Raw genomic sequence first — 115343 nt, 5'->3', positions numbered from 1 at the left:
CCGAATGACTTCGAGATCGGCCAGCGGCACGGCCTGCCGAGCCTGACCGTTATGGACGAGCGCGGCGTGATCACGGTCCGCGGCCCGTTCGAGGGGCTCGACCGGTACGAGGCGCGGCCGGCGATCGTCGAGGCCCTGCGCGAAGAGGGTCGCATCGTGTCGGAGAAGCGGCCGTACGTGCACGCGGTCGGGCACTGCTCCCGCTGCGGCACGACCGTCGAGCCCCGGCTGTCGCTGCAGTGGTTCGTGCGTACCGAGCCGCTGGCCCAGGCGGCGGGCGACGCGGTGCGCGGCGGCCGGGTGAAGATCGAGCCGCAGGAGCTCGCGAAGCGGTACTTCGCCTGGGTCGACAACATGCACGACTGGTGCATTTCGCGCCAGCTGTGGTGGGGCCATCGCATCCCGGTCTGGTACGGGCCCAACGGCGAAGTTGTCTGCGTCGGCCCGGACGAGGAGCCACCGGGCACCGTGGAGCAGGGCTGGCGCCAGGACGAGGACGTACTCGACACCTGGTTCTCCAGTGGCCTGTGGCCGTTCTCCACTCTCGGCTGGCCGGACCAGACCACCGACCTGGCGAAGTTCTACCCGACCAGCGTGCTGGTGACCGGGTACGACATCCTGTTCTTCTGGGTGGCCCGGATGATGATGTTCGGGCTGTACGCGATGAACGGCGAGCAGCCGTTCAACGTGGTGGCGCTGCACGGCATGGTCCGTGACCAGCACGGCAAGAAGATGTCGAAGTCGTTCGGCAACGTCGTCGACCCGCTGGACTGGATCGAGCGGTTCGGTGCCGACGCGACCCGGTTCACGCTCGCCCGGGGCGCGAACCCGGGCTCCGACGTGCCGGTCAGCGAAGAGTGGGCCCAGGGCTCGCGCAACTTCTGCAACAAGCTGTGGAACGCGACCCGGTACGCGCTGCTCAGCGGCGCGACGGTGGAGGGCGACCTGCCGCCGGCGTCGGAGCTGGGCAGCGTCGACCGGTGGATCCTGTCCCGGCTGCAGCACGTGACCGCGCAGGTCGACGAGTACTTCGACGCGTACGAGTTCGCCAAGGTCTGTGACACGCTCTACCACTTCGCCTGGGACGACGTCGCCGACTGGTACATCGAGCTGACCAAGCCGATCCTCAACTCGGGGGACGCCGAGGCGGCGGCGCGGACGCGGCGCGTGCTCGGTCACGTTCTCGACCAGTTGCTGCGCCTGCTGCACCCGGTGCTGCCGTTCGTGACCGAGGAGCTGTGGCAGGCGCTGACGGCGCCCGCGTCGCAGCCCGCCGGCGTGCACTCGATCGTGGTGGCCGCCTGGCCGGCGGCTGACCCGGCGTACGTGGATGAGGCGGCCGAGGCGGAGCTCGCGGCCCTGCAGCGGGTCGTCACCGAGGTCCGGCGTTTCCGCTCCGACCAGGGGCTCAAGCCCGGCCAGCGGGTCAACGCCCGACTCGCCGGCCTTAACGGGCTCGCCGGGCACGAGCCGTTGATCCGTTCGCTCGCGCGCCTCGACGCACCCGGTGACGCCTTCGCGGCCACCGCGACGCTTCAGGTGGGCGGGGGAGTTGTGGTGGAGCTCGACACCCGGGGTTCGATCGACGTCGCCGCCGAGCGGGCGCGACTGGAGAAGGACCGCGCGGCCGCGGAGAAGGAGGCGGCGCAGTGCCGCGCCAAGCTCGACAACCCCGCGTTCGTCGGTAAGGCGCCGGAGCAGGTCGTCGGCAAGATCCGGGGCCGGCTCGCGGCGGCCGAGGCTGAGCTGGAGCGGCTGAGCCGCCAGCTCGACACGCTCGCGGGGGTATGACGTGAGTTCGGAACGGTTCGCTGAAGCTGAACGTGAGCTGGAGGCTCGCGGATACACCCGCATGGTCTTCGACCTGGGGCGGATCGAGGGCCTGCTCGAGATGCTCGGCGATCCGCAGCGGGCGTACCCGTCGATCCACATCACCGGCACCAACGGCAAGACGTCGACGGCGCGGATGATCGACTCCCTGCTGCGCGCGCACGGTCTGCGTACCGGGCGCTACACCAGCCCGCACCTGAGGACGGTGCGCGAACGGATCTCGATCGAGGCCGAGCCGATCGACGAGGAGCGCTTCGTCAACGTGTACGACGAGGTGGCGCCGGTCGCGAAGCTCCTCGACGAGCGCGCGGGGGAGAGCCTGACCTACTTCGACATGACCACCGCCATGGCGTACGCCGCGTTCGCGGACGCGCCGGTCGACGTGGCCGTCATCGAGGTGGGACTGGGTGGCGTGGACGACTCGACCAACGTCATCCAGGCCGGCGTCTGCGTGATCACGCCGATCGGCCTGGACCATCAGGAGTGGCTCGGGGACACCATCGAGGACATCGCCCTGGCGAAGGTCGGCATCGTGCACAAGGGCGCGACGCTGATCACCGCCAACCAGTCGGAGGAGGCGATCCGGCCGATCCTGGAGCACTGCGCCCAGGTCGACGCCACGGTCGCCAGGGAGGGCAGCGAGTTCGGGGTGATCGGGCGCGAACTCGCGGTCGGTGGGCAGTTGCTCACCCTGCAGGGGCTGTCCGGGGTGTACGACGAGGTCTACCTGCCGCTGCACGGGGCACACCAGGCGCAGAACGCCGCGGTGGCGCTCGCCGCGGTGGAGGCGTTCCTCGGCGCCGGGGCCGACAAGGCCCTCGACCCGGAGACGGTGCGCGCCGGGTTCGCCGCCGCCACCTCACCGGGCCGGTTGGAACGGGTACGCACGTCGCCGACGATCCTGCTCGACGCCGCCCACAACCCGCACGGGATGGCCGCCACGGTCACCGCGCTGGAGGACGAGTTCCACTTCCGGCGACTGGTCGCCGTGGTCGGCACGCTGGCCGACAAGGACGCGCACGGGATCCTCGAACTGCTCGAGCCGGTCGTCGACTCCATCGTCGTCACGCGCAACACCTCACCGCGCGCGATGCCCGCGGCGGCGCTCGGCAGGATCGCCACCGAGATCTTCGGAGAGGACAGGGTACGGGTGGAGCCGGCGTTGCCCGACGCGATCGAGGCGGCCGTCACGCTGGCCGAGGAGGACCTGGACGCGGAAGTGAGCGGGGTAGGCGTGCTCATCACCGGATCCGTCTTCACGGTTGCCGACGCGCGCGGGTTGCTGAAGCGATGAGCGAATCCAAGCCAGGACTTCGCAACCCGGCGGCGGCGGTACGCGGCGCCGGCGCCGGCACTCTCGCCGTCGAAGCGATCGTCCTGCTGCTCGCGATCGCGCCGCTGGCGAAGATCGGCGGGGCGGCCCGGGGACCGGCCATCGTGCTCGTGCTCGTCCTGGCCGTCGCCGCTGTCCTGCTCGCCGGGCTGTTGCGCCACACATGGGCGTGGTGGGCCGGGCTCGTCGTACCGGTCGGCCTGCTCGCGGGCGGCGCACTCCACTGGTCGCTGGCCGCGCTCGGGGTCGTGTTCGGTCTGCTGTGGGCGTACGTGCTCAACGTGCGCCGGGCCGTGTACGCCAACCGCCCGTCCTGACCGTGGCGCTCTAGGAGCGAACCTCCCAGTGGGTCAGGGCGATCGCGTGGCCGTCCGGGTCGCGCAGGGTCGCCGCCCACTGCTCCAACTGTTCGCCCTGGTCCACCACGCTGGGCTCGTGCATGAACTCGACGCCTTGACGGCGCAGCCGCTGGTACGCCTCGTGTACGTCGTCGACCTCGAGGTTGAGGTGGACGACCCGGCGGTCGACCGGCTCGGCGTCGGCGACCTGGCGTAGCAGGATCCGGGCGTTGCCGGAGGCGAGAATGGCGCTGCCGCTCCCACCGTCGATCTCGGTGAGCCCCAGTACGTCGCGGTAGAAGGCCAGCGATCGCCGCAGGTCCGACACGATCATCGTGACGCTGACGTTGTGGACCCCGCCAACGCCCTGCTGGTACTCCTCCTCGGGCTCGTCGGCCAGGTATGAGGCCACGTACGGGTCGGGCTGGTCGGGTCTGGTGGATTCGGGAAGGACGTCCGCTTCGTCGACCGGATCGGGGAAAACGGGGATGCCGCCCCCATTGGGCTCCGTCCTGCTGGCTCCGGGCACGCGGCGCGGCAACTGTGGCGACGGCTCGATCCCCGTGGCCGGTGATGGAGCGACGGCACCCACCGGTACGACCGCTTCCACCCGGTCGGCAGGGGGTGTGTCGCGCCGTGGCCGGGGACTGGGGCGGCGCCGGACCCCGACAGCAGCCGGTGCGTCCGTGGGCGCGGCCGGCTGCTCCGGCGACTCGTCGGCCACCGTCTCGGCCGTCGCCGGATCGAGCCTCACGGGATCGGGCGTCACGGGATCGATCACCATGGTCTGCTCGACCATCGGCTCGTCGGGCGGGTACCGCTCGTCGACGTACTCCGCCACGTAGGGCGCGTAGCTCACGTCGTCCATGGCGAGGTCGTGATGGCCGCTCACCTGGTCCCAGAGCACCTGGAGACGCCGTGGATTGCCGTTGGGGATCAGTACGGGCAGGGTCGCGCCGACGTCCGGCCACTTGCTCACCGGCGCTTTGGCGTCGCGTACGCGGACGACGGCGTTGTGCACGCCCTTGGCGTTGACCACCAGTTGAAGGTCTGCCGGGCCGGTGACGCCGGTTGCCGGTGGGGGCGAGGACTGGCTGACGTGCGCCGTGCCGAAGACGTCGGGGCGGTTGGCCCGGACGCTCGACAGCAGGATCACGGCCGGGCCGAGTAGGCCGATGGCGACCCCGAGGGCGGCGATCGGGATACTGCCCATCCCGGCGCCGCACGGCAGCAGGAACAGCCCCACCGTGACCAGTCCGCACGCCAGGAAGCCCTGACGCGCCGACAGTGACCACCGACTGGCACTCGCCAAGTTGACCTCCACGGTCTCGACGGCCAGGTTAGGCCCGCCGAGTGACGAAGGAAAGACTAGGCGCTCTGATCAATCGCCGCTGGCCGCGTACACCCGCCTCCGTACGCCGTGGTGACGGGCCCGATAGGCTGCGTCGGTAGCGGAATGTAACGCCTGGAGGAGGGCACGTGGGCGAGCGCACGCTCGTACTGGTCAAGCCGGACGCGGTGCGTCGTGGGTTGGTCGGTGAGGTGATCAGCAGGTTCGAGCGCAAGGGCCTGACCATCGAGGAGATGCGTCTGCGCACAATGGACGGCGCACTCGCCGACGCGCACTACGCCGAGCACGTCGACAAGCCGTTCTACCCGCCGTTGAAGGAGTTCATGACGAGCGGCCCGTTGGTCGCCATGATCCTCTCCGGTGACCAGGCGATCGAGGTGGTGCGGGCCCTGACCGGCGCGACCGACGGGCGCAAGGCCGCCCCCGGCACCATCCGCGGGGACTTCTCACTGTCTAACCGGGAAAATCTCGTACACGCCTCCGACTCGCCGGAGAGCGCCAAGCGGGAAATCGAGCTCTGGTTCCCCGGACTCGGTTAGTCGGCGGCCGCACCGCCACTGTTCATCACGGCGACATTTGTTGATCGGATCGAACCGATAGACCTCCCATGAGGGCAATTGACCGATTGGGAGATAGTGACCGTGACTTCTGGACTATGGAGCCGGCGGCGGGTGCTCGGCACCGGCGCGGCGGCGACCCTCGGAGCCGCCGCCGGCTCGGCACTACTGTCGGGCCGCGCGGCGGCCTTTGTGCCGGCCGGCCGGCCGGTGCTCACACACGGCGTGCAGAGCGGGGACGCCGTCGGCAACTCCGCGTACGTGTGGACCCGCGCCGACCGGGTCGGGCGCATGTTCGTGGAGGTGAGCGAGCGGCCGGACTTCCGCCACGCCCGCGTGCTGCGCGGCCCGCTGCTCACGCCGGACACCGACTTCACCGGCAAGCTGCGCCTGACCGGCCTGCGTCCGGGGCAGAAGACCTTCTACCGGGTACAGGTGGAGGCCGACGCGAGGCTGCGGAGCGAGCCGCTGATCGGCTCCCTGGCGGCGCCGGGCCGCAACGACGGCATCCGGTTCGTGTGGACCGGTGACATCGCCGGCCAGGGCTACGGAATCAACCCGGAGATCGGCGGCATGCGCATCTTCCGCGCGATGCGGGACGTCAAGCCGGACTTCTACCTGTGCAGCGGCGACAACATCTACGCCGACGGCGTCATCCCGGAGACCATCGCGCTGCCCGACGGCCGGATCTGGCGCAACATCACCACGCCGGCCAAGCGCAAGGTCGCCGAGACGCTCGACGAGTACCGGGGCAACTACGCGTACAACCTGCTGGACGCGAACCTGCGGGCGTTCGCCGCGGAGGTTCCGCAGATCAACCAGTGGGACGACCACGAGGTGCGCAACAACTGGTACCCGGGGCAGATCCTCGACGATCCCCGGTACACCGAGAAGCGCGTCGACGTGCTGGCCGCGCGGGCCAAGCAGGCCTACCGCGAGTGGGTACCCGTACCGGACGGCCCGATCTACCGGAAGCTGTCGTTCGGGCCGCTGCTCGACCTGTTCGTCCTCGACATGCGCACCTACAAGGACCCCAACGACGGCAACGTCTACGCCGACCCGAAGCGTGGCCTGCTCGGTCGCGAGCAGCGCGAGTGGCTCATCCGCGGGCTGACCCAGTCGCGGGCCAGCTGGAAGGTCATCGCCAACGACCTGCCGCTCGGCCTGGTCGTGGGCGACGGGCCCGGCGCGTACGAGGGGGTCGCGCAGGGCGACAACGGCGCCCCGAAGGGGCGGGAGCTGGAGTTCGCGGAGATCCTGCGGACGGTGCACCGGCGCGGGGTCGAGAACATCGTGTTCGTGACGGCCGACGTGCACTACAGTGCCGCGCACCACTACGACCCGGCCCGGGCTGCGGTCGGCGACTTCACGCCGTTCTGGGAGTTCGTGTCCGGGCCGGCCAACGCGGGCGCGTTCGGCCCGGGCGCCCTGGACGGGACATTCGGGCCGCGGGCGGAGTTCGTCAGCGCGCCGCCGCGCCAGAACGCCTCGCCGGCCGAGGGGTTCCAGCACTTCGGCGAGGTCGACATCGACCGGCACAGCAGGGAATTGACCGTACGGCTGCGTGATCTTGATGGTGCCGTGCTCTGGGCGAAGACTCTGCCTGCCGCACGCTAGCTCGCCGATCTTGGACACGTGGCGGACCTACGGGCCCGCCACGTGTCCAAGATCGCGGGAAGCTTCAAGCCGGCCGGCGTGTTGTAAATAGCGTCAAGAGCGCCCGCACCGTCGGGTACTCTTAAGGACCACAGGCGACGACCCGGCCATCACCGGTGAGCCTCCGGAAGAAAGGGCCCCACCAGGGCCTGAGTAGAACCGGACGGGGCGGCCCGTTACAGCCGATCAACGAGCGGGCACCCGATCATGGGTGTCAAGCGGGGTGGTACCGCGGGCTTCGGCTCGTCCTCGCACCGGCAGAAGTGATACCGGAGCGAGGAGAGTACCCCCTATGGCTTACCCCAAGAACGCCCCCGCCGGCGTACCGGCGAGCCCCGACCTCCCCGAGGTGGAGCGCCGGGTGCTCGACTACTGGAAGTCGGATCGCACCTTTCAGGCTTCCGTCGAAGATCGACCCGCTGGAAACCAGGGTGCTAACGAATTTGTTTTCTACGACGGCCCGCCGTTCGCCAACGGCATGCCGCACTACGGCCACCTGCTGACCGGCTACGTCAAGGACATCGTGCCGCGCTACCAGACGATGCGCGGCCACCGGGTCGAGCGGCGCTTCGGCTGGGACACCCACGGCCTGCCCGCCGAGGTCGAGGCCGAGAAGCAGCTCGACATCACCACCAAGGCGGAGATCCTCGCGCTCGGCGTGGACAAGTTCAACGCCGCCTGCCGCGAGTCGGTGCTGCGCTACACCAACGAGTGGGAGCGCTACGTCACCCGCCAGGCCCGCTGGGTCGACTTTGAGAACGACTACAAGACGCTTGATCCGGACTACATGGAAAGCGTCATGTGGGCGTTCAAGACCCTGCACGACAAGGGTCTGATCTACGAGGGCTTCCGGGTGCTGGCGTACTGCTGGCGCTGCGAGACCCCGCTGTCGAACACCGAGACCCGCATGGACGACGTGTACCGCGACCGGCAGGACCCGGCGGTCACCGTCAAGTTCCGGCTGGAGACCGGTGAGGACCTGTGGGTCTGGACCACCACGCCGTGGACGCTGCCGTCCAACCTCGCCGTCGCGGTCAACCCCGACGTCGAGTACGCCGTTTACGAGTCCGACGGGCAGCGCGCGATCCTCGCCTCGGCCCTCGTCGGCGGGTACGCCAAGGAGTTGGCGGACGCCACCCGGGTGGGCACCGTCCAGGGCAGTGAGCTGGTCGGCCGGCGCTACACGCCGCTGTTCGACTTCCTGGTCGAGCACGGCGGCGAGAACGCCTTCCGCGTCCTCCCCGGTGACTTCGTCACCACCGAGGACGGCACCGGTGTGGTCCACATGGCGCCCGCGTTCGGTGAGGACGACCAGAACACCTGCAACGCCAACGGCATCCCCACCGTGGTGACCGTCGACGGGCACACCCGCTTCACGTCGATGGTCCCCGCGTACGAAGGGCTGCAGGTCTTCGAAGCGAACAAGCCGGTGCTGCGCGACCTCAAGGAGCGCGGCGTCGTCGTCCGCCACGACACCTACACCCACTCGTACCCGCACTGCTGGCGCTGCGACACCCCGCTCGTCTACAAGGCGGTCTCGTCGTGGTTCGTCGCCGTGACGGCGTTCCGCGAGCGGATGGTCGAGCTCAACGAGCAGATCAACTGGACGCCGGAGCACGTCAAGCACGGCCAGTTCGGTAAGTGGCTGGCGGGCGCCCGCGACTGGTCCATCAGCCGTGACCGGTTCTGGGGCTCGCCGATCCCGGTGTGGAAGTCCGACAACCCGGAGTACCCGCGCGTCGACGTCTACGGCTCGCTCGACGAGCTGGAGCGCGACTTCGGCGTACGCCCGGCGGACCTGCACCGGCCCGGCATCGACGAGCTGACCCGGCCCAACCCGGACGACCCCACGGGCAAGTCGATGATGCGCCGGGTGCCGCAGGTGCTCGACTGCTGGTTCGAGTCGGGCTCGATGCCGTTCGCCCAGGTGCACTACCCGTTCGAAAACCGCGACTGGTTCGAGAACCACTACCCGGGTGACTTCATCGTCGAGTACACCGCCCAGACCCGAGGCTGGTTCTACACGCTGCACGTCCTCGCGACGGCGCTGTTCGACCGGCCGGCGTTCCGCAACTGCGTCGTGCACGGCACGCTGCTGGGCGAGGACGGCCGCAAGATGTCCAAGACGCTGCGTAACTACCCGGACGTCTACGAGACGTTCGAGAAGTACGGCGCGGACGCGATGCGGTGGTTCCTGATCGCATCGCCGGTGCTGCGCGGCGGCGACATGTCGGTGACCGAGGCGGGCATCCGCGACGCGGTGCGGCAGGTGCTGCTGCCGCTGTGGAACGTCTGGTACTTCTTCAGCCTGTACGCGAACGCCGAAGGGTACGAAGCAAAAAGGCGGACCGACACCGAGTCGACCACCGGCGTCGGAGACGCCGCAGGCAACCTGTTGGACCGGTACGTGCTGGCCAAGACCGGTGAGCTCGTCTCCGACGTGACCCGGCAGCTGGACGCGTTCGACCTGTCCGGGGCCTGCAACTCGGTGCGCTCCTACCTGGACGCGCTGACCAACTGGTACGTGCGCCGCTCCCGCAACCGGTTCTGGACCGGCGACCGGGACGCGTTCGACACGCTGTACACGGTCCTGGAGACGCTCTCCCGCGTCGTGGCGCCGCTGGCGCCGATGGTCGCGGAGGAGATCTGGACCGGCCTGACCGGTGGCCGGTCGGTGCACCTGACCGACTGGCCGTCCAGCGAGGAGTTCCCGGCCGATCACGAGCTGGTCGCGTCGATGGACGCCGTGCGGAACGTCGCCTCCGCGGCGCTGTCCCTGCGCAAGGCCGGGAGCCTGCGGGTACGGCTGCCGCTGCCGAAGCTGACCGTCGCGGCCCCGGCTGCCGCGCGGCTGGCCCCGTTCGCCGACCTGGTCGCCGACGAGGTCAACGTCAAGGACGTCGTCTTCACCGATGAGGTGGACACGTACTGCCAGCAGGTCCTGACCGTCGTGCCGCGGGCGCTCGGTCCCCGCGTGGGCGGCCAGGTGCAGCAGGTCATCAAGGCCGTCAAGGCGGGGGACTGGTCGCTGGTCGACGGCGCGCCGGTCGCCGCCGGGGTCACGCTCCAGCCCGGCGAGTACGAGCTGAAGCTGGTGGCCGCCGACGCCGACAGCTCGTCGCCGCTGCCGGGCGGCGAGGGCGTGGTCGTGCTCGACACCGCCGTCACGCCCGAACTGGCCGCCGAGGGGCTCGCCCGCGACGTCGTACGCGTCGTGCAGTTGGCCCGTCGCGAGGCCGGGTTGGACGTGTCCGACCGGGTCGCGCTCGTCGTCGACGCGCCCGCCGAGGTTGCCGCGGCCGTCGAGGCGCACCGCGACTTCGTCGCCGCGGAGACGCTGGCGAACTCGGTGAGCTTCGCCGACACCGGCGACGCCGGGTTCGAGGGCGAGGTCGGCGAGGGCGAGAAGGTCCGGGTCACGGTCCGGCCGGTTTGAGATCATGAACACGTCGCGGGGCTTTCGGGCCTCGCGACGTGTTCATGATCAAGCAAGCTGCCGTAACGTGACGGCCGTGTCCACGCTGTACTCGTTGGCCAAGGCGGCCGTCGCTCCGGCGATGCGTGTTGCCTGGCGGCCGAAGGTCACCGGTCTGGAGAACGTGCCGGCTACCGGTCCGGTCATCATGGCCAGCAACCACCTCTCGGTGATCGACTCCTTCATCATTCCGATCATGATGGCGCGGCCGGTGTACTTCCTGGCCAAGAACGAGTACTTCGAGGGCCCGGTCATGCGCACGATCATGACCGGGCTCAACCAGATCCCGGTCGACCGCTCCGGCGGCCGGGCCAGCCTCATGGCGCTGGACGCGGCCCTGCCGGTCCTGCGCGACGGCCAGGTGCTGGGCATCTTCCCCGAGGGCACCCGCTCGCCGGACGGCCGGCTGTACCGAGGCCGGCCGGGCGTGGCCAAGCTGGCCCTCGACGCGGGGGCGACCGTGCTGCCGGTGGGACTGCTGGGTACCGAGAGGATCCAACCGATCGGAGCGCGGTGGCCCCGCGTCGGTGCCACGGTCGAGATGCGGGTCGGCGAGCCGCTGGACCTGTCGCCCTGGCGCGACGTCACCGTCGACAGCCGGGTGTTGCGCGAGATCGCGGCGGCGCTCATGGCCGAGATCCAGAAGCTGACCGGGCAGGAGTACGTGGGGCGGTACGCCCCGAAACGCGAAGCGACGCCGGCGCAGTAGGGCGCGCCTCGTGCGTCCCGCGGGCCCGTCGCGCCGCGCCGCGCCGCGCCCGCCGCGCCCGCCGCGCCGGCCGCGCCCAAGATCCCCACAGTTTGGGCAAAGTTGCTGCTAAAAATCGAGGCGAGGCAGCAGTTTGGCCCAAACTGCGAGGATCATGAGCAGCGCGGGGTGCGGGGTGCGGGGTGAGCAGTGCGGGGTGCGGGGTGCGGGGTGCGGGCGGGGCGGGGCTCGTGGCGTCAGAAGCCGGCGCTGATCCGAGTGAACTCCCAGTCGGACTGGGCGATGCCGCTGCAGTTGGAGACGACTCCGCCGCCGGGGCACGGCCGGTCGCGGTTGACCGACCAGTACGCCAGGCGTGCCAGGCCCTTGCTCTTCGCGTAGTCGCGGATCTGGGTCCACGTCTGCGGGGAGACCTGCTCCTGCTGGTCGGTCAGGCCGTTCATACCCGAGATTCCCATGTGCCCGTACGCGGTCGCGTCCGACCAACCGAACGTGCTCTTGAGCGCGTTCTTCAGCCCTTCCGCGGCGTTGACGGTGTCGGTGTACATGTTCGTGCCGCCGAAGTCGAACGGCATGATCGTGTACACGTCGATGTTGGCGCCCGCCGCCTTGGTCTCGTTGATCAGTTGCGTGCCGTAGTAGTTCGGGCCGGTCTTGGTCGTGCCGAACGTCAGGACCGTCTTGATGTCGGGGTTGCGTTGCTTGACGATCTTCAGAGCGTCGATGATCCGCCTCCGTACGGTGTCGTTCTCGAACTCGTCGGAGTTCTCGATGTCGATGTCGATCACCCTGAGCTTGTAGGCGTCGATCACCTTCTGGTACGCCCCGGCGAGGGCGTTGGCGTCACCGCAGTTCGGGCCGAGCTTGGTGCCCGACCAACCGCCGAACGAGATCTCGATGTCGCCGCCGGCGGCCCGGATCGCGTTGATGGTCTGCTGGTCGGTGCCGCCGGCCAACGGCCGTGAGCTGTCCCAGGCCGGGTTGCAGCCGCCGCCGGCGTTCATGAAGGCCATGGTGAACGCCTTGATGCCGGTGGACGACATGACCGAGGTGGCGCTCGGCGGGTTGCCCCAGCCGAGGTAGAGGTAGGGCGCCGCCGGGAGCTTCGCGCCGGGGGAGCCGCCGCCGGGCGGGGGTGGTGGGGGAGGTGGGGGAGTGCCGCCGCCACCGCCGCCACCCGTACAGGAGGCGCCGTTGAGGCTGCAGTTGGTCGGGCTGCCGGTACCGCTGGCCACGAAGCCGAAGCTCGCCGAGGCGCCGGGGGCGACGGTCCCGTTGTACTCACGGTTCTTCGCGGTGTAGCGGTTACCGCTGGACGTGATCAAGGCGTCCCAGTAGGAGCCGAGAGTGGTCCCGGCGGGTAGGTCGAACGTGAGCGTCCAGCCGTTGAGGGTGGCGCCGCTGGTGTTCGTGATGGTGTACGTGCCGGTGTAGCCGGTCTCCCAGGCGGACTTGCTGAAGGTGGCGGTCGGGCCGGTGGCGGCGAGGGCGTTGGTGGCCACCAACGCGGTCGCGCCGGCGACGAGTACGGCTGCACCGACCGCCAGGGCGGTGCGGACTGACCTCGGTTTCATGGCGTCCTTCCCATCCAGAGATATCGATGGTGATGATGGGAAGTTACTAGAAAGAATCTGAACAGTAAAGAAACCGTTCAGTAATCGTGCAGGTTCGTTGGTGGGTGTTGACAGTCGCCCGCGTAGGCTGGTGCGTTATGAGTGAAGCGTCCGTTGCCCCTGCGAGCGCGCGAGCGGGGCAGACCGTGTGGCCCCAGCTCGAGCAGCTGCTGCCCAAGGTGAGCAAGCCGATCCAGTACGTCGGCGGTGAGCTGGGGGCCGTAGTCAAGGACTGGGACGCGGCGACCGTGCGCTGGGCGCTGTCGTACCCTGACGCGTACGAGGTCGGCCTGCCGAACCAGGGTGTGCAGATCCTGTACGAGGTGCTCAACGAGCAGCCCGACGTGCTGGCCGAGCGCACCTACGCGGTCTGGCCCGACCTCGAGGCGCTCATGCGCGAGCACGGGGTCCCGCAGTTCACCGTCGACGCGCACCGGCCGGTGCGCGCGTTCGACCTGTTCGGGATCTCGTTCGCGACCGAGCTCGGCTACACGAACATGCTCACGATGCTTTCCCTGGCCGGGATCCCGCTCGACAGCTCGGAGCGCGACGAGAGCCACCCGATCGTGATCGCCGGTGGGCACGCCGCGTTCAACCCCGAGCCGATCGCCGACTTCATCGACGCCGCCGTGCTTGGCGACGGCGAGGAAGCGGTCCTCGAGATCACCGCGATCGTGCGCGAATGGAAGGCCGAGGGCTGCCCCGGCGGCCGCGACGAGCTGCTGCTGCGGCTGGCCCGCACCGAGAGCGTGTACGTGCCGCGCTTCTACGACGTCGACTACCTGCCCGACGGGCGGATCCAGCGGGTCTTGCCCAACCGGGCCGACGTGCCGTTCCGGGTGAACAAGCGCACCACGATGGACCTCGACGCGTGGCCGTATCCGAAGAAGCCCCTCGTCCCGCTCGCCGAGACCGTGCACGAGCGGTACGCGGTGGAGATCTTCCGCGGCTGTACCCGCGGTTGCCGGTTCTGCCAGGCCGGCATGATCACCCGGCCGGTCCGGGAGCGGTCGATCACGACCATCGGCGAGATGGTGAAAGAAGGTCTTGAGTTCAGCGGTTTCGGCGAAGTTGGACTCTTGTCGTTGAGTTCCGCTGATCATTCCGAGATCGGTGACATCTGCTCGGGCCTGGCCGACCAGTACGAGGGCTCGAACGTGTCCCTGTCGCTGCCGTCGACCCGGGTGGACGCGTTCAACATCGACCTGGCTCAGGAGCTGTCGCGCAACGGGCGGCGTACCGGCCTGACGTTCGCGCCGGAGGGCGGCTCGGAGCGGATCCGCAAGGTGATCAACAAGATGGTGTCGGAGGAGGACCTCATCCGCACCGTCGTCACGGCCTACACCAACGGCTGGCGGCAGGTGAAGCTGTACTTCATGTGCGGCCTGCCCACCGAGACCGACGAGGACGTGCTGCAGATCGCCCGGCTGGCGCAGGAGGTCATCAAGGCCGGTCGGGCGGCCACCGGCTCCAAGGACATCCGCTGCACGGTGTCGATCGGCGGGTTCGTGCCCAAGCCGCACACGCCGTTCCAGTGGGCGGCGATGGCGTCGCCGGAAACGATCGACAACCGGCTCAAGCTACTCAAGCAGGCCATCAACTCGGACCGCTCGCTGGGTCGCGCGATCGGGTACCGCTACCACGACGGCCAGCCCTCGCTGGTCGAGGGGCTGCTCAGCCGGGGTGACCGGCGGGTCGGCGCGGTCATCCGGCGGGTCTGGGAAGGCGGCGGGCGCTTCGACGGCTGGTCGGAGCACTTCTCGTACGACCGCTGGATGACAGCGGCGAATGAGGCGTTGGCCCCAGGGGTCGACGTCGCATGGTTTACCACGCGTGAGCGAGACGAGAACGAGGTCCTGCCCTGGGACCACCTCGACTCCGGGCTGGACAAAGAGTGGCTGTGGCAGGACTGGCAGGAATCGCTGTCGGAATATGAGCAGCCTGACTGTCGTTGGACTCCTTGTTTCGACTGTGGGGTCTGCCCGAGCATGGACACCGAGATCCAGATCGGGCCCACGGGGAAGAAACTGCTGCCCATCACGCCGGTCAACGCGGGGCTGAAGGTTCCGTCATGACGGGTCGTCGTCCCAAGAACCAGCCGGAAGGCGGGCAGGCGCCGGTCGTGCAGCGCATCCGCCTGCGGTACGCCAAGCGGGGACCGATGCGGTTCACGTCGCACCGGGACTTCGCCCGGGCGTTCGAGCGGGCGATCCTGCGCGCGGGCGTGCCCATCGCGTACTCGCAGGGCTTCACCCCGCACCCGAAGGTCTCGTATGCGTCGGCCGCGCCGACGGGTGTGGCCAGCGAGGCGGAGTACCTGGAGATCGGGCTGCGGGATCGGGTCGACCCGGGGGAGCTGGCGCGGGCGCTCGACGCGGCGCTCTCGCCGGGTCTGGACGTCCTCGACGCGGTGGAGGCGGTGGGCGGTAGCCTCGCCGACCGGATCGACGCGTCGGCATGGCGGGTAGAATTGCCGGGGGTTACCGCTAAGGCGGCGCGCCAGGCCGTCGATGTGTTTCTTGCGGCGGCCGAAGTTCCGGTGGAGCGCCTGACCAAACAGGGCAGGCGGACCCTGGACGCCCGCGGTCCCGTGGTACGGCTCGACGCGCCACAACCCGCGGATGTCACACCTTCCGAGGTCGGTGGCGTACCGTGTGCGATACTCGACCTTGTTGTACGGCAGGTCACACCGTCCGTACGACCCGATGACATCCTGTCCGGCCTGCTCGTGGCGGCCGACCTGGAACTACCGGTGCCGCCTCGTGCGACCCGAATCGCCCAGGGCGCGCTCACTGCGCAGGGCGAACTGGTCGATCCGCTGGCTGCGGATCGCGACCCGGCTGTTATCGGAGCCCCGTTGTCCTGACGGGGTTGCAGACTTCGGCGGTTGGTCCGGATTCCCGGGCGGGCCGTCGGTACACATAGGTGTCCCTGCGTGGCAGCGTTCGTACGCGCCCGGGGGTGCCAGAACTGGAGAACGTCCGAATGCTCGACAACGAGCCTGGCGCAGCGAACAGCAACGCACCAGGAAACGACGTCCCGGCGACCGCCGCGGACACCGGGAACTCCGCTGCCAGGGGCAGTGAAACCCCCGCGGCGGCGGGCGCCACCGGGGAAGCTCCGGCTCCCCGCCGCACCCGGCGACGCGCCACGAAGGCCGCCCCGGCCGAGGCCACTGCCGAAGGCACGACCAGCGCAGACGCGGAACCGGCCAAGCCGACCCGCCGTAGGCGGCGCCCTGCTGCCGAACCGGCCGAGACCGCTTCTGCCGGGACAGCGACCGCCGAGCCGGTTACCGCTGAGCCGGCCCCGGCCGCTCAACCGCTGACCGCCGCTCAACCGGTGACCGCCGCTCAGCCGGCCCAGGCCACCCAGTCCTGGTCCGCGTCCTGGGCGCCGGTCCAGCCGGTGGCCCCCGCGCAGCCGGCACCGGAGCAGACCACGGCGCCGGCCGCTGAGACGGCGCCGAACGGCGCCGCGCCGGAGCAGGCCGGTGCCGACGCCGTACCGGCCCAGCCCGCCCGTACTTCCCGTACCCGTCGCCGGAGCGCGAAGGCCGAGCCCGCGGTCGAGGCCGCAGCCGAGGCCGAGGCCAAGGCCGAGCCCACGGTCGAGGCCGAGCCCACCGCGGAGCCGGCGGAAACCCGCAAGGCCTCCCGCCGTCGGGTAGCCCCCAGCACGGCCGTCCTCTTCATGCCGCCCACGGCGGCGGAGATCGAGGCGGAAGCCGCAGCCGAGGCCGAGGCCGAGATGGCCCGCGCGTCCCGGCGGCGCAGGGGCCGGCGGGGCGAGGCCGCTGAGCCCGTCGCGACGGTGGCCGACACCGAGGCTGAGGTCGAGGAGGAGGCCGCTGAGGTCGACGACGAGGCCGGCGACGAAGACGACGAGACGGCGGCCGGGCGCCGGCGCCGCCGGCGGGGCCGGCGTGGCCGCGGTCGCGGCAAGGGCGGGTACGGCGACGAGGAGGACGGTGACGCCGACGGCGACACCGTCACCGCCGCCGAAACCGAAGAGGATGCCGAGGAGAACGGCGAGGGCGACGAAGACGACGAGGCGGAGGCCGAAGAGGGCGTGACCCGTCGGCGCCGGCGTCGGCGCCGCAAGGGCTCGGGCGACGTGGAGGCTTCACCGGACGACCCGGCGAACACCGTCGTCAAGATCCGCGAGCCGCGCCCGGCCCGCGACGAGGTGCAGGGTGTCTCCGGCTCGACCCGGCTGGAGGCCAAGCGCCAGCGCCGTCGCGACGGGCGTGAGCAGCGCCGCACCCGGCCGCCGATCCTGACCGAGTCGGAGTTCCTGGCCCGCCGGGAGGCTGTCGACCGGGTCATGGTCGTACGCCAGAAGGGCGACCGTACCCAGATCGCGGTGCTCGAGGACGGCATCCTCGTGGAGCACTACGTGTCCCGGGCCAGCGCGGCGACGATGGTCGGCAACGTGTACCTCGGTCGGGTCCAGAACGTGCTGCCGAGCATGGAGGCGGCCTTCGTCGACATCGGGCGCGGCCGCAACGCCGTCCTGTACGCCGGCGAGGTCAACTGGGAGGCCACCGGCCTGGAGGGCCGCACCCGCACCATCGAGCAGGCGCTGAAGTCCGGCGACTCGGTGCTCGTGCAGGTCACCAAGGACCCGATCGGCACCAAGGGCGCGCGGCTGACCAGCCACGTCGCCCTGTCCGGCCGGCATCTCGTGTACGTGCCCAACGGCAACACCTCCGGCATCAGCCGCAAGCTCCCGGACACGGAGCGCAAGCGACTGCGGGACGTGCTCAAGCACCTCGTACCCGAAAGCGCCGGCGTGATCGTGCGGACGGCGGCCGAGGGTGCGAGCGAGGACGAGCTGGCCCGTGACGTGAAGCGGCTGCAGGCGCAGTGGGAGGAGATCGACTCCCGCGCCGGCGAGTCGGGTGCGCCGAAGCTGCTGTACGAGGAGCCCGACCTGCTGATCCGGGTCGTCCGGGACCTGTTCAACGAGGACTTCCGGGAGGTGGTCATCCAGGGCGATGACGCCTTCGAGATGATCGAGGCGTACCTGCAGCACGTGTCGCCCGACCTGGTGCAGCGCGTACGTCGGCACGCCGGAACCGGTGACGTGTTCCACGAGTTGCGGGTGGACGAGCAGATCCTCAAGGGTCTCGACCGCCGGGTGTTCCTGCCCTCGGGCGGCCACCTGGTGATCGACCGCACCGAGGCGATGACGGTCGTCGACGTCAACACCGGCAAGTACACCGGTACGGGCGGCAACCTCGAGGAGACGGTCACCCGTAACAACCTCGAGGCCGCTGAGGAGATCGTGCGGCAGTTGCGCCTGCGCGACCTGGGCGGCATCATCGTCATCGACTTCATCGACATGGTGCTGGAGTCCAACCGCGAGCTCGTGCTGCGCCGGCTGACTGAGTGCCTCGGCCGTGACCGGACGAAGCACCAGGTCACCGAGATCACCTCGCTGGGTCTGGTCCAGATGACCCGCAAGCGCGTGGGTCAGGGCCTGCTCGAGGCGTTCAGCGAGAACTGCGAGGCCTGCAAGGGTCGTGGGCTGATCATCCACCACGAGCCCATACCCGAGAAGCGCCCCTCCGGCGGTGGCTCCGGCCAGGCGAAGGCCTTGCCGGCCAAGGCCGAGGAGCCCAGCGAGAACGGGCGTGGCGGCCGGCGCCGGCGGAAGGCCGCCGCGGCGGCAGCCGTCGAGCAGGCTCCGGCCGAGGAGCCGCCGCTGGGTGCGGCCGGGGAGCCGGTGGCTGCGGCCGAGCCGGGGCTGACGATCGAGGAGCCACGCCCGGAGGCCACGGTCGAGGCCGAGGTCGTCGCGGTTGAGTCCGAGGTCGTCGTGGTTGAGCGCGAGGCCACGGTTGAGCCGGGCGCCGATATCGAGGCGGAGGCGGCCAGCGACGCGGTCGCCGACGACGACCTCGACGGGCACGAGGCGGCGTTCGCCGGGCTGGACCCCGTACCCGCGATCGGGTTCGACTCCGACGGTCTGGACGCAGAGGAAGAGCCGGTCGGGCCCCGCCGGCGGGGACGTCGCCGGCGCGGCTGAGTCGTTAGTCAACGAAGTTGGGTGAGTTCGCCCGCCGCACGCGGCGGGCGAACTCACCGTGCATGGAACGGTCGGCGTCCCGGCACGTACGTCCGGAATGTGACGAGGGAGACCGGATGCGAGGCCTGATCGCCGTGGCGGCCCTGTGCGGGGTGACCCTGTTCAGCGCCGGTTGTGGGGGCGGCACGGCGCCGGCGCCGGCCGCGAAGTTCGTGCAGCCCAGTCTGCCGGCCGCCACGTCACCGGATTCGAAGGCGCAGGCCATCTGCACCGACCTGCGGGCCAACGTGTTCGACGCCGACGCGACGGCGTTCGGCGCCGAGCTGGGCAGGCTGATGGCGGCCCGGACGCAGCAGGACCCGGCGGGGGAGGAGCGGTCCCGGCAGGCGGCCACCGCGAAGCTGGGGGAGATCGCGGCCAAGCTGCGTACGCACGCCGGCGAAGCCGCCGATCCGCGATTCAGGCGCGCCCTGAACGCCTCCGCCGTGAACCTGGAGAAAATGGGCAACGACCCCGGTACCCTGGCGAAACTCGACTCGTTGGACGCGGTCAGCAAGACGACGGGGCGGTTCGCGGCGGCCCTCGGCGACGCCGCGGAATACTGCGGCGCCTAGGGGTGTTTTGGAATTACGGGCCGAGTCACGGTACTCTTTCCTGCGGCACACACGCGTGCGCCGTCTCGTTGCGCGCCCAGCGCTCTGCGTTTGCCGGCGCGGCGAGGAATGGTCCATCCGCCTTAGCTACGACAGGAGTCCGCGTCCGATGTACGCGATCGTCAAGACCGGCGGCAAGCAGTACAAGGTCGCCGAGGGCGACGTGATCGAGGTCGAGAAGCTCGCCGGTGAAGCCGGTGACGCGATCACCCTCCCCGCGGTGCTCCTCGTCGACGGTGACGACCTGGTGACCGACACGGCTGTGCTTGCCAACGTCGCGGTGACCGGTGAGGTCGTCGCCCACACCAAGGGTCCGAAGATCCGGATCCACAAGTTCAAGAACAAGACCGGCTACCACAAGCGTCAGGGGCACCGTCAGCCGCTGACCCAGGTCAAGGTGACCGGCATCTCCACCGGAAAGTAGGCGTTTAAGAGATGGCACACAAAAAGGGTGCGTCCAGCTCGCGGAACGGCCGCGACTCCGCGGCTCAGCGCCTGGGCGTGAAGCGCTTCGGTGGGCAGCAGGTCAAGGCCGGCGAGATCCTCATCCGTCAGCGCGGCACCAAGTTCCACCCGGGTGACCTGGTTGGACGCGGTGGCGACGACACGCTGTTCGCACTGGCAGCCGGCGCGGTGCAGTTCGGCACCAAGCGGGGCCGCAAGACCGTCAGCATTGTCAACGGTCAGGCCTGAGCAGGACTGAAACGGGCGGACCGGTAGGCGCATCAGCGCCTACCGGTCCGTTTCGTGTTTGACCCCAGAGCACTGAGGAAGGATTAAAACGTGGCTACGTTCGTCGACCGCGTGGTACTGCACGTGCACGCCGGGGACGGCGGGCACGGCTGCGTGTCGATCCACCGGGAGAAGTTCAAGCCGTTCGGCGGCCCGGACGGCGGCAACGGCGGCCACGGCGGCAGCGTCGCCCTCGTCGTGGATTCGCAGGTGCACACCCTGCTCGACTTCCACTTCCGGCCGCATGTGAAGGCCGAGAACGGCAAGGGCGGCGCCGGCTCCGACCGCGACGGCGCCAACGGCGAGGACCTCGAGCTGCGGGTGCCCGACGGCACGGTCGTCTCCCTGGCGAACGGCGAGGTGATCGCAGACCTGGTCGGCGAGGGTACGACGGTCGTGATCGCGCAGGGCGGTCGCGGCGGTCGGGGCAACGCCGCGCTCGCCAACACCAAGCGGCGGGCTCCGGGCTTCGCCGAGCTGGGGGAGCCCGGTGAGCAGCTCGACGTGGTCCTGGAGCTCAAGAGCGTCGCGGACGTCGGGCTCGTGGGCTTTCCGAGCGCCGGCAAGTCGTCGCTGATCTCGGTACTTTCCGCCGCCCGCCCGAAGATCGCCGATTACCCGTTCACCACGCTTGTGCCCAACCTCGGGGTCGTCCGCGCCGACGACCACACGTTCACCATCGCCGACGTGCCGGGCCTGATCCCGGGCGCAGCCACTGGCAAGGGCCTCGGACTGGAGTTCCTGCGCCACATCGAGCGGACCGCCGTACTCGTCCACGTCATCGACACCGCGACGATGGAGCCGGACCGTGATCCGCTCGCCGACCTCGACGCGATCGAGGCCGAGCTGTCCGCCTACGGAGGGCTGGAGGACCGTCCGCGTCTCGTCGCGCTCAACAAGGTCGACATACCCGACGGCCGGGCAATGGCCGAGATGATCCGCCCGGACCTGGAAGACCGCGGCCTGCGGGTGTTCGAGGTCAGCGCGGTGACCCGGGAAGGGCTCCGGGAGCTGACGTTCGCCCTGGCCGAACTGGTCGACCAGCAGCGGAAGGCGGCGCCGCCGCCGGAGCGCACTCGCATCGTCATCCGCCCGGCGGCCGTTGACGAAGCCGGCTTCACCCTCGACCGGGACGCCGACGGCGTGTACGTCGTGCGGGGCAAGCCCGAGCGCTGGGTACGCCAGACCAACTTCGACAACGACGAGGCCGTGGGCTTCCTGGCCGACCGGCTGGCCCGCCTCGGCGTCGAGGACGCCCTCGCGAAGGCCGGCGCCGAACCGGGGGCGCCGGTGCGGATCGGCGCCCACGAGTTCGATTGGCAGCCCACCATGTACGCCGGCGAGGAGTACGTGCCGAGTGCCCGGGGCACCGACTACCGGCTCGCCGAGTCCGAGACGCGGGTGACCGCCGCGGAACGCAAGGCGGCCCGGAAGGCCCGCCGGCAGCGGCCCGAGGACGAAATCCCCGACGTGGCCGCGGACGACACGGACGATGAGTAGGCCACCGGAGTGGCCGCTCAGACAGACCGTACCGATGGACGCCAGTCGGTTGCGGGTAACCTCGTCGGTCTAGTGACCGGGAGGTGACGTGGGCATCTTCGACCGGCTGCGACGCCGGAGCGGGCCGGACCGGTTCGCTGGAGAGGTGCTGGCCGCGCTGCGTGCCGCCGGCATCACGGACACCCACTATGACCGCGACGAGTTCTCCATCGAGTACCGTCGCGGGCCCGGCACCGAACCGGCCTGGCTGTACCTGCACAACCTGTATGCGGAGTGCCAGCGTGAGCCGCGTACCCGCGACGAGCGCATCCGGCGGTTCGTGGCGACGTTCACCCGGCTACCCGAGGTGCCGGACAGCTGGGAGTCCGCGCGTGACCGGCTGCGGCCGGTGCTGCGCAGCGCGACGTTCGCCCGGGGCGGCGAGTCCGGGCGGCCGGCCGCGCTACGCCGGCCGGCGTTCCCGTTCCTCGACGAGATGGTCGTCGTCGACCAGCCGTCGTCGATGGCCTACGTATCCGAGATGACCTGTGCGGAGTGGGGCGTGTCCAGCGAGGAGGTGTTCGCCACCGCGCGGGCCAACCTCGCCGCCACCGCCGGTCTGCCGCCGGCCGAGCAGCCGGCCGGCCGGGTGATGCTCCGCTTCATCGACGACGGCGACGCGTACTGGGTCTCCCACCTCCTGCTGGACGGCTGGCTGGCCGCGCTCGGCGAGCACGTCGGAGGCGCGCCCCTGGCGTTCATGCCCGACGTGCGGTCCCTGATCGTGATCGACGCCGACCCGGAGCCCTTGCCTGAGCTGTTCGATCTGATCGAGCGGCACTTCGCCGAGTCGCCCCGGCCGCTGTCGCCGGTCGCGTACACGGTCGACCAGGCCGGGCGGGTGGTGCCGTTCACCGTCGCGAGCGGGCATCCGGCCGCCGCCGCGGTGCAGCGGGCGTCGCGGGTGCTGGCCGCCAGCGAGTACGGGGCGCAGCAGAACATCCTCCGGCACGAGGTCGAGGAGTACGTCGCGTCGTACGCGGTGTTCGGCACGTCCGAGGGCGGTACGTTCTCGGTCGCCTCCTGGACCCGTGGCATGCACGTCTTGCTGCCGCGGGTCGATTTCGTGGCATTCAATGTCGCGGCCGGGTCCACGTTCTTCGTCCCGTGGGATGTGGTCATGGAGGCCGACGTGCTGACCGAACTGCCGGAGTACCGGCCGTCGCGGTACCGCGGCGACTCCTGGCCCGCGCCCGCCGCCTTCGGGTACCTGCGGGAACGGGCCGTCCCGATCGATCTGGGCCGGTCCGTTCCGCGGTAGGCGCCCCGGCGCTAGGCGTTGCTCTGCGCCGCCCCGGCAGCCACCGGCGTGCCCGGCTGGGCGGTGCGGGCCCGGCGCTTGACCAGCAGGCAGGAGAGCGCCGCCAGGCCGAGGACCACGATCGGCAGAATCAGCGACGCGTGCATGGCGTTCGTGAAGCCTTCATGGAACGTATTTGTGATCACCTTGTGGACCGCGTCCGGCACCTGGGCGCCGAAGTTCACCCCGCTCTGTCCCGCACCGACCTCCAGACTGCTACCGGAGGCGTGGCTGAAGCCGGCCACGAACCGGTCGCGGAACTGCGGCGGAAGCTCCGCGGCGTGCGCCTTCGCGGACTCGCTGAGCTTGGACGCGAGCTGGTTCTGCAGCAACGCGCCGACGGCGGCGGAGCCGATGACCGAACCGAGCTGGCGGGTGGTGTTGATCAGACCGGACGCCGCTCCGGCCATCCGCGGCTCGATGTTGCGCATCGCCACGGTCTGCAGCGGCGCGAACGTCAGGCCCATGCCCAGGCCCGCGACGAGGATGCCGGGCAGCAGGTGCAGCCGGGTGCTGTCGGGGTGGGCTGAGGCCAGGAAGATCGCCATGCCGAGGCCGAACAGCGCCAGCCCGGCCATGAGGATGTACTTGCCGCCGATCTTGTCGGCCATCCGGCCGGCGAACGGCGCGACGAACATCGACACCACCGACATCGGCGCGGTCGCCAGACCGGCCTGCAGCGCGCTGAGGCCGAGCACCGACTGCAGGAAGATGACCATCGGCAGGAACAGGCCGAGCATGCCGAAGCCCAGCGCCGCGCCGACGAAGTTCATCACCGAGAAGTTGCGGTCGCGGAAGATCGCGAACGGAACGAGCGGCTCGCCGTTCCGCTGCACGTACTGCTGCACCATGAACAGCGCGAGCACGACGGCCCCGGCGACGACCAGCTGGGGGATCGTGATCGGGCCCCAGACCTTGCCCCAGTTGTGCGACTGGCCCTCGATCAGTCCGTATGTGAGCAGGAAAAGACCGACCGTCGCGAGTGCCGTGCCGACCAGGTCGAGCCGGTGGCGGCGGTTGAGCTTGAGGTCGGGCATCACGATCACCGCGAGCACCAGGGCCAGCACGCCGACCGGCAGGTTGACGAAGAAGACCCAGCGCCAGCCCCAGTGGGTGACGATGAAGCCGCCCAGCGTCGGGCCGGCGATCGTGGCGACGCCGGCGACCGCGCCCCAGATGCCGAACGCCGCGCCCCGTTTGGCCGGCGGGAAGATCACCGTTAGGACCGACAGCGTCTGCGGCGTCAGCAGCGCGCCGCCTAGGCCCTGCGCCACGCGGGCCGCGATGAGCTGGCCGGGGGTGGTCGCGAAGCCGCACGCGGCCGAGGCCACCGTGAAGATGGCCAGGCCCGCGATGAAGAGCTGTTTCGGCCCGTACAGGTCGCCCAGTCGGCCGGCCGTGATCAGCAGTACGGCGTAGACCAGGATGTAGGCGTTGAGCACCCACAGGATCTGGTCGAGCGAGGCGTGCAGCCGATCGATCATGTCCGGGATCGCGATGTTCACGATCGTGGTGTCGAGCAGGATCATGAAGAAGCCGAGGCAGAGTACGGAGAGCACCAGCCAGGGGCTGTGCCGCGGCTTCTGCTCCGCGGTGGCTGGGGCTCCGGTGCCGGCCGGTGAGCCGGCGCCCGGCTGTGGCGTCGTCATGGGGTGGTCTCCTCTGTGCCGGATCCACCGTCGTGTCGTGGATCCCCCGTGTGATCAAGCGAGGCTCACCCTAGCGGTGAGGTGAGACACGATCGGCCGGCGAAGGTTGTGCCGCGTTCAGATGCGGCGCGACTCACTCGGCGCGCTGCGGTCACCGCCCGTCAGGGCGCCCAACAGTCGAGGCTTGTCCGCATGCCGTGACGGTATCGCGCGGTTATAGGCACGGCGGGTAACTAATACTTCTGTCTATGTATCGCGCTGCGACATAATTCCAGTGCTTTCAGTTATCGGCTTGCCTTTGTGAAAGAGTTTCTGCAGGTCAAATGATTGAGTGAACAAATCGCGTCCGATTTCGCCGCATGTTTTTAACGTTCTAGCATTCCTTGCCACGACTGGTCTTCGTAGGCGATCGTGAAAGCATCGTGGTCCGTGTCGGTCTCAGGCTCCTCCCAAAGTGGAAAGGTGAGTGCCGGCCCGATCCGATGGCACCACCCGAACCTGTCGCCGGAGGAGGAGCGCGATGGCGGTCGGAAGGGAAACGCTCAAGCGGATCCTCGCACCGGTCTACCGCGGTCAGCACGCGAGTGCGCGGTGGCCCTGGCAGGGGGTCGGGGAGCGGACCCGGCTCGCCCTCATCGCAGGCGGGGTCGGCACCGTCGCGCTCGGGATCACGGCCGCCGTCCTTCCGCAGTCGGGCAACGACACGTCCCGGCTGCTGCCGCCCGTGCCCGCGCGTATCAGCCCGCTGCCGATGGCGCCGGTTCCGCGGCCGCAGCCGAGCGGTCCGCCCGGGTTCCCGTCCGCGATCCCCACCGCAGAAGCGTCGAGTACACCGCCGCCCGCCGCCTCGCCTACAGCGACGCTGCCCCCTCCGGCGTCGCTGGCGGTGCCCATCAAGATCGAGGCCGAGGCCGCGTCCAACGTCCTCAGCGGTGCAGCCCGCATCCGGAAGGTGGCGGCGGCGTCCGGAGGCGAGGTGATCGCCAACATCGGCCGGGCCCCGGCCAACTCGCTGCGGTTCAACCGGATCGTGGTGCCTGCCGATGGTGTCTACACCCTGGCCATCCACTACGTCTCGGCCGACGAGCGCACCGCGACCGTCAGCGTCAATGACGGCCGCTTCAACGTCCTGAGGTTCCCCGCGACGGGGGACTGGGAGACCGTCGGCTCGCTCACCCTGCGCGTCAAGCTCGACCAGGGCATCAACAGCCTCGAGTTCAGCAACGCGGCCACCGCGGCCCCGGACCTCGACCGCATCATCATCGGCGCCTGAGTCGCCAGGCCACGCCGTCTGGCCCCGCGTCTGGCCCCCCGAATGGCCCCGCGTCTGGCCCCTCCCAGCGCGGCGCTCCGTTGGTTGGCTCACCGGCATGGCAACGATGAGACGGCAGCAGTTCAGCCTCGTCGTCGACGAGCCCGTCGACGAGTCCGCACAGACGGCGTTGAGGGAGAGTTGTCCAGACGCCACCATCAGGAGCACGCCGGACCGACCCGGCGCCGTCATCGCGTTCCGGCGCGAGGCGCCGACCCTGACCGAAGCCATCGTGTCCGCCGTGCGTGACCTCGATGCCGTCGGCGTCAGGACCGCCGGTGTGCGCGACGAGGACTTCGTCTCGATCGGCGCGGTCGCCGCGCGGGTGGGCCGCTCGCCGGAGGCGGTCCGGTTGTGGGCGGTGGGCCGCACCGGGGCGGGCACCTTCCCGGCGCCGGTCGAGGTCCGCCTCGGCACGGCCTACTACCGGTGGAGTGAGATCGCTACCTGGCTGCGGGAGCGGATGGGGATCGCGGTCGCCGACCCGGAACCGGTGCTGACCGCCGTCAACCTGGCCCTGCGGCTGCGGGCACTGGCTCCCCGGGTGCCCCGGATGGACGCCATCCGTGCCCTGATCGCCGCGTGAGGAGGGTGGCGTCCCTCATGAAGATCCCCGAACCGGCAGGATGGCGTCATGCCTAGCCTCACCCGAGCCGAGGCGGCCGAGCGGGCCGCGCTGCTGTCAGTCGACGCGTACACCATTGACCTGGACCTCAGCAGCCCGGACGCGACGTTCGACGCGACGACGGTCGTGCGGTTCGGGTGTCGGCGGCCGGGCGCGGAGACCTTCGTCGAGCTCCGCCCGGACACCCTGCACTCCGTGACACTCAACGGCCGGGAGCTCGACGTCGCCGCGCTGGACGACAACCGGCTGTGGCTAACCGACCTCGCCGCTGACAACGAGCTCGTGGTGCGGGCCACGATGGCGTACTCCAACAGCGGGGAGGGGCTGCACCGCTTCGTCGATCCGGCCGACGGGGAGGTGTACCTGTACGCCCACACGTTCCTGGACGCCGCGCAGCGCATCTTCGCCTGCTTCGACCAGCCCGATCTGAAGGCCCCGGTCACGCTGACCGTGACCGCGCCGGCCGCGTGGACAGTGCTGGCCAACGGGGCGGGGGAGCGGGTGGCGCCGGGGCGGTGGCGGTTCGCCACCACGCCACCGCTGGCCACGTACTTCGTGACCCTGGTCGCCGGGCCGCTGCACTCCCGGTACGCCGAGCACGGCGCGATCCCCTTGGGGATCCACTGCCGAGCGGCGTTGGCGCAAGCCCTCGACCGCGACGCCGACGAGCTGTTCGAGGTGACGGCGGCGTGCTTCGACCGGTACCAGGAGCTGTTCGCCAGCCCGTACCCGTTCGGCAAGTACGACCAGGTGTTCGTGCCCGAGTTCAACGGCGGAGCCATGGAAAACCCGGGGTGCGTGACGTTCCGCGACGAGTACGTGTTCCGGTCGGCCGTCACGCGGGCCCAGCGCATGGAGCGGGCGGTCGTGATCGCCCACGAGATGGCGCACATGTGGTTCGGCGACCTGGTCACCATGCGGTGGTGGGACGATCTGTGGCTCAACGAGTCGTTCGCGGAGTACCTGGGGACCCGGGTGGCGGGGGAGGCGACCCGCTTCACCGATACCTGGACCGACTTCGCCATCAGCCGCAAAACGTGGGGGTACGCGGCCGACCAGCGGCCCTCCGCCCACCCGGTCGCCCCGGAGCGGGTCGACGACAGTGCCGATGCGCTGCTCAACTTCGACGGCATCTCGTACGCCAAGGGCGCGGCCGCGCTGCGCCAGCTCGCCACGTACGTCGGCGACGAAGCCTTCCTCGCCGGGCTGCGGAAGTACTTCGCCGCCCACGGGTACGGCAACGCCACCCTGGCTGATCTGCTGACCTCGCTCGGCGAGGTGAGCGGCCGGGACCTGTGGGGCTGGGCCGCGCTGTGGTTGCGGGAGAGCGGCGTCACCACGCTGCGCCCGGCCGGCGAGGTCGGTCCCGGCGGCCGATACACCGCCGTCTCCGTCGTGCAGACCGCGCCGTCCAGCAATCCGGTGCTGCGACCGCACCGGCTCGCGCTCGGCCTGTACGACCGGGGCGCGGACGGCCGGGTGACGCGACGGGAGCGGGTCGAGGTGGAGGTGGAACCTGATCACGAACGCACCCCGGTTCCGGCGCTCACCGGGAGGCCCGCCGCCGCACTGCTGCTGGTCAACGACGACGACCTCACGTACGCGAAGACCCGGTTAGCCGATCGTGACCTGGCGGCGCTGCCCGAGCTGTTGCCGGCGGTAGCCGACCCGGTGGCCCGGGCGCTGCTCTGGAGCGCCGCGTGGGACTCCACCCGGGACGCCGAGGCCGACCCGACCGGCTTCGTGAACCTGGCCGTCGTGGGGCTCCCGACCGAGCTCGACCCGGGCGTGTTCGCCCAGGTCATCGGCTTTGCGGCGGACATCACGGCGGGGCAGTACCTCACTGCGGCCCGGCGACCGGGCGCGCTCGCCGCGCTCGCGTCGGCGTGTGCCGAGGTCCTCGCGTCCGTACCCGCCGGCAGTGACCGGCAGCTCGCCGCCGCGCGCGGTCTCGTCCGCTGCGCCGGCCCCGGTGAGGTGGAGACCCTACGCGGCTGGCTGGGCGGGAGAAACGCGCCCGACGGCCTGGCGATCGACGCCGACCTCCGCTGGGCGGTGCTGGGGCGGTTGGTGGTCCTCGGCGCGGCCGGCACTGCGGATATCGATGACGAGAGCGAGCGTGACCGCAGCGCGCACGGCGTCCAGCACGCGGCGCGCTGCCGGGCGGCGCTGCCCGACGCCGGCGAGAAGGCGCGGGCGTGGGACGCGATCGCCGCCGACGAAACGCTGTCCAACCGGTCATTGCTCGCGCTCGCCGAGGGGTTCTGGCAGCCCGAGCAGGAGGAGCTGACCGCGGCGTACGTGTCGCGGTACTTCCAGGACATGCCGACGATGGCCGCCCGGCGCAGCGCGCAGGTGGTCAGCCAGGTGGCGGGCGCGGCCTACCCGAGGTATGCGGTCCGGGCCGCGACGGCCGAGGCCGCCCAGCGCCTGCTCGACCGCACGGACCTGCCGGCGGTGCTGCGCCGGGTGATCGGAGATCGCACCGACGACCTGCGGCGTGCGCTGGCGGTCCGGTCGCTGATCAGCGGGTGATCCGCGGCGATTACCATGCCGCAGGTGGGAGCGCCTCATCGTCGTATCGGGATCATGGGCGGCACGTTCGACCCGATCCATAACGGTCACCTCGTCGCCGCGAGCGAGGTGGCCGACCTGTTCGCGCTCGATGAGGTCGTCTTCGTACCGACCGGCGAGCCGTGGCAGAAGGGCGAGGAGGCGGTCAGCCCGGCGGAGGACCGGTACCTGATGACCGTCATCGCGACGGCGTCCAACCCGCAGTTCCACGTCAGCCGGGTCGACATCGACCGGAAGGGCCCGACATACACCGTCGACACCCTGCGTGACCTGCATGAGGTCTACGGCTCCAACGCGGACCTGTACTTCATCACGGGCGCCGACGCGCTGGAGAAGATCCTGTCGTGGAAGGACGCCGACCAGATCTTCTCGCTCGCGCACTTCGTCGGGGTCACCCGACCGGGGTTCGAACTCAGCGACGCACATCTGCCCGCCGACGCGGTCAGCCTGGTGCAGGTGCCTGCGATGGCGATCTCGTCGACCGACTGCCGCGCACGCGTCGCCGCAGGTAAACCGGTGTGGTACCTGGTGCCGGACGGGGTGGTGCAATACATCGCTAAGCGGCATTTGTACCGATAATCCGGTGAGTACCGAAGCGGCGTTTCCCGCGTACGCGTGAGACGCTTGAATCCTGGACGGCTGGACGGCTGCCGCTGGTGGCGGCCATCCGGGTGAATGTTACGACGAGAGGAGTCCGGTGCCCGCAAACGAGCGCGCCCGCGAACTGGCCCTGGCCGCTGCGCAGGCGGCCGCCGACAAGAAGGCCCAGGACATCGTCATCCTGGACGTGGGCGACCAACTCGTGATCACTGATGTGTTCCTGCTCGCGTCGGCCCCAAACGAACGCCAGGTCCTCGCGATCGTGGACGCCATCGAGGAGAGGCTGCTCGAGCTGCCGGAGAAGGCGAAGCCGGTTCGCCGCGAGGGCGAGCGGGCCGGCCGCTGGGTGCTGCTGGACTACGTCGACATCGTGGTCCACGTGCAGCACACCGAGGAGCGCGAGTTCTACGCCCTTGACCGGCTGTGGAAGGACGTCCCGACGATCCCGTTCGTCGACCGGGACCTGGTCGCCGCCGAAGGCGGCCGGGGCGGTGCGGCCACCGGCGCTGCCGGCGAAGCTGATGCGTCGGCGTGACCCGTCTGCTGCTGTGGCGCCACGGGCAGACCACCTGGAACGCTGCTGATCGCGTACAGGGTCAGACGGATGTCGACCTCAGCGAGGCCGGCCGCACGCAGGCGGAGACCGCCGCCGCCCGGCTCGCCGAGCTGCGGCCGGATCTGATCGTCTCCAGCGACCTGCACAGGGCAGCCGACACCGCGGCCGCGCTTGCGGCGCGCACCGGCCTTTCCGTCACCTACGACGCCCGGCTCCGGGAGCGGCACTACGGCGAGTGGCAGGGCCTGACCAACTCGGAGATCAACGCCCGCTGGCCGCAGCAGAGCGAGCGCTGGCGCGCCGGGCTCTCGGTGGCCGAGTTCGGCGTCGAGGACCTCGACGAGGTCGGCAAGCGGATGGCGGCCGCCCTGCAGGACGCGGCTGCTGCGCACCCCGGCAGCACGATCGTGGTGGCCAGCCACGGTGGCGCGATCCGGCAGGGCGTCATCGCGCTGCTGGGGTGGCCCGACTCGGTCGTACGCAGCCTGGGGGTCGTCTCCAACTGCCACTGGGTGGAGCTGCGCATGGATCCGCGCCGAGGCTGGCAGCTTCGCGCGTACAACGTCGGCTGATCTGAATCTGACGAATTCCTGATTCGCCCGCGATCGGTTACCGTGCCGACATGGCCGGCAGATCTGAGCGCATCGCTGTGGTCACCGACAGCACGACCTACCTGCCGGACACGCTCGCGGCCGAAGCCGGCCTCACCGTCGTCCCGCTCACGGTCGTCATCGCCGGCGTGCCCGGTCTGGAGGGCATCGACATCACGCCGGCCGACGTCGCCAAGGCGTTGGAGACCAGGCGTACGCGTGTCACGACGTCGCGCCCGACTCCGGGCGCGTTCGCCGAGACGTACCGGGAGCTTCTCGACGGGGGCGCGCCCGGTGTCGTGTCCGTGCACCTGTCCGCCCAGCTCTCCGGCACCTTCGAAGCCGCGCACCTGGCAGCGGAGGAGTTCGGCGGGCTCGTCGAGGTGGTCGACTCCTACTCCACCGGCATGGGCCTGGGTTTTCCGGCCCTCGCCGCGGCGTCGGCGGCGGCCGACGGCAAACCCCTTTCCGAGGTACGCGACGCCGCCGGCGCAGCCGTCGGCCGGACCACGGCGCTGTTCTACGTCGACACGCTGGAGTTCCTGCGGCGCGGCGGCCGGATCGGGGCGGCGTCGGCGCTGCTCGGGACCGCGCTGTCGGTCAAACCGATCCTGCGGCTGGCCGACGGCCGGATCGTCGTCAGCGACAAGGTCCGGACCGCCAGCCGCGCCCTGGCCCGACTCGTCGACCTGGCGGTCGAGGCGGCCGGCGACGGGGAGGTCGACCTCGCCGTGCACCATCTCGCGGCCGCGCAGCGCGCCGAGGCGCTGCGACAGGCGATCACGTCACGGCTGGGCGACCGGGTGCACCGGGTGTACACGACCGAGGTGGGCGCCGCGGTGGCCGCCCATACCGGACCGGGGTTGGCCTGCGCGGTGGTGACCCGCCTATAGCACGTCCGGCGGCGTCGCCTTGGGTTGTCCACAGGCACCCTCGCTGTCCACAGCGGCGTGGTCGGGGGCTGCGGAGCACGGAGGGATCGCCCTAGCTTTCCGCGCATGTTCGCATCGCGTCGAGAGGCCGCCGACGATGGCGTACGGGAGCGGTTCATTCGCGTCGTCGGCCTGCCGGAGGTCGAGGAGGTCGGCGCGCCGGCGCCGACCGACCCGCCCGCAGCCGTGCCACCTGCCGGGTCGGGCGAGCCGTACGGGCCGGGTGAGCCGTTCCGGTCGGGTGGGCTGCGCGGCGCGCTGGCGGCGCTGGACCCCGGTCGCCGTGGGGTCCGCGCGCTCGCCGCAGTGGCGGTGATCGCCGTCGCGGTCGCCGGCTTCCTGGCGTGGCGCTCCCGGCCACACGTCGAGCCGATCGGCGTCCGCGCCGAACCATCGCCCGCTGCCAGCCCGTCGAGCGGCCCCTCCGGCGCCATCGTGGTCGCGGTGACCGGCCGCGTACGGCGTCCCGGGCTGATCCGCCTGCCCAGCGGCGCACGGGTCGCCGACGCGATCGAGGCGGCCGGCGGCGTCCTGCCCGAGACCGACCTGTCCTTCGTCAACCTGGCCCGCAAGCTCGTCGACGGGGAACTCGTGACGATCGGCGTGAACCCGCCCCAGGGTGCCGCCGGTCCCGGTGGGGCGGGCGAGGCGCCCGGGGGAGCGCTGGCCGGACCGCTCAACCTCAACACCGCGACCATCGCCCAACTCGACGCGTTGCCGGGCATCGGCCCGGTGCTCGCCCAACACATCGTGGACTACCGCAGCCGGCACGGTCAGTTCCGCTCGGTGGACGAGCTACGGCAGGTCGAGGGACTCGGTGGTGCCCGGTTCAACCAGATCAAGCCGCTGGTGACGGTATGAACGGCGGTTCCTACCCGGATCTGCGGCTCGCCGGGGTCGCTGTGGGCACCTGGTTGGCCGCGCTCGCCGGTAAACTACCATGCGCACATCTTTTCGAGCGGGAGCGTCGGCATGCGAGCGAGCCTCTACGTACGGCTGAGCAAGGCAGCGGGGGACACGAACACGTCCCGTGCCGGGATGATCGCCGAGCTGCGCGACCTTTGCGTCCGCCGAGGCCTTACCGAGGTCGCCCTCCACGTGGACGACGGACTCTCGGGCGCCGTACGCGACCGGCCCGAATTCAAGAGCTGGGTTGACGATGCGCGGGAAGGACGCTGCGACGTCCTCGCGGCGCACCACGTCGACCGGATGACGAGGGAAGGGCTGAACGTCGCGGCGATGATTCTCGACGTTGTCGAAGGGAAGGACTCGACGACCGGGCGGCCGGCGCACAGGCCGGTACGGCTGATCGACACGAAGGGCCTCGACTCCAACGACGGCGACAGCTTCCGGTTTCAGTTCGTGATCAAGGCCGAGATTGCGCGGGCCGAACGTGCCCGCATCGCGGACCGTAACCGTGCGAAGGACAAGCGCCTGCGCCAGGCGGGGCGTTTTGCGGGCGGGACGGCTTCATACGGTTACAAGGTCGTCCCAGCGCCGGACGGAACAGGGAAGACTCTCGCGCTCGACGAGGCCGAGGCCGAGGTGATCCGCGAGGCCGCACAGATGATCCTCGCCGGGCACACGTCGGGTCGGGTGTGCCGATGGCTGAACACGAATGGGCACCCAGCGCGCAAGACAGCGTGGACCCGCACGTCTCTGCTTCAGATCCTTCGCAACGACGCGATCCTTGGCGCCGTGATCAGCGGCGGAAAAGTAATCCGTGATGCCGAGGGGCGTATGTTCACGCCGTATCCGGCCGTGCTCGACCTACCGACCGCGCTCGCCGTTCGCGCGGCGCTGGCGCCGAAGGAGACGCGTGAGTACCAGGGCAGACACCCCGTACGCCTGCTGAGCACGTTGATCACGTGCGATTCCTGCGGCGAGCGCATGCACATTTTCAGGCGCAACGGCGTAGCCGCGTATCGCTGTGTCACGCGCACATCCGGCAAGCTGTGCGAGCGCCCGACTTCCGTCCGGGCTGAAGCGGTCGAGGCGTACGTGACAGAGACGTACCTCGGCGACTTTGGGCACGTGCCCATGTACCGCGAACGCACGATCGTGTCCGGCGCGGCGGCGCTGGCCGAGCTGGACGACCGTATCGCCGCCACGCTGGCAGAGTTGGGCACGGCGGCGACGCCAGAGGCGTTCGCGCGCCTGCAACAGCTCCAGGGCGAACGCGCCGAGGCCGAGCGAGCGCCGCAACAGACGCGCGTTGAGCTTGTGCCGACCGGGCGGTCTCTCGCGGACGAGTGGCACTCGCGCGACGTGGAGGGCAGGCGGGAACTCTTGGCGAGCGCGGTCGCGGTCCTGGCGATTCGGCCGAGCGGGCGAGGTGTGGGATTCACGCCCGACCGGCTCACGCTGATTTGGGCCGAGGGCGACCATGATCCGGACGTGTAAACGGCCCTGAAACGCGAAAAGGCCCCGACGCCGGAGGAGTCCGGGCCGGGGCCTTCGTGTGCGTGCGTGTGCTACCCGCCGAGAGACGACCGCAAAGCGATCTTCAAGCCGCTCGGGTAGGTCGGATGAGGGTCGCCAGACTCAACGCCTCTACGGGCGTCCCTGGCGGGTACCGGCTCGCCATCTCGTCGGCGACCTCATAGCGGACCCAGCGGGTCAGTAGCCGGTACTCGCCCGGCGTCGTCGCGCGGCGGCCGTACCGGTCGACGAGCTGGCGCGTGATCTCGACGCGGACGGCGTCCGGGCCGAACGGGTGCCAGTAGGCGATTGCGTCTTCGTCGAGCTGCACCGTCGCGGGCCTGCCGTTGTCGTACCGCTGGCGCGAGGTCGGCAGGGCGCGGTACGCGCGAGCGGCCGGGGACATGCGCATCAGAAGCCGAACCTTTCTCGCTCAGTCGGCACACGCTCGACGCGGTCCGGGTGCACGGCGACGTACTCGCGGGCGATCGCGCGGAAGTCGACCGCCAGGCCGTGACGGCGGACGTAGCGGTAGGCGTCGGCGTGTACGCGCAGCTCGTGCACGCGGCCGTCGGGCGTCAGGTGCGCGCGCTCGGGCGCGAACGGCGGGACGTCGTCGCGAACCTGCTCGACCGGGCGGCGGCGGGCCTTCGGATTGCCGCTCATGCCGACCACCGGGCGCGTGCCGCACGGCGGGCACGCTCCGACGGCGTGCCGTGCGCGGCGGGCTGAAGCTTCGCCAGGATGGCGGCGGCGGCCGACCGTGCGAGGCGAGCCTCTACGGCGCTCGGGTGCGGGATCGGTTGGCCGGTACTCCCTCGGGCCACCATGCCCGCAGCTAGGGCGACCTCGTCGTGCCGCTCGGCGGCCGATTCGAGCGCGCACGCGTGCCAGAGTTGCGCGACCTCGGCGGCGGTCATGTTCGGGCGTTCGTCGAGGACGGCCTGATACGTGTCCCGCGCACCCTGTGTCCAGGTCGCGGGGAGGTGATCGTGGTCGTCGGGGTGCTCAGGGGCGGTCATACGGGCCTCTCGGATTGTGATCTTGAAAATTGGCACGGAGCGCGCATGCATCGGCGCGAGCTGTGCCGCTCCGGGGAGGGAGGGAGAGGGGGGAGGGGGGCATACCCCACCATACCCACCTAGAACGGACATTATGCCGCGCCAGGGTGCGCCTCAGGCTCGCGTCGCTGCGTCGGTCGCGGGCGCCGCGCCTCGGCCGCCTCGGCTGCTGTCTTCTGCTTGTGGCAGTAGACGCACAGGGCCTGAAGGCCTCCCCACCCTCGCCGGGCTCGCCCGGGTCGTCGGGTGCGCCGCGCTGCTGCGGCTTCGGCCGAGGATTTGGCGCGCATGGTGCGACGGGCCCGCCCGGAAATGTCGTACGTGCTACGTAACCTGCGACTCGATCGAACTTCCACGATTAGGGGGCAGCATTGCGCGCGTTCATCAACGGCACTTCCGTGAGGATCGACCTCGTCCACACCCCTGACGACGCCCTGAAGGTTGTGCGCCTCGCCCTGGCGGCGGGCCTACCGGGAATCACGATCAACCACAGCGGTGATAGCGGACGTGGTCTGCAGATCGACGTGGCCCCGGTACCTGGCACATTCGCCTCCGAGGCGTTGGCCGCCCTGGTCTACGTCGTCGCCGAGATCAACGGCATCACGTCGGAGAAGCTGATCGAGAGTTGGCGCGGGAGGGTCAACCTGCCCGCCACGGTTGCGGACGAGGCGGTCGAGTAGGGGCGGGGTCCTGTGAAGCCCCCAGGGGGCCTGCTCGTCGACATGCGGCGGGCAGGCCCCCAGTGCTCTGATCAGTACCGGTGTCCGCTCCGAGCGATTCGCTTCTGCTCGTCGGTCGCGCCGTCGTAGACGGCCTGATAGACCCGGCGGGCGACGTCCGCAGGACCGGGCAACCGCAGTGCGTCCGGGTGCGGCACGGCGCCAGGGTTGCACTGGCGAAGGAGGCCGAGGGCTTCGTGCGTCTGCCCGAGCAGGTCGAGCGCGGCCCGGCGCTGCCCTTCCGCCGCGCGGTATGTCGGGTGAGTGATCGCGTCGAGGAGGTCGCTCGCGATGCGCTGGCGGTCTCGCTCGGTCACGCGTACGCCCTCGCGCGCCAGGTCCTCGGCAATCGCCAGCGAACGCCAGAACGCGGCGCTATGACGGGTACCCCCGGCGCGGCCGACACGCTCGACGGCAGCCTGAACAGCCGCAGTCGCAGCGTCCAGTTCGGGGCCGAAGCGGTCCTCGGTCAGTGCGGCCCAGTCGGCGGCGTACTTACCGATCAGCTTGTCGGCAGCGTGAGCAGCGGCGCGGGCCTCGCCGAACCGGGCGCGAACGACCTCGGACAAGACCTGAACCTCGGTCGCCTCCTCGGCCTCGCTGATCTCGGCCGGGATCGGCGGGCGCTTCTTGCCCTGCGCAGCAGCTCGACCAGCCTCACGGATCGCGGCGGCCCGTCGCGTCCGCGACTGGCGGGCGTCGTCCTGGTAATCCTGCACAGCGTCGACCGCCGCTTCCCAGGCTTGCCGGCGCTCCTCGCACACGCGGTACGCGGCTGCGAGGTCGGCCGGCACCTCGACCCCCGGAGGCGGGGTGATCGGCGACGGCGGCTCGTCGAAGTCCCCGGCGACGTGACCGGTACCGGTGAACGTTGGGCGCCGGTCGAGGCTGGCGATGACCTTCTGCGGGTCGAAGCCGATTGCGTCGGCGTCGCCGGTCGCGTGGCCAGGGACGAGCGCCGGCCTGACGTCCAGCAGGGGGCTGTCACTGGTCGGGGTCAGGGCCGGATGCGGACGGCCGGGAAGTTGAGGATCGGCTTTGTATTCGGCGATCGCGGCGAGGGCTTCCTGCGTCAGCGTGCCGGACGGGGCGGGGTCGGTCATGGCGGGTCTCCGTTGTGGTCGTCGGGTCGGTCAGGCGTTGTCGCCGCTTCAGGCTGCGGCGAGGTCGAGGGTCGGCATGTGGGTAAGCGCGAACGTCCAGCGGCGCGGCTGACCGTGCGGGCGATTGGCGCGAACCGAGATCCCGTAATCGGCGAGCAAGGGTTCAGCAGCGCGGATGGCACGCGTTGCTGAGCCAAACCCAGTCGACGCGGTGTGCCCCGGTAGACGAGCGGCAGCGAGGCCGACGATTCCGGGGGTCGAGGTCGTCCACTGGCCGTGGTGCTCTAGGACCGTCTCGGCGAGCAGTCGGGCGAAGCGGGCAACGTCGTCAGGTGTGAGTGTGGGCATGGCTTCTCCGTCCTCCGTTCGGTCGTGGAATCGACCCGGACCGTGGCCGCCCGTGCCACGGAGGCAGACACGGACGACCACGGCCGGGGAGCGCGCCGGACCTCCCAGACGGCGCGGGTACAGCAACGCCCCCGGTCGCCGAGGGGGAACGGCGGCGCCGGGGGCGCTGAGTTGGTGGGTGCTACGCGGCGGCAGTGGCCTTACGGGTGCGGAAGGCGGTCAGGCTGACGACGTTGCCACCCAGCGAGCGGGCGGGCGTCGGCGCGGCGGACGGGGCCGGCGTCGAGGACTTCCTACGACGCGCGGTGTGGGCCTCGACCTGCGGTTTCATGTCGGCGTACAGCAGCTCCGCGCAACGCTGAAGCACTGCTTCGGCGAATATGTCAGCCTGAATCGTGGTCATGCCGCCCTCTTCTCCTCCTGGTCGTTCATGTGCTCGGTTCGTGCGATCAAGTCGGCGGCGATGGACGAGACGACGTAGACGCGCACGCCTTGGGCGCCACGCACGCGGGGGCCTAGCTTCTTGTCCGCGACCTCGTAGAACGTCCGGGGGCCGGGGCAGCGCGGCTTATCCGGCAATCCGTAGCGCTCAACGTCCTTTGCGTACGGAACGGGTTTTTGCTTGGCGTCCTTCACCCACTGGCCGATCTCTTCGGCGGCCTCTTCGTACAGCTCGGGCGCCTCGATGCGGTCGCCCGGGTCGGCGTCCTCCTGCCAGAGCTGAAGGAAGCACTCAGCCGAAGCGATCTCGCGGGCGCGAAGGCGAGGGCGGGACTCCTGTTGCCGCTCGGTCGGCGTCTTCGGGGCCTCGCGCTCCTGGCGCTCGACCCGGGGGCGCCACTTCGGCGCGGCGATGCGTGCGGCCTTCACGGTGTCGTACAGGTACGTCGCGACGGCGACGGGGTCTCCATCGCGGAGGTAGATACGAAGGTCGCGGTACGGGCGGCCTGCGTCGTCACGGTCCGGCAGCGCTTCAAGCGAGGCGCGCAGCTCGTCGACGAGGATCGCGGAGGGCGTGACTTGAGGCTCGGCGGCCGTACCGGCCTGGCGACGGACGATCACGAGGTCTCGGGCGTAGACCTCAGCGTCGGCGGAGAGGATCGGCAGGGCGTAGACGCGAGCCAGCACGCGGGGCGACGGCAGCTCGACCGTAATACCGGCGTCCAGCTTCAGACGGCGGGGCCGGTCTGCGGCCTTCGCGGCGCGGCCCCCGTCACGGAGGGCCGCCAGGCGGTCGGCAGGTGATGAGGGTTCCGAGTCTGATGACACGGGCGATCCTTTCGACGTACGGGCGGGGCGGCGGCGGGCGCCGATGGTGAGGCACGAGCGGGGGTCACAAGGGCTTATGCGCCAGCGGGCGCCGAGGTGTTCACGCGGCACGGTTGATCTGCGTCCCACTTCCGAGGGCGCGGCCGGTGGCGCCGGGCGAGGGCCGGGGGCGGCCTAAGCAACGGTCGCGCGCGAGGCTGACGGAAGGCGTCACGAATGATGTTCTCTCGCTTCTTTCTATTCCTTGCTCTAGAGACGACGACGACTAGAACAAGGAATAGGGAGAGTCGGCCGATCATCATTCGTGACGCCTTCCGTCAGCCTCGCCTTGCCTTGCCTCGCCTCGACCCGTCCTCGGCGCCCTCCCCGGCGTGGCCTACCCGGCGGCGCCCGCACCGGGCGGCCTACCGGGCCTCGTCCTGCTCGTGGCGCTTCACGCTCGCCGCAGGCCCGCCCGCAACGCCAAAACGCCCCACAGGGGCCTGCGGCAGGCTCCAGACGGGGCGCTCGGGGTAGGGCTACGCGGCCAGGTCGCCGAGGTCGTCCGGGTCGTCGGCGGCGCCCAGGGCGACGAAGCGGCGCGACCAGGACAGGACGGTCCGCGTCCGTCGTCGGACCGGGTGATATAGCAGGCAGCCGTCCGGATGTATGCGTGTCGTTCATGCCTGCTGCTGTCAGACATTGCTGTCTGCCCGGAGGATGTCCGCCCTCGTTCCGCGAGCAACATCGACGATGCTCTCAGCCGCTACCGCTATGGTGATCACTATGGTGGCGGTCAAGAAGAAGCAGCCGGGGCCGGAGATCTTTCGATACGACCTCGGTGCCGTCCGGATGTGGCGCGAGGACCTGGCCGAGCTGGTCAACGTGCTTAACGACTCTCTCGATAAGCCTCTGGACCTTGAGAGTGGCGGCTATACCCTCGACCGAGTCGAGGACCTGGCTGACGTGCAGGAGAAAACTGTCCCGTACTTCGCCGCGTGGCTGCACGCAGACGGGGAGGCCGGCGCCTATTCACGACGGGTCCACCGTGTTTACTTGATACTTGAGCGCAATAAGTGCACGCTGGAAATGCGAGACCCGGATAACGGAATGCGCTGGGCTGCGTCGGAGGCGATACGGATTGCGAAACGTTGTCGACGTCGGTTTGCATGGCTCATCCGACATGCGCCGTTCATCTTCCTCGGCTTGGCGACATTGTCGACGATGGTCTTCGCGGTGATTATTGCAGCGCTTGGACTCCAGGGCAAAGTTTCACTGACTGCCACTCTCGCTGTACCGACACCATTCGCGTTCGCCGCCGCAATCTCGGCCCTCGCTCGCCCCCACAGGATTCCCTGGGCCGTCCTCTGTACCCGCACTCGCCCGGAGGCTCCGAACTTTTGGAACCGCAAGCGTGATGATATCTGGATCACGGTCGTTAGTAACGTAATTTCGTTAATCCTGGGTGCATGGCTCGGCTACTACTTGTCGTCCAGGAGCTAGGCGGTCGACCGCGCGTCTGAGTCACTGCCACGTCTCGGTTCAGGCTCGGAGGCTTCGTCGTCGTCGTCGAGAACTCCATGTACGTCTTCCGGCGGGTTCTCGCCTCGCGCGATCGCCTGGAGGGTCCTGAGGAGAAGATCTACGGCAAAGCCAAGCGAATCCATCCTTTCGGAGTAGCGGCAGTTACCGGGCCTTGGATTCCAATTGGCATTCTTGTCGATCTCCGGAAGGAACATGAACTGCTCAGCGAGCGCCCAACATCGATCGGTTAGCAATGTATCCATGTAGGGCGCATGGATGGTCATCGCCCGAAACATAGCCCTCTGGACGGATTCGACTTCGGCCGGCATCGTCGGATCGGGACAGTTACCGCTGCCGTCTGGCCTATGGTCCCTATGTGCGATCCGCAACGCGGTGCAAACGTCGGACGCCTCATCAACTAGATGAAGCCACGCATGGACGGCCTGGCGACGCAGGTCCTCAAGCCTCACGTGGTGCTCTACCTCTAACATCCGTTCGGCTTGAAATTGGGCGACACGAAGCGCCCCACGGGTTTGGAACCAGGCCGCGAACGCGGTTGCCGCGCCACCGATCAGGGCGCCGATCAGAGCGCTGACCATTCCCGCCCAGAAGCTTGACATATCGACAGGGTCGCAGGTGGTGGCAAGCGGGGCGTCTAGGATCCGAGGATGGCCGAATAGGCCGGGCCGGCGGCCGTGGTGGCTACCGGCCCGGCGGGCGGACTACCTGCCGCAGGGGGTCATCGGCCGCAGAGCGGGCGGGTACCCATAGAGCAGGCCCCAGAGCTGGATTACGGCTTCCAGCTCGGACGCGGCAAATTGGGCCTCGTAGAGTCCGTTCGGCGTCTCGATCTTCACGGTCGCGAAGGTCTCGAACGTTTCGAGCGTGACCTCGTTGCCGTTCGCGATCCTCCGCACGCCCTCGCGGTACGGCTGGAACAGGATGCTGTCGCCCGTCCCGATGGGGCGTCCTCGACCTCCTCGATCACAGAGGCAGCGGTGTTGGGGTGTGGTGAGGGCGCAGGCGTGGCGGTCATAGGGACGCTCCTTCGGTAGTCGGGTGGTCGCTACCCCTATGCGCCGGCGCGGGCCGGGGTGTTCAGACCGGCGGGCAACATTCCGCGCGGGGTCGACCGATGCGGTACGGCCGACCCCATCACGGCCGTTTACACGCTCGCGGCCATGGCCGAGCGTGCGGCGGTCAGATACCTACGCGCCGTCCGGTCGGACACGCCGACGGCGGCGGCTACATCCGCGCCGGTCAGCTTCGGCCGGTCGGCGAGCAGGGCGGCCACGCGGGCGGCCGTGGCGTTGGCCGGTCTGTCCGCCCTACCGGCCACGCCGGGCACTTCGGCCACGGCGGGCCGTTTGCGCGCGACCGAGGCGGCCGGGGCTGCGGTCGGGCCGTCCGCCATGCTGACCGGGCGGACAGCGGGCATAGCCTGCGCCGGGGCGTCCGATGGCGTCGCGGACAGCGTCGGGACGGCCATGTCCGCGCGGGGCGTGGCCGAGGCGGTCACAGTGGCCGGCGCGAGCCGCCCGGACCGGGCGAGCACTTCCACGGTCAGCAGCAGGGCGACCGCAGGCCACGCGGACACCAGTCGGGCGACCGGGTCCGGGGCGGCCACCATGACGTTAGCGGCCAGTGACGCGGCCACGCCGAGGACGAAGGCCAGCCACGCCGACCACCGCGACCGGCGGCCGTCGCCGAGGGCGAGCGTGGCGACCAGGACCATGCCATCGACCGACAGCGGCAGCAGGGCGGCCAGCAACGGCGGTTGTCCGGCCTGCTCGGCGAGTACGCGCATGTGGTCGTACGAGGCAACGGCGGCGATCGTGGTCACGGCGACGGTACCCGCGATGGACGCGAAGCGGCGGGCGTTCACGCGACCTCACCTGCCAGCCGATCCGCTCGACAGCACGCGCAGTTGTGCGCAGGCTGCCCGAGGTGGGTAGCGCACTGGTCGCCCCGCGCAGGCAAGGCGGCGCCGGTCGGACGCGCAGCGGCGGCGCCTCGTAGGGAGCGCACGCGCGCGGGATGGTTCTTGATGGTTAAGGACGGTTTGTAGGTCGTGTGCGTCCGGTCGTTCGGTCGTGTGCGTCCGGTCGTTCGGTCGTGTACGTCCGCCCGGTCACCTACCGGGAGGACGTGTGCGTCCGCTGGGTTATCCACAGGTTCGGGCGCCTCGGTCGGGCGGCCCGACTGCGGCTCCGCGAACGGGTCGAGAGCGCCGGGCAGCGGCCGACGGCGCTCCGTGGCGAGGTCGTAGACGACCGGGCGCCGATCGGCGGGAAGGAAAGCCGTATGCCGCTGGTCGCCACGGCGGATGAGGCCCAGCCTCAGCAGCTCGTCGAGGTCGCGGCGCACGGACCGGACGGACTTGCGCGCGTAGTGGGCGAGTCGTTCCTGCGACGGGTACGCGGCGCGGCCGTTGGCGTGCGCGTGGTTGGCGAGGCCGATCAGCACGGCCAGGCACTGCGGGGGGACGTCGGGCGCGTCGCTCAGCGCCCACGAGACAGTTTCGATACTCATCGGGCGCCCGCCTGGACAGTCTCGACGGCGACAACCGGCACGCCGTGCAGCTCGGCAATGACCGGTTCGAACAGCGTCGAGCAGTCGCCGACGGTCACGAGCAAGTCGGCAGCGGCGACGGCGTCCAGGTCGTCGCCGACCGCGTCTAGGAGGTCGTAAACGTCCGGGCCGACGGTCGGCGTCGCCGTGGTGACGAGGTAGCCGGCGGCGGTCAGCTCGTCAGCGGCCTCGGCGATCAGCGCGGCCTCGGCGGCGCTTCCCGTGACGTAGACGCGGAGACAGGTAGGTTCGTGCATGGGTCGCCCTCCAGTGGCGATCAAGGCCCTGGGCGAGCGTTGCCGCGCTGCTCAGGGCCGACTTATGCGACGGCCGGTCGAGTAGTGCGGATGACCGGCTAGCCGCCCTCGCGACGCTCCACCTGTCGTGGCGGGCCGGGGCGGCGCTCGCCGTGGCCGCCGTGGCCGTCAGTCTCGGGTGCTACGCCACCAGACTTCCCGGTCGCATGGTCGTTCTGGGAGTGCTGGCCGGGGTCGTCGGCGGGGCCGGGGTCACGGCGTCCCGGGTGGCGCTGCGCGACGCCGACGAGGTGACCGGACTCGCTCGCGAGCGCGCCGCCGTCCACGCCGATCTACTGGTCACCGACGATCCACGGCCGACGCGGAGCACTGCCGGCCGGTCGGCGCAGTACGCGATCGCCGCCGACCTCACCCGGCTGCGGGTGGCAGACGGCCCGGCACTGCGCCTGTCGGTACGAGTACTGGTGCTCGGCGCCGACCCCGCCTGGCAGGGGATGTTGCCGGGGCAGCGGGTGGTGGTCGACGGCCGCCTCGCCCCTACGCGCGGGGGAGACCTGCGTTCGGCCGTCCTGACGGTCCCGGGTGGGCCACGCCTCGTCGGTCGGGCCCCGTGGGCACAGCGGGCAGCCGGGCGGCTACGCGCCGGCCTGCAGCGGGCCTGCGCGCCCCTGCCGCCGGAGCCGGGTGGGCTGCTGCCGGGGCTGGTCGTCGGCGACACCACGCGCCTGGTGCAGACCGTCGCGGACGATTTCCGTACCACCGGCATGACCCACTTACTGGCTGTTTCCGGCTCGAACGTTGCGATTGTGTTGGGCGCGGTGCTCGGCCTCGCCCGCTGGTGCCGGGCCGGACCACGGTCAGCCGCCGCCCTCTCCGTCGTCGCGCTCATCGGCTTCGTGATCCTGGTACGCCCGTCACCGAGCGTCCTACGCGCGGCGGCGTTGGGCGGGTTCGCGCTGATCGCGCTCGCGAGCGGTCGGCCACGTTCGGCCGTACCCGGGCTCGCCGCGGTGGTGGTGCTCCTGATCCTCATCGACCCCCAACTCGCCGGCGAGCCGGGCTTCGCGCTGTCTGTTCTCGCGACGGCGGGCCTGCTGCTGATCGCACCCGGGTGGCGGGACGCGCTGTGCCGGCACGGGGTACCCGCCGGCCTGGCCGAGGCGATCGCGGTGCCCGCGGCGGCTCAGCTCACCTGTGCTCCTGTCATCGCCGCTCTGTCGGGCACCGTCGGGCTCGCCGCCGTTCCGGCCAACCTGCTCGCGGTGCCGGCGGTCCCGCCGGCCACCGTGCTCGGCGTCGTCTCGGCGCTGCTGTCGCCCGGGTGGCCGGCCGGCGCCGAGATGGTGGCGTGGCTGGCCGCCTGGCCGGCCCGCTGGCTCGTCCTCGTCGGACACTATGGCGCGCAGACGCCAGCGGGCGTCGCGCCGTGGCCGGGCGGCGCCGTCGGTGGGGTGGTGCTCGCGGCGGTGCTGCTGGCGCTGCTGGTTGCCGCCCGGCACCGCCTGGTGCGCCGACTGGCGGCCATCGTGGCGGCCGCGGCCGTCGTGGGCACCATGCCGGTACGGCTGGTCGCGCCGGGCTGGCCACCGCCGGGCTGGCTCATGGTGGTGTGCGACGTGGGTCAGGGCGACGCGGCGGTGCTTCCGGTCGGGCCCGGCCAGGCGATCGTCGTCGACGCCGGTCCCGACCCGACCGCGGTCGACGGGTGCCTGCGCCGGCTCGGGGTCCGCCACGTCCCGCTGCTGGTGGTCAGCCACTTCCATATCGACCACGTCGGTGGTGTGGAGGGCGTGTTCCGCAACCGCTCGGTAGGCGCGGTGGTGACCACGGCCCACCCCGAGCCAGCCCTCGGGCGCCGCCAGGTGATCGAAGCCGCCACCGCCCGGCGCACTCCGGTACGTCAAGCGATGCCGGGGGAGGTGTACGCGAGTGCCGGGCTGCGGCTGGCCGTACTCGGGCCGAGTCGGCCGCTGGTCAACACGCGGTCGGACCCGAACAACAACTCGCTCGTCCTCCGCGCCACCGTCCGGGGACACTCGCTCCTGCTCGCCGGAGACGCCGAGGAGGATGAACAGCACACGCTCCTGAGTACTGAGTTTCGCAACAGCGTGGTGCGGGTCGACGTGTTGAAGGTCGCCCACCACGGCTCCGCTTTCCAAAGCCCGGAGTTCCTCGACGCGGTACGCCCGTCGGTCGCGCTCGTCTCAGTCGGCACCGGCAACATGTACGGCCACCCCAACGCGGCAGTGCTCGACCGGCTCACCCGCGGCGGCGCCCGGGTGCTGCGCACCGACGTCTCCGGCGACCTGGCCGCCGTCGACCTCGACGGGCGGCTGGCCGTGGCGGTTCGCGGCGTGCCGGCCGGTGACGGGCGCCGGCGGTAGGGCAGGCCGTGCGACGATTGCAGCCGTGCCCCCAAAGCTGTCCGCCGACGTGCGCCTCGTCCTGGGTGACGAAGAACTCCTCGTCGCCAGGGCGGTGAGCGAGGCGATCGCCGCCGTCCGCGAGATCGAACCCGACGCCGAAGTCAGTCAGTACGCCGCCGGTGAGTTGGTGCCCGGAGAAATGGCCGAGATGACCAGTCCCTCGCTGTTCGGCGGGCGGCGGGTACTCGTCGTGAGGAGCGCGCAGGACGCTAAGAAGGATCTGGCCGCCGCGCTCCTGGCGTACGTACGCGATCCCGACCCGGACGTCTCCCTCGTGATCACTCATGCGGGCGGCGCGAAGGGCAAGGCACTGGCCGACGGGCTCAAGAACGCCGGCGCGCGGGTCATCCCCGCCAGCAAGATCACTAAGCATCGGGAGCGGGTCGACTTCGTCCGGGCCGAGGTGCGCCGGCTCGGGGGCAAGTGCGCAGAGGACGCCGCCGAGGCACTGATCGCCGCGGTCGGCAACGACCTACGGGAACTTGTGGCCGCCTGCTCCCAGCTGGTCGCCGACACCGGGGGGACGATCGGGGCCGAGACCGTCGCCCGCTACTACAAGGGCCGCGCGGAGGTCAGCGGGTTCACCGTGGCTGACGCGGCGATGGTCGGTGACCTGCCGGCAGCCCTGGAGGCGCTGCGCTGGGCGCTGCACGTCGGCGTCGATCCGGTGCCGATCGCCGACGCGCTGGCGGACGGGGTGCGTACGGTCGCCCGGGTGGCGTCGGCCGGCCGCGGCAACGCGTACCAACTGGCCAGCGCGCTGGGGATGCCAGCGTGGAAGATCGAGCGCGCGCAGCGCCAGTCCCGGGGCTGGAGCGCCGACGCGCTCGTGGACGCCATGCGGGTGGCAGCCGACTGCAACGCCGCTGTCAAGGGCGGCTCGGACGACCGCGGATACGCCCTGGAGCGGGCGGTCTTCGCGATCGCAGCCGCCCGGAACGGGGGAGCGGCGCGGTAGGGCGGCCGTCAGCCGGGACACGCCGAGGCTGATCGCCGTCAGCCGAGGCACGCCTAGCCTGATTTGGGAACGCCAAAACGCCGCCGGGCCTGAAGGCCCAGGCGGCGTCAGCGAGGCGTCGAAAGAGAAGCTCAGGCCGCCAGCGACTCAAGCCGCTTGGCGATGGCCGACTTGCGGTTGGCCGCCTGGTTCTTGTGGATAACGCCCTTGCTTACGGCCTTGTCGAGCCGGCGAGCGGCATCGCGCATCAGTTCGGTCGCGAGCGCGTTGTCACCGGCCTCAGCGGCCTCGTTGAACTTGCGGACAGACGTCTTCAGCGCAGACTTGACCGACTTGTTGCGGAGCCGGCGCTTCTCGTTCTGCCGGTTGCGCTTGATCTGGGACTTGATGTTCGCCACGCGACAGCCTCGTCAAGGTAGTTCGGGTTGGAGTCGAGTGCGCCTGTGAGACGGAGCCTCAGCAATGCGCGAAGAGCCAGGTTACCAGGTGTGCCCGCGACCGGCCAAAACAGCGGGTCCCCGGCTCAGCTCGGGGACGGTTGTCCCGCCGGTGACGTGCTGGGACTCGCCGGTCGGGGAAGGGCGCTGCCCTTAAGGTACTCCTCCCAGGGCACGTTCCAGTCGGTCCAGCCGTCGCCCCAGTCCAGGCCGCGCTCGGTGCCCTTGACGATCACCGGATCGCCGACGTGTGTCTGATGCCACAGCCACTCGGCGTTCTCCATCGAAATGTTGGTGCAGCCGTGGGAGACGTTGCGCCGCCCCTGATCTCCGACGGACCACGGGGCGGCGTGGATGTACTGCCCGCCCCAGGTCAGCCGCTGCGGCCACGAGACCTTGGTGCGGTACCCGTCCTGAGAGTCGACCGGAACGCCGTAGGTCGACGAGTCGAACCACTCCCACTCGTTCTTGACCATGACGATCATGTTTCCGCTCGACGAGGGCGCGCTCGGCTTACCGAGGCTCACCGGCATCGTCTTGATCTCCTGGTCGTTGCGGGTGACCGACATCGTCTTGGTCGCGTTGTCGACGGTCATCACGAACTTGTCGCCGATGGAGGTGCGTACGGTCACGTCGGTGGCGCCGTACGCGCCACCCCCGAACGGTAGACCGCCGGTGGCCAGCCGGATGGACAGCTTGGTGCCGGCCTGCCAGTACTCACGGGGCCGGAAGTGGACCTCGTGGCCGTTGAACCAGTTCCACGCGCCCTCCTGTGCCGGCTCGCTCGCGACGAACAGGCGCTTCTCGACGTTGGCCCGTTGGTCTGCGGGGATGTCGTCGCCGAAGTTGACCACCACCGGCATGCCGACGCCGTAGACGAGGTCGTCGCCGAGCTGGCTGCGCACCGAGATCAGGTTGTCGGGCCGGTCCATCGTGGTGAACGTGACCGTTTTGCTGGTTTCGTTGCCGCTCGCACCGGTTGCCGACACCTTCGCGGTGTACCGCGTCGAGTACTTCAGCTGCGCGTTCGGCATCCACGCCGAGTTGTCCGGACGCGCCGCGCCCTCGACGGGTGCGCCGGTGGCGTCGGCGAGGGTCACGGTCGCCGACCGCGCGTTTTCGGTTCGGAACGCGATCTCTGCGGAGGTGGGTACGTCCGTGGCGCCGTCGGCGGGGAAGCTGATGGCCGCGGTCGGCGCGGCCGGGGTGCTGGCAGCCGGGGTCGGCGTACGGACCTTGGTGGCGGGGGAGGACTTGCCCGGGCCGCACGCGGCGATGGTCAGCAGCCCGGCCAGTGCCACCGCCACTCCGAGCCGTCGCGGCCGCCGGCGGGTCACCCTCTGCCCCATGTCCATCTCCCCGTGCCAGTGTCTGGCGTCAATGGTCTCGCAGCGATGCCACCCGCGGGGGCCCCTTTTTCGGGCTGTCAGCCCGACACGCGCCGGCATGAGGGGAACGGGTTGGGAGGCGGCGTAAACGGCGTGCTATCGTTCTCTGCGTTCCAGTGAGCGCCGCTAGCTCAACTGGCAGAGCAGCGGACTCTTAATCCGCGGGTTCGGGGTTCGAGTCCCTGGCGGCGCACCACAGGAGGCAGGCCCTGAGCTGGCGTTTCTCGCCGGTTCGGGGCCTGTTTTGTAATGTGCCGGCGGTGGCCGGGTGCTCGTGAGCCGTTGGGCCAGTGTCGCCACCGGTAGATTAGTGCTGCGACCGTGGACGTCGGGGGCCGACGAGTGGCTGCGGCGGTGAGTGACGTTGTGGTCGTCGGTTATTCGCTTGGTCGAGCGGGTTCGGCAGGTGCAGCGCCGGGGTGGCTCCGTATCAGGGCTGGCCAGCGCCCGCGTGGCGTTGGTGCGCCATCCTCGCTGGCATTCTTCCGAAGATTCCCGGCGGCATCCCCCCGGGGTATTGCGCCGCTAAATGTTGATGGGATCACAGGATGGGCGTAGCATTTCTGCTACGCTTCCGCGGTCATAAGCCGAAGGAGACGGCATGAAGCACACGCACAGCGCCTTCTGGGATGACCTGGCCGAAGACCTCAAAGATCCCGACTTCCTCCGCGACTACATCCTTGAAGCCATGCGGATTCAGACGGTGGACCACCTGGTTAACAGCCTCGATGAGGCGCGCGAGGCGGCGGGGATGACCAAGGCCGACGTTGCCCGCGCCGTCCGTGCTAAGGACTCGGTGATCCGCCGGCTGTTCAGTGAATCCAGTCGGAACTACACGGTGGAGACGCTGTCGGCGGTAGCCGCCGCCCTCGGGATGCGGCTCACCCTCGAACCACTCCCCGAGGCTGAGCGTGCCTACATCACCGAGCCGCTGCTCAGCGGATCGGCTGCTGATACTCACGCCTTGGCGCAGCACCTCACCGAGGTGCGTGACTCCGACCGCGAGGAGCCCGCCCTGGTCTGAGATCGGACCTCAGGCCAGGGATCGGGGGTTGCGGGCGAGGTACTCCTCGCCGAGCGCCCGCACGTCCTTGTAGTCGGACTCAGACAAAACGGTCTGGAACGGCTTGTCCAGTCCGGTCACGATCACGAGCAGCGGGCGAAGGCAGTCCTTAGCCTTGTAGTCGAGTAGGCAGTACAAGCGGTAGTGGTGGCGCTTAGGGCCATCCACGCGGACCTCGAACCAGCCCGCCATGTCGCCCTTCATCGCCTCCCAGTAGCCACCGCCCGCGAACCGCTTCGGCGGAGCGGCGGCTACCTCCACGAGGACAGCCCGCATCTTCGCGCGGACTGTCGTGGGGCACAGCCTGAGGAACTCGCGGCCAGGAGCAGACTCGGTCGGATCGTCCTCGCGGTGGCGCCGGAAATACACCACGTCATGCGCGTCGTCCGAGGACGGTGCGACACGCACCGTCGTCGGGATGCTCTGGCGGCGCGCAGGGGTCATGCTGCGGCGAGCGCGACGATCGGGGGACATGAATTCAGGCTAGCCTCGCACCCTGACAAAACCGGCGCTCGCTGTTGCCTTACGCCCTGGCGTGTCGCTTCCGAGGAAGCTCTGCCTCGAACGCCTGCTGGCGGTCGCTGCTTTTGCATAGTCAACTTGCCGAGGCCGTGGCGGTCCCCCTCTTCCTAGGTGAAGATTGGCTCGCTACCACGACGGGTACCGTCATAGCCGTTCGGGGTTCGAGTCCCTGGCGGCGCACCACAGGAGGCAGGCCCTGAGCTGGCGTTTCTCGCCGGTTCGGGGCCTGTTTTGTAATGTGCCGGCGGTGGCCGGGTGCTCGGGAGCGGTTGGCCAGGTGTGGGGTTGGCCTGGAAATAACTGGCGCGCCCGGTGATGTGAGCGGCTGGCGGACCGCTCTCCGACTCGGTGGCCGGGCAACCGGCGGGGAGAGCCCGGCAAGACGGGTTTGCACGTCGAGTGAGAGCCGTAGCCGGTCGCAGACAACCATGGTGTGGTCGTCGCTGCGGCCCGATGAGGAATCGGCGTAGCGAGGACTGGCCGTCCTGCCGCGGGCCGTGACAGCAACGCCTCAGTCCTCTTCGTGCTGCTCCTCAGCCGGGCTGAGCGCCGCGTCCAGATAACCGGCCGCCTGCTGCTGCATCACCGGCTTGGGCATTCATCCGTTCGTCCAGTGCAAATATGCGCCCAGGTGGGAGGGGCAAAGGTGCAAAGGGGATTAATCTCGCCATAGAAGCGGCGGTAAAGGTTACTTGTACGGTATTGCGAACCCGCAGCCCGTACCGCCAGCCGGTATAGAAGGGGTACGTGAGCTGGTGCGCGCGCTTGTAGTTGACGACTCACGGGCCATGCGCCTGATCCTGACCCGCATTCTCACCGGTCTTGGTTTCGAGGTGTATGAGGCCGGAGACGGACGCGAGGCTCTCGACTTGCTCACCGCCGACGGTAGCGGCACCTCCCTCGTGCTGATCGACTGGAACATGCCGGTCATGAACGGCCTAGACCTCGTTACGGCGGTGCGCGCCGACGAGAACCTACGCCACCTCACGCTGATCATGGTCAGTACCGAGAGTGAGCAAAAGCAGATCGTGCGCGCTCTCGCGGCGGGCGCCCACGAATATCTCATCAAGCCGTTCACACCGGATGCCATCGCGGACAAACTCACCTTGCTCGGTCTTTCCGCCGCTCACACCCCTGCCTAACCGCCCAGGACGCCGCTACCGGATCTTGAAGTTGGAGATCGGCAGGTGGCACAGGGCTCCTTCGGTGTGGCAACGAGGTACAGCAACCACACTCGCTCTGGCGAACCCCGCAGGCCGGCTGACCCGGTGGTTATGCCTCGTTGTCGATCGGCACCGTGCTCGGCTACGGTCGAGGGCGGTCCGAGCCTTTTGGGGGATTGCGGGCTGTTTCTCTCTGTCGGGATGCGGGCGGGGCGAAATTCGGACGATGCCGAGGGAGGCAGTCGACCATGGTCTCCCCGACTGCGGTGGAGCGATTGCGGCGTGGTGACCACGCGTGCTGGCTGTACGACAATGAACCGCAGGGGCTGACAGTCGTTGCCCGGTACGTGCAGGTGGGGCTGGATGGCGGGGAGAAGGTACTGCTGCTCACCGACAGCGTCCGGCCCGAAGCGCTGCTCGCCGGTCTGGACGCGCACGGCGTGGATGGCGACGGATGCGCCAGGTCCGGCCAACTGGAGATCGTCACGGCGGACGACGCGTACCTGGCCACCCGTGGATTCGACCCGGAAACGATGATCGCGAGCTGGACCGGCACGATCGGCGCTGCCCGGGACGGCGGGTGGGCGGGGCTGCGCGTGGCCGCCGACATGAGCTGGGCGCTGCGCCCGACCGTCGACGCCTCCCGGCTGGCGTGGTACGAGGCGCACGTCAATTCCGTGTTCAGCGACGACTACACGACCGTGGTGTGCCAGTACGACCGGCGCCGGTTCCCGGCCTCCGAGCTGCGCCGCGTCGCGGCGGCCCATCCGGCCACGATGCCGGTGGGCGCGGACGGGGACTGGGAGCCGCTGCTGCACCTGACCCGGATGACCGACCAGCCCGGGCTTCGCCTGTCCGGGGAGGCGGACGTGTCCAACCACGAGGCGATCGCCGCGACGCTGTACGACACGATCGTGGCCACCGCGCACACCGGGCGGGAGTTCGTCGTCGATGTCACCGAGTTGCGATTCGCCGACGCGGCCACCGCCGACCTGCTGGTGACCGCGGCCCGCGCGTGCCCGGCGGGCCTCGCGGTCGTCGGCTGCTCGCGGACGCTGGCCCAGATGATGGCCTGGGCGACTGAGATGGATCACTTTGGCGCCGAGGCGGGTACTTCCGGCCTACGGGTCGTGGTCCGCAGGCAGGCGTCATGACGGCCATGGCGGAGACCGGTGCCCGATCTGCCGGCGACCTCGAGCACCGGGCCCTGTTCTACCGGGACGAGGACGAGTTCAGCGCGGGCGTCGTCCCGTTCGTGCGGGAAGGACTGGCCGTCGGGGAACCGGCGCTGGTCGCCCTGGCGGGCAAGCGCGTCGATCTGGTCCGTGACCGGCTCGGTGCGCACATCGCCGGCGTCCGGTTCCTCGACGCCGGGGTGATCGCCCGTAACCCCGGGCGGATCATCCCGGAGGTGCTATGGCCGTTCGCCGCCGCGCATCCGGGTCGGCGGGTACGCGTCGTCGGTGAGTCGATCTGGCCCGGTCGCGCCGGGTTCGAGTACCAGGCCTGCGTGGCGTACGAATCGGCGATCAACGCCGTGTTCGCCGGTCACGACGCGACCATGCTGTGCCTGTACGACGCCGTGGGCCTGCCCGAGGTCGCGCTGTCCGACGCCGTTCGTACGCATCCGCTCCTGACGCGCGGCGCCGACGTGAGCCTCAACCCTGGCTACGTCCCGCCGGAGGTGATGGTCCTGCGCGGGCAGCCGCTGCCCGCGCCACCGGCCACGGCGGCGACCATGACCTACTCCGGTGTGGTGATGCTGCGCCAGGTGCGGCGGTTCGTTGCCGCGCACGCAGCAGCTGCGGCCTTGTGCTCCGAGCGGATCGACGAGCTGTGCGTCGCCGTGAACGAGCTCGCCGCCAACACCTGCCGGCACACCGACGGGCCCGGCCGCGTATCGGCCTGGGTCGAAGCCGACGTCTTGGTCTGCCAGATCGACGACGAGGGCTACATTTCCGACCCGACGGTCGGCCGTACCCCGCGCGGACACGACAGCACCGGTGGTAGGGGGCTGCTCATGGCACACCGGCTCTGTGACCTGGTGTGCGTCTACAGCAGCGACGACGGCACCCGCATCCGCGTCCACATCAACCGGTAACCGGCTCCAGATAGCGAGGCAACATCCGGTTGCCCGGCGAATTCCGGGTATGACCCGGAATTCGCCGGGGGAGATCGGCAAGTGCCGGCTCCGTCCTCCGGCTGTGCTTTCGGGGGAACGGTGTGCTCGGTCTCGAACTCGTCGTCGTTCTCGGGATCGCGGTGCTGCTGGGCAGCATGGCTGCACACCGCTACGGCATTCCCGCCCCGGTGTTCCTGCTGCTGATAGGCGTGCTGCTGGGCTTCATGCCAATGCTCGGTGCGATCCGCCTGCCGCCGGTGGTGGTGCTTCTGCTCTTCCTGCCGGCGCTGCTGTACTGGGAGAGCCTGAGCACGTCGCTACGCGAGATCCGCAGCAACCTGGTCCTCGTCGCGGTGGTCACCGTCGGCCTGGTCATCGCCACCGCCGCCGCCGTGGCGGCGGTCGCCCACGCCCTGGGCATGCCGTGGACGTCGGCCTGGGTGCTCGGCGGCGCGATAGCACCCACGGACGCCGCCGCCATGGCCGCGCTCGCCCGGAATCTGCCCCGGCGGCTGGTGCACATCCTGCGTGCAGAGAGTCTGATCAACGACGGCACCGCGTTGGTCATCTACAGCCTCGCAGTCGAGATCGCCGTCGGCCAGCAGCGACCGCAACCTGCTCACATCCTGGGGCTGTTCCTGCTCTCGTACGCGGGAGGCGCGGCAGCCGGCCTGGTCACCGCCTGGCTGTCGGTGCGGGTGCGCCGCCTGCTCGACGCACCACTGCTGGAGAACACCGTCAGCCTGATGACCCCGTTCACGGCCTTTCTGCTGGCCGAACTGATCCACGCCTCCGGGGTGCTCGCCGTCGTCGTCTGCGGACTCGCCCTGAGCCAGGTCGGTCCCCGGGTCGTTCGCGCCGACACCCGGACGCAGTCGTTCGCGTTCTGGAGCCTGTCGACCTTCGCGCTCAACGCCGCGCTGTTCGTTCTGGTGGGGCTGCAACTGCCGACCGTGGTGCGGGACCTGTTGAGCACCCGCCTGCGCAGCGCCGTCGCCGGGGTCGCCGTCGTGTCGGCGGTGATCCTCGGTGTTCGATTCGCGTGCCTGCTCGCCGCGGGACACCTCCAGCGCTGGCTGGACCGGCTCACCGGGCGGCCCACACGCGAGATCTACGCCAGCGACTGGGTGATCGGCTCCATGGCGGGCTTCCGTGGCGCGGTGTCCCTGGCCGCCGCCCTGGCCATACCCGAGCGGTTGCACTCCGGCGCGCCGTTCCCGTTCCGAGACACGATCATCTTTGTGACGGCCGGAGTCATCGTGGTCACCCTCCTGCTGCAGGGATCGGTATTGCCGCTGGTGGTACGCCGGACCCGAGCGGTGGCCGACACCACCCTCGAGGATGAGCGCCATCTGGCCGAGACCGTCGCCACCGAAGAAGCGCTCGCTGCGATGGACAAGATCGCGGCTGACCGCGGCATCGACCGGCGCGTCGTGGACCGGATGCGCACCGAGTACGAGAAACACCTGAGGGTGCTGCGTGCGCACGGTGACGAGAAAGACCCCAATCCGGGCCGCTGCGCCGAGGCCGACTTCCGGTCCCTGCGCCTGGGGCTGCTCAATCGCAAGCGGCAGACCGTCGTCCGACTGCGCGACGAGCAGCGCATCGACGACACTGCGCTGCGGCAGATCCAGGCGCAACTCGACGCCGAAGAGATCCGGCTTTCGCGCCGAGACCTCCCCGAATAACCGATGGAGCGGATCTACCTGGACATGCAGGATGGCGTTGCCTAGCCTGCTGGCCAGCAGAAGTTGATCACGTTGCCCGGCCCCTTCGGGCTATCCGACCTGAAGGAGCACGCGTGAACGAGGCGCACGACGCCGTCGACGTCATCCGGGCCAAGCGGGACCGGCGCGAGTTATCGGATTCCCAGATCGACTGGGTGATCGACGCGTACACGCGGGGGTCGGTCGCCGATGAGCAGATGTCGGCGTTGGCCATGGCGATCCTGCTCAACGGGATGAACCGGCGCGAGATCGCGCGGTGGACGCGGGCGATGATCGCCTCGGGCGAGCGGATGGACTTCTCGTCGCTGTCGTGGCCGACGGCGGACAAGCACTCCACCGGCGGGGTGGGAGACAAGATCACGTTGCCGTTGGCGCCGCTGGTCGCCGCGTGCGGAGTGGCCGTGCCGCAGCTGTCCGGTCGGGGCCTGGGCCACACCGGCGGAACGCTGGACAAGCTGGAGTCGATCCCGGGCTGGCGGGCCGGGCTTTCGAACGAGGAGATGCTCAAGCAGCTCGCGGACGTGGGTGCGGTGGTCTGTGCGGCGGGGGAGGGCCTGGCGCCGGCGGACAAGAAGTTATACGCGCTGCGCGACGTGACGGGGACGGTGGAGGCCATCCCGCTGATCGCCAGTTCGATCATGAGCAAGAAGATCGCCGAGGGTACGGGCGCCCTGGTGCTCGACGTGAAGGTCGGGTCCGGGGCGTTCATGAAGACCGTGGACGACGCCCGGGAACTGGCCCGCACGATGGTGGACCTGGGCACCGACGCCGGGGTGACGACCGTGGCGCTGCTGACGGACATGAGCACGCCGCTGGGGCGTACCGCGGGCAACGCGCTGGAGGTGCGGGAGTCGGTCGAGGTGCTGGCCGGCGGCGGCCCGGCGGACGTCGTCGAGCTGACCCTCGCGCTGGCGCGGGAGATGCTCGCCGCCGCGGGCCGGCCGGCGGTCGATCCGGCGGACAAGCTGCGCGACGGGTCCGCGATGGACGTGTGGCGCCGGATGATCGCCGCCCAGGGCGGCGACCCGGACGCGGCGCTGCCGGTGGCGCGGGAGAACCATGATGTGCTGGCGACGGCCGACGGGGTGCTCGTCTCGCTGGACGCCTTCGCCGTCGGCGTCGCGGCCTGGCGGCTGGGCGCCGGCCGGGCCCGCAAGGAGGACCCGGTGCAGGCCGGCGCGGGTGTGGAGATCCACGCCAAGCCGGGCGAGGAGGTACGCGCCGGGCAGCGCCTGCTCACGCTGCACACCGACAGCCCGGAGAAGTTCGAGCGCGCGATCTCCGCGCTCGACGGGGCGTTCTCCATCGCCCCGCACGCGTCGCGTCCGGACCTGCCGCCGCCGCTGATCATCGACCGGATCGCGCGATAGGCACTACCGCGCCTATCGCGCCGCCACCAGGACGCGGTACTCGTCCGGGAGTTGGGCGTTGGTGTCCTGGAACTCCTTCTCGCCGACCGCTTCGCGCAGCACCGCCAGTACGGCTTGGGCGTGTTTGAGCCCGTCCTTCGTCGTCGAGATTCCTTCGCGCGCAGTGACCTCCCGGACGAACTCCTCGAGCGTGAGCGGCAGCGCCTGCCCGTGGCTGCGCGTCATGCCCCGATCGAGGGCGGGATGCAGTTCGCGGGGCAGGCGGGGCCGCAGGTCGTTGATCTGACCCGCCGTGACGCGCATGGCCAGCGTCTCCAGTACCGCTTCGGTCGCCTTGCGGGCTGTTTCCAGATCGGTGGCGGCGCGCACGGCCACCTGGCGGACGAACTCGTCGTACGACATCGGCCGGCCGAACCGGGGGTCGCCCTCCGGTCCAGGCCGGGGCGGCGCGTGGAGTTCGGCGGCCTCGACCAGCGGTCCGAAGTCCTTGGTGAGCTGCGAGCACAGATCGTGGAACTCCTTGGGGCCTACGGTCGTCCACAGCGCGGCGAGCACGGCGACCCCCACCCCTTCCGCGATCCGCCGGTCCGTGTGCGTGTGTTCTTCAAGGCGGCGCAGAAACTCGTCGGCGTCGAAGGTGGCGACCGGGCCTTCGCGTTCAATGCACTGCCGCAGTTCCGGCGGCAGGTGCGGGGCGAGGTCCTCCAGCTCACCCGTTGAGATCCGCTGCGCCAGTGTGTGCAGCGTGAGGCAGGAGACGGGTCCCGCCTGCTCAAGCGGTATGCCGGCCAACCGCGCCACGGTCTCGATGAACCCCTGGTAGTCCATTGCCGGTCCTCCCTGTTCTCCGGCAGGGCGTTCTCCTCGTGCGGTGCCCTCGGTTCCAACGTAGGCTCCCCGCCGCGGCCGACCCCACCCGCGGAGGACTTCGCGTAGCGGCCCGGACCCTGGGTACATGATCCCGAGGTGCGCGGTGTTGACTGGCTGGGGGCGCCCGATGCCGATCCGGTGGCGTGGCTGATAGGAGACTCGAAAATGCGCGCGACTTTGATCTATGGCACTCGCGACATCCGGCTTGAGGAGGTGCCCGATCCCGCGATCCGGTTCCCGACCGACGCCGTGGTCCGGGTCGTGGCGTCCTGCGTCTGCGGGTCGGATCTGTGGCCGTACCGCGGGGTGCGGCCGGTCACCGAACCGAGCCCGATCGGGCACGAGTTCGTGGGCGTCGTCGAGGAGGTCGGGTCCGACGTCCGAACCGTCTCTCCCGGGGACTTCGTGATCGCGCCGTTCGTCGTCAGCGACAACACCTGCCGGCACTGCCGGAACGGCATCAACACCTCCTGCGAGCAGTTGGAGTGGTGGGGTTCGACGGACCGGCACGGGGTGCGGGTGGACGCCGGGCAGGGGGAGTACGTACGCGTACCGCTGGCCGACGGAACTCTGGTGGCCACGCCGGAGCAGCCGGACGCGGCGCTCGTACCGAGCCTGCTGACCCTGTCCGACGTGATGGGCACCGGCCACCACGCCGCCGTCTCGGCCGGCGTCACGACCGGGAGCACGGTCGTGGTCGTCGGGGACGGTGCCGTCGGCCTGTGCGCCGTGCTGGCCGCCCGTCGGCTCGGCGCCGAACGCATCATCGCCATGTCGCGCCACGCGGACCGGCAGGCCGTGGCGCGTGAGTTCGGCGCGACCGACATCGTCGCCGAGCGCGGCGGCGAGGGCGTCGCGGCGGTCAAGGACCTGCTCGGTGGCATCGGCGCGGACGCGGTGCTGGAGTGCGTCGGCACCAAGGAGTCGATGGCGCAGGCGCTGGACTCGACCCGGCCGGGCGGCTTCGTCGGCTACGTCGGTGTGCCAGCCGGCGGCCCGGAACTGCCGATCCAGAAGATGTTCGGCACGAACGTCAACGTCGCGGGAGGCGTGGCGCCGGTGCGCGCGTACCTGCCTGAACTGCTCGACGACGTGCTCAAGGGTGCGATCGACCCGGGCCGGGTCTTCGACGTCGAACTGCCGCTGGACCAGGTCGCGGAGGCGTACGCGGCGATGGACGAGCGCCGGGCGATCAAGACGCTGCTGCGCCCCTGATCGTTCCGGCGCTCCACGTCAGGACCAGGAACGAGAAGATCACGACGTCCGGCTACGCGTCCCTCGCCCTGATCACCGAACTGCCGATCGACGAGCTGAAGGTCGACCGCAGCTTCATCGTGCGCATGGACGAATCACCGGCCCACGTCGTCATCGTCACCGCTGTCGCCACGAACGCCCGTAGTCTCGACCGCACCGTCGTCGGCGAAGGTATCGAGGACGCGGCCACCGCCGAAAGGCTCCGCGACCTGGGTCTCCATCTGCTGCAGGGCTACCACTTCGGCCGGCCCGTGCCGCCCGAGCAGCTGGCCCTGCCGACGGCCGCGCCTACCGGAACTGTGCGCTGATCTGGTCGAAGACCCGGTCGGCGACGGCGAGGAGCGACCTGGCCTGTGGATCTTCGAGCCAGAGCTGGGTGGCGAGGCGGACACCGGTCAGGAAGGTCGCGGCCATCACACGGGTCCGCAGCGGATCCGCCGGCTGCTCGCTGGCCGACTCTGTCGGCTGGCCGCTGACCGACTCTGTCGGCTGGCCGCCCAGCCGTTCGGCGATGGCTCCGGTAAGTTCGCGCTCGAACCGGGCAAGCGTCGCCAGTTGGCGTTCCCGCAGCGACGGGTGCTGGCGCATGAGCTGGATCTCCGCCACCCACTGCGAATCCGGCTCGCTGAGCTGGGGGTGGAGGCCGTGGAAGGCCTGCCGTAGCGCCGTCCACGAGGACTCCTCGGCCGGCCGGGCCCGCAGGAGGTCGAGCAGCGTCCGCAGGCGCTGCTCGTACCCGTAGAGCACGGCGTCGTCCTTGCCCTCGAAGTAATTGGAGAACGTGCGGCGGGAGACGTCGACGGCGTCGGCGATGGCCTCGACGGTGACGTTGTCCAGACCTCGCTCGACCGCCAGCCGCACCGCGGCCTCATGGAGGGCCTGGCGGGTGGCGACCTTCTTGCGTTCACGGAGGCCCAGACTGCTGTTCACCAGGGTGATGCTATCTCAGTGAGAAGCGTTACCCAATGGGAAAAAATTCTCATTGGCATGTATGGTTCGTTGTGTGAGCCAAGCAGTTAGGCCGGCCACGAGACGAGAAGACGGCGAGATGGATCCCGAACCCCGGTTGGACGATCGGCTGCGCGCCCTCATCAGGGCCGTGCGGGTCGCCCGCCAGCAAATGACCATCCAGGACACGCAGGTGCAGCCGGGCATGATCGGCATCCTGGCGGCGATCGGGTCTGCGGGGGAGGACGGCGGCTGCCACCCCAAGGAGTTGGCAGCGACGTGCGCGCTCGACGCCTCCACGATCAGCCGGGCCGTCGCCGCGCTGGCGGCGCGCGGCCTCGTGCAACGCAGGCCGGACCCCGACGACGGGCGGGCCTGCATCCTCACCCTGACCGGCGCCGGCCGCGCCGCCCTGACCGGCGTCGAGCGCCGGCAGGACGAGTTCCTGCGCGAAGCCCTGCGCGGCTGGACCGCCACGGAGGTCGACGGGTTCGCCGCCGCGCTTAGCCGGTTCGTCGATGACCTGACGGCCGCCCTTGACCGGGCGGCCGCGCCACCCGCCGGCGTCGTTCCTCAGACACCCGCCGATCCTCCGAGACCCGCCGATCCTCCGAGACCCGCCGATCCATCCGAACCCGAGACACCCTTGCTGGAGGCAGCGCTGTGAGCGCAGCGACCACCCCACCACCCGCAGCCGCGACCGCACCACCCGCAGCCGCGACCGCACCACCCGCAGCCGCGACCGCACCACCCGCAGCCGCGACCGCACCACCCGCAGCCGCGACCGCACCACCCGCAGCCGGCGAGGCGATGAGCCACCGCGAAATCATGGAGGCCCTCAGTGGCCTGCTGCTCGTCCTGTTCGTCTCGATGATCAGCATCACCGTGGTGTCGACCGCGCTGCCGCAGATCATCGGCGCGCTCGGCGGCACCCAGAGCCAGTACACCTGGGTGGTCACCGCAGCTCTGCTGACCGCGACCGCCGCGACCCCGATCTGGGGCAAGTTGGCCGACCTGTTCAGCAAGAAGGCTCTTGTCCAGGTCGCCATCGTCATCTACATCCTGGGTTCGGTGCTGTGCGGGATCGTGCAGAACACCCCGCAGCTCATCGCCGCCCGCGCGTTCCAGGGCCTGGGCATGGGCGGTCTGCAGGCGCTGGTCCAGGTGGTGATCGCCGCGATGATCCCGCCGCGGGAGCGCGGCCGCTACAACGGCTACCTCGGCGCGGTCATGGCCGTCGCCACGGTGGGAGGCCCGCTGCTGGGCGGCGTCATCGTCGACACGTCCTGGCTGGGTTGGCGGTGGTGCTTCTACGTCGGCGTGCCGTTTGCCCTCATCGCGCTGGTCCTGCTGCAGAAGACCCTGCACCTCAAGACGGTCCGCCGCGAGGGCGCGCAGATCGACTACGTCGGCGCCGCGCTGATCGCGGCCGGTGTGAGTGTGCTGCTGATCTGGGTCACCTTCGTGCACCACAACTTCGCCTGGCTGTCCTGGCAGACCGCGGCGATGGTCGGCGGCGGCGTCGTGCTGCTCGCGCTCGCCGTGCTCGTGGAGGCAAAGGTCAAGGAGCCGATCGTGCCGCTGCGCATCGTGGTGCAGCGCACCCCGGCCCTGGCCATCCTGGCCAGCGTGGCGGTCGGCATGGCCATGTTCGGCGGCTCCGTCTTCCTGGGCCAGTACTTCCAGATCGGCCGGGGCTACGGCCCGACCAAGGCCGGCCTGCTGACCACCCCGATGATGGGCGGCGTGCTGGTCGCCTCCACGATCGCCGGCCTGTTGATCACCAAGAGTGGCAAGATCAAGCCGTACATCGTCGCCGGCACGATCATCCTGGTGGGCGGCTTCGTCGCGCTGTCCCGGATCGACCACCAGACCAAGCTGGTCTACGTCGGGGCCGGCATGGCACTGGTCGGCATCGGCGTCGGCATGACCATGCAGAACCTGGTCCTGGCCGTGCAGAACACCGTCGCCCTGCGCGACCTCGGCGCCGCCAGCGGCACCGTCACGTTCTTCCGGTCACTGGGCGGCACCATCGGTGTGTCGGTGCTCGGTGCCGTGCTGGCCGACCGGGTCGCCTCCGACATCCCGAAGCGGATGGCCGAGGCTGGCATCCACATCCCCGCGGGCGGGGCCGGCGCGAAGACCAGCACGCTGGACCTGCACGCCCTGCCGCAGCCGATCGTGACGATCATCCGGGCCGTCTACGGCGACGCCACCGCGCACATCTTCCTGATCTCCGCGATCATCGGTCTCGTCGGCATCCTCGCCGCCCTGGCGCTGCCGCGTATCAACCTGCGCTCCAGCGTGGACCTGGCACAGACGGCCGTAGCCGAGCCGGAGCCGGCGTCCGCGGAGCCGGCGCCGGCCGCCGTCGAACCGGAGCCGGTGGCCGAACCCGCCCGTACCAGTGGCACCGTCGTCACCGGACGGGTCGAAGGGCTGGACCGGCGCCCGGTCGCCGGGGCGCTGATGACGGTCACGGACTACCCCGGCCATCAGGTCGCGCGCGAGGTCAGCAAGGCCGACGGCAGCTACCGCCTCGAGCTGCCCAGCGGAGGCAATTACCTGCTGATCTGCGCGGCCGAGAACCACCAGCCGTTGGCGACGATGCTCACGGTGGGCCTCGGCGAGGTCAGCCGGGACATCGCCCTCGCCGGCGCGAGCGTGGTCGAGGGGCGGGTGCTCCAGCGTGGCGGCGAGCCGGTGCACGGCGCGACGGTGACGCTGACCGACGCGCGCGGTGAAGTGGTCGGCGCGGCGGTGACCGGCCCGGCCGGTACCTACGTGCTGGCCGACCTGTACCCGGGGGAGTACACCCTCACGGCGACGGCGGAGCACACGCTGCCGGTGGCGCAGGCGGTTAGCGTGGACGGCCCGGGGTCGCACCGGTACGACGTCGTGCTGCGCTCGAACGCGACGATCTCGGGTACCGTGCGGTCGGCCCGGTCCGGCCGTCCCGTGGCGGACGCCTCGGTGATGTTGGTGGACGGCTACGGCAACGTGGCCGGCACGATGGTGACGGGCGACGACGGCCGGTACGAGTTCCCCGGGCTGCTGCCGGGGACGTACACGCTCACCGCGAGCGGGTACGCACCGGTCGCGTCGCGGGTGGACCTCGCCGGTGACCGCACCGAGAAGGACATCGCACTGGGGGAGCCCGGGCCGGCGGTGCCGCTCGGCGTTTCCCCGGCGGACCAGGGTGAGGGCTGATCACGGTGACGCAGGTGGAACATGGCGCCCTGACCTCGGGGGTACGGGGAATGGTCGTGACGGTCGACGGGTGGCCACTGCCCGGCGCCGCGGTCACGATCATCGGGATCACCGGGCAGCAGTTGGGGCGGGCCGCGGCGGACGATACCGGTGCGTTCGCCATGCCCGTGTCCGCTCCGGGTACGGCCACGGTGGTCGTCGCCGCGCCGGGGGTGGACCCCCTGGCCCGTACCGTCTCGATCCACGCGCACGGTGTCACCGACCTCGGGTCGATCGTGCTCGGCAGCGCCCGGCGTACGGCGTTGCCGGCGCCCGGCCTGTGGGTGATCGACCCGGCGCACACGATCGTGAAGGCCAAGGCCCGCCATCTGGCGCTGTCGCACGTGGAGGGCCGGTTCAAGGAGTTCTCCGGGCAGATCCGCGTCGCCGAACCGATCGAACAGTCCAGCGTCGAGGTCAGCATCGTCGCGGCCAGCATCGACACCGGCAACGCCGATCGGGACACGCATCTGCGCTCGCCCGACTTCCTGGAGGTGGAGCGGTTCCCGGAGCTGACCTACCGCAGCGAGCGGGTGGTCCGGCACACCGACGAGCGCTGGCGGGTCGACGGGCTGCTCACCATCCGCGACATCACCCGGCCGGTCGCGCTCGACCTCACGTACCTGGGGACCGGGCCGGACCCGTGGGGCGGCACCCGCATCGCGCTGACCGCGACCACGCAGTTGGCCCGCAAGGACTACGAGATCAACTGGAACATGGGGCTGCCCGGCGGCTTCGTGCTCGTCGGCCCGACCCTCCGCATCGACCTGGAGGTGCAGGCCGTCCGCCAGGACTAAAGCCGCATGGCGGATCGTGGGCACGTGGCAGGGCAGCGACCCCGCCACGTGCCCACGATCGTTCACATCGTGTGTGCGCCCGCCTTGATGGCGTCGCGGATGCGGGTGTAGGTGCCGCATCGGCAGATGTTGCGCAGCTCGTCGATGTCCGCGTCGCTGATCTCGTGACCGGCCGCACGGGCCTGCTTCACCTTGGCGACGGCGGCCATGATCTGGCCGGGCTGGCAGTAGCCGCACTGGGCGACGTCGTAGTCCAGCCAGGCCTGCTGCATCGGGTGCAGGTCCTTGCCGACGGTCGCCGGCAGCCCCTCGATGGTGGTGATCTCATCGGTGGGCTTGATGTCGGACACCTGCACCGAGCACGGGTTGAACGCCTTGCCGTTGATGTGGCTGGTGCACGCCTTGCAGACGTCCAGCGCGCACCCGTACTTCGGGCCGGTGACGCCGAGCAGGTCGCGCAGGACCCACAGCAGCCGCACGTTGTCCTCGGCTTCGACGGTGACCTGTTCGCCGTTGAGCGTGAAAGTGTGAGTGGGCATCGGATTTCCTCAGAAGGTGTGGTCGAGACCGTCGGTGGGCGACTGCGGCGTGGACGGCTCCAGCGGCAACGGCTCGAAGCTGAGAGTGCCGTGGTTGATCGGGAACGAGGTCGGCATGGTTCCGGTGGCCCGGGCGTACGCGCAGGCGACGGCGGCGACGGCCGGCGCCACCGCCAGTTCTCCCGCGCCGCTGGGAGTGTCGCTGGTGTTCGGCATGATGATCACCCGCAGATCGAGCGGTGAGTTCCACTGCCGGGTGTAGAAGTAGTTGTCCCAGCTGCCTTCCAGCGGAATGCCGTCCTTGATGTGCAGGCTGGACGTCAGCACCAGCGCGATGGCGTCCTGCACGCCGCCGATCATCTGGGCTTCCAGGCCGCGCGGGTTGATGGCGAAGCCGGCGTCTACTACGACCAGCGCCTTGGTCACCCGCGGACCGGTCACGCCCTCACCCCGGATCGGCCGGTTCACCGTCTTCGGCCGGCAGTCGATCTCGGCCAGTACCGCCACCGCGCCCCGGTACTCCGAATGCAGCCCGATGCCCTGGGCAGTCCCGGCCGGCATCGTCTTGCCCCAGTTGCCGGCCTCGGCCGCCTTGTTCAGCACCGCGAGCAGCCGTTGATCCCGCAGGAATTCGCGGCGGAACCGCACCGGGTCCTTGCCCATCTTCGCGGCGAGCTGGTCCACGACGAGCTCCTGGGCGCACACCACGTTGGGGGAGTAGATGTTGCGCATGCTGCCGGTGTTGAACTTGAGCGGAACCTCGTTGAGCAGCTGGGTGGTGACCCCGAAGTTGTAGGGCGAGGACTGGGTCAGCTCGAAGATCGTCTGGGCGAAGCTGAGGTTGCCCCCGACGGGCAGGTGCGCGGCGGTCGCGGTGATCATTTCACCGAGGCCGTGGCCGAAGTCCGTCTGGACGCTGGCGTGCCGCTGCTCGTAGCTGATCACGTTGCCCAAGGCGTAGTTCACGCGGACCCGGGAGATGGACATCGGGTGGGTACGACCCTGGCGGAAGTTGTCGGTACGTGACCACGACAGCTTCACCGGCTTGCCCATCTTCTGCGAGATCTCGGCAGCCTCGGCCGCCACGTCGTGGAACAGGTGCCGGCCGAACGAGCCGCCGCCCTGGACGACGTGCACCTTCACCGCCTCCACCGGCAGCCCCAGCTGCGCGGCGATCTGCTCTTGGGCGACGATCGGCACCTTCAGGGTCGCCCAGATCTCGGCCCGGTCCGGTCGGACGTCGGCGATCGCGTTGTCCGGTTCGAGCGGGCTGTTGCTGGCGAACGCGAAGGTGAACTCGGCGTCGATCGTCTTGGAGAGCAGCGGCGGCACGGTCATCGGCACCTGGGCCGCGCGTAGCTTGGCCTTGACGGTGTCGTCGGACTCGCCGTCCACTGTCCCCGGGCCCCAGGTCACGTCCAGCGCCTGGATCGCGTCGATGCACTGGCCGAAGGTGGCGCCGCGGACCGCGACGCCGTGCGTGATCGCGACGACGTCGGTGATACCCGGCATGGCCCGGACGGCATTCGCGTTGTTGATCGACACCACGGTGCCGTTGATCGTCGGCGGCCGGGCCACCATGGTCGGCTTGGCGTTCGGGATCTGCAGGTCCATCCCGAACTTTTTGCGCCCGGTGACGATGTCGTAGGCGTCGATCCTGTTCTGCGGCTTACCGAGGACCGTGAACGCCGACGATGGCTTGAGCGTGGCGGAGACCGGTGTCGTCTGCTGGCTCGCCGCTGCCTTCGCCAGTGAGCCGTAGGTCGCGGTCCGGCCGCCGGGGCCGGTGATGACACCGTTGCGGGCGCTCAGCTCTGATGCCGGCACACCCCACTGCGTAGCGGCCGTGTCGACCAGTCGCTGCCGGGCGATCGCGGCCGCGGTGCGGACCGGCATGTACATGCTGCGCATCGAGTTGGACCCGCCGGTGAGCTGGTTCATCAGCAGCTCGGGACGCGCGTCCGCGAGGCTGATGGAGACCTTCTCCATCGGCAGGTCCATCTCCTCGGCGACCATCATCGCGATCGCCGTGGTCATGCCCTGGCCGACCTCGGCGCGGGGCACGGCGAAGGACGCGGTGCCGTCCGTGTTCACCTGGACCGAGATCAGCCCGGAGGTGGGCGCGGCGGCGAGGTTCTGCAGGTCGCCGAGGTCGAACAGCTCCTCCGGCTGGGGCAGCGTGGGAACCGACGCGTACGCGCGCTGCGGGTCGGACGCCTCGGCTACCCAGCTGACGGCCACCGCCAGAGTGGGCGCAGCGACCAGGTACCCGAGGAAGCGTCTGCGGCTCACCGGGGCTTTCGGAGTGGACGGGTCGGGCATGGTGCTCCTTGCCTTGCGCGCCTGGAATGTCGCGGTGCCCACGGGACCGACGCCGGCGCGACCGCCTGGTTACCGGCTGGTATCGCAGTGGTGCAGACAAGAATTGGTTCATTGAAATCGTTCGTCAAGACTTGGCCGAGGCGACCCGGTTTAAATCTATTTATGGTTTGCCTCGAGCGGGCAACCATGATCACTGTGTTGACCATCGGGCTGCTCGGTGGAATGAGCTGGGCGAGCAGCGCGCTGTACTACCAGCTCGCGAACGAACTGGTGCGCGAACGCCTGGGCGGGCCGCACTCGGCCCGGCGTTCACCATGGAGCAGGAGTTCTACCGGGGCGCTAGTGGGGTAGGGCCCGTAGTTCGTAACCCTCGGGCGCGGTGACCAGGCGCCAGCCCAGCGCGGCCAGCTTGCTGTCCAGCGAGTCCAGGTACGGATCGAGAATCGTCGACGCGCCGCCGAAGTCGTAGTGCCACACGTGCTCGAAGAGGGCGGCCTTGCCCAGCACCAGTCCCGGGTGGTCCAGGAACGCCTCCGCCAGCCGGTACTCGATCGTGTTCAGCGTGGCCCGGCGGCCGTTGCTCATCAGCAGTTGACCGGTCGGGTCGAGGGCGAGGGCCGCGCTCGGTGCGGGGCGGCGCAGCAGCGCCCGTACGCGCGCGATGAGGTCCGGCAGCGCGAACGGTTTGACCAGGTAGTCGTCGGCGCCGGCGGCCAGGCCGGCCACCCGGTACGGCGCGCTGTCCCGTGCGGTCATCATGAGGACCGGTACTCCGTGGCCTTCGGCGCGCAGGGCGCAACAGGTCTCGATCCCGTCCATGCGGGGCATCATCACGTCCAGGACGATGGCGTCCGGCGGGTCAACGCGTACCAGGTCCAGCGCGGCGGAGCCGTCCTCGGCGGTCGCGACGTCGAGGCCAGCGAGGCGCAGCGCTCGCGACACCATCTCCCGTACGCTGGGCTCGTCGTCGACCACCAGGACCCGCATCGCTATTTGCCCTTGGTGACCTTCGTGGCGGTGACGACGCCGTCGCTGCTGGCCGCGCCCTCGACGCTGACCTGGGCGCCGGGGGTCAGATCGGTCAGCGCGCCGCTGACCTGTACGGCGGTGGAGCCGTTGGTCCGTACGGTCACGACGTTGCCGTCGGCCGTCTGCACGTACACGGTGCCGCCGTCGACCAACTTCACGGTGCCGGTGGTGAGTTTCGAAGCGGCGCCCGACTGCTGGGTGGTGCCGCCCTGGCTGGTATCGCCCGGGCGCCCGCTGCCGACATTGCCGCTGCCGAAGTTGTTGCCGTTGAAGGTGCGCGTGGAACGGAGCTGAGTCGAGCCGGCGGCCGGCGTACCGAAGCGCTTCTGCACCTGCGCCCCGGCGAGGAACCCGCCGACGGCGAGGACCAGGCCGGCGAGCACCGCCGTGGTGCGCGTGGCGTACCGGCGCGGCGCCCGCGCGGCCAGCTCGGCGCTCAGGTCTTCGGCGAACGGGTTACTCAGCAGGTCGACCGGCTCAAGCTCCACCGTCTCGTGGTTCGTCACCTTGGGTCCTCACTCATAGCGGAGCGCCTCGATGGGGCGCAGGCCGGCCGCGCGGCTGGCGGGGTAGCTGCCGAAGAACAGTCCAATCGCGACGGACACGCCGAGGGCGAGCGCCACCGAGGCGGGCACGATGACCGGCTTGATACCGACGATGGTGAACTGGCTGCCGATCACGGCGGCGGCGACGCCGAGCAGCCCGCCGATGAGGCTCAGGACCGTCGCCTCGACCAGGAACTGGGTGAGGACGGTGCGCTTGGGTGCGCCCAGCGCCTTGCGGATGCCGATCTCGCGGGTGCGCTCGGTGACCGTCACCATCATGATGTTCGTGATGCCGATGCCGCCGACCAGCAGGCTGATCGCCGCGACCGCGCCGAGCAGGACGGTGAACGTCTTGGCGCTGTCCTGACGGGCCGACAGTAGCTGGGACTGGTTCAGGATTCGGTACGGCGGGCTCGCGGCGTTGGTCACGTGCAGCTTCTGGTTGAGGATCGCGGTCACCTCGGCCTGGGCGGCGTCCACCCGGTCCGGTCCGCCGGCCTGGATCAGCAACTGGTTGAGTGGGCCGTAGCCGGTGAGCGCCTCCTGGACGGCGGTGACCGGGGCGATCGCGATGTCGTTGGGGTCGTTGAACCCGGAGCCACCCTTGTCGGCGAGCACCCCGGTGACCGTGAAGAGAGTGCCGGCGACGGTGATCTGTTTGCCGACCGGATCGGCGCGGTCGAACAGCGCCTGGGCGGCTGTCGAGCCGAGGACCACGACGCGGCGGGACTCCTTGACGTCGTCGGCGGTGAACGCCGTCCCGTGGGCGACGGTGTCGTTCGCGGCGGGCAGGTAGGTCGGGGTCGTACCGATGAACTGCCCGAACGTGTGGTCGACCCCGTCGTAGGCGGCTGCGGGTGTACTGGTGACGACCGGCGAGACGCTCGTGACGTCGGGCGCGGCGTTCCGGTCGGCCAGCGCGTCGACCAGATCGGACGTCAGTGACGTGTTCTGGGTCGCGTTCGTGGACTGCCGGACGCCGCCGCTGCTCACGGTCAACGTGTTGGTCCCCAGCCGTTCGATGCTCTGCTGGATCGCCTTGGATGAGCCGTTGCCGACGGCCACCAGCAGGATCACCGCGGCGACACCGATCAGGATCCCGAGGACGGTGAGCCCGGAGCGCAGCTTGTTGGCCAGCACCCCGCGGATGGCGAACCGGATCGTCTCGAAGAGGCTCACGCGAGCACCGCCGCTGTCGTGCCTCCGCGCAGCACCTCGTCGTGGACGATCCGCCCGTCGACGAGCCGGATCAGCCGCTTGGCATGCCGGGCCACGTCGTCTTCGTGGGTGATGAGCACGATCGTCCGCCCGCTGTGGTTGAGCCGGTCCAGCACCGCGAGTACGTCCTCGGTGGACCGGGTGTCGAGGTTTCCGGTCGGCTCGTCGGCCAGTACCAGGGCCGGAGCGGTGACAAGCGCCCGCGCCACCGCGACCCGTTGCTGCTGCCCGCCGGACAGCTGGTTCGGTTCGTGGTCGGCACGGTCGGCCAGCCCGACCATGGCCAGCGCGGTGCGGGCCCGGCGGCGCCGCTCGGCGGCCTTCATTCCGGCGTACGCCAGCGGAAGCTCCACATTGGCCAGTGCGCTGGTGCGGGGAATCAGGTTGAACGCCTGGAACACGAAGCCGATGCGCCGGTTGCGGACCAGGGCGAGTTGGCGATCGTCGAGCCGGCTGACGTCCACCCCGTCGAGCAGGTACTGCCCGGAGGTGGGGGTGTCCAGGCAGCCGAGGATGTTCATGAGGGTCGACTTGCCGGAGCCCGACGAGCCCATGATCGCCACGTAGTCGCCGCGCTCCACGGTGACGCTGACCCCGCGCAGGGCGCGTACCTGCGCCTCGCCCTCACCGTAGACCTTCACGAGGTCACGGACGTCGAGTACCGGGTGGGTGGCGCTCATCCGCCGGCACCGCCCCTCGTACCGCCACCGCGATTGCCGCCGCCGCCGGAGAAGCCGCCACCGCCGCCGGGGAACCCGCCGCCACCGGGGAAGCCGCCGCCGGACCGGCCGTTGTTGCCGGTGCCCGTGCTGGTCTGAATGGTGATCGCGACCTGCTCGCCGGGGTCCAGTCCAGAGGCGATCTCCACGAACTGATCGCCCTGGACACCGACCTCGACCTGCCGGGTCTCGTGCTTGCCGTCGGCGGTCACCACGTCGACCGTGTGGCGCTGGCCGGTGCCGCGGACGGCGGCCGCGGGTACCCGTACCGCGTCGTCGACCTGGGCGACCGTCACCGTGACCGTCACGGTCTGGCCGATGCGCACCCCGTCGGGCAACGAGTCGAGGTCGACGGTCACCGGGTACGAGTTGACGTTGTTCTGGGGGGTCGCGGTGGGGGAGACGGTGGCGATTTTGCCGGTCACCCGGGCGCCGGACAGGGCCGCCCACGTCACGGTCGCCGCCTGGCCGACCTTCAGCTTGGTGGCGTCGGCCTCGGCGAAGGAGGCCGAGACCTGCATCTTCGACAGGTCGGCGATCCGAATGAAGCCGGTCGAGCCCGATCCGCTCGTCGTACCCCCGGACGTCGATCCGCCGCTGCTGGCGCCGCCGTTCGCGCCTCCGCCGTTCGAGCTGCCGCCGTTCGCGCCTCCGCCGTTCGAGCTGCCGCCGTTCGCGCCTCCGCCGTTCGCGCTCGCGCCGGAGGAGCCGCCCGACGAGCCGCCGACCGTACCGTTGATCGCGATCACCGTGCCGTCCATCGGGGCGGTGAGCGCCGTGCCGTCGACCGCCCGTTGGGCCGAGTTCACGCTGTTCTGGGCGTTGGTGACCTGTGCCTGGGCGGCGGCGGCCGTCGCCGCGTCCACCGTGGTCGCCGACTGGGCCCGGCTCAAACTCTGCTGGGCGGACGTCAGGTTGGCCCGGGCCGCGGCCAACTGCTCCTGCGCCGTCGTGGGGTTGACCCTCGCGAGTACCTGGCCGGCCTTGACCGCGTCACCCACCTTGACGTTGATCTCGGTGACCGTACCGGCGGTGGCGAAGTTCGCGGCCGCTGTCGACGCGCTCTGCACGCTGCCGCTGGCCGAAACGGACGAGATCACCTGTCCTTGCGTGACCGGGATCGCCCGGCTCGTCGTCGCCCCGCTCGACGACGACGCCGTGTTCGCGGTCGCCACGGTGCGGTAGGACAGGAACGCGCCGGAGGCCAGCAGCAGTGCCAGCACCGAGTTGACGACCAGGGCCGGCCGGCTGGGGTTCAGCCGCAGCAGGGCAGGCAGGAACGATGGACGTCGCCACAGGGACATGGCCGAGATCCTGCCTGCGCGCGCTCAGAGCAGGATTGACTTTCCCTCATAGTTTGCTGGGAGCGGCTGGCCTCCTCCTGCGAAACTTCGTCCCTTCCATGCCGAAGTGGCGGCGCGACGAGACGGGTCAGTTCGGCTGTACGGCGAAGGCGTCAGATCGCCGAGCAATACCCCACCCTCGGGCTGCGAGAGGGCGAGCCGCGCCCGCACGATGCGGGCCCCGGTCTGGGTCAGGCGACGCCGATGCGTTGGGCGAAGTCGCGGATGCCGGGCAGGGCGCCGCGGGTGTCGGCTGACATGAGCGCCTGGGTCAGGTTCTGTGCCCAGGGCCGATAGCGGAGCTCCTGGGGAGTGTCGCGCTCGGCAGCGAGCAGGGCTTGGAAGGCGCCGGTCGGCAGGCCGCGGCCGTGCAACGCCAGCGCGGTGTCTTCCCAATAGCGGGCGCGGCGCTCGGGGACGGTAATGCGGGTGGGATCAACCTGGCGGGCGTAGTCGACGGCGGCACCGTAGTCGCCGAGCACCCGGGCGATGCTGATCTTGTAGACGGCCAGGTCGAGCGCGTTGAGCGGGTCGGCATCGCCGGCGCCGACGCGATGGGCGGCGTCTTCGGCCTCGGCGAGTAAGGTCCAGGCGGTCTCGCGGTCGTCGCGGGCCGCCGCGGTGTAGGCGGCGACGGCGAGCAGTTGCCCGTACACGGCGGTCTGCCGGGGGTCTGTCAGTCCGGTGTCGGCGTCGAGCTGGTGGGCGGCTCGCAGCACGAGGCGCTGCGCGCCGTCGCGGTGGCGGCTGCGGCGCAACACGGTCGCGGCGAGGCGGGTGGCTTCGGCGGTGACCAGCGGGTCACCGCTGGCTCGGGCGTTCTGCACCGCGCGGTCGGAGGTGGACCAGGCCATGCCGTCGTCGTGCAATTTGATCAGCAGTTGGGTGGCCACGCAATACGCCTGGGCCAGACGTCCCGAGGCGGCTTCAACCTGATCGGATGGGGCCTGGTTGCGGCCGGCGGTGGCCTGGGCGAGCAGCCGGGGCAGCCGGCGGGCGAGCTGGCTGTAGCGGCAGGCGCGAAAGTCGGCCTTCGCGGCCGCGATCTGCGCGGCAAGCTGGCCATTGGGTAGCGGTTCGGCGGCGGCCCGGCCGAAGATCACATCCTCAATGGTGGAGACCGTGTTGGCGGCGGCGTCGGTGGGAAACAACCCGGCTCCGGCGGTCAGCCCGAGGGTTCCGGCGATCAGGTCGCGTCGACGCATCCGGTTACCTCCACCGTCGGACGGGGCTTCGACCACCCTAGCCGGGGTGGGCGTTCCAGGTGGAGAGGATGTGGCCAGCCCGAGCAAGTGCGGCGGAATCCCGTACACCTCCGCCAGCCGGCGCAACTCGGCAATGGTCCAGTCGCGACGGCGGCCGGTCTCGAACCGCGACATCGTCGCGGCGGAGTAGCCGGCGAGCCGACCAGCTTCTTCGAGGGTGAGCCCGGCGGCGGTGCGGGCGAGGCGCAGCAGCGCCCCGATGTCGCCGGACGCGGCGGACGCGGCTACGGCGGGTACCGCCGTCCAAGCGGGCTCGGCCTGCACCACCCACCCCCTCACAACGACGGGCATTTTGAGGATGACCGATGAGTTGCGGGCAGTGCAATCGGCTTGCAGATGGTGCGTCGTGGTCTGCTGACCGGCCTGCTACCCCGGCTGAACTGTAGGCCGGCAGCGTCCCGCATCCGGGCGGGTGCGCCGCCGGTGACACGAGGGAGCGGCCATGATGCACACAACCACCACCATGGACAGTGCGGTCACCGCGGTGGACCTGGTCCAGTCCGGTTTGCTGGAGCTTGGCGACGGCTGTCGGATCCACCCGACTGCCGTGTTCGTACCGGCCGACATGCTTGGCACCCTGCGGCCCATCGTGCTGGGCGCCCGGGTCGTGCTCGGGGCGTTCACCGTGGTCCACGGTGGCACCAGGGTCGGTGACGACACCCATATCGGTCACCGGGCGATCGTCGGCGAGCCGGAGTACGGGTACGCGATGCGCCAGGTCTACCAGGGCGCTGGTGACACCACCGCGATCGGCTCCGGTGTGGTTGTACGGGCCGGCGCAGTCGTCTACGCCGGCGCACGGATCGGCAATGACACCACGATCGGCCATAACACCCTGCTGCGCACCAACGTCACAGTCGGCTCCGGCAGCCAGCTCGCGGCCAACCTGACGGCGGAACGCGGTACCCGCATCGGTGACGGGGTGCGCTGCTCGCCGGGGTCGCACCTGACCGCGGACACCGTCATCGCTGATCGCGTGTTCATCGGGGCTGGCGTGCGCACCGTCAACGACAAGCAGCTGATCTGGCGCGATCCCGATCAGGAGCAAATCCTTGACCCACCGGTGTTCGAATACGGCTGCAAGATCGGATCCGGCGCGGTCCTGCTCGCCGGGGTCACCGTCGGCGTCCGGGCACTGGTCGGCGCCGGCTCGGTCGTCACCCGCGATGTCCCCGCCGACGCGGTCGTCTACGGGTCACCCGCCCGCCAGCACGGGCAGGTGACCCGGTGACCGCGGCGCTGACCTGGCTGGAGCCGCTGCGCTCCAGCCTCCCCGAACTGGACCTCCCGGCATGGAATGGGTTGCGCGACCTGTCGACGGCGCTCGCCGAGCTGGTCGGCGCCGCGCCCTCGGTCTCTGACCGGGCGGCCCGCACCCGGTGGCTACTGCAGTTGCGCCGGCACCTGGCCGAACACGACCACCACACGCCTGCAGACCCAGTGACGGCGGCGATGTGGCAGACCCTCGCCCAGTTCTGCGCCGGCACCCACGACCTGGACCTGCGTGACGTGACCGGGCCCGGACACGGGGCGATGATCCTCACCGACGCCGCCCCGGCTGCCGCCGAGACTTGGCGGGCGCGACTCGCGCGTGGCGACCTGGTGGGCATCGCCGCGACCGAACGGCACGGCGGATCCCGCATCCAGGAGATCACCACCCGAGCGCGTCTGCACCGCGACGGCCGGTGGCGCCTGTGCGGAGAGAAGTGCTGGGTGTCGAGGCTGGTCGAGGCGGCCGGGTTCGTGGTGTTCTTCCGCGACCCCGACGGCCGGATCGCCGCCGCGGTCGTTGACGCCGCTGACCGCGGGCTGGACCGGGAGGTGATCGAACCGTCCGGGCTGGACGGCTGGTCCTGGGGCGTGCTGAGGCTGCGGGACGTCGCCGTGGACCCGGCATCTGACCTGGTCGGGCCGGATGGCGGGGGCCTGGCCGTGTTCCGGCAGCACTTCACCCGGTTCCGGCCCCTGGTCACCGCCACCGCGCTCGGCGCCGCCGCTGGCGTGCACGCCCTCGTCGCCGACGCCCTCGCCGCCCGGCACAAGGCCGGCGTCCTGCCCCGGATTCGCGATAATGCGCTGATCACGCTTGGCCGCACGCACGCCGAGATCACCGCCGCGCTGCTCGCGGCGATCACCGCCAGCCGGCTCGCCGCGACCGGCCACCCGTACGCCGACCTGGCTGCCCGCATTGGCAAGGCCGCCGGCGTCGACACCGCTGCCCGGGCCGTGACCGACCTTGCGCCCCTGCTGGGCGCGTCCGGCTTCCGGCAGGCCAGCCCTGTAGCGAAGGCCCGTGCCGACCTGACAGGTCTGCTGTACGCAGACGGCATCCACGACAGCCTGTACCGTTCCGGCGGCATCAGCCTCCTCCGCCGGTCCGCTGCGGGCAGCGCGCAACCGGTCACCGGCCATCGGCGGGTAGCGCCGGCGATCACCTCATGACCACCTCGCCCGCTCCGATGGTCCGGCCGATTACCTTGCGGCCGGGCCATCGGCCAGCAAGGGCTCAGACGATTCGGTTGCCGTCTTCCAGGTAGACGGTTCCTCCGCTGCTCACAGCCTCGGTCGCGACCACGGCGCGGCGGGCTAGCAGCGGCGATAGCCGCTGCCGCGCCTCGGCCAGCGTCGACCACGCCCAGCCGCGCAGTTCATCGGCGGGCAGGCGGATCGCGTTGGTAGTCGCCTCGTCCAACACACCGCCGTCGAAGACGAACATGACCCCCTCGGTATGCCCGGCACGCGGCGGCACCCAGTCGACCACCAGCAGCCGGCCCAGCGTCAGCGCCAAGCCGAGTTCTTCCTTCAATTCGCGAGCCACGGCGTCATACGGCGACTCGTCGCCGTCGACGGCACCGCCGGGCAGCTCCCAGTAGTCCTTGTACGTCGGCTCGACCAGCAAGATCCGGCCGTCGCGGTCGCGCAACAACGCAGCCGACCCCATCCGCTTGCGCGGCAGCGTCGCGGTGTAGTCACTAGCGGGCATCGTCACCAGGGGAGGCTATCCCGGGACGGAACGCCCCGCGCCGCACTCCAGTCGCCGAGATCGATGTAGATGCCGCGGTATGCGGCGAGGCGTGAAGGCTCCTCGGTGACGGTCCTGCGAAAGTCCATTACGTGGCGCCGGTCAACCATCGCCGTGTGTTACGCATCGCCGGCCTCGACCGTACCGGGCAGCAGCACCCGGAACCGGGCGCCGGCGCCGGCGGCGGTGTACAGCTCGACGCGACCGCCGTGGGCCTGCACGATCGCCGCGACGATCGCCAGGCCCAGTCCGGCGCCGCCGTGGCGGCGGGATCGGCTGGGGTCGGCGCGGTACAGCCGCTCGAAGACGTGCCGCGCGTCGTCGGCGGCCATGCCGGGGCCGGTGTCGGTGACCTCGACGACCGCCGCGGGCGTGCCGGCCGGCAACTCGGCGCCGACCACGGCGATGGGTTCGGTTTCCAGGACGGCGCCGTCTGACCGGCCCACCCGGATCGTCACCGCCGCGTCCTCGGGGGTGTGCTGGAGCGCGTTGGCCAGCAGGTTGGTGACGACCTGCCGGATGCGTGGTTCGTCGCCGTACACGGTGACGGCTTCGAAGGCCTCGCTGTCGTCGTCGAGGGCGGCGAGCTGGACGAAGCGTGAGGGTACGCGTACGTGTGCGTCGCGGACGGCGTCGGCGGCCACGGCCAGCAGGTCGACCGGGTGGCGTTCCAGGGGCCGTTCCTCGTCGAGGCGGGCGAGTAGCAGCAGGTCGTTGACGAGTAGTCGCATCCGGCCTACCTCCGCCTCGATGCGGCCCATCGCCTCGTCGAGGGCGGGGCCGGGTGGGGCGCCGCCACGGCGGTACAGCTCGGCGAAGCCCTGGATCGAGGTCAGTGGGGTGCGTAGTTCGTGCGACGCGTCGGCGAGGAACTGGCGCAGGCGTCGTTCGGAGGCGGTGCGGTCGGCCAGCGCCGCTTCGATGCGTACGAGCATCGTGTTGAGCGCGGTACCCAGGCGACCCGACTCGGTGTGCGGGTCGGTGTCGGGGACCCGTCGGGACAGGTCACCACCGGCGATCTCGGTGGCGATCTTCTCCATGCTGGTCAGCGGGCGGAGTCCGATGCGTACGACCGACGCGGCGGCCAGCGCGATCAGCAGCAGGACCAGCACGGTCACCGCGGCGTCCACGAGGATCAGCGTCTGCTCGGTGACCTGGATCGCGTGCAGTGCGACGGCGTGTACGGCGTACTCCTGGTCGTTCGGCGCCGCCGCCGTGACCTTAACCCGCCAGGAGCCGGCGGTGCCGTCAACGGTGAAGGGGTGGGCACCGGCCCGGGCCTTCAGCGCGGTGAACGCGCCCAGCAGGGGCTCGTCGCTGCTCGTGGCGGGCGAGGCGTAGAGCCGGGTGCCGTCGGCGGCGTACAGGTAGACCCTCGAGCCACCGCCGAAGCCCGGCCCGGGGCGGGGCTGCCGGTTGCCGTCCGGTAGGTGCTGGGCTATCCGGGACAAGCCGCGCGCCTGCCCCTCGAGCTGGGCGTCCACCCTGCCGACCAGCTGTGAGTGCAGCAGGGTCAGGCCCGCGACGTCGGCGACGACCAGGGCGACCGCGGCGAGGACGGCGGTGGTGACGACCATCCGCCGCCGCAGGGTCCAGCGCCGCCAGGGACGGAGCGGGAAACTACGCCTCATCAGATCGGGGGAGGCGCAGCGAGTACCCGACGCCGCGGACGGTGTGGATCAACGGCGGGCCGACCGTGTCGATCTTGCGCCGAAGGTAGTAGACGTACGACTCGACGATCCGGCCGTCACCGCCGAAGTCGTAGCTCCACACGCGGTCCAGGATCTGCGCCTTGCTGACCACCCGACCGGCGTTCGTCATCAGGTACCGCAGCAGGTTGAACTCGGTGGGGGACAGCTCGATCAGCTTGCCGGCCCGCCGTACCTCGTGCGCCTCGTCGTCCAGTTCGAGATCGGCGTAGCGGAGGCCGTTGGTGTCGGAGCCCTGCGAGCCCACGCCGCTGCGCCGGAGGATCGCCCGGATCCGCAGCACGACCTCTTCCAGGTTGAACGGCTTGGTGACGTAGTCGTCGCCACCGACCGCCAGGCCCGAGATCCGGTCCTCCACCGCGTCGCGCGCCGTCAGGAACAGTACGGGTACCGGCTGGCCCGCGGCCCGCAGTCGCTGGGCCACCTCGAAACCGTCGAGGTCGGGCAGCATCACGTCGAGGACGACGAGGTCCGGCTCGAACTCGGCGGAGGCCAGGAGCGCCTCGTGCCCGCCGGCCGCGACCCGTACGTCGTAGCCGGTCAGTCGCAAGGTCGCCGACAGTAACGCGCAGATGTTGGGCTCGTCGTCGACCACGAGCACCCGGCCCGCGTGATCTGTCAATGTTGCTGGCACCTGGCAGTTCTATCGATACGACCTGGACGGTCGCTGACAGCAAACTGGGAAACTCCTGATCGTCTGCGTGTCAACGGGAGCCGGGGAGCACCAGTTCATCGCCTCCCTGGAGACCTTCGAGGACCTGCGTGTACTGGTCGCCGCGCAGCCCCACCCGTACCGTCCGGTGCTGGTCACGCCCGGTCGAGCGGACGGTGACGGCGCCGTTGTCTCCGGTCACCGAAGTCACCGCCGCCGATGGGACGTAGAGGACGTTGGGGGCCGATGCTGTCACCACCGTCACATTGGCGCTCTGGCCGAGAAGCAGATCGGCGGGTACCTCGTCGAAGCTCACGAGTACGCCGTAGCGCACGAGCCGGCCCGAGGTCGTGCCGGCCGGATCGATCTGGGAGACCTTGCCCTTGACCTGGGCGCCGTCCCGGTTGGGCAGGGTGATCGTGGCGGTCTGGCCGACGGCGAGGTGGGCGACGTCGGCCTCGGAGAACTCGGCCCGGACGCCGGTGTCGGTGACCCCGCCCAGGACGATGAAGCCGCTGCTGGCCGGGGTCTCCTGGCTGCCGACCGTACCGGCGACCGAGAGCACCTTGCCGGCGACCGGCGCGGTGATGGTCGTACCCGCGAGCCTGTCCTGCGCGAGCTGCAGCGCGAGTTGGGCGTTGGTGAGTTGCTGCTCCGCCGACATCAGGCTGTCGCCGGAGCCGGATCGGCCGCTGGTTGATCCACCGGCTGATCCACCGGCTGAGCCGCCGGTTGCGCAGCCGCCGGGAGGCGTCTCGCTCGTCCGGCCGCTCGTCTGTCCCGACCCCGACCCCGGCCCCTGTCGGGACGGCGACGCGGAGGGACTCGGCATGTCGGACGGCGACGGGTCGGGCGAGGAGGACGGCGACGCTGACGCGGACGTCGACGGGCTGGCGCTCCCGGCGACGACGTAGGCGACGGGCGCCGCCCGGACGGCCGTGTTCTGGCAGGTGGACGGCGATGGGGTAGTGGTCTGCTGGGCGCGGGCCAAGGCGTTCGTGGCCGAGTTGACGCTCGCCTGCGCCGTGTTGACGTCGTCCTGCGCCGCCGAGCTGTCGATCCGGGCGAGCACCTGCCCCGCCGCCACCGAATCGCCCGGCTTCACCTCGACCTCGGTCACGGTGCCGCCGGTACTGAAGCTCAGTCCGCGACTCTGCATGGCCTGTACGGTGCCGGCCGCGGACGAGGTCAGCTCGACCACGCCGCGCTGTACCCGTACCGTCGCCGGACCGGCCGCCGCCGGCGCGCCACCACCCGCGTACGCGATGGCGGTGACCGCGGTCGCGCCGACGGCCGCCGTGCCCAGCGTCAGCCACAGCGCGGGTCCGCGCCCACGCAGGTGCGCCGGTAGCCGGAGTGTCATGGTGGGCCAGTGTGGTCATCCCGGCTCCCTGTTGCCTTGGGCGTAGCTGGGAGAAAGCTCAAAATCCGATCTCCCAGCGGATTCCGAGGTTCGTCTGACGCAACATCCAGCAGCCGTCGGTTTGATGCGGTCGTGGCTTGGACGACAGTGCGAAACCGGGTACGTGTCACCGCTGCGTTGCTGGGGCTGGTCGCCGCAGCGGGGGCGGTCACCGCGTGTGGGTCCTCGTCGTCTGCGAGTTCGAGCGCCCCGAGCAGCGCGCCGGGCCAGGCGGGAGTGCAGGCGTACACGACCTGCCTGTCCCAGCACGGCGTGACGCTGCCCTCGCGCGGGCCCCGGCCGAGCGGGAGGCCGACGGACTGGCCGAGTGGCCGGCCGACCGCCCGCCCGTCCGACGGCGCCGGCGGCCGGTTCGGCTTCGGCAATCAGCCGCCGCCCGGCGTCGACGCCACGACGTGGCAGAACGCGCAGCAGGCATGCGCGTCGCTGCGGCCGGGTGGCGGCCCGCGTAACGGCGGCAACCGCAACGGTGCCTTCACCGCGTACCGCAACTGCCTCGCCGACCACGGCGTGACCATGTCGGGCGGCCCGAACGGACTCGACACAGGCGATCCGAAGGTCGCGGCGGCGATGAAGGTCTGCGAGCCGCTGCGCCCGAGCACCCGCCCGACGCCGCGCCCGTCCGCCTGACCCGCCGTCAGCCCTTCGCGACCAGTCACGAACGGGCCGCCGCTCCACGTCGTCGCCGGGCTCGTGGTCGACACCGTGGCGGTGTAGCAGTCGCGCCGGTCGGCTTCGGGGCCCTCACCCGAACGGGTGGATGGATAGGCTGTGGCCATGGCGACAGTGCTCTCGGTAAATCTGGCCGTGCCTCGACCGAGCGCCGTCACGACGCCCGGCGTCACCGGGATCGACAAGCGGCCGGCGGCCCGACCGGTACGGGTGAGCGCGCCGGGACCGAAGGGCAACGGGTTGACCGGACTGGAGGGCGACCGGGTCTTCGACACGGCCTACCACGGCGGTGACGACCAGGCCGTCTACGCGTACGCCCGGGAGGACCTGGACGCCTGGGCGGTCGAGCTGGGGCGGGACCTGCCCAGCGGGTGCTTCGGCGAGAACCTCACCACCTCCGGGCTGGACGTCACCGGCGCGCTGATCGGGGAGCGGTGGCGCGTCGGCGATGAGGTCGTCCTCGAGATCGCGGACGTGCGGATCCCGTGCCGCACCTTCGCCGAGTGGATGTCCGAACAGGGGTGGGTCAAGCGGTTCACCGCCCGAGCCGTGCCCGGCGCGTACCTGCGGGTCGTCGTACCGGGCGAGATACGTGCGGGCGATCCGGTCGTCGTGCTCAGCCGTCCCGAGCACGACGTGACGGTAGGCGTAACGTTTCGGGCGCTGACCCGCGAATCGGAACTGCTGCCCAGGCTGCTCGCCGCCGACGCCCTCCCGCGGGGCGTCAAGGAGACGGTTAAGAAGCGGGTCGCCGAGGCGCCGGCGGAGTGACAAACGCTCCAGTGGGTAAGTGAACGCCTCGAACGCGTCGCAGAAGGAGCTTTCATGCAGACCCGCTACCTCGGTCCTGACCGCCTCGCCGTCTCCGCCATCGGACTCGGCTGCATGGGCATGAGCGAGTTCTACGGTGAAGGTGACGAGCGGGAGTCGATCGCGGTCATCCACCGGGCGCTCGACCTCGGGGTCAACTTCCTCGACACCGCCGACATGTACGGGCCGTTCACCAACGAGCGGCTGGTCGGTCGGGCGATCGCCGGCCGCCGCGACGAGGTCGTACTCGCCACGAAGTTCGGCAACGAGCGGCGTGAGGACGGCTCGTGGGTGGGCATCAACGGCCGGCCCGAGTACGTGCGCGCGGCCTGTGAGGCGAGCCTGAAGCGGCTGGGCTCCGACCACATCGACCTGTACTACCAGCACCGCGTCGACCCTACGGTCCCCATCGAGGAGACGGTCGGCGCCATGGCGGAGCTGAAGCGGGAAGGCAAGATCCGGCACCTGGGCCTGTCCGAGGCCGCGCCCGCCACGATCCGGCGCGCGCACGCCACGCACCCGATCACGGCGCTGCAGACCGAGTACAGCCTGTGGTCGCGCGACCCGGAGGACGAGATCCTGCCGACCGTCCGCGAGCTGGGCATCGGGTTCGTCGCCTACAGCCCGCTCGGCCGTGGCTTCCTGACCGGCAGCATCCAGCACCCCGAGGACCTCCCGGAAGACGACTTCCGTCGCAACCACCCGCGGTTCCAGGGCGAGAACTTCCAGCGCAACCTGGACGTGGTCGCCCAGGTGCGCGAGATCGCGGCGGAGAAGGGCTGCACGCCTGCCCAGTTGGCGCTGGCCTGGGTGCTGGCGCAGGGCGAGGACATCGTGCCGATCCCGGGTACCAAGCGGATCAAGTACCTGGAGGAGAACGTGGGCGCCCTCGACGTCAGGCTCACGCCGGAGGATCTGGCCCGCATCGAGAAGGTCGCGCCGAAGGGCTTCACCGCCGGCAACCGCTACGCCGACATGAGCACCGTCAATCGCTAGCTCTCATGGAAGAGCACCGGCATGGGAGGCGAGCCGGTACGTATTGGCGTCAGCGTCTCGTCGCCGCTGCTGCCCGAGGTGATCGCGGCGCTGTCCGGCGTGCCGCCGGAAACAGCCGTCCTGGTCGTCGGCGCGCCGCCGGGCACGTCTTCCGCGCAGGTGGACGAGGCGCTAATGCCCCTGCGGGCCGAACTGGCCGGCAGCCAGGTGGAGTCGCTCAGCTGTCGCAACCTGCGCGACCTGTGGGCGGCCTGCGACGTCGTCGCGGCGATCAACCCGCCGAAGCGCTACGACCCCACCCGGCACGCCCGTCCGCTGCCACCCGGCCCGCTGGCCTCGTCGCTGCGCGGGCTGGTGACCGGCGAGCCGTCGAGCACCGATAACCCCGGTCCGGTGACCGTGCGCGGATCTGAACCGGTGATTCCGCGCGTGTTCCACCGCATCTGGCTCGGTGGTCCGCTGCCCGAGCGGGAGCGCCGGTTCGGCGAGACCTGGGCCGAGCGCCACCCGGGCTGGGAGATGCGGCTCTGGCACGAGGGCAACCTGCCGCCGCTGGTCAACCGGGCGGAGTTCGCCGCCGCCACCTCACCCGCGCAGAAGGCCGACATCCTGCGGTACGAACTGCTGCTGACGTACGGCGGCGTCTACCTCGACACCGACTTCGAGTGCTACCGCTGCATCGAGCCGCTGCTGGCCGGCGTACGCGCGTTCGCTGCCCGGGAGGACGCCTGCTGGGTCGCCATTGGCGTACTCGGCTGCGTGCCCAGGCACCCGTTCTTCGCCGCGGTGGTCGCGGCGCTGCCCGACGCGGTCGCCTGGCGGCCGGGTCGACCGCCGAATGAGCAGACCGGGCCGGAGTTCTTCAGTCGGGTACTGGTCGAGCAGGAGGCGCTGGGCCGGGAAGTGCCGACCGTCTTCGGTCCGGAACTGTTCTACCCGTACCGTCCGACCGAGCCGCACCGGGCCGGCGAGCACTTTCCGCAGGCGTACGCGGCCCATCACTGGGCCAGGTCCTGGGTCGGGTCCACCGGGATCTGAGCAACGTCCTACTCATCCGTTGAGCCTGATCACCGCCGCAGACTCGCCCGGCAGCTCCACCGCGCTCGAGCTCAGCGTCACGCCGGCCTCGGTCGCGAGCAATACCGTCGCCGCCCGTCCCGGCAGCGAGATCCGCTGGCGGTCACCCGCGAGGTTCGCCACCACCACGCAGCTGCCCCGCTGCACGGTCACGAACTGGTCCCCGTGCGCGACCTTGACCCGGTCCAACCACGGATCGGACAGATCAGGGACGGCCTTGCGCAGCGTGATCAGCCGCCGGTAGAGGTCGAGCATCTCGGCGTGCGCGGGCTTGTCCAGCTCCGACCAGTCCAGTTTGGAGTCCCGGAACGTCTCGGGCGCCTGCGGGTCCGGCACGTCGCCCGCCGGCCAGCCGTGCTCGGCGAACTCGCGCCGCCGCCCACCGGCGACCGCCGCGGCGAGATCGGGCTCCGGGTGGCTGGTGAAGAACTGCCAGGGAGTACCCGCGGACCACTCCTCACCCATGAACAGCATCGGCGTGAACGGGCCGGTCATCAACAGCGTGGCACCGATCCGCAGCAGCCCGCTCGACACGGTCGCCGGCAGCCGGTCGCCCTGCGCCCGGTTGCCGATCTGGTCGTGGTTCTGCAGGTACGCGACGAACCGGTGGCCGGGCAGGCGGGACCGGTCCACCGGGCGGCCGTGGCGGCGCCCCCGGAAGCTGGACCAGGTACCGGCGTGGAAGAACGCGCCCTCCAGGACGGTCTCGAGGCACTCCAGCGAGCCGAAGTCGGAGTAGTAGCCCTGCCGCTCACCGGTGAGCAGCGCGTGTAGCGCGTGGTGGACGTCGTCGTCCCACTGGGCGTGCAGGCCGTGCCCGCCGGCCTCACGGGGGGTCACGATCTGCGGGTCGTTCAGGTCGGACTCGGCGATCAGCGTCAGCGGCCGGCCGAGGTGGGTGGCGAGCGACTCGACCTCGATCGCGAGCTGTTCGAGCAGGTGGACCGCGCCGTGGTCGACGAGCGCGTGCACGGCGTCCAGGCGCAGCCCGTCGGCGTGGTAGTCGCGCAGCCACATCAGGGCGCTGTCGATGATGTACCGGCGGACCTCTTCGCTGTCCGGACCGTCGAGGTTGAGCGACGCGCCCCACGTGTTGGCCCCCGCACCGAGGTACGGGCCGAACATCGGGGCGTAGGCGCCGGACGGGCCGAAGTGGTTGTAGACCGCGTCGATGATCACGCCGAGGCCACGCGCGTGGCAGGCGTCGACGAACCGCTTCAGGCCGTCGGGGCCGCCGTACGGCTCGTGCGGGGCGTACCAGCACACGCCGTCGTAGCCCCAGTTGTGCTCGCCGTTGAACGCGTTCACCGGCAGCAGTTCGACCAGGTCGACGCCGAGTTCGACGAGGTGGTCGAGGCGATCGATGGCGGCGTCGAACGTGCCCTCCGGTGTGAACGTGCCGATGTGCAGTTCGTAGAGGACGCTGCCGGGCAGCGCCCGTCCGGTCCAGTCGGCGTCGGTCCATCCGAACGCGCCGTGGTCGTACAGTCGGCTCGGGCCGTGTACGCCCGCCGGCTGCCACGCGGAGCGGGGGTCGGGCAGCGGCTCGTCAGCGTCGTCGAGCAGGTACGCGAAGTCGGTGCCCGGGCCGGCGCCGGCCACCTCGGCCCGCCACCAGCCCCGCCCCTCGGCCCGCATGTCGTGGTCGCCGCCGCACGCGCGCAGGCGTACCCGGGACGCCTGCGGCGCCCACACTCGGAACTCGGTCATCGTGGTGCTCCTCAGGACAGCGCGACCGGGGCCAGCAGCGCGACGGGGTATCGGTCCAGCAGAGCGGCGAGCGGCACGGCCCCGCCGGGGAAGCGCCGGCCGGTGAGGACGTCGGTCAGCTCACCCGGCAGTGGCAGCCGGGTCTCGCCCCAGCCGCCGCGCCGGTGCAGGGCATGCGGCAGTCGGGTCGCCACGGTGATCGCCCCGCCGCGGTCAAACGCCACGACATGCGAAGCGGCCGGACCCTCGGCAACCACCGGCCGGTACCCGGTGAACAGCTCGGGATGATCGCGCCGCAGCCGCAGGGCCCGGCTGGTCACCAGCAGCTTCGCGGCGCCGCTCGCGTCCACGTCCGGCTGCCATCCGCCGTCGAGGCGGGTGAGCAGGTCGCGGCGGGCGGCGAAGTCGACCGGCCGCCGGTTGTCCGGGTCGACCAGGGAGAAGTCCCAGAGCTCGGTGCCCTGGTACACGTCCGGGACGCCGGGCATGGTCAGCTGCACGAGCTTCTGGCCGAGCGAGTTGGACCAGCCGGCCGCGGTGATCGAGTCGACGAACGCGGAGATCTCCGCGTTCAGCGCCGGGTCGTCGTAGACGGCGTCCACGACCGCGTGCATGGCCCGCTCGAACTCGGCGTCCGGGTCCGCCCAGGACGTCGACGTCGACGCCTCGCGCGCGGCCTTCTCCGCGTACGCGTGCAGGCGTTCCCGCTCGATCGGCCAGGCGCCGACCACCGCCTGCCACAGCAGGTGCGCGAAGGCGGCGTCGGGAAGGGGAGCGCGGGCCATCCACCGATGAACGGCGGTGGCCCACTCGTCGGGGAGTTCGGAGAGCACGGCCAGCCGCGCGCGTACGTCCTCCGACCGCTTTGTGTCGTGTGTGGACAGTGTGGTCATCCCGGACGGCCAACGGGCCTGCCGGGCCTGCGTCGCCTCGTGGAACTCGGCCGGAGGCACGCCGAAGTGGCCCGGGTCGCCGCCGACCTCGTTGAGGGCGGTGAACCGGCTGTACCGGTAGAACGCCGTGTCCTCCACGCCCTTGGCCATGACCGCGCCGGTGTACTGCTGGAAGCGGACGGCCAGTTCGTCGTCGGGGTGGGAAAGGCGGGGCCCCAGCGCCTCGAGCGCCCCGGCCAGGTCGGGACGGTTGCGCTCGGCCGCGGTGCGGGCCTGCTGCAGGTGCTCCGCGCCGACCGGCAGGTACGAGCGGTACACCGGGAAGTTCGCGGCGATCTCGGCGAGCGCGTCTTCGGCGTCGGGCACGTCGGGGGCCATCCGGGCGAGCCGCTTCAGCTCCGCGGCGAGCAGCTTCGTGGCCGCCGCGCGCTTGCCCTGGTGGACCTGCGCCGCCCAATCGGAAGCGGGGAACGCCGCTTCGGCCGACGGGTCGACGAACAGGCCGGAGACCTCGCGCAGCGCGTCGTAGCCGGTCGTGCCGGCGACCGGCCAGTCCGGCAGCTCCTCGCCGACCTCGAGGATCTTCTCCACGACCAGCCAGGCGCCGGGCGCGGCCTCGGCCAGGCGACGCAGGTACGCGGCCGGGTCGCGCAGTCCGTCCGGGTGGTCGACGCGGATGCCGTCCAGCTCGCCGGCCGCGTGCCAGCGCAGCAACTCCCGGTGGGTCGCCTCGAAGACGGCCGGGTCTTCGACCCGGAGGCCGGCCAGCTCCGGGATGGCGAAGAACCGCCGGTAGTTGATCTCAGAGTTGCCCCGCCGCCACGACACCAGCTCGTAGTGCTGGCGGTCGTGCACCTCCTGCGGGCTGCCCGACTCCGTGCCGGGTTGAAGAGGGAAGCGGTGGTCGTAGTAGTGCAGCTCGTCGCCTACGACCTTGAGCTTCTCGATCTCGTCGGGCCCGTCGCCCAGCACCGGCAGAAGGATCCGCGGGCGCGTCCAGTCGATGTCGAACCAGCCGGCGTATCGCGATTCCCGCCCGTGCCGCAGCACGTCCCACCACGCGGGGCTGGCGGCCGGGACCGCCACTCCGACGTGGTTGGGCACGATGTCCACGACGAGGCCGAGTCCGGCCGCGCGCAGCGCGGACACCAGCCGGCGCCGCCCCTCCTCGCCGCCGAGCTGCGGGTTCACCCGGGAGGGGTCCACGACGTCGTACCCGTGCTCCGAGCCGGGGGTCGCGGCGAGCAGGGGAGCGGTGTACAGGTGGCTGACCCCGAGCGCGGCGAGGTAGTCGGCGAGCCCGGCGGTGGCGGCCAGGTCGAAGCCCGGCCGCACCTGCACCCGGTAGGTCGATACGGGTTTCATCAGACCGTCCGCTTCAGCACGCAGAACGAGCGGTCGCGTACGAAGAGCTTGCCGCTCGCCTCGACCACCCGGCCGTTCTTGACGCCGGCGCTCGGGAACTCGCCGGTGTCGATGACCAGCTCCCACTTCTGCCCGAACTCGGACGGTGGCAGCACGAACTCCAGCCAGTCGTGGTGGGCGTTGAAGCACAGGACGAACGAGTCGTCGACCAACCGCTCGCCGCGGGGGCCGGTCTCCCGGATCCCCTCGCCGTTGAGGAACAGCATCACCGCGCGCCCGAGGTCGAAGTCCCAGTCCTCCTCGGTCATCTCCCGGCCGTCGGGGGTGAACCACTCCATGTCCCGGACCGGGGTGCCGCTGACCCGGCGTACCGGCCGGCCGGTGAAGAAGCGGCGCCGCCGGAACACCGGGTGCTTGGACCGGAACTCGATCAGCGTGCGGGCGAACTTCAGCAGCTGCTCGTCGGTGTTGGCCCAGTCCACCCAGCTCAGCTTGTTGTCCTGGCAGTACACGTTGTTGTTGCCCTGCTGCGTGCGCCCGAGCTCGTCGCCGTGGCCGATCAGCGGTACGCCCTGCGACAGCAGGACCGTGGCGAGCAGGTTGCGCCGCTGCCGCGCCCGCAGTTCGAGGATCTCTTTGTCCTCGGTCGGCCCTTCGACGCCGCAGTTCCACGAGCGGTTGTGGCTCTCGCCGTCGCGGTTGTCCTCGCCGTTCGCCTCGTTGTGCTTCTCGTTGTACGAGACCAGGTCGGCCAGGGTGAACCCGTCGTGCACGGTGACGAAGTTGACGCTGGCTAGCGGTCGCCGCCCGTCGTCGGCGTACAGGTCGGCGGAGCCGGAGATCCGGCTGGCGAACTCGCCGAGCGTCGCCGGCTCGCCGCGCCAGAAGTCGCGTACGGTGTCGCGGAACTTGCCGTTCCACTCCGTCCACAGTGGTGGGAAGTTGCCGACCTGGTAGCCGCCGGGGCCGACGTCCCACGGCTCGGCGATCAGCTTGACGTTGCCGACGATCGGATCCTGCTGCACCACCTCGAAGAACGTCGACAGCCGGTCGACCTCGTAGAACTCGCGGGCCAGCGTGGCCGCGAGGTCGAAGCGGAAGCCGTCGACGTGCATCTCCTGCACCCAGTACCGCAGCGAGTCCATGATGAGCTGCAGGGTGTGCGGGCTGCGGACGTTGAGGCTGTTGCCGCAGCCGGTGTAGTCCATGTAGTACTGCGGGTCGTCGTCGACGAGGCGGTAGTACGAGGCGTTGTCGATGCCGCGGAAGCTCAGCATCGGGCCGAGGTGGTTGCCCTCGGCGGTGTGGTTGTAGACGACGTCGAGGATGACCTCGATGCCGGCCTCGTGCAGGGCCTTGACCATGGCCCGGAACTCCTGCACCTGCTGGCCGGCGCGGCCCATGGACGAGTACGCGTAGTGCGGCGCGAAGTACCCGATCGTGTTGTAGCCCCAGTAGTTGGACAGGTCCTTGTCGGCGAGGTGGTGGTCGTTGACGAACTGGTGCACCGGCATCAGTTCGATCGCCGTGATGCCCAGCCGCTGGAGGTGCTCGATCATCGCGGGGTGCGCGATGCCGGCATAGGTGCCGCGCAGGTCCTTGGGGATGTCCGGGTGCTGCCCGGTCAGCCCCTTCACGTGCGCCTCGTAGAACACCGTCTCGTGGTACGGGATCCGCGGCGGCCGGTCGTTGCCCCAGTCGAAGTACGGGTTGACCACGACGGCCTTCGGGATGAACGGGGCGGAGTCGGCCTCTGACACGCGGTCCGGGTCGCCGAACTCGTACGGGTAGACGGCCGGATCCCACGCCACGTCGCCGCCGATCGCCTTCGCGTACGGGTCGATTAGGAGCTTGTTGGGGTTGCAGCGCAGGCCGCGGGTCGGGTCGTACGGGCCGTGCACCCGGTAGCCGTAGCGCTGTCCGGGCTCGATGCCGGGCAGGTAGCCGTGCCAGACGAAGCCGTCGACCTCGGTCAACTCCACGCGGGTCTCGTTGTCATCGGCGTCGAACAGGCACAGTTCGACGCGCTCGGCGACCTCGGAGAAGAGCGCGAAGTTGGTGCCCGCGCCGTCGTAGCTGGCGCCGAGCGGGTAGCGGCGCCCCGGCCATAGCTGCATGTGTCGCTCCTGCTCTGTGCCGTCTGCGTCGGGCTGGATCACCCGAACTGACCCTCCGTTTGCCCGGGCGGGGCCAGTCGTAATCGCGATGGTGGTCGTCCGTAAGGGGGAGTGGCGACTGGCCAATAGGACTATATCGCGATGCGCCGAACCGGCGGCGCATCGCGATTGCGATAAAAGCGGCTAAACCGTTATAACTCCTTAAATATGATGCGCGCTCGGTCGTCGCCGTGGACGCCGGTCAGGCTCGCCGCTCTGCGCCGGACGCGGACGGCGTCGACGTGCACCCCGTCCCACCCGCGCGGCATCGTGACCGGCCGCCCGCACCACAGCTCAGGCGGGCCGGGGCCCAGGCGCAGGCCGGTCAGGCCGTACAGGCAGCCCGTGAGGAACCCGCCCAGGTTGGCGGTGAAGGGTCCGGCGACCGGCTGGTCCGGGTACACCGTCGGGCTCCACTCCGTGGTGATCCGGAACGGCTCCACGACGAAGTCGGCGTAACCGCGCTCGAACAGATCCAGCGCGGCGTCCCGGTCGCCGACCCGCGCGGCGTACACGCCGAGTAGCGACGACAGCATGGGCGCGCCGACGTACTCGTGGGCGAACCGCAGGTAGTGCTCGAACGTGCGCCGCTCGGTCCCGGCATCGGTGTCGTACCCCAGCGGGAAGAGGCCGGCCGGCGCCTCCGGTGTCACGCCCATCTTCTCGCCGGGGTCGTAACCGTCGTGATTGAGGATGATGCCCCGATCCCGGTCGACCGGGATCACGATCTCGGCGGCCATCCGCTCCCAGTCGTCCGGGAAGCCCCGCCCGAGGACGCGGCCGAGCGTCGCTGCTTCCCGGAGGGTGACGACCGCGGCCATGTTGACGAAGGCGTTGTTGTCCACCGGCGTCTCCGTCTCCGCGATGCCGATGACGCGCCGGATCTCGTAGCCGCGCGCCGTGCGCTCGACCCGGCTGTTCAGCCACTCCGCCACCCCGGACATGACCGGCCACGCCTCGTCGGTGGCGAACTCGCGGTCGCCGGTCGCGTGGACGTACCGGGCGAAGGCGATGGCCACGTCCAGGCTGACGTGCTGCTCGACGGCGGCTGTCGAGGCATCGACCGGGGTCGCCTCCTGGCCGTAGCGCAGGCTGCTCTCCCACGGGTACTGCAGCCCCAGCCGGCCGGTGGCCGCGGCGTTGGCGCGGGCGCCCCCCATCCGGGTACGCCGGAAGTCCAGGAGGGCGCGCGCGGCGTCGGGGTTCGTGAGGGTCAGCGTGGGCATCGCGAAGGTGTCGATGTCCCACATGATGTGGCCGCGGTAGTAGTGGTAGTTCGGCCAGAAGGCCAGCCCGAACAGCGAGGTGCTGCTAGGGGAGGAGGGGTGGGCCGAGGTGTGCAGGTAGAAGTACGCCGCGTCGGCGAGGGCCTGCCAGCGCGTCGGCGCGCCGAGCAGCACCACGCGACCCTTCCAGAGCTCTCGCCAGGCCGCGCGGTTGTCCGCGCGCAGGTCGTCGAAGCCACGCATCCGCCCCGCCTGCAGCATCCGGACCGCGTGGACGTGCGGCTCGTCGTGCAGCGCCTGGGGCAGCAGGCTGACGATCCGCCGCATCCGGTAGCGGCGGCCGGGCTCGGCCCGGAACGAGTAGGTGGTGCTCAACGGCGCGATCCGGCTGCGGTCGAACGTCCGGTCGACGTCGCGGGCACCGGTCAGCTCGGTGGCGTAGGCGGCTCCACACGCGCTCAGATCGCCGAAGCTGCTCCAGCGCAGCATTCCGTCGACCGGCTGGGCGGCCAGGGTGCCGGACGAGTCAACCTCGCGGTCGACCCAGCTGCCGGGTACGCCCCGGGTGTCGATGACCGCCGCCAGGGTCAGGTCGCAGTCGTGGTCGACCCGTACCGTGATCTCCTGCAACACCAGGGTCGGCTGGGTGCGACTGCAGAAGTCGAGGATCTCCACCTCCGCGCGCGCGTTCTCCCCGCGGAAGTCGAAACGCGCCGACAGCTCGCCACAGGAGAAGTCGTAGCGCTCCTCGTGCAGCACGCAGCGCTCGGGGTTGGCCGACAGCGTGGCCCCGTCGACGCCCAGATCCCCGCCCAGCGGGTACGGGGCACGGGCGAACGCCTCCACCTCGTAGGTCGGGTCCAGCCCCTCGAACCCGCTGAGGATGGTCACCCCGTTGGCCATGGGCACCTTGCCCACGCGCATCCCCACCACACCGTTGGAGATGTACGCGGGCAGGTAGTGCGGGTGCCACTCGCGAACCGGGTCCGGGCTGATGACATCGGTGCTCACATCGCCAACTCCCAGCTTGCGGAGTCCTCGTAGCGGACGCGTTCGGGGCGGCCCGGTACCCGCACGACGACCCGGCGCCTTCCCGGCGCGTAGCCCCCGCTGCGCCGCGCGGTCACCGTCCCGTCGCGGTACTCGTAACGGGTAGTCGAAGCCGCGCCGTCAACGCTGATCCCGTCGTCCTCGTACAGCGCGCCGCCGGCCCGGTCGTGCCGATCCGGGTACACCGCGAGCGTCAGCGGGTCGAGGGTGCGTTCGTCGACGAAAGCCTGGTCGGGCCCGAACGGGATGATCGCGCCGCCCCGCGCGTACACCGGGATCTCGGCGTCCAGCGGCGCGTCGGTCAGCACGTCGGCGGGCCCGTCGGCCACGGCGCCGGTACGCAGGTCGTACCAGCGGCCCTCCGGCAGGTACACGTCCCGGGCTGTCCGTCCGGGGCGCAGGACCGGCGCGATCATCAGGTCGGCGCCGACGAGCGCCTGGTCGTGGCGCAACCGGGCCGAGGAGTCGTCGCCGTAGTGGTACAGCAGCGGCCGGAGCACCGGCGACCCGGTCCGCGCCGCCTCTTCGAAGACCGTGTACAGGTACGGCAGCAGCCGGTACCGCAGTTCGAGCGCGCGCCGGCACACCGCCTCGATCCGCTCGCCCCAGACCCACGGCTCCTGGTCCGCGCAGCCTTTGTTGTTGTTGGCGCGGGCGAGGGGGTAGAAAGCCCCGAGCTGGTACCAGCGGGCGAGCAGTTCCGGGCCGGCGTCGGCGAAGAAGCCGCCGATGTCGGCGCCGACGAACGCCAGCCCGCACAGGCCGAGGTTCAGCACTTGTGGCACCGACATCTCCAGGTGCTCCCAGAAGCTGGCGTTGTCGCCGGTCCAGGAGGCCGCGTGGCGCTGCAGGCCGGCGAAGCCGGCGCGGCTGAGCAGCAGCGGCCGCTCGCCCGGTCGGTTGCGGCGCAACGCTTCGCTCGTCGCGAGGTTCTCGGCGTTGGCGTAGATGTTGTGCACCTCGGCGTGCGTCGCCCGCTCGTGCGGCGGGCCGTGCGGCGTCTCCGGCGGCGGGTCGACCCGCCGAGCCTGCGGATCCCAGATCGGCCGGTCGCGCATGGACGGCTCGTTCATGTCGTTTTCCAGGCCCCGGACGCCGCTCGCGATCAGGCCGTCGTGCCAGCCGGCCCACCAGTCGCGGACGTCGTCACGCAGGAAGTCGGGGAAGGCGCACAGCCCGGGCCAGACGTAGCGCAGGAGCAGGTGGTCGCCCTCGCACAGGAAGTACCCGCGCTGCTCGCCTTCGGTGAAGACGTCGTAGCCGCCCTCCGGCTGGTACGCGACCCCGGGGTCGATGACCAGCACCGTCTTGAAACCCTGCTCCCGCAAGGCACGGATCAGGCCGGCCGGGTCCGGAAAGCGCTCGGGGTCCCAGGTGAAGTCGCGGTGGGAGTGCAGGACGTCGATGTCGAGGTAGAGCACGTCGGTAGGGATGAGATCGGCGCGCAGGCGCGCCGCGACCCGGCGGAACCGCTCCGCGCTGTCGTAGCCGAACCGGCTGTGGTGGTAGCCGAGCGCCCACCGGGGCGGCAGCGACATCCGCCCGGTCAGGGCGGTGTACCGGGCGACGACGTCGGCCGGCCGGGGGCCGGCGAGGATGTACTGGTCCAGCTCACCGCCGTCGACGGTGATCGCCAGCCGCTCGCCCCGCTCGTCGGTCAGGTCGAACACCGTCCGGTGGGTGTTGTTGAGGTACACCCCGTGGCAGCGGCCGGCGCCGTCCATCGCCAGGTAGAACGGGATGGACTTGTACAGCTCGTCGGTGCCGGGGCCGGTGCCCTCGAACCGGTCGGTGTTCCAGAAGGTGTGCCGGCGGCCCCGCTTGTCCAGCAGGTCGGTGCGCTCGCCCAGCCCGAAGTAGTGCACCTCCGGCGGCATCCGTCGCGTCCAGGTCGCGGCCCCGGTCGCGGGGTCCCAGGCGGGGCCGCCGTCGGCGCCGTCCGATACCAGCACCTGCCCGCTGGCGCGGTCGAGCACCGTGACCCGGCCGGCGTCCCGCTCCGCCCGTACCGTCAACTGGTCTGAGCTGACCTCAACGGAGCCGTCCCCGCTTGCGACCGTGGCCGGCGGCCGGTCGAACGCGTCGTCCGGCGCTACGGGGGACCAGGAGCGGCGGGGCGCGAACGCGCCGGTGGGCGCGAACCGGATCCGCGCGATGCCCGGCTCCAGCAGCGTGACGGCCAGCGCCGGGCCGCCGTAGTTGGACAGCAGCGTGCGCCCGATCATCCAGTGCTCTCGGAGCGTCCCCGGGCGGCGCACGGATACCTCTCACCGGAGCTTGGGCAGGATCTCGCGTTCGTAGCACATGCGCCGACACTCCCGTGAGCTGGCGGGACGAATGAGGGCCCTGGCTAGCTACCCGGCTGACCGGGAGCAAACCAGGGCCCTCGTTGGCCGTACGTCAGTAGGTGAACACCTGCACGATGCCGTTGAGCTTGCTCGACAGCTGCGACAGGTCCTCGGCCGCCTGGCCGCTGGCGCGGGCGCTGTCGGCGGTGGCGTCGGCGACGTGGGCGACGCTGCCGACCGCCTGCGTCACCTCGGAGCTGCCCTTGGCGGCGTCGGCGATGGCGCGGGTCATCTCGTTGGTGGTCGCGGACTGTTCCTCCACCGCCGAGGCGATCGTGGTGCTGAACTCGCTGATCTGCTCGATGACCTCGCGGATGCGCCCGACCGCGGTGGCCGCCCCGGTGCTGCTGTTCTGGATGGCGCTGATGCGGCCGGTGATGTCCTCGGTGGCCTTCGCGGTGGCCTGGGCGAGATCCTTGACCTCGCTCGCGACGACCGCGAAGCCCTTGCCGGCGTCGCCGGCGCGGGCGGCCTCGATCGTCGCGTTGAGCGCCAGCAGGTTGGTCTGCTCGGCGATCGAGGTGATCAGCTTGACGACGTCGCCGATCTCCGCGCTGGCGGTCCCCAGTTCGGCGATCTGCTCGTTGGTGGAGTCGGCGATCTGCATCGACTCCTTGGTGACGTGGGCGGCCTTCGTCGCGTTGCTCGCGATCTCCTTGATGGACGCCGACATCTGCTCGGCGCCGGCCATCACCGTCTGGACGCCGCTGTTGACCTGGTCGGCCGCTGCCGCGGCGGAGCCGGCCTTCGACGAGGCGTCGGACGCGCCGCTGCTGAGCTGGGTGCTGACCGCCGACAGTTCCTCGGCGGCGGACGCCAGGGAGGTGCCGGTCTCGGCCAACTCCTCGACGGTCCCGCGCAGGGCGCCGACCGCGGTGTCAAGGTCACGGCTCATGACACCGAACTCGTCCTTGCTGGTCAGCCCGGCGGAGGCGGTGAGGTCCCGGCGAGCCAGGTCGCCCAGGGCCGCCGACACCCGGCGCAGGCCGGCGGTGATCGTACGGGTGATGAGCAGGGCAACGGCGAGCGCGACGACGAGCCCGACCGCCAACAGGGCGATCATCGTCGTGCGGGCCGTCGTGTACGCGTTGGCGGCGAGGTCGAAGCGCTGCTTGGCGTCCGCGTCCTCCGCCTTCATCAGCTCCTCGATGGTGGCCGTGGCCTTGTTGCCCGCGGGGATCAGGACCGTGTCGCGGACCTTGTCGAGCGCCGGGCCGTCGTTGCGCAGCGCGGCGGGCATCCAGAGCTCGTCGCGGGCCTTCTGGTACGCAGCCCAGTCCGCCCGCAGCTGGCCCACCAGCGCCGGGTTCGCGGGGTCGTGGGACGCGTAATCGTCGAGGGCGGTGGCGAACGCCGCGTCGTCCTTCTTGAGCGCCTCCACCATCTTCTGCTTGCCGGCCGGCTGCGAGATGGCGTACGCGTTGACCACGTCGAGCCGGGTCTGCTTCATGATGTCGGCGACCCTGGCGATGTTGCGCACCGGCACCACACCGCCGTTGTAGAGGCTGTCGGCGCTGTCTTTCATGGCACCCAGTCGCACGATCCCGAGCGAGCCGACCGCGACGGCGACGATGGCCATCACCCCGACCGCGCTGAAGATCTTGGTACGTACGCGGAGGTCGCCGAGCCAGCGGGTGACGGCGTTCCCGCGCCGGGCGCCCTGGGGCTCGTAGGTGGTGGTCATCGCGTCCTGCTTTCTGGCTATTGTGCTCGATCCGGTCCGTGTTTTTCGTTACCGTGCGTATCGCCAGGTGCCGGCCGGCGCATGAGCCAAATGCGCGGAGTACAACAATGCACGGCGCGCATCTCCGTTGACCCGAACGTGATCACCAAGCGTTTGCGGTGCTGCAGCGCCGCGAACTCTCGGTGATCATGGACAACCTGTTTGCTGGTAGCTGGGTGGGTAGTCGACGAGGTCTGGACCTGCAGCGAGGTGATGATCAAGTGCCACTCCCACTGAACCTCGAGGCCGGCAACCAGGGATGAGCACGGAGGAGGCGTTGTGTCCGAGGAAGAGAACATCCGGATTCACGACCCGGCCAGCGGCGCGACGCAGAAGGAGTACGACGCGTCGGACCTCGAGTCGGTGCTGCGCGTGCGGGAGTGGCGCAACTGGGACGAAGTCATTCAGTGGCTGCGCACCGAGGGCGACAACCACCGGCGGCTGACGCCCGGCGAGGTCCGGAACATGGTTGCGGACATGGAGCGAGCCCGGCAGCGCGGCGTCCAGTTCAAGCCCGACGCCCAGTACCTGTGGCGCGAGCTCAAGCAGACGGTCCCGGGGTAGGGCGGCGATCGGCACGGCCGCCTCGTCGGCAGGCCGCAGCGCCAGCACGTCCCTGATCTCGCTCGGCGGGTGGATCGTGAGCGACTCGCGCACCTCGGCCGGTACGCCGTCGAGGTCGACGGCGTAGCCATGTGTGATCGGCTTCGCATCAGCGGTGGCGCTCTCGGTGGACCTAGAAGATCACCAATGTGACGGATCTGAGTTTTCGCGGTTGGTGAGGAACATGGCGCAGGTCGCCGCGTGCCGACGCGACGCCCGTGAGGCTCTCCCGATGGCTAGCCGACCGAGTTCTTGAAGGTGTCGATGACTGTCGGGCTGAGCGTGATCCCCGGGTGGGCGAGGGTGGCCCGCCACCGGCGCATCCATCGGTTGGGGCTCGGTCAGGGGACGGCGCTGTTTGCCGGTGCGGTGCTCGGGCCGGGCGTGCTCGCGCTGCCCCGGCTCGCGGCGGACGCGGCCGGCCCGGCGTCGATCGTCACCTGGGCCGTGCTGCTGGCGCTGAGCGTGCCCGTCGCGCTCACCTTCGCCGCCCTCGGCGCGCGCTTTCCCGGCAACGGCGGGGTTGCGACGTTCGCCGGTTCGGCGTTCGGCCCGCACCTCGCCGCGGTCGTCGGTTGGTGGTTCTTTCTCGCCCTCCCGATCGGGATACCGGCCGGCGCGTGGATCGGTGGCGAGTACGTGGCGGCCGCCCTAGGGTTCGGCGGGTCGGCGACCGCGCAGGTGGCGTGCGGGCTGGTGATCGCCGCGTTCGTCGCCAACCACATCGGTCTGCGCCTGTCCGGCTCGGTGCAGCTCCTGCTCGGGGTGCTGCTCGTCGGGCTGCTCGTCGCGGCCGTCGTCGCAGCCGTACCGCACGTCCAGACCGGCAACTTCGTGCCGTTCACGCCGCACGGCTGGACCGGGGTCGCCCACGCGGCAGGGGTGCTGTTCTTCGCCTTCGCCGGCTGGGAAGCCGCCAGCAACCTGTCGGCGGAGTTCGCCAACCCGCGCCGCCACCTGCCCTGGGCCACCGTGCTGGCCCTCATCGTCGTCGGAGTCCTCTATCTCGGCCTGGCTGTCACGACGGTGGGCGTGCTCGGCGACCGGGCGGCCACCTCGGCGGTGCCGCTGACCCTGCTGCTGGAGCACGGGATCGGGGGAGCGGCCCGGGCCATCACCGCCGCCGCGGCGGTCTTCCTGAGCTTCGGCGCGATCAACACGTACATCGCGGGTGGCGCCCGGCTCGGCGCGGCCCTCGCCGACCAGGGCGCCCTGCCACAGCTGTTCGCGAAGGGTGGCGGAGCCGGGGAGGTGCCGCGGCGCAGCCTCGGCCTCCTGGCCGCGCTGACCGGTCTCGTCACCGTGGGGACCGTGGCCTTCGCGGTCGATCTCGACGCGTTGCTGCGGGCGACCTCCGCCTGCCTGGCGGCGGTCACCGTCGTCGGCACCGCCGCGGCGGTACGGGTACTGCCGCCGCGCAGCGCCGGGCGCCGGCTCGCGATGGTGGCGACCGCGTTCGCCGTGGCGGTACTCGCCTCGTGCGGCGTGTTCCTGCTCGTCCCCGCCGGCATCGGTCTGGTCGCGGTCGGGGTCTCGGCGCGGGCCGGTGCCGCCCGGCGCGCCACCCTCGGGCGGAGTGAGGTGCCGCAGGAGGTGCCCGTCTGACGGCGGGGTAGCGCTGCGTATAGCAGACCGTCCTTTGCGGACGTAACAACGGCTACGCGCCGTACATGGGGCCGCACTGGGTGCAATTTTCGCGTATCGTCCGCTACTGTGGAGCGAAGTTCATCGATCAACCCGCTCGGTGTCGATCCGCTCAGGGTCGATCCGCGAAGTGTCGACGCCGCTGCGCAGTTGGCCGCGCAGTTCGAGGAGGAGAAGCCGGGGCGGGTCCTGACCGGCAGGCTCGCGCTGCTGGTCAGCGCCGTCGCCGTCGCCGTCGGGCTGCTCGTGCTGTGGCAACTGTTCCGGCCGCTGGCGCAGGGCAGTCAGTACTACCTGGTCCTCTTTCTCGGCGGCGTGCTGCCCCTGGTGTTTCTCTCGTACGGTGCCGGATCCCGGCGGACGGACCGTCCGACCCCCGTCGACTGGGTGCTGGCCGTCGTGGCGCTGGTGGTGTGCCTGTACCCGGTCCTGCCGATCGGCGGCGGGTACAACGCGTTCCTCAATCGTCAGGGGCTGCTCAGCCCGGTCGACACCGTGATGGGCGCGATCCTGCTGCTGCTCATCCTGGAGGGGTGCCGCAGGACCACCGGATGGGTGCTGCCGGGGGTCTGTGTGGGGTTCCTCGGCTACGCCTACTACGGCGGTTACCTGCCGCAGGGCTGGTCGATCGCGCACGCCGGGTTCGACTTCGACCAGATCGTCGACGCGCTCTACAACTCCGGCAGCGGCTTCTACGGCACGCCGCTGGACGTGGCCGCCACGTACATCGTGTTGTTCACGATCTACGGCGCGGTCCTCGAACTCTCCGGTGCCGGAGCGTTCTTCGTGGACCTGTCGGTCGCCGCGTTCCGCTCGTCGCGCGGTGCGGCCGGGCGTACCGCGGTCGCGTCGGGCTTCCTGCTCGGCACCGTCTCCGGCTCGGGGGCGGCGACCACGGTCAGTGTGGGCGCGGTGACCTGGCCGATCCTGCGCCGGGCGGGCTACCCGGCCGAACGGGCGGGCGGGATGCTCGCCGCCGCGGGGGTCGGTGCCATCCTGTCACCGCCTACGCTCGGCGCCGCGGCGTTCATCATCGCCGAGTACCTCGACGTGTCGTATCTGCAGGTGCTCATCTGGGCGACCGTGCCCACGCTGCTGTACTACCTCGGGATCCTGCTCTCTGTGGAGATCGACGCCCGACGCTTCGGCGTCCGCCCGGTGCCCATCGAGGCGCGCTCTCCCTGGCGGTTGCTGGGGCGGTTCGGCTACCACTTCGGCTCGCTCATCGTGATCATCGTGCTGCTGGCGCTGGGGCAGTCGGCGCCCAGGGCGGTGGTGTACGCCACGGCGCTCGCCGCCGTACTGTCCTATCTGGAGCGTAAATACCGGATGACTCCGCGTCGGTTGGTCGAGGCGCTCGCCACCGGCGTCCGTGGCGTGCTGCCGGTCGCCGCGGTCTGCGCGGCCGCGGGGGTCATCACCGCGGTCACCACCAAGACGGGTCTCGGTCCGCAGGCCGCGGCGCTGCTGGTGGACGGGGCCAGGGCGGCGTCAGACAACGCGACGGTGGTCGCGGTGCTGACCGCCCTGTTCGCGGCCGTGGCCCTCACCCTGCTGGGGCTGGCGGTGCCGGTCACCGCCTCGTTCATCATCGGCTGGGTGGTCGTCGGCCCGGCGCTGATGCAGTTGGGGGTCAGCGCGCCGGCGGCGGCGATGTTCGTCTTCTACTTCGCGGTGCTGTCGGAGGTGACCCCGCCGACGGCGCTCGCCGCCGTCGCCGCTGCCGCGGTCACCGGCGGCCGGATCATCCCGACGATGTGGCAGACCCTGCGGTACGCCCTGCCGGCCTACCTGGTGCCCCTGGCCTTCGTGTTGACGCCGGCCGGCGAGGGGCTGCTCGGCCGGGGCGGCGCTGACCGGGTCGCGTACGCCATGGCGGCGTCGGCGTTCGGGGTCGCGGCGCTGGCCGTCGCTGCCGGGGGGTGGCTACCCGGAGCCGGTCCGGCCGGGCCGGCGGAGCGGGTGCTCGCGGCGGCCGCGGGGCTGTCCCTGCTCTGGCTCGATCCGGTCACCACCGCCGTCGGCGCCGCGCTGGCTGGTGCGGCCGTGGCCGTGTGCGTCGTTCGCCGGTTGGCCGTGGTTGGTGGTTCGCCGGCTGGTGGTTCGGCGGCTGGTGGTTCGGCGGCTGGTGGTTCGGCGGCTGGTGGTTCGGCGCAGCAGATATCGAGGGAGGAGATGGAGTGAAGTCCAGGACTCGACGGATGGCTGTCGGTGTCACCCTGCTCGCCGTCACCGTGGCGGGGAGCGCGGCCTGCGGTGGCCGTCGCTCCGGCGCGACGGCGGAGGGTGGGGGCGGCGCGATCACGTGCCGGGTCGACAAGGAGACCCGGCTGGCGATGGCGACCGGCAACGCGACCGGCGTGTACTACGCGTTGGGTAATGCGTACGCGCTGCAGGTGAAGTCCAACAGCGCCAACAAGATCCAGGCGACGGCGGCCGAGACGGGCGCGTCGGTGCAGAACATCCAGCAGCTCGTCGCGGGGGAGTACCAGGTCGCGTTTTCGCTGTTCGACACCGCGATCGACGCGGTGCAGGGCAAGGGCTCCTTCGACGGTAAGAAGCAGTCGATCCAGGCCTTGGCCCGAATTTACGATAACTACACCCATGTGATCGTACGGGCTGATTCTGGCATCAACTCCATGGCTGATATGAAAGGAAAACGAATCTCCACGGGTTCGCCGAAATCAGGCACCGAAGTGATCGCGTGGCGGCTTCTCAAGGCGGCCGGCGTCGATCCGGAGAAGGACATCACCCCGCAGCGGCTCGATCTGGCCAAGAGTGTTGACGGGATGAAGGATGGCAGCATCGACGGTTTGGTCTGGTCAGGTGGCCTTCCGACCCCTGGTATCACGGATCTCTTTACGACCCTTGGGGACAAGGTTAAATTTGTCGAAGTTACTGGGCTGTTAACCAAGCTGCGGGAGAGCAATCAGGCATATCAGGCTGCATCAATCCCAGCATCGACTTATCGGACCAGAGTCGACATTCCGACGATAGTGGTTCCGAATGTGTTGCTGGCGAAGGGGGACCTCGATGGCAACGTCGCCTGCGTGTTGGTCAGGACGTTGTTCGATAGGCACGACGAACTGATCAAGGCTAATGCCGCGGCAAAGGGCATCAGCCTGGAAACGGCCCGGAAGACCGACCCCGTCCCGCTGCACCGCGGCGCGCAAGAGGCTCTCGACAAACTCGGCGCCAAGTAGCAGTTGACCCGGCTGCCGGGCCCGCCACGAGCGGGCCCGGTCGCTTCTGCGCAGGAGAGCAATGGCGATCGCAACAGTCTCCAATCCGCCACCAGCGGATGACCAGCGCCGCACGGTCATGGTCGACCCGTCGGTGGCCGGTCACCTGCGAGGCGGGGTAGCGCGGTTGTGGTCGGTGCGTACTCAACTGCTCGCCCCGATCCTCGTCGCCATGCTGGGCCTCGGGGTGTTGGGCAGCGTCCAGACGGCAGACAGCGTCGCCAGCGCCCGGGACGCCACACGCGCACAGGTCGTCGCGTCCACCGCGACCGCCACGGTCCGGTTGACCCACGAGCTGGAGCGCGAGCTCGCCGAGATGGTCGCGCTGCGCCAGCGCGGCGGGCGGGCGGGCGTCCAGCTCGTCGTCGCGCAGCGCGTCCGTACCGATGGAGCGATCAAGCGGTACCGGGACACGCTGGAAGCCGCGATGCGCACCGCTCCCGCGCTGGAAGCGCAGCTGACCGCCGCGGACGTCCAACTCGACCGGCTCATCGTCGCCCGGTCGCTGAGCAACCCCGGCAGCCCGTCCGACAGCCTGCCGGACCCGATCTTCCACGACATCACCAGCGCGCTGCTCGCGGTCGCGGACGCGCTCCCGTCCCAGCTGCGCGACCCCGACCTGGCGGCCGCCGCGCGGGAGGTCGCTGCCCTCGCCGCCGTCGAGCACTTCCACGCGCTCGAGCGTGACCTGCTGCGTACGGTCTTCAGCCGCGGCTCGCTCCAGGGCAACGACCTGATCGAGCTGGCCAGGATCGACTCCGCCAGGCAGCAGCGCGAGGCGGAGTTCGCGCGCGTGTCCGAATCCGGAGCGCGGGAACGCTACCGCCGGGTGGTGACGGGGGCCGACGTCGAGCGGGCGGCGCAGCGGCGCGACGCGGTGTTCACCGGCGATCCCGCCGCGCTGAAAGTCGACGCCGATGCGTGGTACGTGGCGCAGAGCGGCACGATCCGCAAAGTAAACCTGGTCGGCCTGGCCCTGGCCGACCAGCTCGACCGCCGTGCCGCCGACATCGCCGCGTCCGCCACCCGCCGCGCCTGGCTCACCGCGACCGGCACCATCAGCCTCGGACTTGTCGCGCTGGCCGCCGCGGTGGTGTTGGCGGTGCGTACCAGCCGCCGGCTGCGGCGCCTGCGGGCCGCCGCGCTGACTGTCGCCCGGCACGAGCTGCCGGACACGATCGCCAAGGTGATGGCCGGCGCGTCCGTCGAGGAGACCTTCACCCGGGACTCCGAGGCCGCCGACATCACCCGCCGTATCGCGGCCAGCGAGGACGAGGTCGGCGAGGTCGCCGACGCGTTCTCGTCGGTGCACCACACCGCGCTGCGGCTGGCGAGCGACCAGGCCGAGCTGCGTCTCGACATGGCGCGGATGGCAGAGACGTTCGCCCGTCGTATCCGTACCCTCGTCACCCGGCAGCTGCGGCTGCTCGACGAGTTCGAACGGGACGAGACCGACCCGGAGGCGCTGTCGCGGTTCTTCGCGTTGGACCACCTCGCCACCCGCCTGCGCCGCAACGGCGAGAACCTGCTCGTCCTCGCCGGTGGCGAACCGGGCCGCCAGGTCACCGGCGCGTTCCCGCTCACGGCCGTCATCACCGCCGCGGCATCCGAGATCGAGAACTTCGCCCGGGTCGAGGCGCAGGCGATGGACGCCGCGGTCGTCGGCCCGGTCGTCGGCGACCTGGTACACCTGCTCGCCGAACTGCTGGAGAACGCGACGTCGTTCTCCCCGCCCGACAAACCCGTACGGGTGGACGCCCGGCACACCATCGACGGCATGGTGCTGCGGGTACACGACAGCGGGATCGGCCTGACGCCGGCGCGCCTGGCGGAGGTCAACGCGCGCCTGTCCGAGCGGGCCGCGCGGCTGTCCAGCGCCGCGGCCGGCACCATGGGGCTCTACGTCGTGGCCCGCCTGGCGGCCCGGCACGGCATCACGGTCGAGTTGCACGCGACCGCCTCCGGCACCGTGGCCTATGTGCGGTTGCCGCTGGACGTCCTCGCCCCGTTGCAGGCGGTGCAGGGCGTCGACGGGATGCCGCGCGCGAGCACCGGGGCCGTGCGCTCCGAAGCTGCGGTCCAGCGGATCGGTACCGGAGCATCGCCCACCGGCAAGTCGCAGGCGGGGAGTGGTGGCCTCAGGGTTCCCGCGTCGGTGGCGGCGGCGACATCGCTGGGCGCACCGTTCCCGGCGCCGGCTGCGCCGGCTGCGCCGGGAGCCCCCTCGGCATCGGAGGTCCCCGCGCCGGCGATCCCCGCGATCGTCCGGGGGTCTGCGAGTCTGCATGAAGGACTGCCGCGGCGTCGCCCGGGCGCCCAGCTCGGGGGCGAGCCGCTGACGGTGCCCATGCCGGCGCCCCGGGCTCCCATCGACCCAGAGACCGTCCGGACCCGACTGTCCGCGCTGGCCGAAGGTGTGTCCGCCGCGATGCGCCAGAACAGCGAACCACGTACCGCCGCAGAATCACCTACCGCCGCAAGGGATCGATGAACCATATGCAACAACAGCAGCAGACCGCCGGCCTCGACTGGTTGCTGGCAAGCTTCGCCCGGCAGGTGCCGGACGTGGCCCATGCCGTGGCCGTGTCCGACGACGGGCTGCGCCTGGCCACCTCCGCTGACCTCCCGGTCGACATGGCCGACCAGCTTTCGGCAGTGATCAGTGGGCTGGCCAGTCTCTGTACCGGCACCGCCCGGCTCATGTCGGCGGGCAGCGTACGCCAGACGATCGTGGACATGGACGGTGGCGTCATGCTGGTCATGACGGTCGGGGACCGGGCGCTGATCGGGGTGCTGGCCGCGCCAGGATGCGACCTGGGGCAGGTCGGGTACGAGACGGCGATGCTGGTACGCCGGGTCGCCGACGCGCTCGAACCGGGCCCACGCCAGGCCGGGAGGTCCACGTGAGAGTGCGCGCCCTGGTCTGCACACTGGTCGTCGCGGTCGCGCTGACCGGCTGCGCGAACGCCGCCGCCGCCCCTCGGCGCTGGCACGAGGGCCGGCTCTTCCTCGCCACCGGCAACACCAGCGGCACGTTCTACCAGTTGGGCGGCGGCTATGCCGACCTGGTCAGCACGTACCTTCCGGGGTACGAGGTGCGGGCCGAACCCAGCGGCGCATCGGGCGACAACGTGGATCGGCTGGCCAGCGGAGACATGGAACTGGCGCTGTGCAGCGGTGACACGGCGGCCGACGCTGCCGAGGGGCGCGGCCCGTACGCCGGCAAGCCACAGCCGATCCGGGCGCTCGCCCGGCTGTACCGCAACACGATGAATGTGGTCGTCCGCACCGACGCGAAGATCCGCAAAGTCGCCGACCTGCGCGGCAGGCGGGTCTCCACCGGCACGCTCAACTCGAGTACCGACCTGCTGGCCGGGCGCATGCTGGAGGCTGCCGGGCTCAATCCGGACACCGACATCCAGCGGCTACGGACGTCACTGCCTGACACGGTCAACGGGATGCGGGCCGGCAGCGTCGACGCGCTCTTCTTCACCGGCGGTCTGCCCACGCCGGGGATCACCGACCTGCTCGACAGCGCGCCCGGCAAGTTCGCGCTGCTGCCCGCCGGCGACGTGGTCGAGCCATTGGCGGCCAAGTACGGGTCGGTGTACTCGAAGGCGACCATTTCCAAGGACGTCTACCACACCGAGGCGGACGTCGAGGCGATCGTGCTGCCGACCCTGCTGCTGGTCCCCGCCGACATGCCCGACGACCTGGCGTACAACCTGACCAAGGTGCTCTTCGAGCACCAGGCCGAGCTGGCCAAGGTGCACCCCGAGGGCGCCAACTTCGACCGTGCCTCCGGGGCGCAGACCCAGCCGGTGCCGCTGCACCCCGGTGCCCGGCGGTACTACCAGGGTCGCTGAGCGATCTATGCTTCAACGTCGGCCGGCCGGGGATACCTCCGGCGCCGCCGACCGATAGGAGCTGTTCGTGGCTGTCCATGACCGCCTCACCACCGCGCCCGGCCTTGCCCCCGGCCCCGGATTCGCGCACGCCGTAACCGTTTCCGGCCGCGTGGCGTTCGTCTCCGGCCAGGTCTCGGTGGATGCCGAGGGGCGGGTCGTCGGCGCCGGTGACCTGGCGGCGCAGACCAGGCAGGCCCTCACCAACATGTACGCGGTGCTGCGCGAACTGGGCGCGGACTGGTCCGACGTCGCGAAGCTCGGCTGGTACCTGCTGGACGTGACCCAGGTGCAGACGATTCGCGACGTACGCGACGAGCTCATCCGTCCCGCGCTCGGCGAGCTGCCCAACCCGGCGAGCACTCTGGTGCAGGTTCCGGCGCTCGTCCGACCGGAGTTTCTCGTCGAGGTGGACGCGGTCGTCGCCCTGCCTAGCTGAAAGGCCCTGCCCAACCGGCATCGTTTTACACCTGCTCGCCTGCATCGATTCGACGCCGGTTTTGCCGTTCCGGGTGAACGGCCTCCTAGCCGGTGACAGAGATCGATATCCCGGTTACGCTCGGCGGTGTTTCGCGGTTTGATCGCGCGGCGCCTGGGGCACGCGCGGACAGCGAAGCTCGCCGATCCTCAGGAGCGCGTATGCGAATTCGCAGGATGACCGCCTTGGCCGCCCTCACGCTGTCGATCCCACTGTTCGTCCCCGTGACGCCGGCTCATGCCGGCGCCAATGTGGACGCTTCCCGGCCGGGCAAGGCGTCATCGGTGGCGGAGGGGTACGGCGGTGCCATTTCCACAGTGGACCCCACCGCCACCAGCGTCGGGCTCGACGTCCTCCGCCGGGGTGGCAACGCCGTCGACGCGGCCGTCGCGGCCGCCGCCACCCTCGGCGTCACCGAACCGTTCTCGGCGGGTATCGGGGGCGGCGGCTTCTTCGTCTATTACGACGCCCGCAAGCGCGCCGTCTACACGATCGACGGCCGGGAGGCCGCGCCGATGACGATGCGGGAGGACGCCTTCGTCAATCCGGCCACCGGCGAGGCGTACAAGTTTCCGGAGGCCCGGGTCAGCGGCGTCTCCGTCGGCGTGCCCGGCACGCTGATGACCTGGCAGGAGGCGCTGCGCCGCTGGGGTACCCGTACGCTTGCGGCGTCGCTGGCCCCGGCGGCAGGGGTCGCCGAGCGAGGATTCCCCGTCGACGCCACCTTCTCCAGCCAGGTAGCCGAGAACCAGGCGGCGTTCGGCCAGTTCGGTTCGACCAGCGCGCTGTACCTGCCGGGCGGGCAGCCGCCGGCGGTCGGTTCGACGCACCGCAACCCGGACCTGGCGGCCACGTACCGGCTGATCTCCCGAAATGGCGTCGACGAGTTCTACCGGGGCGTGGTGGCCCGTGACATCGTCGCCACCGTGCAGCACCCGCCGGTCGCGCAGCAGCGGATCGGGAAGTGGGACTACGAGATCCGGCCCGGCACCATGGCCATGTCCGACCTGGCGCGCTACCGGGTCCGGACCCCGGAGCCGACCCACTCCCAGTACCGTGGCCTCGACGTGTACGGCATGGCCACGCCCTCCAGCGGCGGCACGGCGGTCGGGGAGGCGCTCAACATCCTCGAAGGATCGAATCTGCGCGCGCTGCCCAAGGCGCAGGCTCTGCACCGCTACCTGGAGGCCAGCGCGCTGGCGTTCGCCGACCGTAACCGGTACGTCGGCGACTACACCTCGCGCGGCACGTTGGAGCAGTTGCTCAGCGACGGGTTCGCGGCGGAGCGGGCCTGCCTTGTCGATCCGGCGCACGCGCTGCCCAAGCCGGTCGCACCCGGAGTGCCGGACGGCTCGTACGGTGGCTGCAGTCGGGCGGCGGCGGGGGAGGCCAACACACAGGGCACGCACACCACCAACCTCACGGTCGCCGACCGGTGGGGCAATGTTGTGGAGTACACCCTGACCATCGAGCAGACCGGCGGCAACGCGATGGTCGTGCCCGGGCGGGGCTTCCTGCTCAACAACGAGTTGACGGACTTCAACTTCACCAACACGCAGGCGCCCGCAGCGGACCCGAACCTGCCCGGGCCGGGCAAGCGGCCGCGCAGCTCGATGTCGCCGACGATCGTGTTGGCGCACGGCAAGCCGTACCTCGCGGTGGGCTCGCCCGGTGGTTCGACGATCATCACGACCGTCCTGCAGATCCTGATCGGCCGGTTGGACCTCGGCCTGACGTTGCCGGACGCGATCGCCGCGCCGCGGGCCACGCAGCGCAACACCGCGAGCGTGCAGGCTGAGCCGGCGTTCTTGAATTCACCGGAAGCCAAGGAATTGGAGCGGATGGGCCACGCCTTCGCCGCGAATCCGGAGATCGGGGCGGCGACCGGAATCGAGTTCCGGCGCGACGGTCGCATGCTGGCAGCGGCCGAGCCGACCCGCCGAGGCGGTGGCGCCGCCGCGGTCGTTTCCCCATGATCATGGAAGATTCGGGGTGCCCCAGCGCCCCGAATCTTTCATGATCATGGAAAGTGGGTGGGTCAGCCGAGACGGCCGAAGATCGGGTGCGGGCTCAGCCTGACACGCGGAGCGGGCTTGCCATTCCACGGCGCCTCGCGGATCGCCTTCATCGCGGCCTTGCGGCGCTCGGTGTCCATCCGGTCGATGAAGAGGATGCCGTCGAGGTGGTCGGTCTCGTGCTGCCGCCTTGCTGGCGCTGATCGGGGAGCGGGGCACCCTGACCTCCACCCAGGCAGCCCGTGAGCTCGGTGGTAACTCCGGGCTGTACTCGTTCCACCTGCGACAACTGGCTCGGTACGGTCTGATCGAGGAGGCTCCGGCCGGCCGCGGCCGGGTACGGCCCTGGCGGCTGGCCACCTCCGCGCCGGCGCCGAGCGCGGACCCGGCATCCCAGCCCACGACCGATCTGGACGGTCTGGCCAGGGGACTGGAGGACGAGAGCTACCAGCGCTGGCTCGTTCAGCGCGACACCGCACCCGCCCGCTGGCAGCGGGACGAGGCGTTCAGCCAGATCCTCTACCTCACGCCGCGCGAACTGACCGAGATGGGCAGCGCGATCCGGGAGCTCATCGCCCGGTACCGGCAGCGCGAGGAGCGCCCGGCGACCAGACCACCGGGGGCTGCCCCGGTAGCCGTCGTGGCCCGCCTGTTCCCGTTGATCGAGCCCGAGTAGTCACGCCCGTCCGGCAGCCAGCGGCTGCTGCACCCGCGCCGCCACCTGCAGCGGCCGGCGTGGCTGTTCCAGCTCGCCGCTGGCGACGATGTCGCGGGGGAACACCGAGTCCAGGGTCCAGCCGGCGAGTACCCGCGCCTTCCGGACCGGGCTCGGCAGCAATGCCCAGTGGTACCCGCGGTGCAGCAGCCAGGCCGGTAGCCCGCGCATTCGTACGTGGTAAACCTCGGCCACGCCCTGGAACCGCCCGAGCCCCGCGACGGAGCCGGCGTGCCGGTGCCGGAACGGCTGAGGTGGGTGGCCGTGCGGGCCACGCAGGTCGGAGATGAGGTTGTCGGCGAGCCGGCGGGCCTGCCGGACCGCGTGCTGAGCGGTCGGCGGGCACAGCGCGTTGGGATCACGGCCGGTCAGGTCGGGCACCGCGGCGCAGTCGCCGCCGGCCCACGCGCCCGGCATCCCGCGTACCCGCAGGTACGCGTCGGCGACGACCCGCCCCTTGTCGTCGCGGGGTAGGTCGGTCTTGTCGAGCATCGGGTTGGGACGGACACCGGCTGTCCAGATCAGCGTGTTGGATTCGATGATCTCGTCGGCGTACAGGCCGGCACCGAACCTGATCCGGCCGCCGACGCACGACGATATCGTGGTGTGGAGGCGAATCTCCACGCCGCGCCGGCGCAGCACGTTCGCCGTGTACTCGCTGAGCTCCGGGCTGACCTCCGGCATGATCCGGCCGGCCGCTTCGACGAGGATCCAGCGCAGCTCCTCGCGGCGCAGGCCGAACGCGTCGACCACGGCGTACGACATGTCCGACAGCTCACCGAGCGCCTCGACACCGGCGTAGCCACCGCCGGCGAGCACGAACGTCAGCGCCCGGCGCTTCACTCGGGGGTCGAACGTGGAGGCCGCCAGCCCGAGCTGGGTGAGTACCTGATTTCGCAGGTAAACGGCCTCCGCGAGGGTCTTGAAACCGACCGCCAGCTCGGGGAGTCCGGGCACCGGCAGCGTTCGCACGACCGAGCCGGGGCCGACCACTACATGGTCGTACTGGAGGTCGTGCTCTTCGCCGTCCACCAGCCGGAGCCGCGCCCTGCGTTCGGCGTGCCGCAGTTCGACGACCTCCGCGTTCAACACGCGGAACCGGGGCAGGACCCGGCGCAGCGGGATGACGATGTTGCGCGGCTCGATGTTGCCGCCGGCGACCTCCGGCAGCAGCGGTTGGTAGGTCATGTGCGACCGGGGGTCGGCGAGGATCAGCTCCGCCTCGCCCGGCCGCAGGTGTTTCTGCAGGTGCCGGGCGGCGTACAGGCCGAGGTGACCGCCGCCGACGATGAGTACGCGAGGAGTGGCATCTCTGGTCATCGCGGTTCCCCACTTCGCAGCGTGTTGTCGACGGCCGCCGTGACCGTGCCGTACGCCAGGTGCGGTACCACGTCGGCGACCCAGTCCACGGCGCTCCACCGGCGCGGATCGGTCACTCTGAGCACGGTCATCGGGGCGTTCGACGCGACCATGGCCATGGCCATCAGGGTGCCGGCCGCTCGCGGCCACGGCCGTGGCCCGCGTGCCGCACCCACGTAGGCGAGGGCCACGACCAGCCCGGTCGCGTACCCGAGCAGCGCCCCGATGCCGGCACTGCGGTTCTCGGCCCGCTCGCCCTCGCCCAGGTCGACGCCGACGATCTCGGCCAGGCGCCGCACTGTCCGCTGCGGGGTCGTACTGGCGGGACGACCGCGGATCGCCATGTCCAGGTAGGTGACCATGTCGAGCGCTACCGTGCCGGCCGCGCCCGCGATCAAACCCCGGTACAGGGTGCGCACCAGGGGCGGCTACCCGGGGCGGCGCTGGCTACACCGACACCGATGGCGTTACGGCAGTTCCCAGACTGTGGTGGGTTTGGTGTCGGCGCTTTCGAGCGCCTGTGTCACCGGGATGTCGTACTTGGCGACCGTGGTGAACAGCGCCCGGGGCAGATAGGCCCGGCCGGGGTCGCCGACCAGGACGCGGGCGCCGCCAGCCCGGGCGCGCTGCAGGAAGGGCAGCACCCGCTCGGTCATGGGCCGGCTGTAGAAGACGTCGCCGGCGAGCACGACCTCGGCGCCCGCGGCGTCGCCGTCGAGGATGTCGCCGAGCGTCACCGTCACGTCGACGCCGTTGGCCGCCGTGTTGACCGCGATCGCGGCCGTGGCCAGCGGGTCGATCTCGACTGCGGTCACCCGCGCGGCACCGGCCCTGGCTGCCGCGATCGCCACCAGGCCGGAGCCGGCGGCGAGATCGCACACCACGCGGCCGCGAACCAGTTCGGGGTGGTCGAGCACGTACCGGGCCAGCGCCTGCCCGCCGGCCCACGCGAACGCCCAGAAGGGTGGCGGAAGCTGGTCGCCGCGCTCCTGCTCGGTGCGTTCCCAGAGCTCGATCGGCTCGTCGGCGAGGTGGAGGAGAAGCTCGGGGACCGCTGACGGGGTGTTCAGGCGAGTGTGTGAGCGGATGAAGTCGGAGGTCTTGACATCCGAGGTCACGCCCGGTTCAGCGGGTGGTTGCACGCGAGCACTGTACGCGGCGGTCCGTATGCCGGGCGAGCTGTGCATGGCAACCGATCGGCACCCGTGGGGATACCCGCGCCGCACCGGCCATCCCGTTACCTGAGTCATGGCACGAAGTGGCCCACAGGGGGATGCCATGACAGTAAACGTGGAGGCGGTCCGCGCCGAGGCGCTCTTCGTCTCGTCGCTTCAGTTGTCCGACCGGCCTGCTCCCGATGAGGTCCTGCGAGCAGTCGCCACCACGCTGCGCCGGTTCGGCATGCGCGGCTGCGCGGTCCGCGTCGCCGGTGAGTTCGGCGAGCACCCGGAGACCGCGGTCGGCCGGATGGAGTGGGCGCTCGAGATGATCCGTACCGCGTACCCGACGCCGGCGAAGCCGGCGGCGCTGCGCCCCTCGCAGCCGCAGCCGCTCGCGCTCGCGGGCTGATTCTTCGGGCCTTCCCCCTTTGGCCCCCGCCGCCATCGGTCGGCGCTTCGCTCGCCTCTGGTGGCGCTTCGCTCGCCTCTGGTTGGCGCTTCGGTTGACGCGTTGCGGAATTCCCGCTGTCGGATGTCCACATCCGACGGGACGCCCGCGCGTTAGTGGCGCAGCTCACCGCAGTGGCGCATTGGACGGGACTTTCGAGCTTAACGACCGTTAGTCCAATTCGTCTAGACTCGTCGTTGCTTCTGGAACGTCTTTGTTAAGACCCCGTCAACTCGTGCAAAAACAACGGCGTGCCGTCGCTTTCGCACGAAACACTGCACATGCGAGGTTGGAGAGGTCCCGGCGACCGAGGAGGACGTCGTGCTGATCAAGACGACAAGCTGTGATGCGGGTGTTCGTGTCGACCTGTGGTGCGACTCCTGCGACGTGTTGTTTTCACCGGGGGCCAGCACTCCGCAGATTCTTTCCGCGGTCTGGGCGGCGGCGAAGGCGCGCGGGTGGTCCACGAAAGGGCTAGGCCCGGCGGGTCGGCACTTCTGCCCGTCTTGCGCGGATCCCCGGGGTGACGAGCGGTTGGTGCACGTGGTGCCGAGTACGAGTTGATCGGCATGACGATCGATGTTGATCGGCTGGGCAAATTGTCGGAAGTTGCGCAGTTTTAAAGGTATGCGGTCAGCGGGGCGGGGTATCCGGCCCGTGTGACGCAGCCTGAGCCGCTGCCCGAGTACGAGCAGCGAACCGACGTACACCCGATCGAGGAGCGCCCGGACGTCCTCGAGGCGGTCGAGGATGACACGACGGCACCGGGGTTCCCGGTGCCAGAGGCCGGTCCGGACGACCTGACGCCACGGTTCCGCGAGCCGCTGTAGGTCGGGTCGGGGAGTGAGCGTGGCGGGCCGGGCGCGCTCCCGCCGCGAGGGTGCCTTGCGCCCATAGGCGCCGCACGTCGCGCCGTGCCTCGGCGCTGCTCGCCGCTGGGGTCGATCCGGCGCGAGGTCGCTCTGTTCGGCTCGCCTTCGCGCACGATGATGTCGGCGGTGTCGAGGAAGTTCACGCCGAGGGGTGAGACCGCCGGTCCGTTGGTACCGAGAACGCGGTGCTTCATAGGTGCTTTCCGTCCGCTGTGGGGATTCGCGTCGCACCCACCCTCGCCGTTCGAGCGCGCTCGAAGTCAAGTCACGCAGATGTGATCCAGTGCTGTGATCCGGCCTAAACACGGGGTAACTCGGTCGGAAACGTCATGTGGATGGCGCAGGATGGGCGGCATGCGTCTCGAGCCGTACCGTCACGTCTTCGCCCTTCCCGGAGTGCTGCGCCTGCTGGCGGTCGCGCTGCTGGCTCGGGTGCCGGCGACGGCGGTCGGCATCACGCTCACCCTGCACGTCGTGGGCAATCTGCACCGGGGGTACGGGGCGGCCGGCCTGGTAGGCGCCGTGTCGACGATCGGGATGGCGCTCGGCGGACCGGTGTTGGGAAGGCTCGTCGACCGGCGCGGGCTGCGGCCGATGCTGCTTCTCACGACCGCGGGTTCAGCGGTCTTCTGGGCGGTCGCACCGGTGTTGCCCTATCCGGTGCTGCTGCCCGTGGCGTTCCTCGGCGGGGCGCTTACCCTGCCGGTGTTCTCGGTGATCCGGCAGTCGCTGGCCGCGCTGGTCCCCCAGCAGCACCGCCGCGCCGCGTACTCCATCGACTCGATGTCGGTGGAGCTCTCCTTCATGGCCGGGCCGGCGCTGGCCGTGGTGATTCTGACGAACACCTCCGCGCCCGCCACGATGTGGGGAGTGGGCGTCGCCCTGACGCTCGCCGGGATCGGGCTCTACGCGTTCAACCCACCCGTCCACAGCGCGGAGGAGCATGCGGCTGCCGGGGCCCCGGCCGGGCGCCATCGCGTGCTCACCCCGCGGTTGGTGCTCGTGCTGGTGGCGGTCGCCGGGGCGACTTTCGTGCTCGCCGGCACCGATGTCGGCATCGTCGCCGTGCTGCGCGAGGCCAACCAGCTGAGCTGGAGCGGGGTCGTGTTCATCGCCTGGGGTGCGTACTCGCTGGTGGGTGGCTTCGTCTACGGCGCCCTGCCCCGGCCGTGGTCGCCCCTGGTGCTCATGACGCTGCTCGGGCTCTGCACGATGCCGGTGGGGCTCGCCGGTGAGTGGCACTGGCTGTGCCTGCTGATCGCGCCGGCCGGGTTCCTGTGCGCCCCGGTGATCGCGTCGAGCTCCGACACGATCAGCCGGATGGTGCCGGCCTCGGTGCGGGGAGAGGCCATGGGGTGGCACGGGTCGGCGCTCACCACGGGTACCTCCCTGGGGGCGCCGGCGGTGGGGTTCGTCCTCGACCGGTACGGGGCCAGCTGGGGGTTTGCGCTGGCCGGGATCGTGGGAGTGGTGGTGTCGCTGCTCGCCATCGTCGTGGTTCGACACCGCTCGGGTGGCGCCACGCCGCCCGGCGGACCGGCCGACCCGGCACCGGCCGCGATCGCTGTCGCCGCCCCGGCAGCCGCCCCAGCCGTCGCCCAGTGATCGTGGAGACTCTTCCGCGTCAGGGCACGGAAAAGTCTCCACGATCATGCAGGGGAGCCGGGGTCAGTCGTCGTTGACGATCGTGCCGGTGGGCTACCTGCGGGGCGCGGGTGTACACGTTCGAGCCGTCCACGCCGGTCGACGTGTCCACGTCGGCGGGCAGCACCGCGTTGAGCGACTTCGGGTTCTGCACGTCGGCGTTGTAGGACAGGCCGGGGGAACGGAACTGAACGGTCGGCGAGGAGCCGAGGATCGGGTCGGCCGCGCTCGGAGCCGGCAGGGACAGCCGATCGGTCCGTAGTTGTGGCAACAAAAAAAACAGGTGTGACCGAAGCACACTGCGAGGGCGTGATAGCGCCTAGTTGCAGTCGATCGGTGTGAGTGCACCTGGTTTTGCGCACTTGGACAACCCTTTCCGAAGCAGTCTCATATCGATATTGCACTATCCCTCGGGAGCGGGCATGGTGCACACGGCCCAGTGACGGCAGCGATGCACCGAAGGCTCCGCCAGCTCGCGATTGGACCGTCGCGACGTGGGACTGGGCTTCCCCGGTCTGAGGCGAAGGAAGGGAATCCGCGCGTGGGACGGACAAGCGCACGCAAGTGGGGCCGGCTCGGGGCTGCCGTGGTGCTCGGCGGCCTCCTGTCGTTCACGGCCGCCGGTGTCGCCGCGGCAGCTGACGCACCGGCGCCGGTCACCGGCGTGGCCGGCGATGCAGGCAGCGGCCACAAGGTGTACACGAACGATGATGACTTCGGCGTCGGCCTCAAGACTCTCAAGATCGGCGACCAGACCGTCGCGGCCTACTGCATCGACCTGAAGCACGGTCTCGAGGAGGGCGGCAGCTACCAGGAGACCGCGTGGGAGCCGTCGCGGGTCAACAACCTGGACAACGTGCAGTGGATCCTGACCCACAGCTGGCCCAAGGTCGACGACGTCACGAAGGTGCTGGCCGCCGCGCACGTCACCACCGAGGGGATCGACGCCGAGGAACTGCGGACGCTGGTGTACGTCGGCACCCAGGGCGCGATCTGGCACTTCAGTGACGACATCAACGTCACCACCCCCGCGGCCAAGGCGGGCGACAAGAAATACGGCGTGATCAAGGCCGTGTACGACTACCTCGTCGCGGGCGCCGACAAGGCGAAGAACGTGAAGGAGCCGGGGCCGAACCTGACCATCACCCCGGACAGTGCGACGGGCGAGGTCGGCTCGAAGCTGGGTCCGTACGCGGTCAACTCCTCGAGCGAGGCCAAGTTGACCGCCAGCGGCGGCAAGATCGTCGACGCCAACGGTGCTCCGGTGCCCGCCGTCCCGGCCGGTGGAAAGTTCTGGCTGACCAGCGACGCGGCCGGAAAGGTCACCGTCGACGCGACGGCCGAGGGCAGGGTGCCCACCGGCCGGGTGTTCACCTCCAAGACGGGCCCCGACCAGCACCAGAAGATCATTCTGGCCGGCGAGGCGAAGGCCGAGTCGGTCGCGCACGCCATCGGTACCTTCACGCCGAAGGCCGCGCCGACGCTGCCGGTCACCGGCGCTTCGGCCGTCGGTGCCGCCGTCGGCGGTGTCGTGCTGCTCGGTGGCGGAGGCGTACTCGTGGCGATGCTCCGGCGCCGCCGCGTCACGTTCACGGCCTGACCTGACCGCAGCACGGTAGCGGTGTCCGGATCGGCCGGGCACCGCCACCGTTTCATTGCCGTCCGACTCTGTCGGTTCCCGATGGGATTCTGTCGGCTCCCGATGGTAGGAAGTCCCGTATGAGGCGCATCGGGATCGATGAGCGGCGCGTACGGCTCGGCGTCCGGCACCGGTTGGCCGCCGCGGCGATGGCGTCGACTCCGGCGGAGGCGGCTGACGGGGTGCTCGCGTTGCACGCCACCGACCCGGCGTCGGTGTTCCTTTCCATTCAGGCCCGGACGGTGGGCGTGGACGTCGAGGCGATCGAGCGTGCGCTGTACGACGAACGGACGCTCATCCGGAT

General features: G+C 70.4%; 102 protein-coding genes, 1 tRNA gene and 3 pseudogenes (2 of these 106 running past the window's edge). 63 read left to right on the top strand and 43 right to left on the bottom strand.

Annotated elements, in window-relative coordinates:
* The 3 genes from HC028_RS18665 to HC028_RS18655 form a co-directional block, all read left to right on the top strand.
* Positions 1-1791, top strand: partial view of a valine--tRNA ligase gene (locus tag HC028_RS18665; RefSeq protein ID WP_168078656.1) — the 3' portion only. 813 nt of this gene lie to the left of the window's left edge; 1791 of the gene's 2604 nt are visible here — the last part of the coding sequence; the start codon falls outside the window, past its left edge; its stop codon occupies positions 1789-1791.
* A gap of 61 nt (positions 1792-1852) precedes the next feature.
* Entirely contained in the window at positions 1853-3124 is a 1272-nt protein-coding gene (locus tag HC028_RS18660; protein ID WP_168078655.1) for a bifunctional folylpolyglutamate synthase/dihydrofolate synthase, read from the top strand.
* On the top strand, positions 3121-3480 hold the full coding sequence (locus tag HC028_RS18655) for a DUF4233 domain-containing protein (protein WP_168078633.1): 360 nt from the start codon (positions 3121-3123) through the stop codon (positions 3478-3480). Before HC028_RS18660 ends, HC028_RS18655 begins: the two co-directional genes overlap by 4 nt.
* Positions 3481-3490: 10 nt before the next feature.
* On the opposite strand, the gene HC028_RS18650 is transcribed toward HC028_RS18655, so the two are convergent.
* Positions 3491-4813, bottom strand: coding sequence for a VOC family protein (locus tag HC028_RS18650; RefSeq protein WP_168078632.1), 1323 nt, complete (start codon positions 4811-4813; stop codon positions 3491-3493).
* 167 nt (positions 4814-4980) lie between these two features.
* On the opposite strand from HC028_RS18650, the gene ndk reads away from it, so the two are divergent.
* The 4 genes from ndk (at position 4981) to HC028_RS18630 (ending at position 11249) form a co-directional block, all read left to right on the top strand.
* The gene (gene ndk, locus HC028_RS18645) at positions 4981-5391 is read left to right on the top strand and encodes a nucleoside-diphosphate kinase (protein WP_168078631.1); all 411 of its coding nucleotides are present in this window, start codon (positions 4981-4983) and stop codon (positions 5389-5391) included.
* A gap of 102 nt (positions 5392-5493) precedes the next feature.
* Positions 5494-7026: an alkaline phosphatase D family protein gene (locus HC028_RS18640; protein WP_168078630.1), complete on the top strand. Its 1533-nt coding sequence runs from the start codon at positions 5494-5496 to the stop codon at positions 7024-7026.
* 331 nt (positions 7027-7357) lie between these two features.
* On the top strand, positions 7358-10501 hold the full coding sequence (gene ileS, locus HC028_RS18635) for an isoleucine--tRNA ligase (protein WP_168078629.1): 3144 nt from the start codon (positions 7358-7360) through the stop codon (positions 10499-10501).
* Between the two features lie 76 nt (positions 10502-10577).
* The gene (locus HC028_RS18630; protein ID WP_168078628.1) at positions 10578-11249 is read left to right on the top strand and encodes a lysophospholipid acyltransferase family protein; all 672 of its coding nucleotides are present in this window, start codon (positions 10578-10580) and stop codon (positions 11247-11249) included.
* A 236-nt stretch (positions 11250-11485) separates the two neighbouring features.
* Here the strand turns inward: HC028_RS18630 and HC028_RS18625 are convergent, their stop codons facing one another.
* Entirely contained in the window at positions 11486-12823 is a 1338-nt protein-coding gene (locus HC028_RS18625; RefSeq protein ID WP_168078627.1) for a cellulose binding domain-containing protein, read from the bottom strand.
* 137 nt (positions 12824-12960) lie between these two features.
* Between HC028_RS18625 and HC028_RS18620 the strand changes: the two genes are divergently transcribed.
* From HC028_RS18620 to HC028_RS18585, 8 genes are all read left to right on the top strand, one after another.
* Complete coding sequence (locus HC028_RS18620; RefSeq protein WP_168078626.1) at positions 12961-14937, top strand: TIGR03960 family B12-binding radical SAM protein; 1977 nt, start codon at positions 12961-12963, stop codon at positions 14935-14937.
* Complete coding sequence (locus HC028_RS18615; protein ID WP_168078625.1) at positions 14934-15728, top strand: TIGR03936 family radical SAM-associated protein; 795 nt, start codon at positions 14934-14936, stop codon at positions 15726-15728. The genes HC028_RS18620 and HC028_RS18615 overlap by 4 nt, the downstream gene beginning before the upstream one ends.
* A 119-nt stretch (positions 15729-15847) precedes the next feature.
* The gene (locus HC028_RS18610) at positions 15848-18895 is read left to right on the top strand and encodes an Rne/Rng family ribonuclease (protein ID WP_168078624.1); all 3048 of its coding nucleotides are present in this window, start codon (positions 15848-15850) and stop codon (positions 18893-18895) included.
* A 116-nt stretch (positions 18896-19011) separates the two neighbouring features.
* Entirely contained in the window at positions 19012-19509 is a 498-nt protein-coding gene (locus HC028_RS18605; RefSeq protein WP_168078623.1) for a hypothetical protein, read from the top strand.
* Between the two features lie 148 nt (positions 19510-19657).
* Positions 19658-19972 (top strand): 50S ribosomal protein L21, encoded by a 315-nt coding sequence (rplU, locus tag HC028_RS18600; protein ID WP_168078622.1) that lies wholly within the window; start codon positions 19658-19660, stop codon positions 19970-19972.
* A gap of 11 nt (positions 19973-19983) precedes the next feature.
* Positions 19984-20241 (top strand): 50S ribosomal protein L27, encoded by a 258-nt coding sequence (gene rpmA, locus HC028_RS18595; protein WP_168078621.1) that lies wholly within the window; start codon positions 19984-19986, stop codon positions 20239-20241.
* A 90-nt stretch (positions 20242-20331) separates the two neighbouring features.
* Positions 20332-21780 (top strand): GTPase ObgE, encoded by a 1449-nt coding sequence (gene obgE / locus HC028_RS18590; RefSeq protein WP_168078620.1) that lies wholly within the window; start codon positions 20332-20334, stop codon positions 21778-21780.
* An 88-nt stretch (positions 21781-21868) separates the two neighbouring features.
* A complete protein-coding gene (locus tag HC028_RS18585) occupies positions 21869-23080 on the top strand; it encodes a DUF1444 domain-containing protein (protein WP_168078619.1) in 1212 nt (403 codons plus the stop codon).
* An 11-nt stretch (positions 23081-23091) separates the two neighbouring features.
* Here HC028_RS18585 and HC028_RS18580 read toward each other — a convergent pair whose 3' ends face one another.
* The gene (locus HC028_RS18580) at positions 23092-24768 is read right to left on the bottom strand and encodes a DHA2 family efflux MFS transporter permease subunit (protein ID WP_168078618.1); all 1677 of its coding nucleotides are present in this window, start codon (positions 24766-24768) and stop codon (positions 23092-23094) included.
* Positions 24769-25288: 520 nt separating this feature from the next.
* On the opposite strand from HC028_RS18580, the gene HC028_RS18575 reads away from it, so the two are divergent.
* From HC028_RS18575 to HC028_RS18535, 9 genes are all read left to right on the top strand, one after another.
* Positions 25289-26041 (top strand): carbohydrate-binding protein, encoded by a 753-nt coding sequence (locus HC028_RS18575; RefSeq protein ID WP_168078617.1) that lies wholly within the window; start codon positions 25289-25291, stop codon positions 26039-26041.
* A gap of 97 nt (positions 26042-26138) precedes the next feature.
* Entirely contained in the window at positions 26139-26666 is a 528-nt protein-coding gene (locus HC028_RS18570; protein WP_168078616.1) for a helix-turn-helix transcriptional regulator, read from the top strand.
* 48 nt (positions 26667-26714) lie between these two features.
* A complete protein-coding gene (gene pepN, locus HC028_RS18565; protein ID WP_168078615.1) occupies positions 26715-29240 on the top strand; it encodes an aminopeptidase N in 2526 nt (841 codons plus the stop codon).
* A 24-nt stretch (positions 29241-29264) separates the two neighbouring features.
* Positions 29265-29858: a nicotinate-nucleotide adenylyltransferase gene (gene nadD / locus HC028_RS18560; RefSeq protein ID WP_275408284.1), complete on the top strand. Its 594-nt coding sequence runs from the start codon at positions 29265-29267 to the stop codon at positions 29856-29858.
* Positions 29859-29976: 118 nt separating this feature from the next.
* Positions 29977-30414: a ribosome silencing factor gene (rsfS, locus tag HC028_RS18555; protein ID WP_168078613.1), complete on the top strand. Its 438-nt coding sequence runs from the start codon at positions 29977-29979 to the stop codon at positions 30412-30414.
* Positions 30411-31007: a histidine phosphatase family protein gene (locus tag HC028_RS18550; RefSeq protein WP_168078612.1), complete on the top strand. Its 597-nt coding sequence runs from the start codon at positions 30411-30413 to the stop codon at positions 31005-31007. The genes rsfS and HC028_RS18550 overlap by 4 nt, the downstream gene beginning before the upstream one ends.
* A 50-nt stretch (positions 31008-31057) precedes the next feature.
* Positions 31058-31918: a DegV family protein gene (locus tag HC028_RS18545; RefSeq protein ID WP_168078611.1), complete on the top strand. Its 861-nt coding sequence runs from the start codon at positions 31058-31060 to the stop codon at positions 31916-31918.
* A gap of 105 nt (positions 31919-32023) precedes the next feature.
* Positions 32024-32818, top strand: coding sequence for a ComEA family DNA-binding protein (locus HC028_RS18540; RefSeq protein WP_168078610.1), 795 nt, complete (start codon positions 32024-32026; stop codon positions 32816-32818).
* A gap of 111 nt (positions 32819-32929) precedes the next feature.
* A complete protein-coding gene (locus tag HC028_RS18535; protein WP_168078609.1) occupies positions 32930-34360 on the top strand; it encodes a recombinase family protein in 1431 nt (476 codons plus the stop codon).
* A gap of 103 nt (positions 34361-34463) precedes the next feature.
* Here the strand turns inward: HC028_RS18535 and HC028_RS18530 are convergent, their stop codons facing one another.
* The 3 genes from HC028_RS18530 to HC028_RS18520 are packed head-to-tail and all read right to left on the bottom strand — an operon-like array spanning position 34464 to position 35400.
* The gene (locus HC028_RS18530) at positions 34464-34790 is read right to left on the bottom strand and encodes a hypothetical protein (RefSeq protein ID WP_168078608.1); all 327 of its coding nucleotides are present in this window, start codon (positions 34788-34790) and stop codon (positions 34464-34466) included.
* Complete coding sequence (locus HC028_RS18525; RefSeq protein WP_168078607.1) at positions 34790-35044, bottom strand: hypothetical protein; 255 nt, start codon at positions 35042-35044, stop codon at positions 34790-34792. The genes HC028_RS18530 and HC028_RS18525 overlap by 1 nt, the downstream gene beginning before the upstream one ends.
* On the bottom strand, positions 35041-35400 hold the full coding sequence (locus tag HC028_RS18520; protein WP_168078606.1) for a hypothetical protein: 360 nt from the start codon (positions 35398-35400) through the stop codon (positions 35041-35043). Before HC028_RS18520 ends, HC028_RS18525 begins: the two co-directional genes overlap by 4 nt.
* 437 nt (positions 35401-35837) lie before the next feature.
* Here HC028_RS18520 and HC028_RS18515 point away from each other — a divergent pair, with 437 nt between their 5' ends.
* A complete protein-coding gene (locus HC028_RS18515) occupies positions 35838-36119 on the top strand; it encodes a hypothetical protein (RefSeq protein ID WP_168078605.1) in 282 nt (93 codons plus the stop codon).
* A 71-nt stretch (positions 36120-36190) separates the two neighbouring features.
* Here HC028_RS18515 and HC028_RS18510 read toward each other — a convergent pair whose 3' ends face one another.
* The 4 genes from HC028_RS18510 to HC028_RS18495 form a co-directional block, all read right to left on the bottom strand.
* Positions 36191-37261 carry a hypothetical protein gene (locus tag HC028_RS18510; RefSeq protein ID WP_168078604.1) on the bottom strand — a complete coding sequence of 357 codons (1071 nt, stop codon included), beginning with the start codon at positions 37259-37261 and terminating at the stop codon, positions 36191-36193.
* 48 nt (positions 37262-37309) lie between these two features.
* A complete protein-coding gene (locus HC028_RS18505) occupies positions 37310-37609 on the bottom strand; it encodes a hypothetical protein (RefSeq protein WP_168078603.1) in 300 nt (99 codons plus the stop codon).
* A gap of 181 nt (positions 37610-37790) precedes the next feature.
* The gene (locus tag HC028_RS18500) at positions 37791-38012 is read right to left on the bottom strand and encodes a hypothetical protein (RefSeq protein ID WP_168078602.1); all 222 of its coding nucleotides are present in this window, start codon (positions 38010-38012) and stop codon (positions 37791-37793) included.
* A complete protein-coding gene (locus tag HC028_RS18495) occupies positions 38009-38878 on the bottom strand; it encodes a DUF2390 domain-containing protein (RefSeq protein WP_168078601.1) in 870 nt (289 codons plus the stop codon). Before HC028_RS18495 ends, HC028_RS18500 begins: the two co-directional genes overlap by 4 nt.
* A 765-nt stretch (positions 38879-39643) precedes the next feature.
* Between HC028_RS18495 and HC028_RS18490 the strand changes: the two genes are divergently transcribed.
* The gene (locus HC028_RS18490) at positions 39644-40360 is read left to right on the top strand and encodes a hypothetical protein (RefSeq protein WP_168078600.1); all 717 of its coding nucleotides are present in this window, start codon (positions 39644-39646) and stop codon (positions 40358-40360) included.
* Here the strand turns inward: HC028_RS18490 and HC028_RS18485 are convergent.
* From HC028_RS18485 to HC028_RS18465, 5 genes are all read right to left on the bottom strand, one after another.
* The gene (locus tag HC028_RS18485) at positions 40357-41001 is read right to left on the bottom strand and encodes a hypothetical protein (RefSeq protein WP_168078599.1); all 645 of its coding nucleotides are present in this window, start codon (positions 40999-41001) and stop codon (positions 40357-40359) included. The genes HC028_RS18490 and HC028_RS18485 overlap by 4 nt on opposite strands.
* Before the next feature lie 102 nt (positions 41002-41103).
* Positions 41104-41298, bottom strand: a complete 195-nt coding sequence (locus tag HC028_RS18480) for a hypothetical protein (protein WP_168078598.1) — start codon at positions 41296-41298, stop codon at positions 41104-41106.
* A 248-nt stretch (positions 41299-41546) separates the two neighbouring features.
* Positions 41547-42266, bottom strand: coding sequence for a DUF2637 domain-containing protein (locus tag HC028_RS18475; RefSeq protein ID WP_168078597.1), 720 nt, complete (start codon positions 42264-42266; stop codon positions 41547-41549).
* Positions 42263-42913 carry a helix-turn-helix domain-containing protein gene (locus tag HC028_RS18470; RefSeq protein ID WP_168078596.1) on the bottom strand — a complete coding sequence of 217 codons (651 nt, stop codon included), beginning with the start codon at positions 42911-42913 and terminating at the stop codon, positions 42263-42265. The genes HC028_RS18475 and HC028_RS18470 overlap by 4 nt, the downstream gene beginning before the upstream one ends.
* Positions 42910-43209 carry a hypothetical protein gene (locus HC028_RS18465; protein WP_168078595.1) on the bottom strand — a complete coding sequence of 100 codons (300 nt, stop codon included), beginning with the start codon at positions 43207-43209 and terminating at the stop codon, positions 42910-42912. Before HC028_RS18465 ends, HC028_RS18470 begins: the two co-directional genes overlap by 4 nt.
* A gap of 206 nt (positions 43210-43415) precedes the next feature.
* On the opposite strand from HC028_RS18465, the gene HC028_RS18460 reads away from it, so the two are divergent.
* Positions 43416-45593: a ComEC/Rec2 family competence protein gene (locus HC028_RS18460; protein WP_203981579.1), complete on the top strand. Its 2178-nt coding sequence runs from the start codon at positions 43416-43418 to the stop codon at positions 45591-45593.
* A 16-nt stretch (positions 45594-45609) separates the two neighbouring features.
* A complete protein-coding gene (holA, locus tag HC028_RS18455) occupies positions 45610-46593 on the top strand; it encodes a DNA polymerase III subunit delta (protein ID WP_168078653.1) in 984 nt (327 codons plus the stop codon).
* Between the two features lie 131 nt (positions 46594-46724).
* Here holA and rpsT read toward each other — a convergent pair whose 3' ends face one another.
* Together rpsT and HC028_RS18445 are read right to left on the bottom strand one after the other, a co-directional pair.
* Positions 46725-46991: a 30S ribosomal protein S20 gene (gene rpsT / locus HC028_RS18450; protein WP_168078594.1), complete on the bottom strand. Its 267-nt coding sequence runs from the start codon at positions 46989-46991 to the stop codon at positions 46725-46727.
* Between the two features lie 125 nt (positions 46992-47116).
* Positions 47117-48379: a L,D-transpeptidase gene (locus HC028_RS18445; RefSeq protein WP_205861514.1), complete on the bottom strand. Its 1263-nt coding sequence runs from the start codon at positions 48377-48379 to the stop codon at positions 47117-47119.
* A 159-nt stretch (positions 48380-48538) separates the two neighbouring features.
* Between HC028_RS18445 and HC028_RS18440 the strand changes: the two genes are divergently transcribed.
* Both HC028_RS18440 and HC028_RS18435 read left to right on the top strand, forming a co-directional pair.
* Positions 48539-48614 (top strand) — tRNA-Lys (locus HC028_RS18440).
* A gap of 405 nt (positions 48615-49019) precedes the next feature.
* A complete protein-coding gene (locus HC028_RS18435; protein WP_168078592.1) occupies positions 49020-49442 on the top strand; it encodes a helix-turn-helix domain-containing protein in 423 nt (140 codons plus the stop codon).
* Between the two features lie 9 nt (positions 49443-49451).
* Here HC028_RS18435 and HC028_RS18430 read toward each other — a convergent pair whose 3' ends face one another.
* Positions 49452-49955, bottom strand: coding sequence for a hypothetical protein (locus tag HC028_RS18430; protein WP_203981675.1), 504 nt, complete (start codon positions 49953-49955; stop codon positions 49452-49454).
* An 803-nt stretch (positions 49956-50758) separates the two neighbouring features.
* On the opposite strand from HC028_RS18430, the gene HC028_RS18425 reads away from it, so the two are divergent.
* From HC028_RS18425 to HC028_RS18405, 5 genes are all read left to right on the top strand, one after another.
* The gene (locus HC028_RS18425) at positions 50759-51145 is read left to right on the top strand and encodes a response regulator (protein ID WP_168078591.1); all 387 of its coding nucleotides are present in this window, start codon (positions 50759-50761) and stop codon (positions 51143-51145) included.
* 269 nt (positions 51146-51414) lie between these two features.
* Entirely contained in the window at positions 51415-52320 is a 906-nt protein-coding gene (locus HC028_RS18420) for an MEDS domain-containing protein (RefSeq protein WP_168078590.1), read from the top strand.
* The gene (locus tag HC028_RS18415; RefSeq protein ID WP_168078589.1) at positions 52317-53267 is read left to right on the top strand and encodes a sensor histidine kinase; all 951 of its coding nucleotides are present in this window, start codon (positions 52317-52319) and stop codon (positions 53265-53267) included. The genes HC028_RS18420 and HC028_RS18415 overlap by 4 nt, the downstream gene beginning before the upstream one ends.
* Before the next feature lie 122 nt (positions 53268-53389).
* Positions 53390-54976 carry a Na+/H+ antiporter gene (locus HC028_RS18410; RefSeq protein WP_168078588.1) on the top strand — a complete coding sequence of 529 codons (1587 nt, stop codon included), beginning with the start codon at positions 53390-53392 and terminating at the stop codon, positions 54974-54976.
* Positions 54977-55089: 113 nt separating this feature from the next.
* Positions 55090-56385 carry a thymidine phosphorylase gene (locus HC028_RS18405; RefSeq protein WP_168078587.1) on the top strand — a complete coding sequence of 432 codons (1296 nt, stop codon included), beginning with the start codon at positions 55090-55092 and terminating at the stop codon, positions 56383-56385.
* A gap of 12 nt (positions 56386-56397) precedes the next feature.
* Here HC028_RS18405 and HC028_RS18400 read toward each other — a convergent pair whose 3' ends face one another.
* The gene (locus tag HC028_RS18400; RefSeq protein WP_168078586.1) at positions 56398-57213 is read right to left on the bottom strand and encodes a DUF2267 domain-containing protein; all 816 of its coding nucleotides are present in this window, start codon (positions 57211-57213) and stop codon (positions 56398-56400) included.
* A gap of 207 nt (positions 57214-57420) precedes the next feature.
* Here HC028_RS18400 and HC028_RS18395 point away from each other — a divergent pair, with 207 nt between their 5' ends.
* Entirely contained in the window at positions 57421-58470 is a 1050-nt protein-coding gene (locus HC028_RS18395) for a zinc-dependent alcohol dehydrogenase family protein (protein WP_168078585.1), read from the top strand.
* Positions 58467-58817: an EAL domain-containing protein gene (locus tag HC028_RS18390; RefSeq protein ID WP_168078651.1), complete on the top strand. Its 351-nt coding sequence runs from the start codon at positions 58467-58469 to the stop codon at positions 58815-58817. Before HC028_RS18395 ends, HC028_RS18390 begins: the two co-directional genes overlap by 4 nt.
* Here the strand turns inward: HC028_RS18390 and HC028_RS18385 are convergent.
* Positions 58798-59439 (bottom strand): TetR/AcrR family transcriptional regulator, encoded by a 642-nt coding sequence (locus tag HC028_RS18385; protein WP_168078584.1) that lies wholly within the window; start codon positions 59437-59439, stop codon positions 58798-58800. The genes HC028_RS18390 and HC028_RS18385 overlap by 20 nt on opposite strands.
* 118 nt (positions 59440-59557) lie before the next feature.
* On the opposite strand from HC028_RS18385, the gene HC028_RS18380 reads away from it, so the two are divergent.
* The 4 genes and pseudogenes from HC028_RS18380 to HC028_RS18370 all read left to right on the top strand — a co-directional run bounded on the left by HC028_RS18380 (position 59558) and on the right by HC028_RS18370 (position 63503).
* Positions 59558-60124 (top strand): MarR family winged helix-turn-helix transcriptional regulator, encoded by a 567-nt coding sequence (locus HC028_RS18380; RefSeq protein ID WP_168078583.1) that lies wholly within the window; start codon positions 59558-59560, stop codon positions 60122-60124.
* Positions 60125-60267: 143 nt separating this feature from the next.
* Positions 60268-61824, top strand: a pseudogene (locus tag HC028_RS27710) (MDR family MFS transporter); the annotation flags it as partial.
* 102 nt (positions 61825-61926) lie between these two features.
* A complete protein-coding gene (locus tag HC028_RS27705; RefSeq protein WP_476742328.1) occupies positions 61927-62667 on the top strand; it encodes an MSCRAMM family protein in 741 nt (246 codons plus the stop codon).
* Positions 62668-62681: 14 nt separating this feature from the next.
* Complete coding sequence (locus HC028_RS18370) at positions 62682-63503, top strand: YceI family protein (protein ID WP_203981336.1); 822 nt, start codon at positions 62682-62684, stop codon at positions 63501-63503.
* 62 nt (positions 63504-63565) lie between these two features.
* Here HC028_RS18370 and HC028_RS18365 read toward each other — a convergent pair whose 3' ends face one another.
* Both HC028_RS18365 and HC028_RS18360 read right to left on the bottom strand, forming a co-directional pair.
* Entirely contained in the window at positions 63566-64042 is a 477-nt protein-coding gene (locus HC028_RS18365) for a (2Fe-2S)-binding protein (RefSeq protein ID WP_168078582.1), read from the bottom strand.
* Between the two features lie 9 nt (positions 64043-64051).
* Positions 64052-66364: a molybdopterin cofactor-binding domain-containing protein gene (locus tag HC028_RS18360; RefSeq protein WP_168078581.1), complete on the bottom strand. Its 2313-nt coding sequence runs from the start codon at positions 66362-66364 to the stop codon at positions 64052-64054.
* Between the two features lie 186 nt (positions 66365-66550).
* On the opposite strand from HC028_RS18360, the gene HC028_RS18355 reads away from it, so the two are divergent.
* Complete coding sequence (locus HC028_RS18355; protein WP_275941328.1) at positions 66551-66715, top strand: hypothetical protein; 165 nt, start codon at positions 66551-66553, stop codon at positions 66713-66715.
* Here HC028_RS18355 and HC028_RS18350 read toward each other — a convergent pair.
* The 6 genes from HC028_RS18350 to HC028_RS18325 form a co-directional block, all read right to left on the bottom strand.
* The gene (locus HC028_RS18350; RefSeq protein WP_203981337.1) at positions 66704-67351 is read right to left on the bottom strand and encodes a response regulator transcription factor; all 648 of its coding nucleotides are present in this window, start codon (positions 67349-67351) and stop codon (positions 66704-66706) included. The two genes, HC028_RS18355 and HC028_RS18350, sit on opposite strands and share 12 nt — an antisense overlap.
* A 2-nt stretch (positions 67352-67353) precedes the next feature.
* On the bottom strand, positions 67354-67899 hold the full coding sequence (locus HC028_RS18345; protein WP_239075484.1) for a DUF5666 domain-containing protein: 546 nt from the start codon (positions 67897-67899) through the stop codon (positions 67354-67356).
* A 9-nt stretch (positions 67900-67908) separates the two neighbouring features.
* Positions 67909-69117: an ABC transporter permease gene (locus HC028_RS18340; RefSeq protein ID WP_168078580.1), complete on the bottom strand. Its 1209-nt coding sequence runs from the start codon at positions 69115-69117 to the stop codon at positions 67909-67911.
* On the bottom strand, positions 69114-69836 hold the full coding sequence (locus tag HC028_RS18335; protein WP_168078579.1) for an ABC transporter ATP-binding protein: 723 nt from the start codon (positions 69834-69836) through the stop codon (positions 69114-69116). The genes HC028_RS18340 and HC028_RS18335 overlap by 4 nt, the downstream gene beginning before the upstream one ends.
* Positions 69833-71179 carry an efflux RND transporter periplasmic adaptor subunit gene (locus HC028_RS18330; RefSeq protein ID WP_168078578.1) on the bottom strand — a complete coding sequence of 449 codons (1347 nt, stop codon included), beginning with the start codon at positions 71177-71179 and terminating at the stop codon, positions 69833-69835. The genes HC028_RS18335 and HC028_RS18330 overlap by 4 nt, the downstream gene beginning before the upstream one ends.
* A gap of 230 nt (positions 71180-71409) precedes the next feature.
* Positions 71410-72774: a helix-turn-helix domain-containing protein gene (locus HC028_RS18325; protein WP_168078577.1), complete on the bottom strand. Its 1365-nt coding sequence runs from the start codon at positions 72772-72774 to the stop codon at positions 71410-71412.
* Positions 72775-72925: 151 nt separating this feature from the next.
* Here HC028_RS18325 and HC028_RS18320 point away from each other — a divergent pair, with 151 nt between their 5' ends.
* Both HC028_RS18320 and HC028_RS18315 read left to right on the top strand, forming a co-directional pair.
* Positions 72926-73714: a DapH/DapD/GlmU-related protein gene (locus HC028_RS18320; protein WP_275408253.1), complete on the top strand. Its 789-nt coding sequence runs from the start codon at positions 72926-72928 to the stop codon at positions 73712-73714.
* Positions 73711-74925 (top strand): acyl-CoA dehydrogenase family protein, encoded by a 1215-nt coding sequence (locus HC028_RS18315; protein ID WP_239075485.1) that lies wholly within the window; start codon positions 73711-73713, stop codon positions 74923-74925. Before HC028_RS18320 ends, HC028_RS18315 begins: the two co-directional genes overlap by 4 nt.
* 64 nt (positions 74926-74989) lie before the next feature.
* On the opposite strand, the gene HC028_RS18310 is transcribed toward HC028_RS18315, so the two are convergent.
* The 4 genes from HC028_RS18310 to HC028_RS18295 all read right to left on the bottom strand — a co-directional run bounded on the left by HC028_RS18310 (position 74990) and on the right by HC028_RS18295 (position 79229).
* Positions 74990-75466 (bottom strand): NUDIX domain-containing protein, encoded by a 477-nt coding sequence (locus HC028_RS18310; RefSeq protein WP_239075496.1) that lies wholly within the window; start codon positions 75464-75466, stop codon positions 74990-74992.
* A gap of 158 nt (positions 75467-75624) precedes the next feature.
* Positions 75625-77136 (bottom strand): sensor histidine kinase, encoded by a 1512-nt coding sequence (locus HC028_RS18305; RefSeq protein WP_203981338.1) that lies wholly within the window; start codon positions 77134-77136, stop codon positions 75625-75627.
* Positions 77126-77848 (bottom strand): response regulator transcription factor, encoded by a 723-nt coding sequence (locus HC028_RS18300; RefSeq protein WP_203981339.1) that lies wholly within the window; start codon positions 77846-77848, stop codon positions 77126-77128. The genes HC028_RS18305 and HC028_RS18300 overlap by 11 nt, the downstream gene beginning before the upstream one ends.
* Positions 77849-77918: 70 nt before the next feature.
* Complete coding sequence (locus HC028_RS18295; protein WP_168078576.1) at positions 77919-79229, bottom strand: efflux RND transporter periplasmic adaptor subunit; 1311 nt, start codon at positions 79227-79229, stop codon at positions 77919-77921.
* 132 nt (positions 79230-79361) lie between these two features.
* Between HC028_RS18295 and HC028_RS18290 the strand changes: the two genes are divergently transcribed.
* The 4 genes from HC028_RS18290 (at position 79362) to HC028_RS18275 (ending at position 82805) form a co-directional block, all read left to right on the top strand.
* The gene (locus HC028_RS18290; RefSeq protein ID WP_168078575.1) at positions 79362-79919 is read left to right on the top strand and encodes a hypothetical protein; all 558 of its coding nucleotides are present in this window, start codon (positions 79362-79364) and stop codon (positions 79917-79919) included.
* 147 nt (positions 79920-80066) lie between these two features.
* Positions 80067-80732: an MOSC domain-containing protein gene (locus HC028_RS18285; protein WP_168078574.1), complete on the top strand. Its 666-nt coding sequence runs from the start codon at positions 80067-80069 to the stop codon at positions 80730-80732.
* 54 nt (positions 80733-80786) lie between these two features.
* The gene (locus HC028_RS18280) at positions 80787-81767 is read left to right on the top strand and encodes an aldo/keto reductase (RefSeq protein WP_168078573.1); all 981 of its coding nucleotides are present in this window, start codon (positions 80787-80789) and stop codon (positions 81765-81767) included.
* 21 nt (positions 81768-81788) lie between these two features.
* A complete protein-coding gene (locus tag HC028_RS18275) occupies positions 81789-82805 on the top strand; it encodes a glycosyltransferase family 32 protein (RefSeq protein WP_168078572.1) in 1017 nt (338 codons plus the stop codon).
* Between the two features lie 12 nt (positions 82806-82817).
* On the opposite strand, the gene treZ is transcribed toward HC028_RS18275, so the two are convergent.
* The 6 genes from treZ to HC028_RS18245 all read right to left on the bottom strand — a co-directional run bounded on the left by treZ (position 82818) and on the right by HC028_RS18245 (position 95276).
* Positions 82818-84554 (bottom strand): malto-oligosyltrehalose trehalohydrolase, encoded by a 1737-nt coding sequence (gene treZ, locus HC028_RS18270; RefSeq protein ID WP_168078571.1) that lies wholly within the window; start codon positions 84552-84554, stop codon positions 82818-82820.
* An 11-nt stretch (positions 84555-84565) separates the two neighbouring features.
* Positions 84566-86812, bottom strand: coding sequence for a malto-oligosyltrehalose synthase (treY, locus tag HC028_RS18265; RefSeq protein WP_168078570.1), 2247 nt, complete (start codon positions 86810-86812; stop codon positions 84566-84568).
* Entirely contained in the window at positions 86812-88929 is a 2118-nt protein-coding gene (gene glgX / locus HC028_RS18260) for a glycogen debranching protein GlgX (protein ID WP_168078569.1), read from the bottom strand. Before glgX ends, treY begins: the two co-directional genes overlap by 1 nt.
* 191 nt (positions 88930-89120) lie before the next feature.
* Positions 89121-91205 carry a glycoside hydrolase family 65 protein gene (locus tag HC028_RS18255; RefSeq protein WP_168078568.1) on the bottom strand — a complete coding sequence of 695 codons (2085 nt, stop codon included), beginning with the start codon at positions 91203-91205 and terminating at the stop codon, positions 89121-89123.
* The gene (locus tag HC028_RS18250; RefSeq protein ID WP_168078567.1) at positions 91202-93469 is read right to left on the bottom strand and encodes a glycoside hydrolase family 31 protein; all 2268 of its coding nucleotides are present in this window, start codon (positions 93467-93469) and stop codon (positions 91202-91204) included. The genes HC028_RS18255 and HC028_RS18250 overlap by 4 nt, the downstream gene beginning before the upstream one ends.
* Before the next feature lie 175 nt (positions 93470-93644).
* Complete coding sequence (locus HC028_RS18245) at positions 93645-95276, bottom strand: methyl-accepting chemotaxis protein (RefSeq protein ID WP_168078566.1); 1632 nt, start codon at positions 95274-95276, stop codon at positions 93645-93647.
* Between the two features lie 318 nt (positions 95277-95594).
* Here HC028_RS18245 and HC028_RS18240 point away from each other — a divergent pair, with 318 nt between their 5' ends.
* The 9 genes from HC028_RS18240 to ggt all read left to right on the top strand — a co-directional run bounded on the left by HC028_RS18240 (position 95595) and on the right by ggt (position 107163).
* On the top strand, positions 95595-95879 hold the full coding sequence (locus HC028_RS18240) for a hypothetical protein (RefSeq protein ID WP_168078565.1): 285 nt from the start codon (positions 95595-95597) through the stop codon (positions 95877-95879).
* 303 nt (positions 95880-96182) lie between these two features.
* Positions 96183-97523 (top strand): amino acid permease, encoded by a 1341-nt coding sequence (locus tag HC028_RS18235; RefSeq protein ID WP_168078564.1) that lies wholly within the window; start codon positions 96183-96185, stop codon positions 97521-97523.
* A 108-nt stretch (positions 97524-97631) separates the two neighbouring features.
* Positions 97632-99746, top strand: coding sequence for a TRAP transporter permease (locus HC028_RS18230; protein WP_203981340.1), 2115 nt, complete (start codon positions 97632-97634; stop codon positions 99744-99746).
* Positions 99747-99763: 17 nt separating this feature from the next.
* Positions 99764-100765 carry a TAXI family TRAP transporter solute-binding subunit gene (locus tag HC028_RS18225; RefSeq protein WP_168078563.1) on the top strand — a complete coding sequence of 334 codons (1002 nt, stop codon included), beginning with the start codon at positions 99764-99766 and terminating at the stop codon, positions 100763-100765.
* A gap of 61 nt (positions 100766-100826) precedes the next feature.
* Positions 100827-103295, top strand: a complete 2469-nt coding sequence (locus HC028_RS18220; protein ID WP_239075486.1) for a sensor histidine kinase — start codon at positions 100827-100829, stop codon at positions 103293-103295.
* A 5-nt stretch (positions 103296-103300) separates the two neighbouring features.
* On the top strand, positions 103301-103711 hold the full coding sequence (locus HC028_RS18215; RefSeq protein WP_168078562.1) for a roadblock/LC7 domain-containing protein: 411 nt from the start codon (positions 103301-103303) through the stop codon (positions 103709-103711).
* Positions 103708-104670, top strand: coding sequence for a TAXI family TRAP transporter solute-binding subunit (locus HC028_RS18210; RefSeq protein WP_239075487.1), 963 nt, complete (start codon positions 103708-103710; stop codon positions 104668-104670). Before HC028_RS18215 ends, HC028_RS18210 begins: the two co-directional genes overlap by 4 nt.
* A gap of 67 nt (positions 104671-104737) precedes the next feature.
* Positions 104738-105148, top strand: a complete 411-nt coding sequence (locus HC028_RS18205; RefSeq protein WP_168078560.1) for a RidA family protein — start codon at positions 104738-104740, stop codon at positions 105146-105148.
* 200 nt (positions 105149-105348) lie between these two features.
* On the top strand, positions 105349-107163 hold the full coding sequence (ggt, locus tag HC028_RS18200; protein WP_168078559.1) for a gamma-glutamyltransferase: 1815 nt from the start codon (positions 105349-105351) through the stop codon (positions 107161-107163).
* Between the two features lie 62 nt (positions 107164-107225).
* On the opposite strand, the pseudogene HC028_RS27700 reads toward ggt, so the two are convergent.
* A pseudogene (locus HC028_RS27700) lies at positions 107226-107387 on the bottom strand (peptide deformylase); the annotation flags it as partial.
* A gap of 5 nt (positions 107388-107392) precedes the next feature.
* Between HC028_RS27700 and HC028_RS27695 the strand changes: the two are divergent.
* The gene (locus HC028_RS27695; RefSeq protein WP_239075500.1) at positions 107393-107878 is read left to right on the top strand and encodes a helix-turn-helix domain-containing protein; all 486 of its coding nucleotides are present in this window, start codon (positions 107393-107395) and stop codon (positions 107876-107878) included.
* Here HC028_RS27695 and HC028_RS18190 read toward each other — a convergent pair whose 3' ends face one another.
* Genes HC028_RS18190 through HC028_RS18180 form a run of 3 tightly spaced genes read right to left on the bottom strand, consistent with a single transcriptional unit; the run spans position 107879 to position 110418 of the window.
* Entirely contained in the window at positions 107879-109237 is a 1359-nt protein-coding gene (locus HC028_RS18190; RefSeq protein ID WP_168078557.1) for an NAD(P)/FAD-dependent oxidoreductase, read from the bottom strand.
* On the bottom strand, positions 109234-109695 hold the full coding sequence (locus HC028_RS18185) for a hypothetical protein (protein WP_373313928.1): 462 nt from the start codon (positions 109693-109695) through the stop codon (positions 109234-109236). Before HC028_RS18185 ends, HC028_RS18190 begins: the two co-directional genes overlap by 4 nt.
* A 48-nt stretch (positions 109696-109743) precedes the next feature.
* Complete coding sequence (locus HC028_RS18180) at positions 109744-110418, bottom strand: class I SAM-dependent methyltransferase (protein WP_373313930.1); 675 nt, start codon at positions 110416-110418, stop codon at positions 109744-109746.
* Positions 110419-110554: 136 nt separating this feature from the next.
* Here HC028_RS18180 and HC028_RS18175 point away from each other — a divergent pair, with 136 nt between their 5' ends.
* From HC028_RS18175 to HC028_RS18165, 3 genes are all read left to right on the top strand, one after another.
* Positions 110555-110845, top strand: a complete 291-nt coding sequence (locus HC028_RS18175) for a hypothetical protein (RefSeq protein WP_203981341.1) — start codon at positions 110555-110557, stop codon at positions 110843-110845.
* A 698-nt stretch (positions 110846-111543) separates the two neighbouring features.
* Positions 111544-111714 carry a hypothetical protein gene (locus HC028_RS18170; RefSeq protein ID WP_168078555.1) on the top strand — a complete coding sequence of 57 codons (171 nt, stop codon included), beginning with the start codon at positions 111544-111546 and terminating at the stop codon, positions 111712-111714.
* Positions 111715-112110: 396 nt separating this feature from the next.
* Entirely contained in the window at positions 112111-113361 is a 1251-nt protein-coding gene (locus tag HC028_RS18165; protein ID WP_168078554.1) for an MFS transporter, read from the top strand.
* Positions 113362-113455: 94 nt separating this feature from the next.
* Here HC028_RS18165 and HC028_RS18160 read toward each other — a convergent pair.
* A pseudogene (locus HC028_RS18160) lies at positions 113456-113659 on the bottom strand (hypothetical protein); the annotation flags it as partial.
* A gap of 282 nt (positions 113660-113941) precedes the next feature.
* Between HC028_RS18160 and HC028_RS18155 the strand changes: the two are divergent.
* The gene (locus HC028_RS18155) at positions 113942-115000 is read left to right on the top strand and encodes a thioester domain-containing protein (protein WP_168078553.1); all 1059 of its coding nucleotides are present in this window, start codon (positions 113942-113944) and stop codon (positions 114998-115000) included.
* Positions 115001-115119: 119 nt separating this feature from the next.
* Positions 115120-115343, top strand: the 5' portion of a protein-coding gene (locus tag HC028_RS18150; RefSeq protein WP_168078552.1) for a winged helix DNA-binding domain-containing protein. 946 nt of this gene lie beyond the right edge of the window; the window shows 224 of its 1170 coding nt (coding positions 1-224); its start codon is at positions 115120-115122; its stop codon lies off the right edge, out of view.

Source organism: Planosporangium flavigriseum (assembly GCF_011947225.1).
Taxonomy (GTDB): Bacteria; Actinomycetota; Actinomycetes; order Mycobacteriales; family Micromonosporaceae; genus Planosporangium; species Planosporangium flavigriseum.
This window is presented reverse-complemented; position numbering and strand designations above follow the sequence as displayed.

What these genes read in the sequence shown, in the direction of transcription:
- pepN (WP_168078615.1), top strand. Translation starts at nt 26,715, where the DNA reads ATGCCTAGCCTCACCCGAGCCGAGGCGGCCGAGCGGGCCGCGCTGCTG.
- HC028_RS18430 (WP_203981675.1), bottom strand. Translation starts at nt 49,955, where the DNA reads ATGTCCCCCGATCGTCGCGCTCGCCGCAGCATGACCCCTGCGCGCCGC.
- HC028_RS18355 (WP_275941328.1), top strand. Translation starts at nt 66,551, where the DNA reads ATGATCACTGTGTTGACCATCGGGCTGCTCGGTGGAATGAGCTGGGCG.
- HC028_RS18395 (WP_168078585.1), top strand. Translation starts at nt 57,421, where the DNA reads ATGCGCGCGACTTTGATCTATGGCACTCGCGACATCCGGCTTGAGGAG.
- HC028_RS18625 (WP_168078627.1), bottom strand. Translation starts at nt 12,823, where the DNA reads ATGAAACCGAGGTCAGTCCGCACCGCCCTGGCGGTCGGTGCAGCCGTA.
- HC028_RS18660 (WP_168078655.1), top strand. Translation starts at nt 1,853, where the DNA reads ATGGTCTTCGACCTGGGGCGGATCGAGGGCCTGCTCGAGATGCTCGGC.
- HC028_RS18465 (WP_168078595.1), bottom strand. Translation starts at nt 43,209, where the DNA reads ATGCACGAACCTACCTGTCTCCGCGTCTACGTCACGGGAAGCGCCGCC.
- HC028_RS18220 (WP_239075486.1), top strand. Translation starts at nt 100,827, where the DNA reads ATGGCGATCGCAACAGTCTCCAATCCGCCACCAGCGGATGACCAGCGC.
- glgX (WP_168078569.1), bottom strand. Translation starts at nt 88,929, where the DNA reads ATGCAGCTATGGCCGGGGCGCCGCTACCCGCTCGGCGCCAGCTACGAC.
- HC028_RS18365 (WP_168078582.1), bottom strand. Translation starts at nt 64,042, where the DNA reads ATGCCCACTCACACTTTCACGCTCAACGGCGAACAGGTCACCGTCGAA.
- HC028_RS18285 (WP_168078574.1), top strand. Translation starts at nt 80,067, where the DNA reads ATGGCGACAGTGCTCTCGGTAAATCTGGCCGTGCCTCGACCGAGCGCC.
- HC028_RS18330 (WP_168078578.1), bottom strand. Translation starts at nt 71,179, where the DNA reads ATGTCCCTGTGGCGACGTCCATCGTTCCTGCCTGCCCTGCTGCGGCTG.
- rplU (WP_168078622.1), top strand. Translation starts at nt 19,658, where the DNA reads ATGTACGCGATCGTCAAGACCGGCGGCAAGCAGTACAAGGTCGCCGAG.
- HC028_RS18615 (WP_168078625.1), top strand. Translation starts at nt 14,934, where the DNA reads ATGACGGGTCGTCGTCCCAAGAACCAGCCGGAAGGCGGGCAGGCGCCG.
- treY (WP_168078570.1), bottom strand. Translation starts at nt 86,812, where the DNA reads ATGAAACCCGTATCGACCTACCGGGTGCAGGTGCGGCCGGGCTTCGAC.
- rpmA (WP_168078621.1), top strand. Translation starts at nt 19,984, where the DNA reads ATGGCACACAAAAAGGGTGCGTCCAGCTCGCGGAACGGCCGCGACTCC.
- ileS (WP_168078629.1), top strand. Translation starts at nt 7,358, where the DNA reads ATGGCTTACCCCAAGAACGCCCCCGCCGGCGTACCGGCGAGCCCCGAC.
- HC028_RS18470 (WP_168078596.1), bottom strand. Translation starts at nt 42,913, where the DNA reads ATGAGTATCGAAACTGTCTCGTGGGCGCTGAGCGACGCGCCCGACGTC.
- HC028_RS18335 (WP_168078579.1), bottom strand. Translation starts at nt 69,836, where the DNA reads ATGAGCGCCACCCACCCGGTACTCGACGTCCGTGACCTCGTGAAGGTC.
- HC028_RS18655 (WP_168078633.1), top strand. Translation starts at nt 3,121, where the DNA reads ATGAGCGAATCCAAGCCAGGACTTCGCAACCCGGCGGCGGCGGTACGC.
- treZ (WP_168078571.1), bottom strand. Translation starts at nt 84,554, where the DNA reads ATGACCGAGTTCCGAGTGTGGGCGCCGCAGGCGTCCCGGGTACGCCTG.
- HC028_RS18225 (WP_168078563.1), top strand. Translation starts at nt 99,764, where the DNA reads ATGGCTGTCGGTGTCACCCTGCTCGCCGTCACCGTGGCGGGGAGCGCG.
- ggt (WP_168078559.1), top strand. Translation starts at nt 105,349, where the DNA reads ATGCGAATTCGCAGGATGACCGCCTTGGCCGCCCTCACGCTGTCGATC.
- HC028_RS18275 (WP_168078572.1), top strand. Translation starts at nt 81,789, where the DNA reads ATGGGAGGCGAGCCGGTACGTATTGGCGTCAGCGTCTCGTCGCCGCTG.
- HC028_RS18510 (WP_168078604.1), bottom strand. Translation starts at nt 37,261, where the DNA reads ATGACCGACCCCGCCCCGTCCGGCACGCTGACGCAGGAAGCCCTCGCC.
- HC028_RS18360 (WP_168078581.1), bottom strand. Translation starts at nt 66,364, where the DNA reads ATGCCCGACCCGTCCACTCCGAAAGCCCCGGTGAGCCGCAGACGCTTC.
- HC028_RS18620 (WP_168078626.1), top strand. Translation starts at nt 12,961, where the DNA reads ATGAGTGAAGCGTCCGTTGCCCCTGCGAGCGCGCGAGCGGGGCAGACC.
- HC028_RS18415 (WP_168078589.1), top strand. Translation starts at nt 52,317, where the DNA reads ATGACGGCCATGGCGGAGACCGGTGCCCGATCTGCCGGCGACCTCGAG.
- HC028_RS27705 (WP_476742328.1), top strand. Translation starts at nt 61,927, where the DNA reads ATGACGGTCACGGACTACCCCGGCCATCAGGTCGCGCGCGAGGTCAGC.
- HC028_RS18280 (WP_168078573.1), top strand. Translation starts at nt 80,787, where the DNA reads ATGCAGACCCGCTACCTCGGTCCTGACCGCCTCGCCGTCTCCGCCATC.
- HC028_RS18250 (WP_168078567.1), bottom strand. Translation starts at nt 93,469, where the DNA reads ATGATCGGGCGCACGCTGCTGTCCAACTACGGCGGCCCGGCGCTGGCC.
- HC028_RS18525 (WP_168078607.1), bottom strand. Translation starts at nt 35,044, where the DNA reads ATGAGCGGCAATCCGAAGGCCCGCCGCCGCCCGGTCGAGCAGGTTCGC.
- HC028_RS18420 (WP_168078590.1), top strand. Translation starts at nt 51,415, where the DNA reads ATGGTCTCCCCGACTGCGGTGGAGCGATTGCGGCGTGGTGACCACGCG.
- HC028_RS18485 (WP_168078599.1), bottom strand. Translation starts at nt 41,001, where the DNA reads ATGTCAAGCTTCTGGGCGGGAATGGTCAGCGCTCTGATCGGCGCCCTG.
- HC028_RS18235 (WP_168078564.1), top strand. Translation starts at nt 96,183, where the DNA reads ATGACTGTCGGGCTGAGCGTGATCCCCGGGTGGGCGAGGGTGGCCCGC.
- HC028_RS18530 (WP_168078608.1), bottom strand. Translation starts at nt 34,790, where the DNA reads ATGCGCATGTCCCCGGCCGCTCGCGCGTACCGCGCCCTGCCGACCTCG.
- HC028_RS18190 (WP_168078557.1), bottom strand. Translation starts at nt 109,237, where the DNA reads ATGACCAGAGATGCCACTCCTCGCGTACTCATCGTCGGCGGCGGTCAC.
- HC028_RS18445 (WP_205861514.1), bottom strand. Translation starts at nt 48,379, where the DNA reads ATGGGGCAGAGGGTGACCCGCCGGCGGCCGCGACGGCTCGGAGTGGCG.
- HC028_RS18310 (WP_239075496.1), bottom strand. Translation starts at nt 75,466, where the DNA reads ATGCCCGCTAGTGACTACACCGCGACGCTGCCGCGCAAGCGGATGGGG.
- HC028_RS18215 (WP_168078562.1), top strand. Translation starts at nt 103,301, where the DNA reads ATGCAACAACAGCAGCAGACCGCCGGCCTCGACTGGTTGCTGGCAAGC.
- HC028_RS18165 (WP_168078554.1), top strand. Translation starts at nt 112,111, where the DNA reads ATGCGTCTCGAGCCGTACCGTCACGTCTTCGCCCTTCCCGGAGTGCTG.
- HC028_RS18540 (WP_168078610.1), top strand. Translation starts at nt 32,024, where the DNA reads ATGTTCGCATCGCGTCGAGAGGCCGCCGACGATGGCGTACGGGAGCGG.
- HC028_RS18570 (WP_168078616.1), top strand. Translation starts at nt 26,139, where the DNA reads ATGGCAACGATGAGACGGCAGCAGTTCAGCCTCGTCGTCGACGAGCCC.
- HC028_RS18295 (WP_168078576.1), bottom strand. Translation starts at nt 79,229, where the DNA reads ATGACACTCCGGCTACCGGCGCACCTGCGTGGGCGCGGACCCGCGCTG.
- HC028_RS18245 (WP_168078566.1), bottom strand. Translation starts at nt 95,276, where the DNA reads ATGACCACCACCTACGAGCCCCAGGGCGCCCGGCGCGGGAACGCCGTC.
- HC028_RS18350 (WP_203981337.1), bottom strand. Translation starts at nt 67,351, where the DNA reads ATGCGGGTCCTGGTGGTCGACGACGAGCCCAGCGTACGGGAGATGGTG.
- HC028_RS18580 (WP_168078618.1), bottom strand. Translation starts at nt 24,768, where the DNA reads ATGACGACGCCACAGCCGGGCGCCGGCTCACCGGCCGGCACCGGAGCC.
- HC028_RS18175 (WP_203981341.1), top strand. Translation starts at nt 110,555, where the DNA reads ATGACAGTAAACGTGGAGGCGGTCCGCGCCGAGGCGCTCTTCGTCTCG.
- HC028_RS18325 (WP_168078577.1), bottom strand. Translation starts at nt 72,774, where the DNA reads ATGCCCGTCGTTGTGAGGGGGTGGGTGGTGCAGGCCGAGCCCGCTTGG.
- HC028_RS18380 (WP_168078583.1), top strand. Translation starts at nt 59,558, where the DNA reads ATGGATCCCGAACCCCGGTTGGACGATCGGCTGCGCGCCCTCATCAGG.
- HC028_RS18400 (WP_168078586.1), bottom strand. Translation starts at nt 57,213, where the DNA reads ATGGACTACCAGGGGTTCATCGAGACCGTGGCGCGGTTGGCCGGCATA.
- HC028_RS18520 (WP_168078606.1), bottom strand. Translation starts at nt 35,400, where the DNA reads ATGACCGCCCCTGAGCACCCCGACGACCACGATCACCTCCCCGCGACC.
- HC028_RS18610 (WP_168078624.1), top strand. Translation starts at nt 15,848, where the DNA reads ATGCTCGACAACGAGCCTGGCGCAGCGAACAGCAACGCACCAGGAAAC.
- HC028_RS18435 (WP_168078592.1), top strand. Translation starts at nt 49,020, where the DNA reads ATGAAGCACACGCACAGCGCCTTCTGGGATGACCTGGCCGAAGACCTC.
- HC028_RS18575 (WP_168078617.1), top strand. Translation starts at nt 25,289, where the DNA reads ATGGCGGTCGGAAGGGAAACGCTCAAGCGGATCCTCGCACCGGTCTAC.
- HC028_RS18460 (WP_203981579.1), top strand. Translation starts at nt 43,416, where the DNA reads ATGGTCGTTCTGGGAGTGCTGGCCGGGGTCGTCGGCGGGGCCGGGGTC.
- HC028_RS18605 (WP_168078623.1), top strand. Translation starts at nt 19,012, where the DNA reads ATGCGAGGCCTGATCGCCGTGGCGGCCCTGTGCGGGGTGACCCTGTTC.
- HC028_RS18505 (WP_168078603.1), bottom strand. Translation starts at nt 37,609, where the DNA reads ATGCCCACACTCACACCTGACGACGTTGCCCGCTTCGCCCGACTGCTC.
- HC028_RS18500 (WP_168078602.1), bottom strand. Translation starts at nt 38,012, where the DNA reads ATGACCACGATTCAGGCTGACATATTCGCCGAAGCAGTGCTTCAGCGT.
- HC028_RS18535 (WP_168078609.1), top strand. Translation starts at nt 32,930, where the DNA reads ATGCGAGCGAGCCTCTACGTACGGCTGAGCAAGGCAGCGGGGGACACG.
- HC028_RS18305 (WP_203981338.1), bottom strand. Translation starts at nt 77,136, where the DNA reads ATGAGGCGTAGTTTCCCGCTCCGTCCCTGGCGGCGCTGGACCCTGCGG.
- HC028_RS18545 (WP_168078611.1), top strand. Translation starts at nt 31,058, where the DNA reads ATGGCCGGCAGATCTGAGCGCATCGCTGTGGTCACCGACAGCACGACC.
- HC028_RS18490 (WP_168078600.1), top strand. Translation starts at nt 39,644, where the DNA reads ATGGTGGCGGTCAAGAAGAAGCAGCCGGGGCCGGAGATCTTTCGATAC.
- HC028_RS18320 (WP_275408253.1), top strand. Translation starts at nt 72,926, where the DNA reads ATGATGCACACAACCACCACCATGGACAGTGCGGTCACCGCGGTGGAC.